The following is a 113,232-nucleotide window of genomic DNA, read 5'->3' on the forward strand; positions in this document are numbered from 1 at the left end:
ATTTCATCCCTAAACCTCGGTGATTCGCAGATCCTCTCATTGGAAATGACGACGCTCGGACAAATTCGAGCCGGCTAACCGCCGAAAATCGGCAAATAAATGCCTATTGCGGCATTGTCGTGCCTAAACCGGCATCTTGGTGCCCTGCCTATTGTGCGCCTCCCTGACCTTCCTGCAACTGGCGCCCAACGCGGTTTGGCAGGGCACCTCCGACAGCGAATTCAAAGTTTCCCGCCCTACCCGACCGCTTCACGCGAAATGCAGAGGATCGTAGCATGAGACAGCCGCTTTGTGGCTTGCTGCTCTGCGCCGTCGTCACTTGTGCGACAGCGCCCGCCGCAGCCGACACCGCCACCCCCACGCTACAGGCAGCGCGCGGCGCGCCCTGTGCGGTCGCTCACACCCCGCAGACCGTCCAGGACTCCAACTGCTGCAAAGTGCCGAGCTTCGCGCTCGCCGATGCCACCACCTCCCAATCGTCCCCGCCCGCCGGTGTGCCGGCGAAGCACGACGACATGGAAGGGGCGCGCAAATGAGCCCGCGCATCAAGCTCCTCGCGCTGCTCGGCAGCGTCGCCGCCACATTCTCGCTCGCCCCCGCCCTCGCGCAGAACGCGAAGGAGAATGACAAGGTGATCGCGGCAGCGGCTGCGGATGCCGAAGCGGAACTCCACCAGACGTTCACGAACCTGCAGTTCGATGAGTTCGGGCCGTCGCCGATCGTCGGTCCGATCTACCAGGCGGTCGCGGGCGGACGGATCATCTATTATGCCCCCAAGAGCGAGCATCTGCTGTTCGCCGCCGTCTATGACAAGAACGGCATCAACCTCACCGCGCTCGCCCAGGAGCAGGCCGCCCAGCGCAAGCTGAAGGTCGTCGATCCGGCCAAGGCGCTTGCGATCGGCCCGGCCGGCGCGCCGACGGTGATCGAGTTCACCGACCCGGACTGCCCCTATTGCCAGGCATTGGAGCGCTTTTGGGCGGCGAAGGCCGCGGAGGGCAAGCCGGTGCGGCGGCTCGTCTATTTCGTCAGCGGCATCCATCCGACCGCGGCGGCAAAGGCAGAGCATATCCTGTGCTCCCCCGACCGCGAGGCAGCTTTCAAGGCGACCTATGCGGGCCAGGTGCCGGCACGGCTGCGCGAATGTGCCGAAGGCCATGCCAAGGTCGAGGCTGACGCGACCCTGGTGTCCAAGGTCGGGATCACCGGCACGCCGACCCTCATCGTCGACGGCAAGCTGGTCTCCGGTTTCCAGCAGGCCGAGCTCGAGGCGTTCCTCGATCGGCAGGGCCAGCAAAAAGCGGCGACCAGTGCGCCGCGCTGACCACAATTCCCTTCTGGCGGGCGTCCGGGATGGAGCGGCTATCGCCGCTCCCCGGGCGGACCGGAATGCCGGCGGCGGCGGGCCTCAGGGGCCGTCCACCTTCGCCCCGGCCGACCTCGATCTCGATCGGTGCCGGCAGGCATTGTCCCGGACGGCTCCTGTTTCACGGAGCAGTACAATGATGCGGAAAATCGGAAGCAAGGCCCTCGCGTTTGCCAATGTCGGCCTCCCTTTTGGCGTTCTCGCCCTCATGAGCGGCACGGCGCACGCCTTCGCGCCGCCCGCGACGGGCGATCTCGGCTACGACATCTACGATATCGTGGTGAACAAGGGCGTGAAGGGCCCGCTGGGTTTCGTCGGTGGCGTCGCGGCGTTCCTGTTCGGCGTGTCGCGCCTCTTCAGCAACATCATGATCGGCATCCCGACCATCGTCGCGGCCGTCTGCCTGATCAAGGCAGACTCCATCCTGATGACGTTCGGGATGGTGATCTGAACGATCGGGATCGGCGGCGCCGGTGCTGACCGGCGTTCGCCGCGCCCGCCACGAGCTGGGGGCCGATGGTCGGCCTCTGGAACATGACGGCGCTTTTCAGGCGGTCATGAAGCAGGAGGAGAAGGGCGATGGACGAACGTCTGCCGCAATATCTGCACAGACCAGTTCAGATCCTGTGGTTCGGGTCTGATGAATTCATGCTGGCGACATCGACCGTCTTCGTGGCGGCGATCGTCGGCGGGATCATCGGCTGGGCACTGATCGTCGCCCTTCTCCTTTTCATTCCGTGGAAACGGACCAAGCCCCGCGGGTACCTCGCGCACATCGCGTGGCGCTGGGGCCTGGTCAGCTTCAACCACTATCCGGGTCCCACACAGACCCGGTTCTGCGAGTAGTCGCGATGGACATTTTCAGACGAAAGCCCGCATCGACCGATCCGTTGCTCGGCAAGCCGGCGAGTTTCGGGATCCACCGCTACCTGCAGGGGAGCAGCAATCTCTTCGAGGAAAACCGTCTCCTCAAGGCGGCGATCGCCGGCCTGTTTGGCGTGACCGCGGTGCTCGGCACGGTGATCTACACCACGAACCAGAATGCGCGCACGGTGATCGTGCCGTTCGGCGCCAGCGGCGATCTCTATGTGACCGGCAACAAGCCATCGGAAGCCTATCTGCGCACGATGACGCGCAATATCGTCGGGCTGGCCGGGACCTATTCGGCCTACTCGGCGGACCGCCAGTTCCAGGAGTTGCTGGGGCTCGTCCACCCGTCCGTCTACAATGCGATGCGGGATTCGCTAAACGAGATCCTCGACGATCTCTCGCAGAACCCGACGCTGTCCATCGCCACCTACATCCGCAACGACAAGCCCGTCACCTGGGACGGTCACGAGATCATCGTGCCCGTCGAGAAAGTCAGGGTGATCGGCGGCGTCATCCGCAAGTTTCGCGGCAACCTGCGCATTGGCTACGCGATCGAAAATGGTCGCTTCTGGCTGACGCGCCTCTCCGAGGAGCAGTTCGATGCCGAAACCCGCCAGTAGGGCGACGCTGGCGCTTGCGCTCGTGCTGGCCACCGCCAGTCCGGCCGCGGCGCAGTCGATCCGGGCATTGCCCGATCAAACGAGCCGCATCCGCGTCTCGAACCACGACATCAACCATTTCGTGTGCGAGGGCGGCGACATCGAGGATGTCAAATTCTCGGCCGAGAAGGGCATCACCGTCGAGAAGGGCGGTTCGGACGCCTGGGTGAAATTCCTCGTCAAGGAGTCCGACGACGCCGGCCAGGTGACGCGGACCTATGTGACGGCGCCGTCCGAGTTCTTCGTGAGCTGCAACGGCGCGAACTATCCGCTGTATGCCGAGCCCGCGGACGTGCCGGCGCAGACCGTGATCCTGGTCGCCGGGTCCGCGCAGCGGGCGCGGGCCAATACCGACCTGCTCGGACCGCTGGTTGAGGAAGAGCGCGCGGTTTCCATCACGCTCGCGATCCTGGACGATCGCGTGCCGGCATCCTTCGCGGAGGTCGCGCCCGCCGCCGGAACGATTCAGCTCGCTGCGCTGCCCGCCGCGACGCTGGTGGAACATCGCCGCCTGGACATCGAAGGCTCCGGCCTGACCGGATCGGAATATCTCGTCCGTGCAACCGCGGCCGTCACTTTGGATGAGCGGTCATTCCTCGATCCGGCGCTGGGCGCCGGGATTTTCGCGGTCACCTTCGATCGCGCCCAGCTCGCCGCCGGAGAGACGGCGCGCCTGGTCGTCGTTCGCCGGGGAGCGGTCCAATGAGCGATGACGATACGCAGAACGGCGCGACGCGCTATCAGGCCCATCTCTCCGAGGAGGCCGCGCAGGACCGCGATGAGCTCGGTATGGCCGGAGCAACGCCCGCGCTGCTCGACCTCAAATCGCAATGGGGCAAACTGTCGGCCAAACAGAAACTGCGAGCCAAGCAGGCGGGTGTTGCCGTTGCGGTCGGCGTGCTCGGTCTCGGGCTCTACAGCGCCACCGGCAACCACGAACTGCCTAAGCCTGCCACGGACACCGCCAGTCTCAACATGGGTGCGGGCCTGCGCGGTGACAGTCTCGAGGAAAAGGTCCGCGGCGACCTAAAAAAAGTCCTCGACGGCCAGCAACTGCTCGGTGACCGCGTCTCGGCGATCGAGGAAGGCAAGATCGTGCCCGGCAGCAAGACGGGGCCGGGCACCGGGACCGGCGCGGACGGCGAGCTGCCACCCGCCCTGCCCGGCGCGCCCCCGCATCTACCGACGCCGCCTGATACCGGCGACGTCGGCACCGACGCCGACAAGCTCCCTGCGCCACCCGCAGCACCGCCGGGACCCGCCGCTCCTCCCGCGCCACCCGTCGAGAAGAATGTCGGCTCTATCGGCACGGCGACCAGCCAGGTCGCGCCGCGCGATGCCGCAGCCGATGGGTCGGGGGCCTCGAAAAAAAAGAATCGGACGATCTATTTGCCGCCTGGTTTCATGAAGGCGCGCCTCCTGACGGGAGTCGACGCGCTGGCGAGCCGGGACGCCACGAGCAACCCGGAGCCGATCATCGCGCGGGTCCAGGCGCCCGCCGTTCTCCCCAATGAGGTGAAGGCGAACCTGGCCGGCTGCTTCGTGATCGGCAATGCCACCGGCAGCCTCGCCAAAGAGCGAGTGGAGGTCCAGCTCGTCACACTCTCCTGCGTGGATTTCGACGATCGCTCGGTGGTCGACCAGCCCGTGAAGGGCTTCTTCGTCGATACCGATGGCAAGAAAGGTCTCAGCGGCAAGGTTGTGACTCGCGCCGGAGCGACCCTGGCGCGCGCCTTCCTGGCCGGCACGATCAGCGGCATTTCGCGCTCGGTCGAGGACACGTTCGGCGAGACGTCAACCTCGGCGCTCGGGACGGTCCGCACGCTCGATGCTGGTGATGCGGCCAAGTCCGGCATCGCCAGCGGCCTTGGGCGGTCCTCGGACAAGCTGACCGACTTCTATCTCGACCTGGCGCGCCAGGCCGGCCCGATCGTCGAGGTCGGTGCGGCCAAGGATGTGGTCGTCGTCATTCAGGAGGGCGTGTCCCTTGAGATCAAGCCCAGCGCCGGGGCGAAATTCTGATGCCAGCGCTCAACGGAGATCGCCTCATGTCGAACATCGGTTCCACCGCGCGCGCATGGCGTGCGCCCACATCCTGCCTGTCGCTCCTGCTCCTGTCGGGATGCGCCACCCTCGGCTCCGCCTTGTCGCCCTACAGCGAGAAATTTTCGTGCAAGAATAGCGATCACGGGCAGTGCATCCATCCCGAACAGGCCTATGCCGACGCGGTCGCGGGACGGGTATCGAAATCAGACCCGGCGGTGACGAACGACAAGAAGCTGCTCGCCGCCCAGGATAAGGCCGCCCGCAAGGACAAGCGGGAGAAGGCCAAGCTCGCCGGTGCGAAAGGTCAACCGGCGCCGGCGCCGGTTCCCAATGCCTATGCAGGCGTCGCGGCCAGCGTGGCGGACGCCGGCACGCCGATGCTGCGGCCATCGCGCACGGTGCGAACCTTGATCCTGCCCTATGCGGATCGTCAGCGTCCGGACCGGCTTTACATGTCGCGCTTTGTCTATTCGATGCTCGGGCAGCCGGCATGGGTGGTCGGGAGCTATCTGGTCGAGCCGGCCGGCCGCGCGCCGAACCCGCCTGTGTTGCGCTCGGTACGCGATGCCGGCGCCGAGTCCGGCGAGAGCGCGGCGCCGATCGGCGCGGAGCCGCGGCCGTGAGCCCGCGAGGCGCCCGCGCCGGTCGCGGCCTCTCGCGCCGCCGCCTGCAGGCGGCGGTCGAGCGCAACGCCTATTCGGACTTCCTGCCGATGGTCGCCTGGGTCGAGGAGGAGGAAGCCTTTCTCTGTATCGACGATGGCTGGGGCTATGGCTGGGAGCTGGTGCCGGCCGCTTATATGTTCAGCCATGTCCAGCAGGCCTTGCTGGGACTGCTGAACATCCACTTCCCCGAAGGCACGACGGTCCAGTTGATCACCTTTGCGGATCCGCTGATTGATCCGGCGCTCGATGCCTATCTCGATCTGAAGTCCCGGCCCGATCCCCTGGTGCAGGCTTCCGCGCGGCGCACCGCCGACTATCTTCGCGCCGGCACGGAGGGCCTCGATGCGCTCCACGGCATTCCGATCCGCGACTTCCGCCTGTTCCTCGCCATCAAGACCCGTGTGCGCATCGGCGCCGATCTGCGGCGTCAGGTCGAAGAACAGCTTTCCAAGATGGGTATTCGGCGCTTGCCGCCCGAGGAGCTGGTCAGTTTCTATCGCCGCGTGTTCAACGGCGTCTTCGAGCCGGCGCCGGGTGTGTTCGCGCAGGCCGGCGACGAAGGCGCTCCCGCGCCGGCGATCCGCAAGCAGATCATCGACGCCGGGCCGGATCTCTTCTTCGACGGACCCGAGCTGTTTATCGGCAACGGCGTCGCCCGTTGCCTGACGCCCAAGGCGCCCGCGCGGCGGATCACCGCAGAGCGCACCAATCGCCTCTTGGGCGGGATGCGCGGCTCCGCCGAGGACAGCGACCAGATTGCGGGGCCGTTCCTATATTGCCTGACCGTGCTGTTCGACGTCTCGCAGTTCGAGGTTCACAAACGCGCGCAGATCCTCTCGGCCCAGAAGGCGGCCGGCAGCTTCGCGATCGAGGTCGGCAAGCAACTGGAGGAGATCGGCTGGATCCTCGACGAAGCCGCGAACAGCCGGTTCGTCTCGGTGATTCCGACCGTGTGGGTGTTTGGCCGGGACCGGGCCCAGGCGCGCGAGATGGCGGCACGCGCAAAGCGCCTGTGGGAGTCCGAGCCCCTGCCGTTCATGGTGCAGGAGGAGAGCTATCTCCTGCCCGTGTTGCTCGCGGCGAGCCTGCCGTTCGGACTGTATCCCGAAAAGCGGACCATGCGGCTGCTGGAGCGGGATTTCCGGATGCCCGCCAAGGCGGCTGCGCTACTTGCGCCGGTCCAGACGGATTTCCGCGGCGGCGGCCGGCCGGCGCTGCTCTATGTCGGGCGCAAGGGCCAGCTCATCACGCTCGACCTGTTCGACCCGCGCATCAACAACTATAATTTCGTCGTCTCGGCGGAATCCGGCGCGGGCAAGAGCTTCCTGCTCAATAATCTCTGCCAGCAATATTATGCGCAGGGTGCACTGATCCGCATCATCGACATCGGCGGCAGCTATCGCAAGCTCTGCACGCTCTGTTCGGGCCGCTATATGGACATTGGCGAGGAACGCCTCGTCATCAACCCGTTCGACATGGGCCTCGCCGTCGATGGCGAGGATCGCCAGTCCGCGATCGCGATGGCTGTGTCGATCGTCGCAGAGATGAGCAACGCTGCGACCCGCAAGGCGGTGACCACCAGCGAGTGGAACCTCCTCAAATCGGCGGCGCAGTGGACCGTCGACAGCGGCCGCGGCGAAGCGGGCATCGACGCGGTGCGGGATTGGCTGGGCCGTTATCCAGACAATGCCGGCAGCGAGCTCGACCGAGTGGACCATCTGATCCCGGTCGCACGCGAGCTTGCCTTCAACCTGCGCGATTTCGGGTCCGACGGCGCCTATGGCCATTTCTTCAACGGGCCTTCGACGTTCGACATCTCGCGCGACGAGTTCGTGGTGCTGGAGCTTGAGCGGCTGAAATCCATCCCCGACCTGTTCAACGTCATTACGATGGCCGTGGTCAATGCGGTCACCCAGGATCTGTACCTCTCCGCCCGCGACCGTCCGCGCTTCATCCTCAGCGACGAAACCGCGCAGTTCATGCCGACCAACAACGGCCAGATGGTCTCGCGCATCGCCGAGGCGCTGGAGCAAGGCTATCGCCGCGCCCGCAAGTATCGCGGCAGCTTCGGGATCGTGCTGCAGAGCATGAACGACCTGATGCTGTTCGGCGGCACCGGCCAGGTGATCCTGGAAAATGCTGCGACCCGCTTCCTCCTCCAAGGTTCGACCTACGACAAGGCGGTCGACAACAAGATCCTCGATTATAGCGGCTTCGTCCTGGAGCTGCTGAAGTCCGTCCGCAACGCCAAGCCGAACTATTCGGAGGTGTTCATCGACAGCCCGCTTGGTCTTGGCATCGCGCGGCTGGTCGTCGATCCCTTCTCTTACTGGATCAACACCTCGGCGCCGAACGAGGTGGCCGCCTTCGAGGCGAAGCTCCGCCTCGGCCGCTCGCCGCTGGTCGCCGTGTGCGAGCTGGCCGGCGTCGATCCTGCCGAGATTCTCGGGTCGGCCGTGCAGGGTCCGGCAGATGGAGGCCGGCCATGACCCGGCAGCATTTCCCTCATCCCGACCAGTTGATGCTCGACTGGGAGAATGACCCCGCCGTGCAGGCACGGATCGAGCAATTGGCCGCGGAGCGGGCGGAGCGGCAATCGTTTCAGTGGCGCCTCCGTCTGATGATGATCGAGTCCGTGATGATGGGCAGTCTCGTCATCGCCGCCGGCATGGCGCTTCGGCAACCCACGGCCATGGTCCTCCAGTCCGGCCTGTTCGTGGCGGCCGCCTGCCTCGCCAGCGGCATGATCCTCATCGGTCTCTCCGCGCTCTGCGCTGTCGGTCTCGCCAGGCTGCGCAAGCGGTGGGCGCGATGAACGGGATTTTCTCCGCGAGCCCGGGGACCGGGCCAATACGGCTGCTGGTCGGCACCCATGGGCTGATGATCTCGCAATCGATGCTGGCGCTGATGGCGCCGGATGTCGCCGTGAGCTTCCGCCTGATGGTCCTGCTCACCCTCGCGCTGGCGCTCGGCGGTCTCGGCGCCGCGATGATCGGCCTGCCGGCGGAGGATCACGAACCCTATTGGAGGCGCCGCCATGGCCGGTGATCGCATTTCCCGGCCTGATCGGCGAGGCGTGTTCCTCGCTGTCGGCATCGGCACGGCGCTTCTGGCCGTCGCGGCTAACGCTGCCACGACAACGATCGGGCGGACGTGGCCGATCGCCGAACCTGACGCACTGAGCGAGATCGAGGGCCGCGCCACGCGCGTACCGGACATGCGCCAGGCTTATGGGCCGCGATCGGGCTGGTCCGCGATGAAAGCGGCCGCACTCGGCGATGCGCGCGAGGACCGGCAGCGGACGGTCGTGCCGTTCTTCACGCTCGATCAGGAGATCAAGCTGCCCGACGGCAGGGTCGTCTATCCCAAGGGCTTCACCTTCAATCCGCTGGCGTTCGTGAAGTTGCCGCAGCGGCTCGTCGTCGCTCGCCCTGCAGACCTGCCCTGGGCGCTTCGGACGGCGCGCGCATCGGATTTCATCCTTATGGCCGCCGGCAAGCCGGGCGATGCCGATGCGATCACGTTGAGCGAGCGGCATGGCCGGTCGATCTTCATCCTCGAAGAGCGGGTCAAGCAGCGGCTCGGCCTCACGGTGGCGCCGGTCGTGGTGGTGCAGTCCGGGCAGAAGCTGGTGCTGACAGAAGTCGGTCCCACGAGCCGGCTGCCGGTCAAGGGAGCGGCGAAATGATCGGCCGTCGCGCGATATTCCTGATCGGTCTGCTGATCGGCTTCGCCGCCGTGACCTTCTGGCCGGCCCAGGCGCACGCCTCTTCGTGCGAGAGTTCGGTGTTCAACCCAATCACCAAAGTCCGGTGGAGTTGCATCTTCCCGATCACGATCGGCGGCGTCCGGGTCGGCCCGCATGATCCGCTCGGCAGCGCGCTCGATTCCCAGACCGCGTCCAAGCCGCTGTGTGCGTGCCGCAAGGGCGTCACCTTCTGGTTTGGCGTGAAGGTCTCCTTCTGGAGCCCGAACCGGATGGTGGATGTCGTGACCGAACCGGGGTGCATGATGGCGTTGGGCGCGGATATCCTCCCCACCCACGGCAAGCTGCAGGGCAGCCAATCAAGCATCTCGGACGGCACGAACACCCGCAAGATGTTCGCCCAGATGCACTATTATATCAGCCCGGTCTGGAAGATGCTCGACCTGTTCACGGATCTGCCGTGTCTCGAGGATGACGGATTCGATGTCGCGCTGATCACCGAGGTGTTGCCGACCTGGCAGTCCGCGACGCTCGGCGCGATCATCCAGCCCGAGGCGATCCTGTTCGGGAACCCTGCAGCGGGCCTCGCCTGCATGGGCGACAGCGCCGCGGCGGCGGCCGGCAAGGTGGTCGATCCGCTCTTCTGGTGCATGGGATCCTGGGGCGCGACCTATCCGATCGCCGGCGATATCCATTTCGACGACAGTGTCGAGGCCTGGGCCGGGCTTGCCGCGCGCGGCGTGTTCATGATGGGGCGCCTCGGCGCGCTGACGATCAGCTCCTCGGACGGCTGCTCGTTCATCCCGCAGCCGATCTGGACCAAGAGCCGCTACAAATTACAGATGATGGAGCCGGTCAAAGGCGGCCAGTGCGTCAATGTCGGCCGGCCGGGCGCCTTGTGGAGCAGCGCGAAACACGCGCCGGGCAAAGACAATGCGCAATTCATGCTTTTTGAAAAGACGATCTGCTGCGCCGGGGTCGCGGTGCCATGACCAGATCGTCCCCCAGATGCTCCGTCCCCGCATCCTTCACGGATCGATGGCCTGCCCGCCGGGTCACAGAACCGAAGGCTGCGCGCGGAGCAGGAGCGACGTCTCTTCCCCCCGGGGGCGTCGCTCCACCGGTCAGCGCGGCCGCCATAGCCCGTGTCGTGGCGCGGCAATGCCCCCCGCCGCCCACGATCGTGGCCGCGCTGACCGTTTTCGGAGGACAAGCCGTCTTTCGCGCCATCGTGCGCGGTACTCCCGATCGGGTGCTGCTGCTGCGCTTCCGGCGCGGCTCGCGCGCGATCCTTGCCCGACAGGTCTGCCCGTGAACCGCCTGCCGTTCCTCGCGCTCCTTGCGCTCACCCTCCCCGCGCCTGCGCTCGCACAGAGCGCAGAGGACAGGGCGCGTGCCGCTGCGTCGGCCTCCCGCTCCAAGACCTCAGACAGCGACACGCTGCTCCAGAATTATGTCACGCCGGGCCTCAGCGGGAAGCCGATCTCGACGGTCGATTCCAGCAAACAGTTCACGCCGAACCTGGCATGCCAGAAGACGGCGACCTTGCTCGAGGTGTTCGCACAGCCGGGTTCAACTGGCGATCTGGGTTCGGTCCGGATCAGCCGCGACACCGATCTCAACGGAACGTTCGACGCGTCGGCGACCCTGCCGTTCCAGGTTTCGGGGATTTGCGCCAATGGCGTCATCTCCTGCGACGCCGGCACCTGGAACAATTGCCACAGCTATCGCTGGGCGGTCGACCCGAACCAGGCGCCGCGGCTCGAGAACGTCGCGATGACCGAACTCGCCGGCTGCTACTGCATCAACAATAGTTGCGGCAGCAATCTCGCGATGGCGAACCTGCCGACCATTCTCAAGGATCTGGGCGGCGGCGTGGTCGGGGCGTTGACCAGCAGCGATCCGCGCTATGGCGTCGCCGAGGCGAAGGTCGACGGGCCGGTGATCTCCTATGTCGGCGCGCAGAGCACGGCCTGCACCGCCAACCCGACCATCGGACAGACCGCCTATCGCAGCTCGCCCACCGCCATGGTGGGCGATGCCACCGCCGCCTCGTCCACGAACTCAGTATTCCAGATGCTGGTTTCGTCGCCAGCCGGCACGGCGAAGGGCATCGAGAACCGAAGCTGCACGGTGGAGCGGAGGGTGACGGTGCTGTCCCCCACGGTCGACGACATTATCAGCCGTGTCTCAGGAGGTTATTCGACGATGCGTAACGGCGGATCGCTGGATTTTCTGCTGGGCTCGCCTGCCGACAACAATCTGAGCGGCGGGAGCTGTCGGCTCTTCGATTTCCGGATGACGCTCCATGTCGGGGATGCCGGCCGGATCATCAGCGCGAGCCTGCCGACTTATTTCGCGGACGACTGGGCACAGATCCGCATCGACGGCCAGCTCGTCTCGTCCGGCCCCTCATCCTGGACTTCGACCGGCTTTCCGCCGGGCAAGTGCGATCTGAAGAAGACCTCCTATATGTATCCCAATCTCGATCTGAAGCCCTTCCTGACGGAAGGCGACCATGAGATCTGGCTGCGTGTCGCCGTCGGCGACGGCGGCGAGGGCTATGCCCAGGTCCATGTCGAAGTGGACGATAGCTGCCACTCGGAAGAGCAGGTCATCGACCAGTGCGTGACGCTTGCCGGCGATCCCCAATGCAGGCTTCAGAACGAGACGGTCGATGGGGTGCAGACGGTCCTCAACGGCGTCCGGACGGGTCTGGCGCCGGTCGGCCAGACGCGCGTGGTCGGCAACGCGACCTGCCCGATCACGCTGACCCGCGACTTCTTCCTGAAACAGCGCAGCTATCGCTGCACGTTCGACAACGGCGCGATCGAGCCGGACACGAGCCGCGGCGCCTATATCATCGACCATTCCACCGAAACGCTGCTGGCCGACCGCGTGCGCAATACCGATGGCAGCTATTCGACCACGACGCGCAATTTCAACCTGCCCGATCGCGGCTCGGTCAATGCCTGCGAGATGGTGTGCAAAACGCGGCGCCCGCAAGTGAACACCGCCGCCGCGCTCGACGGCGTGACGGGCGCAAAGCAGAACGACCCGATCGGCTGGGACATGATCTACCATGCCTGCCAGGACAATAATGTCTGTCCGGCAGGGGACGGCGAGCAACTGGTCGAGGGCTGCGGCTGCATCGACGATTTCCAGGAAGCGGTCGTCATGATGCAGACTGTGCGGCTCGGCGGCACCGATCTCGTCTGCACGGGAACCGCCCGGTGAAGCGCGCGCGGCTCCTCCTCGCGACCACGGCGCTGCTTGCCGCCGGCATCGCGCTCGCCCCCGCGCCGGCTGCTGCCCAGCAACTCTGCGCGGTCGACCTGAATGGCAATGGCGACGCCGCCGACCCAGGTGAGACGGCGAGCTGCCACCTGACCGCTGTCGGGGGCTGGATGTGCCCGATCGGCGAGACGGCCTGCGTCGCCGGACCCACGGGGGCCATGCAATGTCCGCTGGGCGACCAATATGCCTGCGCGGTCCCGGCCGCCGGTGGCGCGCCGACCTGTTCGGCCAATAGCTGCATCGATACGAACGCCAATCCGATCGTCGAGGAGCCGCCGACCGACGATCCGGGCGCCTTGCCGGACGGCCCTGTGGATGCCGAGGGCAATTGCCTTGGCACGATCGAGATCTTCTCGGGACGCGCCGCGCGCTGCCGTCCGGCAGGGCTGCTCACGACCTTCTCGAATTGCTGCAAGGACAAGGGCAAGATTGTGAAGGACGGGATGGGCGGCTCGCTCACCTCGATCTCGACCAAGATCGCGGTTGCCCAGGGTGTCTTCAAAGGCATGTCGGCGGCGTTCACCGCCTTCCGGGCCGGTGCGTCCGCCGGCCAGGCTGCGAACGCTGGCCTGGGCGCGATCGTCGGCATCGACCCGACCTCGATCGCGATCAGCATCGCGATCAACTTCATGATCGAGGTGCTGCTGCAGGGCTGCGACCAGCAGGACATGGAAGTGGGCATGCTGAGCGGCTCGGGGATGTGCCACTTCGTCGGCAGCTATTGCACGACCAGCGTTCTCGGCATCTGCCTCCAGAAGGCACACGGCAATTGCTGCTTCAACACCAAGCTCGGCCGGATCATCCAGGAGCAGGGCCGGCCGCAGATCAAAAGCTTCGACGCGGTCGGCTGGGGCACGGCGAAGAAACCCTATTGCCGAGGCTTCACCAGCGAGGAGTTCCAGGCCCTCGATTTCAGCAAGATGGACCTGTCCGAATATTATGCGGACATCGAGGCCAAGGCCCAATCCCAAATCCAGGTCGACATGCAAGGAAAGATCGATGCGTATAAGCAGACGGTCAATCAATAGGCGCGCCCTCGTGGCTGTCGCGATCGTCGCCTTGCCCATGGCAGGGCTGGCGCAGGATCGGCCGGCGCCGGGGGCCAAGGCCAAGGTGCAGGCCGAAGGCGATGCCGCGATGGAGCGCATGAAGCGCGCCGTCAGCGCGGCGAAACAGGCGCCGGTCCCCGACCCGACCCTGCCGGCGCCGCCGGACGATGCCGCGAAGCGCCGCGCCTTTCAGGGGTTGCGTGGCCAGAAAGCGGACCCGGCGCTCGCCAAGCGCGCCGAGGCCGATGTGGCGAAGGCACGCGCGGCGATCGCGGCCGAGCGGGAGACGGCAAGCCGCCGGATCGCCCAGGCGCTCGGTCTCGATGCGCCGGATGCCCGCGCGCTCGCCGGCGCTGCACCGCCGCCTGCGCCGTCGAGCTGGGTGCCCGTGCTCATGGTCTCGTCCTCGATGCCGATCGCGGTGCTGCGCACGTATGCCGCGCAGCTCGAACTGGCGGGTGGCGTTCTGGCCTTCAGGGGTATGCCCGGCGGCCTGACGAAGGTCGGGCCGATGGCGAAGCTGGCCGCGCAGGTCTTGCGGATCGATCCAGGTTGCGATGGTCCGGCCTGCGCGATGCGTAACGTCCAGGTCATCGTCGACCCGATCCTGTTCCGCCAGCACGGCGTCGCCCGGGTGCCGGCGCTGGCGATGATCCCGGGCGATCCCACCCAACCCTATTGTGAGCGGGACGATGCCAGTCCGCATAGCACGCATGTCGTCTATGGCGATTCGGCGCTCTCCGGTCTGCTCGAGGAATATGCCCGTCTGGGCGGAACGAAGGAGGTGCGCGATGCTCAAGCTCGCCTGGCTCGCCGGTAGCCGCGTCTATCAGGCTTTTGGTGACATCACATTGCGCGCGGCCGTCGCGCTTGGCTCCAGCGGCCTCGGCCAGCCTGCGCGGCCGATGCAGCTTTTGAAGGCCTATGGGATCGTGCTGCCGATCGGGTTTTTCGCCTGGTGGGCCATGCCGCAGGTCAACCTCGTGATGACGCCGTCGATCGATGCCTGGGCCGTGCGCCGCGCGCCGGGGGTGATCCATCGCGGCGACCTCGTCTCGTTCACGCTGGTCCATCCGCTTGCGGGTCCCAAGCCGGTCAACGTCACCAAATACGCGCTGTGCCTGCCCGGCGACCGGATCGACATGATCGAGCAGCCATCGAAGTCCAAGGGCACGTTCGACGGCGTCTATTTCTGCAACGGGAAGCTGCTCGGCCAGAGCAAGCCCCGCGCGCGCAACGGCAAGCCGCTGACCCACTGGCAGCCAGGCACCGTGATCATGCCTGCCGACGCGATCTTCGTCGGGTCGGGTTACAAGGACGGTTTCGACAGCCGCTACTATGGGCCGGTCGAGATCGACCGCCTGACGCGCATGGAGAAGATCCTGTGAGCCGGCGTCTTATCGGGACGGCATTCGCTGCCGGCGCGCTCCTCGCGGCACTTCCGGCATTCGCGCAGGTGGGCCAGCCGGGCGAGACCCGAGGTTATTGGTGGTACGCGCCGGCGCCCAAGGCGCCCGCGCCGGATCAGCCCGCCGAGGAGGAAGTCCCCAAGCCAGTGATTCCAGCCATGGTCGAGCTGGTCAAATGGTCGCCGCCGCGCATCGCCAAGCTGATTGTCCAGCAGCGTGACTATGCCGCCACCGTTCTCACGGTCGATGCGGTCGCGGATTTCTGGCGGCTCGAAGACTTCGCGCGCCGCAAGGCCCGGGCATTCGCTGGCGTGACCCAGCTCGCGATGCTCGCGCATCCGGAATTGAACGCGAAGGCGGCGAACCCGATGATTGGCGAGGCGCGTGATGCCATGAGCGTCGAGAAGGACGGTGTGCGCCGGCAGTATCTGCGCGCGCACGCCTCCGAATTCGCGCTGGTGATGTTCGCGCGGACCTCGTGCGGCTATTGCCGTGTGCAGTGGCCGATCATCCAGCGTTTTCAGGATGAGATGGGCTGGCAGGTCACGATGATGGACCTCGATCGGCGGCCGGACCTCGGGCAGCGTTATGGGGTCGAGGTGACGCCGACCACGATGATCATCCGGCGCAACAGCGCCCAGCGCATGGTGATCGCGGCCGGGGTCGAGACCTATCCCAATATCGCGCAGATGGCCTATCAGGCGGTGAAGCTGCTCAGCGGCGACATCCGCCCCGAGCAATGGTTGACCGGCGCGGGCGAAGAGAACGGCTTCTTCGACGCGCTTGCCAATGGTCCGGTCTCACCGAGCGACCCGCGCGTGATCGGCGGCGACCTCGTCACGCCCACCGAGCCGAGGCAATGACCGACCGGGCGCCCTTGTCGCTGATCCGGCGTCTTGCCGGGGACCGAAAGAGCGGTGCGACCGTGGCGCTCAGCCTCGGCCTCGCGCTGGCCGCCGTAGCACTCCTCTGCACCGGGCAGCTTTCAGCGCAGACGGTGACGCGCGCCGCAGCCGCGCGCGCTGCGATCCACCCCGTCGCTTCGGGGGCAGATACGCGCGCATGGCTCGCTCGGGTGCCGGTGACGCATGATTTCCCTCCGGATTTCGACGAGACGTTGCGCGGTCAGGCCACGCTCTTTTCGCTGGAGATGAGCACCGAGCCTGGCTGCGCGCCCTGCGCGGATCTTTGGAACAAGCTGCTCGCGTTCCGCATGCGCTATGGCTGGCAGGTCCGCACAATCAGCGGCAATGACGCCATGATGCGCTCGGGCAGGCTCGGCCTGCCCTGGGTCGGCAACCCGGTGGTCTGGGTCCGCCCGAATGCGGATCCGAACCGCATGGTGCCCGTCGCGATCGGCACGGACCACACGGTCAACATCGCGCGCAATGCGTATCTCGCGGCAAAGATGCTGACCGGCGTCCGGGTCGCGGTGGCCGTTCGCGGCATGTCCAAATTTACCGGGATCATGGGCGCGGGGGCGCCCGGTCCCCAGGCAAACCGGAGGCGCTGAGCATGGCGGATCAGCGCCTTCCCCATCCCGCACGAGGAATCCCGCCATGGTCTCTGTTGCCCGTCGCCTGAGTGGCGCCGCGCTGTTCGCGCTCGCCGCCGCTTCCTTCTCCGCCCCCGCGCATGCGCAGTCGTGGGCAGAGAGCTGGTTCGACAATGTCACCTATACGAGCCCGGGCAGCTTCGAGGATCAGACCCGCGGCTATGTGACGGCTGGCGGCATGTCGGGCCGGGTCGACGTCCATGACGACTATCTGATGTCGTTGACGCTCCCGAAGGTGAAGGCCGGCTGTGGCGGCATTGATATGTTCCTCGGCGGCATGAGCTTTCTGGACCCGGACTATCTCGTTCAGAAGCTGGAGACGATCCTGCAGGCCGCGCCGGCAGTCGCGTTCCAATATCTGTTGGAAACGCTTGACGAAAAAATGGGCAACATCATCTCGAAGATGGAAGCGGCCACCAACTTTCTGAACTCGATCCAGGTCAATGACTGCCGGATGGCGAACCGTCTCGTCCAGATCGCCAAGGGCGACGACAATATGAGCGGGATCGTCGAGGAAATGACCGGCTACAAGTCGGTGCGGGAGGGCTTCGCCAAGAGCTGGCAGAACAGCCGCGAGAAGATCCAGGCGAACAAGGGCAACCCGACGGAAGATCTGAAGGACGCGCTGGTCAACTGCCCGGCGGAGGTGACGGACATCTTCAAGACCGGCTCGCTTCTGCAGCACGCGGCCCAGCGCGTGGGCGCCAGCGATTGGGCCGGCGTGATGCGCGCCCGGGTGGGCGACGTGTACATGCGCTGGGACGCCAACGACAAGGTACCGCTCTTCTCGGCGATTCCTGCCTGCCCGCATCAGGATACCGAGAGCGCGGACGATTTTCTGACCGGCCGGGTACCAACGCGCGAGCTCAACGTGCCACCGACGGCCGGCGATTGCACGGTCAACGGTGCCGGGCGCGGCGCGCTGGTGCTGGCGCGAGAGCGGATGGACTCGATCGCGACCAAGATCCGCACGCGCTCAGCGCTGACGGCCGACGAAAAGCAGTTCGTCGCCAATGTCCGGACCTTGCCGGTGTATCGGCTCCTCGAATGGGGCGTGCGTCAGGGTGTCACGGACAGCGTGATCGCCGATACGGACGAACTCGTCGCGCTCACCCTCGCCTATCAGATGCTGAACGACCTCACCCGGTCGATCGATTTCGCGCTCACCAATGCGGAGCGAGGCGCGACGACGGCGGGGGCGTCGAACGATCAGAACGAAAATGTCTGCCAGACACGCATCCTGTCAAAGGGGATCGAGCAACTCCGCGACCTGCGGGACGAGGTGCTGCGTCAGCGCGCGCAGATGCGCCAGTCCTACATGGCGGCGCTGAGCCAGGTGAACCTGTCCGCCACCTATGCCGGCGTCGTCCGCCAGCGTGACCGTGACGCCCGCGACACCGCCGGCGCCGACGCCAACCGTAACCGCTGAGGCTCCCATGCGCAGACTCCTCCGCCTCGCGCTCGCCGCGCTCACCCTGCTTGCCCCCACCCCCGCGCTTGCGGTCGACACCAGCTATTACACCTGGGGCGGCTTTTCCGAGACCGTGGACGCCTTCCGCCTCGTCGCGCTGATCTTCGGCGATCCGCGCTATGAATCGCTGGTGGTGATCATTGCGGTGGTCGGTATCGGCTTCGGCGCGATCCTTGCGAGCGTGCGAGGATCGGGCATTGGCCTCGTCGCCTTCGGGTTCCAGATGCTGGTGGGCATCGGTTTGTTCGCCGGCATGATCGCCACCACGGGCACGGTGAACATCTACGACCCGGTGAAGAACGGCTATCAGGCGGTGGGCGGCGTGCCGAACCTCATCGTCGTCGTATCCGGCGTCACCAACCTGATGGAGCGGTCGCTGGTCGAGACGATCGACGACAATACGACCGATCCCAATGCCAAAATGGCATTCGGTGCCGGCGGCCATGCGTTCGACCTGTTCCTCAATGCGGTGAGCCCGCGCAGCCCGATGGTCGACTCGTTCCTCGATGCGACCGTCAGGGACTATGTCCGCCAATGTTATCCGGTTGCGCGCGTGTCGCCGGCCTATGGGATCGACGACGACAAGCTGTTCCGCACGGCGACGGATCTACCCGAAGCGTTCTCCGCCATGGCCGGGCCGGCGACCTTCTCGACCGTCTATACCCAGACCGACAAGGCAGGGACCACGCAGAGCTGCGACGCGGCATGGGGCTATATCTCGGACCGTCTGAACGACCCGGCGGTGTTCGACGCCTATAGCGATCAGGTCTGCGCGCGGGCCGGGTTCGACGCGACCGATGCGCAGCAGCGCAACCAGTGCCGCCTGCAGATCGACAGCCTGGGCGGGATGATGGTCGGCCAGCCCATGAGCCGGCAGAAATTCCTGACCAATGTCTTCCTGGGAGACACGGTCGGCGACGTCTTGTTCGAGGATTCCCCTGCGGCGGCGGCCAGGGTCATGGCGAACCGGGCGGTCCTATCGAACGGTCTATCGACGCTTTCGACCGCCAATGAGTGGATGCCGACGATCCGGGCGGCCGTGTTCGCGATCATGCTGATGATGATGCCGATCGCGCTGCTATTCATCCTGACGCCGATCAATCTGCGGGTCGCGAGCTTTGCGCTCGGCCTGTTTGTGTTCGTGGCGCTGTGGGGCGTGATCGATGCCGGTATCTACCAACTTACGCTGGGCCGCGCGATGGGCGTGCTGGCCGAGCTGCGCGCGACCAATGCCGCGGCCAACACCTGGATTCTCGCGCCTTCGGCGGCGATGAAGGCGCTGGCGATCTTCGGCTCGTTCAGAACGGCCGCGGCCGGGCTCGCGGGCGCATTTGTGTTCACCGTCTTCCGGTTCAGCGGCAACGTCTTCTCCGCCATCACCGGAGAGTCCATGACCCTCACAAGCCAGGGTTCGGCCGCCAGCACGGGCACGCTCACCAGCGAGGGCTATGCCTCGGCGCTGGAGAGCCAGGCATCGGCTATGGGGACGATGGGCCGCCGCTCGGCCTCGGCCGGCTTCGGTGACTTCGGCGCGCGCAGCACGTTCGGCGTCGATCGCGCCTTCGGTGCTTCCGGCTCGATCACCGGCCAATATGGCGGCGGAGCTACCGGGACGGCAGCGTTCAGCCTCGGGCGAACCGACGCGGCGCGCGAGCTGGGCGGCCTCGCCCCCGCGCTGACCGGCCGCGACCTGAGCGACCCCGCCACGGCCAGCGCCGTGCGCGCCAATGCCGCGACCTCCGCGATCCATAATTTCGCGCAAGGGGATGCCCTGCGATCGCTGGGCACCACCTATTTCGGATCGGGGCAGGCCGGCGAGCGCGCGTTCGCGTCGTTCGCGCAGAACATGGTGCAGTGGAAGGCGTTCGGCGACCAGCGCGCCTATGACATGATGCGGACGGGCGCCGAGCGGCAATTCGAGCGCAATGGCTACAGTCCTAAGGACGCCGCGCTGAAGGCGTCGACGGTAATCGGCGAGGCCGCCTCCGATCCGCTGTTCGCGAAGCTCTCGGCCAACGCGTTCGATGAAGAGACGATGCTGCGCAACGATCTGACGGCAGCACAGGTCCAGGTCGGCGCCATGGAGGGACGCCGGGACTATGCCGGCGACGGTGTTGCGGCGAACGAGCGCGCCAACGTCTCGACGGAACAGGCGCACCGCACCGGCACGAACCACGGCCAGCGCGAGGCTGCCGCGATGCTTGGGCTTTCGGTCGATGAGGCAAGCCGGCGGATCGGGTTCATCAACACGCTGACGGGCGAGGAACGCTCGACGGCGATCTCGCGGCTCGCTCACTCGACGGGCCGGAACGAGGCGCAGGTCATGCGCGCGCTGGAGACCTATGGCGCTTCGGTGCAGCTCGGGACGGCCGATGGCGCGACCCGCGAGGCCGGGCGCGAGGGCACCAGCGTTTATGGCCGCACGGCCGAGACGGCAGGCTATGATTTTGCGGAGCGCGCCGGCAAGCTGGACGCACAAAAGGAGGTTGGCCGCGACGGCACGCGGAGTTCGGCGCGGGTCGGCGAAGAGCGGCGCCAGGCCGACAATGCTGGCTTTGCCGAGGGTGCGTCGGCGGCGGGGGTCTCGGTGCGCGAGGCGGCGCGGCTGGATGCGTTCATCAAGGCAGCGGCAGGAACTGCCGGCAATCAGGTCGATATGGCGGAAGGTGGCGCTGCGGGGATCATGGATCGCGCCAGGAACGAGCGGCTTGGCCGCGTCGTCGACAACGAACGGCTGACCCGCTTCCAGTCGCTGCTGCGCGCCCACGGCATCGATATGTCGAAGCGCCAGATCGCGATGGACGCAAACGGGGATTTCGGCATGAATCTGAGCCCTGACCTCGCCGCTGCAATGTGGCGTGGCGGGCTGATCAACGAAAGCCAGCTCGGTGCCATTGCTAACGGCGGCCATGCGCGGCTCAGCTTCGCGGACAACAATTTGCTGGTTTCGAGCAGCACCAACTTCAGCAAGGCGGCGCGCAACGACACCAGTACCCGCTTCGAGGCGGGCAAGCAGGCCGGGCCGGACACGATCGAGCATTTCATGGGCGGCGGCGCGGCCGGCCAGGCCGCAATGCAGAACTTCCTGCGCGGTGGATTTGAGATGGACCGCAAAGGCGAATGGCGCCTCAAGCCGCAAGTGGCCGACACTCTACAGCGTGACGTTCAGGCAGTTATGGCGCAAACCGGCTGGACTCGGTCACTGACGCGCGGAGCCGATCACGTTACGAGCATGGGGACATCGCTAAATGCCGGCCTCACCGCCTCGGCGTCCAGAGGCGGTGGCGGTCGGAGTGCTGGAGCCAGTGGCGGGACTGGGGGTGGAGCTTCGGCAGGAGCGTCGATCGACAGCAACGATAGAGGCCTGACGACGATTGGAGCAAGCGCCTCGATGGACATCATGAATTATGATGTCCGCGAAGCAATTGCAGCTTCGGAGCGAGCGGCCGCTCGTTCCCGAGACCCTGCAGCGACGTTCACCCAAGAGCTGAGCAAGCGAGTTCTTGGAAACGAGGGGCTTCGAAACCGCTATCTTGAGCAATCTAGCTCGGGCAGAGGCACGTTCGAAGTCACTGCCCCCCTGACGTCGATAGAGCAAAATTCAGTGCTTTCGCGGGGCCGACTGTCGCTCGACCTAGATAAAAGCAGCAACGACGGAGATCCGACTTACAAAGAGAGAAAAGACGAGTGATCTATCTGTTCGTTCTGCCGTGGTGCTGCCGATAGAGCGTTCCCGCGCTGGGATCGTAGGGGTCCGTGAAAGGATCAGCCAGTCCAGTTACAGAGCGCGAGCGCGGCGTCTGGTGTTCTTCGGCATCGATCAGCACCCATTCACCACTGGCGAACATCGAACGCGCATAGCCGACGCCCAGTAGCGCCGCAGCCGTGAACGGGTTTAGAATAACGACTACGAGACCGGCGCTGGACTGATAGAATTCCGCGAGGAACTTTACGTGTGGGACACCCGCCATCGCCCCCCAATAAAAGGCAATCGCGCTCCACCAAAGACGCGCATACCAGGGGCGCCAGAAATAATCACGCGCGCGCGGACGCACGCGCACCGGCTTGGCGGTGTCCTTCTCGTGATTGTTTGAGGCGAATTCCTGGTTCATTTCATCGGCCATCCGGAGCCAAGCCAAAATAGCGGAAATCATTGCCGGATGAAATCGTAAGTTCGGGCGAGCAGGGAATTTTTCGTGTCGCATGATGACCTCCCGCCACGCCCCTCCCCCTTCCCTCCGGTTGTCGCCGCCTGACTCTTTTCCTCGCAAATTTTAACGGCATATGCTACAGCATATGCCAAGGAGTCGAAATGAACATCGAACGTCACGTAAAGCTGTTCAAAAACGGCCGCAGCCAAGCGGTGCGCATCCCTCGCGAGTTCGAGCTTCCGGGCGAGGATGCCATCATGCGCAAAGAGGGCTCGCGCATCATCATAGAGCCTGCGCCTTTACCGTCGCTGCTGGCCCGGCTGAAGATGCTGCAGCCGATTGACGACGAATTCGGGGCGATCGACGATCTTCCCGCCGAACCCGTCGTTTTCTGATTCATGTTCCTCCTCGATACAAATATCCTGTCGGATCTCGTCCGGCACCCACAAGGCGTGATCGCAGCGCAGATCGCCCAGGTCGGTGAGAGCGAGATCGCGACCAGCATCATCGTTGCCGGTGAACTCCGCTACGGGGCCGAGAAGAGGGGATCATCCAGGCTGACCGCCCAGCTCGAGACTATATTGGGGCTCCTTCCCGTCCTTCCTCTGGATGGTGATGCCGACGTGCATTATGGGCGATTGCGGGCTGATCTCGAGCGACGGGGAACGCCAATCGGCGCCAATGACATGCTGATTGCGGCGCATGCACTGAGCCTTGGAGCGACGCTTGTGACTGACAATGTCGGAGAGTTCGAGCGCGTCGACGGCCTCGCCTTCACCAACTGGTTGCGGGACGGCTAGCCTGGCATGGTCCTGATCGAGATTGCCTGGCGGCAACCCCGGCTTAAAACAGTCCCTTACGCTTCAGATCCGTAGCGAAGGTCGAGAGCGACATAACGAGGGTGAGCGGCCTGTCCGCCAGTGGTTCAGCGCCGAAGCCCTTATACCACTCGGCCGCGCGATCGCCCTTGGCGTCGATGATAAGCAACATGCCTCCGGCCTCATTGGCAATACGAAGACACCGCAGCGCAGCGGCCGCGAGGAGTTGGCCGCCTAAGCCCCGACCGGCGACGCTGAGATCCGTAGCAAGGCGGGCCAGTTTGAAACCCGCGACCTCGTGTTGGGGAAGCCCCTTGGTCAATGTCGCAGGAGCATCCGCAAAGGCGACGGCGGAGGGCGTGACGGTGTAGAAACCTAAGATGCGATCGGTTGTAGCGTCATCGATCGCGCAAAAGGTCTTGGAAGCGTTTTGCTCATGGCTCTGACGCGCGAAGCGTCGAAGGAAATCGTTCATGGCCGAGTCGCCACAATCGAAGGATCGCCGGTCATGCGCTCTCGCGATCGGCTCCTCCCGCCATTTCGGGAACGTCACAGGCTATCCGGAAGAGCCGCTATCGCCCTTTGCAGGCGCGTATTTGCCCGTGGCGGATTCTCCAGCATCTGCATGATGAGCGCATGATCACGACGCGAAACCTCGACCACCTCTGACTCCTGGATGATCGCTTCGGCTTCGCGAACCGCAGTCTGCGTGACAAAGCTGGTCAGGTCGATGTTCTTGAGCGCCGCCGCACGCATCAGCTTAGCCTTCGCCTCCGGGGAGACGCGAAGGTTCATCCGTTTACTGTCATCAATCGCAGCGCGTGGCATCGTATGTTCCATCCGTGGATTGTACGCTTTCAATATGTACGTGACCGACGCGGCAAATTCAACCGCCTGGCGACTGCCCCATCGGAAAATTCGATTTGGTGAACTGATGATCATTCGGTCAGCCTTTAGCCGAGCGGGAGCGCGAGATTTTTTGTAGGGCGCGAAAGTCGCAAGCGCGGTTATCGGCCGAACCGAGACGGGGCACCTCGATCGGCCACTTCCAGGAAGCGTGGCATAGGGACGGCAACGGAAATTCAAACTGACCCACAAGCTCTCGATTGTCGCGCTTGCGCATCACCTCTCACATGCCCTACCGACGACGTGCTTGCCGAGAGGCAGGCGGAGGCGTGGAAACCTCCTGAGAACAAAGCCAGGCCGCAGCTTATGCAGCCGGGCAGCCGATGCGTATGTCCAGGGCTCCGGCCTAAAGGCACCGGCGCCTGATTGTTCTCAGGTTTCCAATGCCCGGCGCGGCGCCGGGGCAGCGCTTTTTAGCAGAAACGCGCCTACGCCGCACCCATTCTGTGGCACCGGCGACTGGAGGACTGAATGATCAATGACGATGATCGCGAGCCGACAGCCGAGGAACTGGTCGAGTTGCGCGATTCCGCAACGTTGATGTTGCAGGAATCGATGGTGCTGCTCGAGAGCATCGGCGAGGCCGAAGCCACTCCCCTCATGCGGCTTGCGTATGAGAAGCTCGGTGGGGACGCGGCGATCCTGGCCGGCACGCGGCGGCGCGCATTGCGGGGCCACCGCGACTATGACGGGTTCCCTGCTCACGCCTGAGCGGTGGGGGCGAAGCGAGCGCGTCCAGATCTCCGGCAAGCAGGCGGAGATCTGGACGCGCCGGCTGATCAATCGGTGGTGCGGACCCCGAGTTTCTTGCGACGGGGAGCCTTGCGAGCCTTGGTCCCCAGCCCAATCTTCTTGGCGAGTTCGCGACGCTGTTCGGCGTAATTCGGCGATACCATGGGGTAGTCGGGCGCCAGATTCCATTTCGCGCGATAGTCGTCGGGCGTCATCTGATAATGCGTCATCAGGTGACGCTTGAGCATCTTCAGTTTCTTCCCGTCTTCCAGGCAGACGATGTAATCGGGCTTCACCGATGCGCGCACCGATACCGCCGGCTCCTGCTTGACCGGTTCAGGCGCGACCGGTGATTGCACGCCCGACAAGGCGCCATAGATCGACTGGAGCATGTTCGGCAGGTCGCTGACAGCGACGCTGTTGTTCGACACATATGCGGCCGCGATGTCCGCGGTCAGCGTGACCAGGGTGTTCGTCACATCCTCATTCAAAGCCAGTCCCTTTCCATTCCTTCGGTTCAGTCCTCAGCGCCCGTCGCAAACCACATGCGACGCGCCACCTTTCCATCCAGTTGCCTGATCGGCAGGTCGAAACGGCCTCGCCTGAAGGTTCTCATTTGTTCTCATCGCACCGATGCAAGCCGACTCGATACTCCCTGACCACCTGTTCCTCCAGGCGATAGCGATCGCGATCGAGGAGGCTCCGGTGAAATATCGCGTGAACCTGTCGTCCTCGAACGATCGCCAGCGGATGCGGGCGGCCGATGCGTCGGCCGGATGGATCAGATCTCGGATACGCGCTGTCGCAACAAGCGATGCTCCTGGGAAGTAGGCGCCGCGCGACAGAAGAAATTACGAAGTTTTTCCTAACTCAATTCAGGTTTCGGCGAAACGCCGAGGTCATTCCCATCTCCAGCGGCCGACCCGTTTCCAGGAGCAGCGTGTCGACTGCAAATTGAAGTCGACATGCTGCCAGGCCGTCATGTCGGGTTCGGTCGAGCACTTCCAACGCCTCAACCATCAACGCCACCGCATGGTCAAGCGAACTACTGTTCTGATTTCGCAAATCTGCTTGCACCCGCACCTCCCATCAACAAGCCACATGGCTCAATCGGTTCATGGAGGCATGGAAATCTGCCCAGCGGGCCGCACGGTTTTGTTCACGCATGCACGCCCAAGAGCCCACCTATCATGCGCGGCGGTTTGTTCTGGGGAGGTTTCCACGCCTCCGTTCGCATGCCGCGAACCTTTGGAGCCTAGCAGGTAAGACTGGGATCGCAATTGAACCACGCGGCGATTTTTGCGCCAAATCCGCAGGCTTATTCGGATTCCCCCGGAACGGATAAAGCGAGCGCAATCGACATACTGACCTGACTGGGCCTCTGAAGGGCTAATTTCTCCTAGCCTGCACAAACACATCCGAACCGAAACGGCGCACGAGGTGGACTGCGACCGAGGCCGAATAGCGGCGCTGCCGCCAGGAGGTCGGACTGTGGTAGATGCCAACGGCCGCCCAATAGTCGCCGGTCGCCTCCAAAGCGGACAAGAAAATCCAGCGCGCCGCCTCGGCGCCGAAGCATGGATCATAGCGAAGCCAGTATCGGACGCTGCGCTCCGGCTGATCGATCAGCCCGGCGATGCGCGGCACCCACCAACTGTTGATTTGCAGCGGCCCGAGATCATGCGAGCCGTTGGTGTTCGGCACCTGGGCGCCGATCCAGCCCGCCTCCTGATCGCGTAGCCCCCATAGCGTCTTTTCGAGCCACGCTCGGCCGAGCGAGGCTTGCTTGATGCAACGCGCGATGGACTGTTCCTGCCCGGCGCGTTGCGGCGCCACCTTCGCAGAGGCCGATGCTGTCCAGATCGGCCCGATAAACGCGACCATGGCGAACGTGCCGCGTAAGAGGTGGATTGGCCATTTCATGCATTCGTCTCCTTTGATTGAGTGGGCGTGCGGTTGGCGATCTCGTCGCGATCGGCGCCCAGACACGCGACGGGATCGCCTCTCAGCAGGGCGATCAGTTCCGCACCCGAGACGATCGAGACCAGAGAGTCAGCGGCGACGTGCTGCCGACTTTGGGGGCCGGTACGCCCGGTATGAATGAAGAGGCCGCGGCAGTGTCGTGCGCGGCAGAGCGCGATGAAATCCACGACGTGTTCCGGGCGGATCGCCGCTGCGTATCGCTTCGCCTGGATGAGAACCGTTTTGCCGTCGATGACGACGCGGCCGTCGACGCCGCCATCGCCGGTATAGCGGCGGTTGCGGGTGATTCTAAGTCCACGCCGCTCGAAGCATTCGAGGAGCAGCTCTTCGAACGCGAGCGGATCCATGGCGCGCAAACGTGCATAGACGAGTTGGACGGGCTGTGCGCGATCCCGTCCCTGGAGCTGGGTTGCCATCGTGCGCGCCTGCCGGCGGCGCCAGCGATGGCGCGCAGGGGTTCTGATCGAGCGGGCGATCGCAGCCAGCGCTGCGAGCGCGAGAAAAATCAGCAACAGGATTGTCGGATGCAGGTTCATCGTTCGGGTCCTTGGGGTGCGCGGGACACGTGCTCGGGCGTGGGGGCCGCGCGGGATTGGCCGGGTTGCTGCTGGTCGCCATCACTGCGCGCCCGGTCGAGGATGCCCGAGAGGAAGCGGTCGAGGATTTCGGCAATGCTGCGCGCGTTCTCGGCAAGATGCTCGGCAGGACCGCGAGGCGCACGATCGCGCTCGCGTCGATCGAGTTGCCGGCCCAGCGCCTTGTCCCGGGCGGCCGTGCGTTCCCGCTCCTGCTCTTCGCGCAACTCGTCGAGCCGGTCGCCGGCGCGCGCGGCAAAACTGCTGACGCGGTCGGCGCCTATCCGACCAAGCCCTTCGAGCGAGGACGTCTTCTCGCCCGAGCGTTGCTCCAGCTTTTCGATCAGTCCGTTGCGGTCGTTGGTCCAGAGCCGCACCCCGAATTCGGCACGTGTGATCGTGGTGTAATAGTTCTGGCCGTTCACGAGGGGCGATTCGACCGGAGCAAGGGCGAAGACCATGGGATAGGTCTTGGACTGCGCGGAATAGACGGTCTCGGCATAGCCATGATCCCAGGTCTTGTGCTCGTCGAGATCGACCCTCTGGACACGACCGCCACGGTCCCAACGGACGGTTGCGATGCTGCCTTCCAGCTTTTCGACGGTACCGCGCTCGGCATTGCGCAGCTTCAGCGGTTCGTTGACTAATCGCCACTGGATGCGATCGCCCTCGGCCAGATCCCGCTCCTCTCGATTGAAGACGTTGATGTGGCGCGCGGCGGTGGTTCGCGGGTCCCAGCGGACGATGCGTCCATTCTCGTCCACGAGGCGGACCACCGGACGGCCACTCGTATCGCGGCCGAGCCCTTCGACGCGATATTCGTTGTCGCGCGCGATGCCGGCGCCGGCCACGTCCTGGGTGAAGCGGACGACTTGCCCCGCGGAATAGAACCGGGCCATGTGCCGTTCCTGTTCGGTGAAACCGGCCGGCGTGAGCACCTCGAGGCGAGCTTCCTCGGCTGCAAGCGCGCCTTCGGTTTTCATCACCTCGCGGATCTTGGAATTGACGATGAGACGCGTGGCATTATCGAGCACGAGAATGCTGGTTTCGGCGCGCGCATTGGAGCCGAGCTGGGTCCAGGCCTTGACCAGGCTCTCGGCTAGTTCCGGCCCATCCTTTCCGGTGGTGACGCTATTGAGGGCGGCGACCGATTTTCTGTAATTGCCTTCACGCGCGAAGGTCACCGCGGCCGTCATGAAGTCGTTCTGCTGACGAACGGTCTCAACCAGTTGCGCGGTCGGCATGCCGAGGCGCTGCATCAGCCAGAAGGGTTTTCCTTGTTCGATGGCCCCGGTCTGCTTTTCGTCGCCCAGCAAGAGCAGGCGGGCTCCAGTCTTCCGGCTGATTTCGAGAAGACGACGCGCCTGCCTGTTGCCGAGTTGTCCAGCCTCGTCGACGACGAGAACGTGCCGGTCGGTGATCCCAAACCCGCCCTTTGCCGTGAGCCGGGCGACGGTCATGGATTCTATGCCCGCCTTCTCGCCGAGACCGGCAGCCGCCGACGATGTAGGCGCCAGCGCGATCAACGTCGTCCCCGGCTCCGCTGCTGCGTTCAGGAATCTCACGAGGGTCGATTTTCCCGAACCGCCGACACCGTGGATACCGGTCACACGGTCGCGCGATGTGGCACTATCGACCAGGGCACGCTCCTGTTCGGATTTGAGGCCGGCTGTTTCGAGGACAGCGAGGAGGCGGTCGCTTGACGCGATCGGCCGTGCGTCGTTGATCGCGAGCGCCAGGTGTTGGGTGAACGATAGTTCGAGTCGGGCTGATTTCCTGGTGGTGCGACCGCGCGTGAAGGCCTGCTCGCCGGTTTCCTCGCGCGCGGTCAGGAGCTTCAGTCGTTCCTCGTGCTGCTCGATCCGGGGGCGGATATGGTCGAGACGGATCTCGCCGACATGGGCGGCGAGCCCTTCCCTGAAGATCTCGCCGCGATTGTTGACGGCCTCCGACGTTTCGGCCTGACGCAGTCCAAACAACGCCGCACGCGCCGCTTCCTGCGCGGTCGGTCCAGGCAAAGGCCCTTCCCGCTCCCGCGTTTCGCCAAGAAGACGGTCGAGCGGTTCGAGTTGAGCGCCAGCGCGCTCCCGCCATTGTGCAACAAGTTCGTCCCGGCCTGTCTTCACCTTCGGCGGACGGGTCGCATAGAAGGACGCGCGCTGCGCCTTTTGCCCGACCAGGCCGTTCTCGCGCGCATGCTGCTCGATCTCGCGGGCCCGCTGCGAGTAGATCTCGATGAGCGAGGGATGGACGCCCCGGATTTCGAACAGGCCGGTGCGGGGATTGACGTCGAGTTCGTGTCCGACCTCACGCAACTCGAACGCGAGCGCATTGCGATAGACCTGGCCCGCGACCCGTTGCTCCTCATACATCGCGCGAGATTCGAGGCTCGCCATCTGCTCGCCATCGGTCCGGTTCGTCATGTTGAGCACGACGACATGGGTGTGGAGATGGGGATCGAGTTCGCGAGAACCATGCTCGGTGAACCGCGCGACCAGGATGCGGCCGGTGGTCTCGTGGATGATCTCCTTCTCCTCGCGCCGGCGCAGGAGAGCGTGTTCCTCCAGATAGTCGATCGCCGCGCCGACAGCGCGTTCGTGGGCGGCAAGGACGCGCTCGTCGCCGGCGACCAACGCCATGATCGATACGGACTTTGGTGCGTTGACCGCGAAATCCCACCCTGGATGGTGCTGGATGGTGCCATCTCCGCGGTGCCGACCGAGCTGCTGTTCGCGCACCTGGCCGGCGAGCAGTTCCTGGAAAGTCTTGGGATCGACGGGTCCCTCAAGCCCAAGGTCGATGGCGAGCTTGCCGCCCCATTCGGACGGCTCGTCCTGGCCTTTGCTATAATAGTCGCCCACCGTGTAGTAGCGCGCGATATTGCCGGGTGTGCCGCTCAGACGTTTCGGTTGGATCATGCCGGTCTGGCCTGCTCACGCGGCCCGTCGGCACGGCCATGCTGCACGAGATCGGAGCGGATCTCGCCTTGCCGGACCGCCAGCAGCGCCCATGCCGCACGCGGCGGCACGGGCAGATCGGCTGCATCATCATCGAGAAGGATGGCCTCGATCTCTTCCGTGGCGACGATCCCGGTCGGGGTGGCGAAGAGATCGGGCTGACGCGGCGGCGCAGTTGCATCGCTCACGGACGGCTCGGGCGCGGGGGCCGACCCGCTGGCGCCAACACCGGCTTGCGTACCCTCCTTTTCTATCGCCTCCCGGACCCGAGACTCCGCCCGTGCAATGCGGATCAGCTTGGCCGCTTTTTGGAGGCGGATCGGCGGGTCGGTGCGCTCAACAAAGGCCGCTGCGACATTCGGCATGTCGTTGTACCGGCTATTGAAGCGGACGACCGGGAGATTACGGCCGAAGCGAAGGAAGCCGGAGAGGTTCGGCAGATTGGTGACCTCGGTATGCATGACCAGCGGGCGTGTCACTTGCATGCGCGACAAGTTCACACCGTCGCGCATGTCGTTCACACCATAGGACATGCCCTCATTGGCCTCGACCTGCTCCACTTGGCCGAGATTTTCGGAGACATGCTTCGCGGTCGCGGTGTCGTTCGCCCGCAGCGCCACCCAGGTCGAGCAATAGCCGGTGATCGCGGCAGCATCTTGAATGCCGTAAGTGGCTTCGAGCTGGGGGTAGGACTGAAAACCAAGAATCCCGCAGCCGCCATATTTGCGGGCGCGTGCGAGAAAGTCCGAGAGCGACGGCAGCTTCTGCAGGGTCGGCAACTCGTCGATCACGCAATAGAGGCGGCGATCGCGATCGGGCGGCAGGCTCATGATCGCGCTGATGGCGATGTCCAGCCAGACGGTGATCAGGGGCCGCAATGACGGCAACTGGTCGGCCTTCACCGTGATGAAAAGCCAGCCATCGTCCTCGCCATGCTCGACCCATTCCCGGATCGAGAACCCGTCCTCGGTGTCGTCGAGATACGCGAAGCTGCGCATCACTGACGCGAGTTCGGCCTGGATACCGGCGCTGGTCCGCTCGCCCTCGGTGGAGATGAACGCTGCGGCGTCCGTGCCGGCGGCGAAGGCGGCGAGATCCTTCAATTTCGAGCGGAGCAGCCGGTCGAGCAGCACCGATACATAGGTATGCTGCATCTTCGCCAGCTTTCGCATCACGGCGACCAGGGTGCCGCGTGCCGCTTTCGCCCAAAATGGATCGCCGTGCTTATCGGGGATCGTCGATTCCGCGATCTGGTCGTATTGATATTCTCGGGGGACATCGACCCAGGGCGACCAGGTGCTGGTGCGCGCATCGAGAGGGTTGAGCAGTTGGTCGGTGCCGGGCCGAAAGAATTTTTCGACGAACGTCCCGGCTGTATCATAAACGATGGCACGCCTGCCCAGCTTCCGGATGCCGGCCAGCATGCCGATGATTTCATTGGTCTTGCCCGTGCCCGGCGCGCCGCAGATCAGGATGTGCTCGGGTTCGAAAGCCTCGGGGACTGGCACGGCGCCGATTGAAAGTGGGCCCTTGCGCTGACGCCACAGCGCCCGCCGCACCTGCCGGAGCGTGCCAAAGCGTGCGCCGCGTAGATATTCGTTCGACCCGAGGCCTTTTCCTGTGCGGGCGAAATAGAACCAGGCCCAGGCGAGCGCGCCGAACGTGAAGAGGCCGGAGATGAGCGCGCCGTGGAGGAGATAGATTTCGAACGAGTGGATCGTGTGCTTGGCGAGCGAGGATGCGACCAGCCAGTCGGCCGAGGTCCAATATTGCCTGCCGTCCGGTGCCCGGAACAGGACCGGATCGTTCGTGCCGCCCGCCGCATCGACCTTGATCATGGCCTCGGCGAGCTTGACCATGACGAAGCGCTCATAGGCGCTCGACTTTTCCAGCGCGTACCAGACGATGCCGGTGATCCAGATGACGAGGCCCGCCAGCATCGTCTGGTAGAAGACCTGGGTGGTCATGCGGACGTTGTGGACGATCGCCTGGCCACCGCGGGTCCAGGACCCGAGCATGTCGTTGCGGAAGATGCTCACCGAGCATCCTCCCCTTGCCCGAGCAACCCGCGCTCGGCGAGAATCGCCCGCGCCTCGGTCATTCCCTGCTCCAGCGCCTTGGGCGATTGCTGGCCAACGGATGTCGCGACGATCGACAGAATCTGGATCGCGGTCGCGAGAATTTCGTCTTGCGAGGAAAAGACGTATCGCTGCCGCTCGTCGACGGTCTGCTCTAGGGTGCGTCGGATATAAGCGGAAAGGGAAAGATTCGCGCCGAGCGCCCGGCGATGCAGACGCGCGTGCAGCGCCGCGTCGAGCCGGAAATTGATCTTGACCATAAGAGCGGCTCCGGTGCGAAGCGCTCTCAGGTGTCATGAAGCGGTTCGTTTTTACCGCGAGAGCGATTTCGCATCAAGAGGATCGTGCAGAGCGCCCATCGATGCCTTGAAATCAGGCGAGCCCACCACCCATTCCGATTCACTTACTCGACACGCACGCCCGGTAGCGGTACCCTATCGCGGAGTAAAGAAGAGTTCAGACATGTTGATCGCGCAAATATCTGATTTTCACGTCGTTACGGCTGGAAAGCTTGCTTATAACCGGATCGATACCGGCAATATGCTTCGCCATGCCGTGAACATGATCAACAGGCTGCGACCCAGGCCGGCCCTGGTAATCGGAAGCGGCGACCTCGTACAATCTGGCACAACCGCCGAATATGGCGAGCTTCTGAGCATTCTCGCGGACCTTCGGGCTCCGTTTGCGCCGGTTATGGGGAACCACGACAATCGCGAGAACTTCATGATGGCCTTCGGGTCCGCGCTGCAGTTCGGCTCAGGCCCGTTCGTCCAATATGTCCGCATGGTCGGCCAGGAGCAGGTTGTCATACTCGACTCGGTCACGGAAGGCTCGGGTGAGCCGTCCTTCTGTGCTGAGCGCGTCCGCTGGCTCGATCGCATTCTCTCGGCCTCGACCCGGCGGTCGATCCTGGTCACGCATCATCCAGTTTTCCCTACGGGAATCAGTTGGATGGAGCCGAGTGATCCGAACTGGAGTCAACTTCTCGGCAGTGTCATTGCGGATCATCGCCCGCAGATCATTCACCTACTGAGCGGGCACATTCATCGCGCGATCCACAGCCGCGCTTTCGACCTGCCGGCATCGAGCTGCCCTTCCACTGCGCATCAGGTCGCGCTCGATTTCGAGTCGGAGGACGCGCTCTTTTCCCGCGAGGCACCGGGCTTCCAGTTGCACCGGGTGGAAGACGGCATGGTGACGACCTACACGGCCAGTCTCGACCGGGTTCTTGACAGCTTCGATCCTCGCGAGGGTTGACCATAGTCGTCACACGCCTTTCGGCGAGAGGCGTGCGGGATTGTCACCGATGTCAAATTCCGATTTACTTACCCAAGTCACAACGGTACACACGCTCAATTCGTGCCTGGAGAGGACAAGGTAAACGTGCAGGCGTTATTCGTGCGCGCGAGTGAATCGCACGCCTTGTAAAGTCCTTTACCTTCATTCCCGGCAATGCTTCTCATCGGAGTAGTATCCGTGCTCAGTCCTGAAGAAGCCGCAGGCTTTATCGTCACTGCCAAGGCAGTATTGTTCGATTGGGACGGCTGCCTCGCCGCTGGTGGCAGCCTGCTTGTTGGCGCAGGGGATATCCTGCGTGCGCTTGGCAGCAAGTCCTACATCCTTTCGAACAACTCGACCGATCAGCCGCGCGATCTCACGCGTCTGTTGAAACAGTTCGACGTCATGTTTCCTCTCGATAATGTCCTGCTGGCCGGCCACCAGACATTGGCGTGCGAAGCCGCGCGCTCGAACGGGCGGCCGATCTGCCTCGTCGCCGCACCGCAGATGGTTGCACACGCCATGAACCTAGGCCTCAATCTGGTGATGGGGAACGAGGAAATCGACGAAGCCGTCGAAACCGTGATCATCATGCGTGACACGAGCTTCAATTTCCGCACGCTGACGACGGTGGTCAATTCGGTTCGCGACTGCAAACGCATCGTGGTGTCCAATCCCGACATGACGCATCCCGGTCTTGGCGGCACCGTGCAGCCGGAGACTGGTGCACTGTTCGAGGCCATTCGGGCATGTCTGGGCGACCGGACGCCAGTGATCGAGATCATCGGCAAGCCCAGCCAGGCGATGTTCGTCGCGGCCCTGGATCGCGCCGGCGTTCGCCCGGCCCAGGCGGTGATGGTTGGCGACAATCCGGCCACCGATGGCGCCGGCGCCGAGGCAAGCGGGATTCCTTTCGTCCAGGTCCATCCCGAAGGGCCGCTCACCATGGCGCTGCTGGCTCAGGCCGTGTGCGAGCGCCTTGCATCCGAAACTCCACGGAGCATCAACCAATGACGACTGGCTTGTCTGGCCTCGAAGACACGATCAACAAGGCATTGGGGCCGGCCGCCGATCTGGCGAACGCCTATGTCTTCCTCCCCGTGTCCATTGGGCCGGGCCAGCTCCCGGTGCTGGTGATCTGGCTGGTCGCAGTCTCGCTGGCGATGACCATCGGGTTCCGCTTCATCAATCTTCGGGGGCTTTGGCAGGCCGTGCGGATCGCAAGGGGCGACTATACCGATCCGGCGAGCCACGGCGAGGTCAGCCAGTTTGGGGCACTCAGCGCGGCGCTCGCCGGGACACTCGGCCTTGGAAGCGTGGCGGGTGTGGCCGTCGCGATCAGCATCGGGGGTGCCGGCGCCATGGTCTGGATGACCATCACCGGCTTTCTCGGGATGACCGTCAAACTCGCCGAATGCACTCTGGCGGTGAAGTACCGCACGATCGGCAGCGATGGCATCGTGAACGGCGGTCCGATGCATTATATCCCGGTCGCCTTCGGCAGATTGCACCTTCGCCCCGTCGGGATGGCGCTCGCCATCTTTTTCTGCATCGCCACCGTGTTGGCCTCGACATCCGTGTTTCAGGTCAATCAAGCCTTCGTGCAGGTCAAAGCGGTCACCGGGCTGCAGAGTCCCTTGCTGTTCGGCATCATATTCGCCCTGGTGGTCGGACTCGTAATCGTCGGCGGCATGCGCAGCATCGCGCGGGTCTGCACGCGGCTCGTTCCGTTTCTCGTGCTCGCCTATTTCGTCGCCGTCATGGTCATCCTCGTGGCCAATGCTTCCGCGATCCCGGGCCTGATCGCGCGGGCATTTGTCGATGCATTCGATTTCCGTGCGGTCCTCGGCGGTGGCTTCGGCGCCCTCGTCGTCGGCGTGCAGCGGGCTGCCTATGCGGGAGAGTCGGGCCTTGGCTCGGCGCCGATCGCCCATGCCGCCGCCAAGACCGATGAACCGGTGTCCGAGGGGTTGGTCTCCCTGCTGGAACCGTTCGTGACGGTCGTCATCGTCTGCAATCTGACGGCGCTCGCCATCCTCGCGCCCGGGATCGACATGCCCAAGGGGATTGCGGGCATCGAGATCGCGTCGGCCGCCTTCTCCACCGTCTCGCCCTGGTTCGCACCGGTTCTTGCCGTCCTTGTCGCCCTGCTTGCCTACAAGACAGTCATCGGCTGGGCCTATTATGGCGAACGAACCTTCTGCTGGCTCGTCGGCGAAGGCGAGAAGCGCCGCATCATCTTTCGCATTGCCTATCTGGCAGCGCTCGCCGTGGCGCCGACCCTCACGGTCGGTGAAGCAATTCGCTTTCTAGATGCCATGATGTTCGCCATGTCCGTACCGAACACCATTGCAGTTCTACTCCTGGCGCCTGAGCTACATCGCGACGTTCGAAGCTATTATAGTCGGATTGTCAGGCGGCCGCCCCCGACGAATGGCAGATCCGAGGGCGAGTTGATCGCCCCTGCTCCGACCTGAACGAATTTTCCAAATTGGGACAGAGAATCCAGCGCCAAGATAGAAATGTCTCTGGCGCTATTTTTGTTGTCTTTTATAACTACCGTATACGCAGATACGATGGTTTATAGACCAATAAGCGCTGCGCTGCACAATATCACCAAAATTGACGGTATTTCTTAGAATATATTCCATAATATATTCTAAAATATATCCTGTAATATATACTTGCAGTCATATCAATTTGAGTATTTCATGGTCACTCAGGACCGACATCGTCGGTCATTCATTCGACGGTGGTCGTTGAAATGGAACAGGACGGGGTTTCTGGTGACTTAGACGCATGCACCGCGAGGGGCTGCATCTATTGGGTTACCGGACTCTCCGGGTCCGGCAAAACGACACTCGCTCAGGCTCTTGTCGAACGGCTCGGGGCGCTCGGCCGCTCAGTCGTCCAGATCGACGGCGATCGGATGCGCGCCATCCTCGGCGGACGCTTCGGCTACACCCATGGCGACCGGCATCTGCTCGCGCAGACCTACGGACGTCTCTGCAAGGAACTCGGCGACCAGGGCCACGATGTGGTGTGCGCCACCGTTTCCATGTTCCATGACGTGCGGGCCTGGAACCGCGACAATATCGGTCATTATGTCGAGATTTATCTGCGGATGCCGATCGACCAGCTCGTCGAACGCCATCCGCGGGGTCTCTACGCCCGCGGGCTGACCGGACACATCCGGCATGTTCCAGGCATCGACATTGCGCTCGAGGAGCCGGAGGCGCCCGACGTGATCCTTGATGCGGCCCTGCCGCCCGCGGCGGTCGTCGCCAATCTCTTCCGCTATCTCGACACGATCAAGAAGGCCGCATGATGATCCAGGGCGACTTTACCCATTTAGCCGAAGCCTATGCCAATCGTCCGGCCTATGCGGAGCCGGTCATCGACCAGCTCGCCGCCGCGATACGGGCACATGCATCATCGCCGACCGCTGCCGATGTCGGTGCCGGCACGGGCAAGCTTACCCAGATGCTCCAGGCGCGTGGGCTTGAAGGGTTCGCGATCGAGCCGAACGAGGCGATGCGGCGCGAGGGCGAGAAGCTGGGCCTGCCGAGCTTCACCTGGCGAACTGGATCGGCCGAGGAAACCGGCCTCGAAGACGGCGGCGTGGATCTCGTGACCATGGCATCCGCTTTCCACTGGACCGACGCCGGCCGGGCGCTCGCGGAGTTCTACCGGATCCTGCGCCCTGGCGGCGTGCTGGCGCTGCTCTGGAACCCGCGCGATCTGGCGCGCGACCGGCTGCAGGCCGACATCGAGGGCGATATCGCGATGATTGCGCCCGATATCCGGCGGCGATCGTCCGGCGGTGCTGCCTATACCGACGGGCTGGAAGACAAGCTCCTCGGCGATGGGCTCTTCCGCGATGTCGTCTTCCTCGAAGCGCCGCACATCGAGGAGATGTCGGCCGAACGTCATCTCGGCGCCTGGCGCTCCGTCAACGATATCCGCGCCCAGGCCGGCGAGGAGAAATTCGGCGAGATCATTGCCGCCATCGAGCGGCGCCTTGAAGGATGCGACCAGGTGGCCGTTCGCTATCGCACTCGCGCCTGGTTCGTGCGGAGGGCGTGAGATTCCGATGGGTCAGGCGCTATTCGAGGACAAGGCCGCCACGCTGGCGAGCCTCGAGGGCCAGTTGGTCAACGGACGCGTGTTGCCCCAGGCGACGATCGACCATGCCGGTTGGAAATCTGCGCGCGCACGGGTCTTGAAGCGGCTGCTGGCGGCGCCATGGGCACAGGAGTCGACCGGTCATCTTCCCGCGCTGATCGTCCGCTCGAGCGCGAGTGGGGAGGATGGCGCCGGCCAATCGTTGGCCGGGCACTTTCTGTCGGTCCAGAACGTACGCGGTGAAGGCGCGCTCGCCGAGGCCATCGACCAGGTCTTCGCGTCCTATGCGCCGCAACTGACCGATGATCAAAAGGTGCTGGTGCAGCCGATGCTTGCAAAGGTTGTGGCGAGCGGCGTCGCGACCAGCCGGGAGGTCGGATCCGGGCGGCCCTATATCGTCGTCAACACCAGCATCGGCGCCGACACCACCGAAGTGACGGCCGGCCGCACGAACGAGACGCAGGTCTGCTATCATTTCCGGGGGTCGCTGATGCCGCCCGAGGGCCGGTGCGGCGCGGTGGTGCGGCTCATCAGAGAGGTCGAGCAACTATCGGGCGTCGACCGGCTCGATATAGAGTTCGCATTTGTCGAGGGCGAGCATTCGCCGGTGCTGCTCCAGGCGCGGCCGCTGGTGAACGCGCCGACCGTGCCCCTCCCCCGCGACCGCCACTGCCGCGCGCTCGCCCAGGCGGAACGCAAGATCGCGTCGACCTTGGGCGCCCACCCACTGGCGCGCGGCCGGCGGTCCGCCCTTGGCGTGATGCCTGACTGGAATCCGGCCGAGATCATTGGTGTGCGCCCACGACCGCTGGCACTTTCACTCTATCGCGGCCTGGTGACTGACGATGTCTGGGCGCGACAGCGCACATCCTATGGCTATCGGGATCTGCTGGGTGTGCCGCTGCTGATCGACATTCTCGGCCTGCCCTATATCGACGTCAGAACCAGCTTCGACAGCTTCGTGCCGGCGGAGTTGAGCGACGCCGCCGCCGATCACGTCGTGGATCACTATATGGATCGGCTGCTGGCCGCGCCGGCACTGCACGACAAGATCGAGTTCGAGATCGTACTGTCCTGCTATGCGTTCGATATCGACCGGAGGCTCGCCGCGCTGGCCGATGTCGGCTTCAACCTTGCGGAGCTCCGCGATCTGCGCGGTGCGCTTCATACGCTGACGCAGCGCATCGTCGATCCGATCGACAGCCCGCGCCTCGCTGATCGCGCCGGCCTCGACAAGCTGCAGACGCGGCGGGCACAAATCCTGGCGTCGGACACGCCACCGCTCGCGCAGGCCTATTTCCTGCTGGAGGATTGCAAGCGCTTCGGCACGCGGCCGTTCGCCGGGCTGGCGCGTGTAGGCTTCATCGCCATCCAGATGCTCAATTCGATGGTCGCGGTCGGCGCGATCGATGAAGATGATCGCCAGGCGTTTCTCATGAGCGTCTCCACCGTGGCCAGCGAGATGCAGCGCGATCTCGCCCAACTCAGCAAGGAGGCGTTTCTCGCAAGCTACGGGCATCTCCGACCAGGCGCCTATGACATTCTTTCCCCCCGCTATGATGAGGCGCCCGAGCTGTATTTCAACGGCTTCTGGTCCGCCGACCATTTGTTGAAGCTGCCGGCCGGCGCAGAGCCGTTCGCGCTTGACCGGGCGTCGACCGGGGACGGGGCGACGCAGCGCCGCGCTCTCTGGTCGCGCCTGGAAACCGCGGCCGCGCCGCTGCTTGCCCGGCATGAAATCGACGTTACGCCGGCTGCTTTCGTCGAGTTCCTCGCCGAGGGCATCCGGGAGCGCGAGCAAGCGAAATTCCTGTTCACGCGCAGCCTCTCCGATGCGCTGGCGCTCATCAAGCGCTGGGGCAATTCGGTGGGCCTGAGCCCGGACGATCTTTCCTATGCCGATGTCCGGGCCCTGCGCGAGGCCTATGCGACGGCCCGCGAGCCGCTGGAATTGTTCGCCGACACGATCCGCCAGGGGCGTGACAGCTTCGCGGTCACCTCGGCGACCTGCCTCCCGCCGCTCATTACCGGCGCGGGCGATGTCTGGGGCTTCGATCTGCCGATCGCGACGCCGAACTTCATCACGAGCCGGGCCGCGCGCGGCCGGGTGGTCCGGGAGATCGAGGGCGCGGACCTCGATGGCGCGATCGTGATGATCCCCAACGCCGATCCCGGGTTCGACTGGATCTTCAGCCGCCCGATCGCGGGATTGATCACTGCCTATGGGGGCGCGAACTCGCACATGGCGATCCGATCGGCGGAGCTTGGCCTGCCGGCGGTGATCGGCGCCGGCGAGCACCTCTTCCGGGAATGGGCGCAGGCCGGCGCGCTGCAGATCGATTGCGCGAACCGGCGCGTCGACATCATGCCGGTGGGACGCGCATGACGCTGCCGCTCGTCGCCGTCACCCAGCGCGTGGAGCTGGCGCCTCGGGACACCGGCGGCCCCGAGCGGCGGGACGCGCTCGACCAAGCCTGGTCGCGTTTCCTTGCCGCCGCCGGCTTCCGCGCCCTGCCGATCCCCAATCACGTCGCGACCGCGCTCGCGCTGTTCACTGGCCTGCCGGTGCGTGGGCTGCTGCTGACCGGCGGCAACAACCTGATGGCCTATGACGGCGACGCGCCCGAGCGAGACGCGACGGAATCGGCGCTGCTGGGCGCCGCGCGCGTGCGCCGGCTGCCGGTGATCGGTGTCTGCCGCGGCATGCACGTTCTGCAGCACACCTGCGGCGTCAGGCTGGTGCCGGTTGAGGGGCATATTTCGGCAGCACAGAGCGTTCGATCGATCTTCGGCGAGCGCGTCGTGAACAGCTATCATCGCTTCGGCGCCCGGGAGAGCGCGCCCGAGCTGGTTGCCTGGGCGACGGCCGAGGACGGCGTGGTCAAGGCGGTCCGCCATGCGACCGAGCCTCTGGTCGGCATCATGTGGCACCCCGAGCGGCTGACGCCGTTCGCCGAAGAAGATCTCGGTCTGTTCCGCAGCACCTTCGCGACCCGCGCGGAGCTGGCGGCATGAACGCCCCCTTTGCCTCCGCCCGCCCCGACGCCCCGCAATCCTCCGCGCCGATGTTGCCGCCGCTCGCCGAGCGGCGCGAGGTGCGCAAGGCCGTGATCCTCGCTGCGGGTCGCGGCCGGCGGATGGGCAAGCTCACCGCCGATCGGCCGAAGGGCGCGCTCGAGGTGGGTGGGCATGCGCTTATCGACTGGCAGATCGAGGCACTGCGCGCGGCCGGCGTCAAGGAGATCGCGGTGGTGACGGGCCATGCGTCCGAGGCGCTCGCTGGCCGCGACGTCACCTACATCCACAATCCGGATTGGGCGAAGGGCACCCAGGTCGAGACGCTTCTGAAGGCGAGCGACTGGATCGGCGATGAGCCGGCGATCGTCAGCTATAGCGACATCATCTATCATCCTTGCGCGGCGCTCGCGCTGCGGGAACGGCCGGGCGACATTGTCGTCGCCTACGACGCCGATCATCGCTGGCTTTGGAAGCGGCGGTTCGGGAATTGGCTGAAGGACAGCGAGACATTCCGACTTGGCCCCGGCCAGGTATTGACCGAGATTGGCGGGAAGCCGACAGACGTCGAAGAGCTTGATGGTCAGTTCATGGGCCTGATGCTGCTCACGCCGGCCGGACTCGATTTGCTCGGTCAGTGTTCTCGCGATGTATCTCACGCGACCCCGGCCAAGTTCGATTTCACGGCATTGCTGGCAGCGTTGCTCAGTGCCGGCGCTAGGATCGACACGGCGGCAAATGCCCTCCCCTGGATGGAAGTCGACAGCGCGAAGGATCTCCGGATCGCCGAGGCGATGACCGTTAGGGATGAGATCAAGGGAACGGGTCCGCATCTGATTTTCCCCGCGGACCTTCCGACCGACTTTGTCATGGATTCGTCTGACGATCCGGCCGCGCTGGCGGAGGCGGCCGGCGACATCGATGGTGCGCCGGTGGCACCGGATAATGGGCCATGGAGCGAGGAACGCCTGCGGCCGTTTCTCGCCATTCGCGACTATGCGGTCGAGAATGCCTTTGCGGTCCAAAACTGGGGCCGCTCCGGCTCGACCTTCGTGCAAAGCCTGTTCGATGGTCATCCGCAGGTGCTCTCGACCCCAAATTTCTATTCGCGTCACTATTTCGCGGCATGGGCTGCCACAATCGGGCGGCAACCAGACACTCATAAAATCGACGCATTTCTGAAGGCTTTCAGACAGTGGTGGGACTCTGGAGTTGTCGACGCGACTGCCGGCCTCCACCGCCTCGGACCTCAGAGCCTGATCCGAAACTAAGTTGAGTGGTATCAGCGGGTTAGCTTGACGCCAGCCCAAGTCGTTGATTCAGGTGGTTTTGCGAAGACTACCGGAGATCAACGATGTGGACCGACACCACTCGGGCGCAGTATGCCCGCGCGGACTTGGCTTTGCCAAGTGATTTGACCGACGCCGAATGGGCGCTGCTTGAGCCGTTTTTTCCGCCGCCGTCGCATGTGGGCCGTCCGCGCAAGTGGCCGCTCAGGCGGATTGTCGAGGCGATCCTGTATCTGTTGCGCGGCGGTCTGCCGTGGCGGATGCTGCCACCGTGCTTTCCGCCGGTCTCGACAGTGCGGCGCTGGTTCTACCTGTGGCGGGACAACCGGCTCTGGTTATCGCTCAATCATGCCCTATTGCTGATCGGGCGCGAGGCGACCGGGCGCGATGCCTCGCCCAGTGCCGGGGTCATCGACAGCCAGAGCGTCAAGACCACCGAATCCGGCGGTCCTCGCGGCTATGATGCGGGCAAAAAGATCAAGGGTCGCAAGCGCCACATTTTGACTGACACCGAGGGCAATCTGGTCCACGCCGTGATCCACACCGCTGACATCCAGGACCGAGACGGTGCACCGCTGGTGCTGGCCGAGATCATCAAGCGCTTCCCGTGGCTGCGCTATGTGTTTGCCGATGGCGGCTATGCTGGCGACAAACTCCGACAGGCGCTGCGCCGGATCGGCAAATGGACCCTCGAGATCGTCAAACGGTCCGATACCGCCAAGGGTTTCGTGGTCCTTCCACGCCGTTGGGTCGTAGAGCGGACGCTGGCATGGCTGAATCGAAACCGCCGACTGGCCAAGGACTTCGAGCAAACCATCGCGTCAGCAACCGCATGGCTGTTCATCGCCTCGATCCAGCTCTTTGCCCGCCGCATCGCAAGGCTATGAATTCGCAAAGGATAATTTTGAATCAGACTCTCAGAGGAACGAGATTGCCGGCGTCGACTATTATCGACTTGAAGGATTTCTCCGGGCAGCGTTGCCAGAGGGGTTATCCATTACACGTCGGAAACTCTTTGAGGCTGGTCATCTTGCTTATGCGCTGGCGAGCGGTCAGCGGCTTTTAGCCTCAAGCATCCAAGCCATGTTCCCAGTGCATGGTGAACCTCGCGCCGTTGCGGCGGAGCTTCTAGAGGATTTTCCAGAGACGCGCTTCATTTTGACCGTTCGCGAACCGACAACAAATTTTGCTTCGACGCTCCAGCATCTTCGGTCCAACGGGTTAGATCTGCAGGTCGATGCGCTTGAGTCAGTAATCACAACTTTCTTTGCCCGGAAAGGAAATCGTGGAGGTCTCGATTTCACTCTTTACGGCGATCGTCCATATTTTGCTTGGCTCGTCGGATTAGATCGTCTGCGTGTATTGAAGCTCGAAAGCTTACACCAATCTGGCCGAGAACTGATGCGATCGATCGCGGGTTGGATGTCGATACGGTATCAAGATTGCCTCACCGAAAGCACCTGGCAGGGCAAAAGATGGTGGAACAGGCCAGAAAGCGGAAGTGATAGTCGACTGGGTGATTTCGATCCGGATCGATACATTTCCACGAATCTCAGCACCGATGACTGCAAGAAAGTCAAATTGCTTGCCGCCAGATCCATCATTCTCTCAAACTCCTATGAAAATATCGCAACCTATCCCAGCCCTTTAGACAATATGATTTCGCTTTGCGGCCTCCTGTGGCCGTGGAAATCTGAACGGATAGAGCGAACTTCAAACCTTCGCTGCCTTCTCGGAGTTCACTCCATCGGGGCCGTGCTTCCCGACCGGCTAATCAGGAGAATTCGTTTCCAGATACGCCGAGAAAGGTATCGCTCCAAGTTACTTGGACTCAATAAAGGAAGCGCCACTATTCGCGCCAAGCTACCAGATGAGGCAAAGAGTGCGACAGTCGTAGCGACCTTAATATTGTCGCCGCAAGGAGATGATTGGCGCACACGAGCACTTACTTCTATAAATCGAACCCACATCAACGGCGCGGACAGGATATCTGCATTTTTCCTTGACGAGACACTTAGAGCACCGAATCTGAACGATCTGTGGTTCTGGACTTTCGTGCTGACGGTGGGACGTTGCCTAGAGCCTGATCCGAAACTAAGTTGAGTGGTATCAGCGGGTTAGCTTGACGCCAGCCCAAGTCGTTGATTCAGGTGGTTTTGCGAAGACTACCGGAGATCAACGATGTGGACCGACACCACTCGGGCGCAGTATGCCCGCGCGGACTTGGCTTTGCCAAGTGATTTGACCGACGCCGAATGGGCGCTGCTTGAGCCGTTTTTTCCGCCGCCGTCGCATGTGGGCCGTCCGCGCAAGTGGCCGCTCAGGCGGATTGTCGAGGCGATCCTGTATCTGTTGCGCGGCGGTCTGCCGTGGCGGATGCTGCCACCGTGCTTTCCGCCGGTCTCGACAGTGCGGCGCTGGTTCTACCTGTGGCGGGACAACCGGCTCTGGTTATCGCTCAATCATGCCCTATTGCTGATCGGGCGCGAGGCGACCGGGCGCGATGCCTCGCCCAGTGCCGGGGTCATCGACAGCCAGAGCGTCAAGACCACCGAATCCGGCGGTCCTCGCGGCTATGATGCGGGCAAAAAGATCAAGGGTCGCAAGCGCCACATTTTGACTGACACCGAGGGCAATCTGGTCCACGCCGTGATCCACACCGCTGACATCCAGGACCGAGACGGTGCACCGCTGGTGCTGGCCGAGATCATCAAGCGCTTCCCGTGGCTGCGCTATGTGTTTGCCGATGGCGGCTATGCTGGCGACAAACTCCGACAGGCGCTGCGCCGGATCGGCAAATGGACCCTCGAGATCGTCAAACGGTCCGATACCGCCAAGGGTTTCGTGGTCCTTCCACGCCGTTGGGTCGTAGAGCGGACGCTGGCATGGCTGAATCGAAACCGCCGACTGGCCAAGGACTTCGAGCAAACCATCGCGTCAGCAACCGCATGGCTGTTCATCGCCTCGATCCAGCTCTTTGCCCGCCGCATCGCAAGGCTATGAATTCGCAAAGGATAATTTTGAATCAGACTCTAGATCGGCTGAGAACCACTCTGCATATCAGGGCGGCAATCTTTGCGGCAGCACGGCGTGGTGCGGCGGCAGCAGCTTCGAAAGACTATCTTTCCAAGATAATCGTTATGGAGGCTACGAAACCGCAGTAGCCGCATCTTACATCTTCTTTACTATTATGCGTATATTTACGCATAAGACTACTATTGCCCTGCGTTGTTTAGAATATATTTCACAATATAATTTGCATTTCTTAAAATTACTTATATCTTCTTCTTCACCGCATTCGTGCGATTCCGAAACAAACTTGGAGACATCCAATGGACAAAGCAAATGTGGTGGTCGAGGAACTCGACGACGCCGAACTGATCGATCTGGGCACGGCTTCCGAGCTCACCCAGGGCGAGCCCTTCGGTCACGCCGAGTCGCAGAACGCGAGCCAGGCGTGAAACGGTGGCGGCACGGCCAATAGGTTGTGCCGCCGCTTCACGAAGCACGTAACGCGCGCGAACCATAGGCGGCTGATATGAAAAGCTCGATACCAATGACTCTTAGCGGAGTCGATGAAGCTGACATGGGCAGGACGATCGAGAGCCATGCGCTTCTGACCGTCGGAAATGCATTGGAGCTTACTTTCGGCATAGGTGGGCCGCATGCTGAGATGACGACCGGCATGCCGGCAATTTGTTTCTCGGCCAGACCGATGCGCATTTCTTTATGGGGCAAGCCCTTATGCAGCTCTCGGCCGAAGCGTATCTTGCGATCGTAGGCGACTGCTCAGTCCTACTCGATCTCCGCGAAGATAAGTATCGTCTACTAGGCGCTCGCCTGACACAGGTTGTCATTGATGCTCTTGGTGGAAGCCCTGATGAACATCATGGAGTTTCAGTTCGGTCCGAGTTGGTTGCCCGAGGAGTTATCCCGGAGGCCTACCAGCCGACTGCGACAGATCAGGCTCGGGTCAAATTTGAAAGCACCGCGGAAGCCACCTTATGGCCAACCAGGCGTTACGGCCTCGGGCTCGGTTCGGCACCGCGCCTCTCGCTGTCCGCGCTGAGGGCCCTATTGGAAACGCGAAGCCTATTGCGGAAGAGGTCGTTTCTGGAGACCGTAGAGCATCTCCGGCGAAAGCGCGGAGGCTTGCGAGAGCGAGAGAAGCCGATTGAGAGGCAAGATCTGCTGGATAGCTTCTTCGCGGCACGCCCTTGGTTTCCTACCGAACCGATCTGCCGTTTGGATGCACCAGCCATGTGCCTGCATTTCTGGCGGCACGGAATCGATGCTCGTCTCGTCTTCGGAGTGAGGGTTCGCCCGTTTGGGGCCCATTGTTGGGCTCAACTGGGAACCCTTGCACTCAGCGAACCGCATCGAAAGCTACAGCAATATACCCCCATTTTGGTCGTCTAGGAGGCGCGGGCCATGATGCACCGATTTCTCGCGGCCGTTCTCTGTTCAGAGCCGAATGAGGGGCAGGCCATCCTCCTCGACCAGTTACGGCAAATAGCGCGGTCATGGACTCAGATCTTGGATACACCGATCGCACAAGCATGGGTGATACAAGAATGTCCGAGCGCTCTTGGCTTCGAAGTCGCGCGGGCGGAGCCAATATCCAATTGTACAATCGGATGGCGAATTTCTTCGCATCTCGACGCTCGAGGGCTGGGCGCCGCCCCCTTAGAGGAAAACTGGGGCGCTTATGTTTCGATTGAGGTCGATGCGCCCAAGAAAGGCGTGACTGTATATCGAGACCCTACGGGCCGGGTAGAATGCTGGTATATCGAAATCGCTGGCGTCTCAGTTCTATTCTCTCATCTAGCCGATGTCCTTCCCCTTCTGCGGCGTAAATTGTCGTTGAACTGGGATTATCTTGAATTCCATCTTTTCAATCGCTGGTTGCACAACGAGGCAACCGGATACAACGAGATTACGGAGCTTCTTCCTGGTCAGTTAATGCACATTGCTAGCGCATCGATCACGAGGAGGATGAAGTGGCGGGCGGCCCAGTATATAGATAACCCGTTTGAATCGAGCGAACTTGCTGGAATTGCAATTCGCGCTGCAGCTCAACGATCAATATCAGAGTGGGCTTCCAGATACGGGTCGATCGCTCTTGACCTTTCGGGCGGGCTAGATTCTGCCATTGTTCTCGGTCTGTTGAGGGATACCTCGCAAACAAATCGCGTAATTGGCGTAAATTATTTCATCCCGCATATCGAAGGTGATGAACGTGACTACGCACACGATGCGGCATCGCTGCATAAAATTGACCTATTCGAGCGAAGCCCGCTAAGTGCAACTGACTACTCACTTTCAGAAGCCGGAAGCCGGATTCTTCGCCCAAGCATCAGAACAATGCCCCTCGGCTATGACCAGATTTGCTCAAAGTTCCAGTCTGATATGGGTGTAGATGCGTTTTTCACGGGAACAGGGGGTGATCACTTGTTTTATGATTTCCTGCGACCCGACGCGATAATAGATTATTATAACCTGAACGGACTTCGGGGAATAATTACTGGTGCGCATCAACTCGCACAAGTGACGCATTCGACATTCTGGTCTGTTATTTCGTCATTGGTGCGAGACGAATTATCAAGAAGTGAAACAGCTTTGGATTCCCTGCGTAGGAAGTGCTCAATTTATTTACAACCCAATCCATATGCGAACATTTGCATTCACAACAAACTCGATATTGAGAAATCACTTCATCCTGAAGTTTTAGAGATCGCTTCTACAACGACGCCTGCAAAACTGACACAAGTTATACACATCATTGAGCTGCAAAAGCACTATTGGCGTTACGGGAGAGCTGACACCGCCGAAGAGGTTCATCCTCTTTTCTCACAACCACTGATCGAGGCAAGTTTACGCACCCATAGCCATTGGTTCTGCCAGGACGGGTTTCAGCGTGGACTAGCGAGATCGATCTTCCGCGATCTCCTACCAGACAGTATCGCGAATCGCCGCTTTAAGGGAAGCAACACAAGTCATTGGCTCCAAATGCTTTCGCGCCAACTCGACGGGTTCCGCTCGATGCTGCTAGACGGAGAGTTAGCTGGCCGAGGCGTATTGGATGAAAAAGAGACACTTGGCGTGGCCAACCCACTAGGATTGATCCAAAGTGCGAACTTTGGGGCATTCATAAACACGCTTTCGGTCGAGCAATGGATCCAACAAGCTGCGTGAGAAACTGATGCATGCTGCCTCTCCATGCAGACCGTCTAATGCTGTTATCTAAGCGGATCATTTTCGATCCAGGCGTGCGCGCATCTCTCGCCATCTCTGATACTGTTCGGAGAATTCCGGCGCCGGATCTTCCTTATTCATCAGCCAGAACTGTAGCCATTGGAGGTTATTTTCATAGACACCAAGTATCGCCCGAGGGTGATATTTTAGGTGCTGTTCGCCGGGGAAAATTCTTACCTCTAGTGGTCCGCCGATCGTCTTTATTGCCGAAATACCTTCAAAGCCGATCAGAGCTTCGTACTCTCCGACGTTGATCAATAGCGGGGTAACGAGCTTCTCGGGTTTGTTTGACCATGCGAGGTCGTAAATCTTGCTACCAGGTTGTGGGATCACCGTTGGAGAGTTGAAAGTCTTCATGAGGCGTTCGCGGTCGCCGTCCTCCGACGCGAGCGCAAAGAAAGTGAGGTCAGCCGCTGCGGAGCTGGCAATCGCTGCGGCAAATCGGTCGTCCCGCTGAAGAACGAAGTGAACATTTTCCGCCCCGCCACTGAGACCAGTCAATGCCATCTTCGCCGGATCCACCAGTCCGGCAGCGATCAGTTCGTCGATGCCCCTCCGAATTCCGCTCCAAACCAGTTCTCGCCCCTTCTGCGCAAACATCGCATTCCACTCGGCCGGTGTATGGGACTGTTCAAAGTTCGTGAATCGTGTCCAGTCGATCGACAAGACAACGAAACCGGCTGCGGCAAGCGGATACATCGGATATTCGTTGCCTACCTGGCCACGAAGGAAGCCGCGTGATGCGTATTGCGTAACCACGAGCGGATAATGCGCGGCGACATTTGTGATGGCCGGTTCAGCGACAACTAAGATGGCCGGTAAGATCGGTTGTCTGGCCTGATCGCAGGGAGGGGCGGAGCCCCGACCGGAGAGCAGGCCAGACAACCGATGGCGATCTTTTCTCCCCTGGGCGGGAGTGCGGATCGGGCTGCGGCGAGCGGTGGTATCGGAACACTCATCGAACATTGAAGCGATGGGTTGCGATGCCGGGCCACCACCTTTCCGATCAGCAGGTATTTCTTTTCATGGTTGAACGTCGCCATCACACCCAGTCCGTTGCGGCCGCCAAGGCCGGTATCAGCGAGCGCAGCGCACGCCGGATCGAGAACGATCCGCGCTTGCCCTCCCAGAAGAAGCAGGGGCGTCATTGGCGCACCCGCGCCGATCCTCTTGAGCCTTTTTGGCCGCGGATCGAGGAGTTGCTCAAGATCGACGGCATTCTCGCCGTCACCATCTTCGAGACGCTACAGGACGAGTTTGGCGAGGAGGCTGTTCCCGACAAGATCAGGCGCACGCTCGAGCGTCGGGTTGCCCGCTGGCGGGCGCTGCATGGCGAGGAGAAGGAGATATTCTTCCCGCAGCGCCACGAGATCGGGCGGCAGGGCCTGTCGGATTTCACGGTCTGCGACGACCTGAAGGTCACCATCGCCGGCGAGCCTTTCGCCCACCGGCTCTATCATTTCCGCCTGGCCTGCAGTGGCTGGGAGCATGCCGCTGTCGTCCTGGGGGGCGAGAGCTTCGCTGCCCTGTCCGAGCATCTGCAGGATGCGCTGTGGAAGCTGGGCGGCGTCCCGGCCGAGCACCGCAGCGATTCCCTATCAGCTGCCTACAAGAACCTCGATGCCGATGCGCAGCAGGATTTCACCCGCAGCTACAACGACCTGTGCCGGCATTACGGCATGATCGCGACCCGCAACAACCGCGGCGAGGCCCACGAGAACGGCTCGATCGAAGGCCCTCATGGCCATCTCAAGCGACGCCTCGACCAAGCCCTGCGCCGCCGCGGCAGCCGGGACTTCGACAGCCTCGGTGCCTGGCGCGGCTTTGTAGAAGCCGAAGTCGCCAAGCAGAACCGCCGCAAGGCCAGGCTCGTCGACGAGGAACGCCGCCTGCTGGCGCGCCTGCCATCACACCGCACCACAGACTTTGCCATGATCGCGGTGGATGTCAGCCGTAACGGTACCGTTCCTATCGAGAGGGTCATCTATTCGGTCCCCTCCCGCCTGGTCGGTCGTCGGCTGCACGCCCATCTCTTCGATGACCGCATCGATCTATTCCTCGGCCCCGACAAGGTGATGACCACACCACGGGTCCGTATCCCGCATCCCCAAAGAGGCCACCACATCGATTTTCGCCACATGATCGCCAACCTGCGGCGCAAGCCCGGGGCATTGCGCAACCTGGTATACCGCGACGCCCTGTTCCCCGCCCATGCCTACAGGCGGGCATGGCAAGCCTTCGACGATCAGCTCGATGCCCGCCAAGCCTGCCGCGACACTGTCGCCCTGCTCGATATCGCGGCAAGAGGAGATTGTGTCGATGCGCTGGCTCTGCGCATCGATGCGGCACTCGATGCTGGTCGACTCCCCGATGTCGCCGCGCTCAGGCAGGAGTTTCTTCCGACCGTCCGAGCCAGGCACGAGGTGACGATCCCGCCACCGGATCCGCGCGGATACAACAGCTTGCTTACCAGCATGGAGGTGCGCTGATGACCCGGACCAAGGATCAAGCCGCAGCCGTGCTGCCCACCATGCTCAAGGCCCTGCGCTTGCCCAGCATCAATCGCAACTGGAAGCGACTTACCGATACCGCCGATCATGATGGTTGGCCCGCCGTTCATCTGCTGGCCTCGCTTCTCGAGATCGAGATGGCCGAACGCACTACGCGGCGTATCCAGCGACATCGTGACCAGTCCGGCCTGCCAGCAGGCAAGACCTTCGCCACCTTCGATTTCGACGCTGCACCTGGGGTGCGCAAACCCCATCTGCTCTCGCTCGCAACCGGCGATAGCTGGATCGAAAGTGGCGGCAATCTGCTGTTCTTCGGACAGTCGGGCACCGGCAAGACGCACGCCATCTCGGCGATCAGCCATGCGCTTATCGATACCGGGCGCCGGGTCTTGTTCTGCTCCACCACCGATATGGTCCAGAAGCTTCAGGCCGCGCGCCGCGATCTCAGTCTGCCATCCATGCTCGACAAACTCGACAAATATGATCTCATTGTGCTCGACGATCTGTCCTATGTCCGCAAGGACCAGGTCGAGACCAGCGCCCTGTTCGAGCTCATCGCCCATCGCTACGAGCGCCACTCCATCGCGATAACCGCCAACCAGCCATTTTCCGCTTGGGACAACGTTTTTCCAGATCCCGCCATGACTGTCGCGGCCATCGACCGCCTCGTTCACCACTCGACCATCATCGAGATGAACGGCGAGAGCTACCGAAAACGCTCGGCCGTCAGCCGCATAGAGCCAGCCAATAATCACCCTCCCGTGCCAGTACCGGACCGGCCATCGTAATTGTCGCTGACCTCGCATCCGGGATGCATCTCCAATGAGGCAACCCGCGATCAGGTAATTGTCGCCACCGTCAATTACTCCCGCACCGCCACAGCGGGCTTTACCACCGGCGCCAGCGACAATTATCCAACATCCCTAATTGCCCAAGGCCCGTTGCCACTGCGGAGCTTGCGTGATACCCAAATCCTACCACTCGGTGCGGCCGCTTACCGGCCATCATAATTGACGCCGACCGGCCTCCGTAAATGTCGCCCTACAGGATAACGTTTCCCGGATATATAATCATTCGGATATATAACTTGGGCAAACCCGATGTTACCTTCATCATCCTTGAGCACAATCTCACGGACGCGCGGGTATTTTTTTGTCGCAAAGGCGGGATTTGGATCCGCAAGAACGTGAGTTTTTCCGCTTTTGAGGTTGATCGAAATAACACGGCGCGGTGTTTTCGCCGCCTCTTCGATGCAGATAGCCGCTTCGCCGTGGACGTGGCAGTCGTCGAGGACGCCGGGCTGACGAAAGATCGTCCTGACCTTTCCGGTGCTAACATTCCACACATAGAACCCGGACATATCTCTGGGCGCGCCGTCGGCACGCTCTAGGCTACTCTCTAACTTATAGAACCAAATGGACTTCTCATCCGGTAGCCAGCCATAGTCGTGAATGTACATGCCGATACATCGCGGATCACCACACTCCTTTTTCGTTGGCGCTTCGATGCGCATCTGGCGCATCGGCATATCTTTATCCTCCATCCGTGGATCGATCGCCGCCGCTCGCACCGTAGTGCCGGTCGCGTTGGCGCGACGCTGCGCCGTAGCGGTTGAATCGAGGAGGTGCGAATATTGGGCGTCCTCGCGCTCACTTGCAGCGCGCACTTGTCCTCCCACATCGTATGCGCGCGTCTGGCTTTCGCAACCCGGCGCCTCCGGCTGGCGATCGCAATTCGGTGGTGTAGGCTTCACGCGCGAGGCGTAGAGTTGCACTCTGCGATCAAGCAACCAACCATGATCCGCTTCGTTCGCCACCGAGGCCTCGAACTTTGCCACATTGAGTCCTGTGTGAAACAGCAACGTGCTATTTGTAGCCCAGGCGAACGATGTAACCTGCGCAGGCCCGGTTGGAACCTGCGCTACTCGGCCGGAGTCCAGTTCCACTAGCCATAGCTCTATGCGACCTTCTGCAAGGCGCCTAATCGCGATTCTCTTCCCGTCAGGGGACCAGCGAGCATAGGCTGGGAAGACATAGGAATACGGCAATCCATGGATGTCCGTCGAAATCGGCTGTCCACCATCTAACGCGATGGCCTCCGGCGGAGCCGATCCGTCGGTTCGAACTACAAACCATTTTTGGACATAGTTATTTGTCTCCGGGATTGCTTGGTAAACTGGAAACGCGATCTTTAGTCCATCTGGCGACAAACTAATGCCGCCGAGATCTCGCAGTCGCACGAGGTCATTGATGGAGATCGCGCCGCCAAGCGCCGGACCTTGGATTGCCGCTCCGAAGGTGTTTCCGGCCCAATCCGCCGTCAGACCTTGGGCAGAGGCGGATTGGGGTATTGTCGCTGCGAGGATGAATGACAGTGGAAGTAGTCGCGTGATCACCATTTCTTGACGAACTCGATGCTTAGGAATCGGCCAACAATTGATGCGTTCGTCGGATCCCAGTTTGCGGGGACCAATGAACTGGTCGCCGCGATGAATGGCGGCCGGGCATTGAAAACGTTGGTTGCGACCAAATTCAATCGCGTGTCGCGCTCGCGATTGTTACCGAGATGAATTGTAACTCCGAGATCGACCGTATTCCATGAATCGACTGGGATGTTCGCTGTTGGAGATCGATTGTCTTCATACGAACCGACGTAGTTCCAGGCGATTTGTGTGGAAAAACGAGATATCTCCCAGTTCGCCAAGGTTCGTGCCCGCCAGTGTGGCGGCGAGAATGTCGTTCCCACCCGCGAGGTCGGACTGGCGCCGGCTGTGACATAGTCTACGAATTTATCGATGTAGTTGATGTTACTCGAGAAAGAGATTGCTGAAGCGCCGATGTTGGCCGCGTAGGCTACCCTTCCCTCAAGGCCGGAAATCTCCGTCTTCGATAGGTTCACCAAGCGACTATCGACTATCGCGGTGACGCCGGCTGGGTTGCCGCCGCCGAAGAAGCTGGCACCTTGTATCAATGCCTGGACCTGCGCCGCGCTCGGAGTCCGGTCAATCATGATCGGCAGCGTGTTGCGGATGTCGTCGAACGAGATGGTATTCGGATCGGGGTCGGCAATGCGATTTTTGTAAACAAATCGGTAGTAACCGACGGATAAATCCAATCCCTTGATCTGGCTCGGGTGGTATCTGAGCTGAAAATTCATGTTGTCGGATTTTTCGGGATGAAGATTTCTGCCCGAACCCTGAACCCATAGAATGCGCGTGGTTCCGCCCGAATTATCGGCAATTGCGTCCGTCAGGTACGCAACATAGTTCGAGCTCAGCTCGTTCAAGTTCGGCGCCCGATAGGAACGAGAATAGGATCCCCGCAGTTCGATCGAGTCGCTCACCTCCCACGCCCCGGCGAACTTCGGAACGAAGGCGGAACCGATGCCGCCGCCGTAGCGATCCCAGTGGCCCGATGTTGTAAGGGAGAGCCGATGAACGAATGGTACCGATTGCTCCGGCGATACCAAGGGGATTGCCAGCTCACCGAATACAGACACCACGTCGCGATGCGCGGAAGCTTCCGGGTCGAACGTCGATCGGGTGCTTTCATAGCGATAGGAACCGCCGATCGAAGCCTTCACGGCGCCGGCCGGGAGGCTGAACAGTTCGCCGTCAGCCAGCGCCTGCACTGACTTGAGCATCGAAATTCGATCCCAGCTCGAGGAAAATCTCCGTCCGCTGCTGGTGAGGACGCCCGAGGACACCTGCTCAGGATTGTTCCGGCTCAGCGTGCCGGTCAAGGTCGCGTGCCATGAGTTCCCGATCTTCGCAGAGAGGCCGGCGTCCGCCAGAAACTGATCGGTCTTGTTCACGCCGTGGGCAGCATAAATCGAATTCGATAGATCAGAGTCCAGTTGGGCGTGCGTGTAGAAGCCATCGGCGAACAGTTGGACGTTGGACGTGACGTCGAAGGTGCCGGCCGCCATGAATGACGCACGCTTCTGAAGGGGGATGAGAGTGTAAGGCATGACGATGTTCTTCGCCTGTGCCCGATCGTCAGCGGAGAGGCTGCCCTGTCGCAAATATTCAGCGCTGACGACACCGCTAAAGCGCCCTGCGCTCCCGCCGGCCAAAATGCTGCCATTATAAGTCGCCATTCCACCCTGCGCGCCCCCATATAATGCACGCGTTTCAACGCCATCGTAGGAGCGCTTCGTGATAATGTTGACCACTCCAGCAACCGCGTCCGCGCCATACGTGGACGAGGCGCCGTCAGCGAGCACCTCGATGCGGTCGATTGCCGCAGTAGGAATGAGCGACATGTCCACCGACAAGCCAGAGCCCGCTGATGTCAGGCGTCCTCCATTGAGGAGAGTGAGGGTCGCGCCGGAACCGAGGGCCCGAAGATTGGGGCTGGAGGCGATCGCCTGATTGAGGTTGGCCTGATCCTCGGCCACGCCGACCGAGTAGTTTTCGACGTTGTAGCCTCCGCTAAAATTCTGAGGAATACTCCTCACCGCCTGGCCCGCGTCGAGAAATCCACTTCGTTCGAAATCACCGCGCGATATGATCGACAGCGACGTGGAAGTGTTCGTGTTGCCACGGATGTTTGACCCAGTGACAAGAATATCGGAGTCCGAAGAAGGCCCTTCCTTGCTGCTCTCGCTCGTCGGGTCGGCGGATGTCTGCTTGTTCGCGTTTGCGAGATCTCGACTATCTTGCGCCATCGCCTGGCCAGCCCAGAGCAAGGCGCTCATAGCGACTGAGCCCATCACAGTGGACCGAGATTTCCACCAAACCAAACGACTATGCATTCAATTCCCCCTTGAGCGGACCCGGAATCGCCACCCGATTCCGATTTGCTTACCGCCTCTATGGGGGAAATATGACAATTTTGCACCATTTTGGGCGTATTATGCGCAAATTTTGGTAAGTTTCCCGGAACGCCCCTTTCCGGATACGTCAGCAAAGACCCCGAAAAACAGCCATTTTTTTGCGCGTTATCGAGGAATCACAGGCATTTGTGCGCCGCAGCGTGCGCGCCTTCGCAGGCACATACAATTCCGATTCACTTACTAGACCCGCCTCAAGGAGAGCGCCTCGAACGTGGTATTCAGGGTCGCGAGGGACGAATCATAGTGCCTTAAAGCGAGCGCGGCGATCAAAGCATCAACGATTGCGAGCTGGGCGATTCGGCTGGTCATCGCCTCCGTGCGGAACTTCGTCTCCCGCGCCCTGGTTTGAAGCACGACGTCGGCGTGCTGCTGGATCGGCGATTGCTTATAGCCGGTGATCACCACGACCTTCGCGCCGGCCTTCTTGGCGAGCTTGGTGGCATCGAGGGTCTCGAGCGTGCTTCCGGAGTGGCTTATCGTCAGGACGGCCGTCTTCTTGTTGGCGATCGACGCCGTCGTCACCTGGAGGTGACTGTCGGTCGAGATCCGCGCGTCCAGCCCGATCCGGATCAGTCGGTAATAGGCATCCTCCGCGATTGGTGCAGCCGACCCGATGCCGTAGATGTCGATCTTTTCTGCCTTGCTGAGGATCTCGACGGCCTGCCCAAGCAATTCCGGTTTCAGGGTTAGTTCGGTGTCGAGCAGCGCCTGGACATTGGCGCCGAAGGTCTTTCTGATGATGGTGCCGTAGTCGTCGCCGCGGCTGAGATCCTCGTGAATGGCGTTGGTCGGCGAGCCCAGGCTGTGGGCCAGCGCTATCTTAAGCGACTGGAAGCCAGTCAGGTTCACACGCTTGAGCACCTTGATGACCATGCTGTCACTGACGGAAGCCGCCTCGGCCATCTCGATCAGCGTCATCCCGAGCACGTCCAGCGGACGGTTCAGGATCATGTCGATGATGCGCACTGTGCCTTCGCCGGCGCCCTCGCGGATACCGCGCAGCGCATCGCGAATATCGTCGGTCGGGGGCAATGTCCCCTCGGTCGCGAGCGCTCCGGAGCCCTGTGTTTCGCCGTCCATTCCGATTTCCTTACCACACTGGCTATTCCGATTTGCTTACTCCACGCAGAAACGTTTCCAAAGTGAGAACTTTGTGATTTGAAGCACCGCTCACAATCGAAGATAAGATTCAAATGCGCGCAATCACATGCGGTTGCCGCCAATGGGGGCTCGGTTCGCGATCCCAAGATGATGTTCAAGCATCTCCATCGGCCCAATAAGGGCGCAGTCAAAGAAATTCGGGCGCCGCTGCGTTTCGTTTTCAAGAAGATTGTGGCTGTCTCTGACCGGGCCGTCATGCTCTGGATTGTGCTGACCGTCGTTCTTGTCGTTGCGGGCGGACTTGTCGCGAGCCTGGCGCCTCTTGCCCTGAAGGGGTTGATCGACCGCCTTTCAGTGCCCGCGATTGTGCCGGCATCGGCCCTTACCATCGTCATGCCGGTGGCCCTGTATGTGGGAGCCCTCGCCCTGCAGCGCCTCTTCGAGCAGGCGCAGACCTATCTCTATGCGCGCGCGGAGCAGCGGATGGTCCGGACGTTCTCGGCCGACGCCTATGCACACATTCTGGCCCTCCCCTTGTCGGTGCATCTCGAACGGCGCTCGGGGGCTTTCGCCCAGGCATTGTCGCAGGGAGTGCTCGGCCTCCGCCTGGTTGCCATGCACTTCGTGCTGACGATCGCGCCGGTGATCGTTCAACTGGTTGTGGCCGGCGTGGTTCTCGCGACCGTCCTCGACGGCACCCTGGGCATGCTGCTGTTCGGCGGCCTGGTTACCTATTGCGTGGTGTTCGCGATCGGCGTGGCCCGGTTGACCGCGCCTATCGACCGCGTCTCGTCCGCACAGGTCGATGCGGGCGGCCTCGTTTCGGACGGCCTGATGAACGTCGAGGCCATCAAGGCCTATACCGCCGAGCGGCGGTTCGCGAGCCGCTATGATGCGATGCTCGGCGCAACCGAGCAGGGATGGAGCCAATTCGCGTGGCGGCGCCTCGAGAACGGCATCGCCGTCGCGATCGTCTTCGGCATCTCGTTCGGCGCGATTCTGTGGTTCGCGGGCAGCGACATGGCATCGGGGCGTATGACCATCGGGGCCTTCGTCCTGATCAACGCCTATGTGCTGCAACTGGTGCGCCCCGTCGAGATGCTCGGCTTCGCGATCCGCGACATCGGCCAGGGCCTTTCATACCTCAAGGAGATCGCATCCATTCTGGCGGCGGCGCCCGAGCAGAGCCCAAGCGCCGGCAGCGATACGTCGCCAGAACGTCGCCCGGCCGAGCTGCGATTTGAGGATGTCGCCTTCGGGTATGGCGACCGAAAGACGATCGATGGCGTCACGTTCACTGCTACGCCCGGCGCCACGATCGGGATCGTCGGCCCCTCGGGTGCGGGCAAATCCTCGCTCATGCGACTGGCGCTGCGCTTCTATGATCCCTGGTCGGGCACGATCCTGCTCAATGGTGTGCCGCTCGGCTCGATTCCGCTCGAGACCTTGCGGCAACAGATCGCTCTGGTGAGCCAGGACACGATCCTCTTTCATGACACGATCGCGGCGAACATCCGCTTCGCTGTCGACCAGGCGGAGGATGAAGAGGTCGCCGCCGCCGCGGGCCGCGCGCACCTGTCGGCGCTGCTTGCCGACCTGCCGGAGGGTCTCGACACGCTGGTCGGCGAACGCGGCCTCAAATTGTCCGGCGGCGAGAAGCAGAGGGTTTCGATCGCGCGCGCGGTGCTAAAGCAAGCACAGTTCGTTATCCTGGACGAAGCAACGGCCGCGCTGGACCCAGCGACCGAGCGGGCGGTCTGGACGGCGATGCGGGGCCTGTCGCAGGGTACGACGACGCTGGTGGTGACGCACCGGCTGAGCGCCGTCGTTGGTGCCGACCAGATCCTCGTGCTCGATCGCGGCAGGATCGTCGAGCGCGGAACGCATCGCGAGCTGCTCGACCTCGGTGGTCTCTACGCCAAGCTCTGGCGATCGCAGGCGACGGACGAAGATCTCAACGGAGCATGATGAGCCGCGGCGTCGGTGCAGAAGCCGGCCGTGCTTCCCACGTCAGGGAAAGCTCGCATCGGAGGCGAGGAAGTTCGCCTCCTTCACCAGCAATGGCAAGCGATCGATCCGGCGACCGAGGATCGCCTTGACCGAAGCGACCGCCTGCTCGACCTCACGGGCCGCCATCGCGACACCGAATTCGCGAAGGTCGTCGATCGTGTGTCTGCCGGACTCGCCTATCTGAAGGTCGAGCATCCGCACCATGTGGCTTCGATCGACCATGACGCGGCATTGATCGCGCAGCACGTCGTTCCCGGCGGCGCGAGCGATCTCCAGATACATGTCCCGGATTCGGCCGGCGAGCTGCGCGGCCTCCTCTATGGTAGCCGCCGGGGCGTTCTCAAGTTCGGCGAGGTCGGTCAGTAACTGCCCCGACACGCGATCGCCAGCATTGAGAACCGCATGGGTGAGCATCAGGTCGCACAATTCCAGGATCTGTCGCTGCTCATCGACCCGGAACTCCTTGGTCGAGAAGCCGGAGCTGTTGTCGCGCGCAAGCAGGCCTTCGGTCGCCAGGCGCAGCATTGCATCGCGCAACGGAGTCTCGCCGATCTTGAGATGCTCGGCCAAGTCATACAGAACGAGATGCCTGCCGGGCCGAATACGCCCGTTGAGCACGAGCCCCTTCAGCGTCTCGTAAGCCGCGTCACTTTTCCGGGTAGGTACATCCTCACGGGGTGCCGTTGTCACGTCGCCCACCTATTGTTCGTCGCCAAGCTATTGTAGGCGCTCGCATTTCAGAATTAGGCAGACATACCAACCCAGCGCCGTCTGCGAATAGACAATCGTTTCCATTTTGAGAAGCTGACCCCTATCAGCTTGAAATTGTTATGGCACCGTAACTGCCAATTTATAGTGTCCGGTTTGTTTCGTTTGCCGGAACTCCCGAACTAACCCGGCCCGTTTGCCTCGACTCGCGCGCGGCGCGGCCGGACTGGCATCACGCCACGGCCATCAGGCGCAGCAGACATTCGAATTCCTCACTGCGCCGGCACGCTGGTCAGCGTGCGACTTTATGTTGTCAAAGCGCGCTCCAGGTCCGCGATCAGATCCGTCGGCTCCTCAAGCCCGACATTGAGCCGGACGAGGCGGCCACTATAATCCGCATCGGACCGTTTGAACTCTGGATAGACCATCGCCAGCGCGGTGGTTCCGCCCCAGCTCCACCCCTTCTGAAAAAGCCTGAGCGCATCGACGAACGAGGTGACCTGCTCCGTCGGTATGTCGTCCGAAAAGAGGATGGAGAAGACGCTTGCCGAGCCGGTGAAGTCGCGTTTCCACAATTCGTGCCCCGGGCAGCTTGGAAGCGCGGGGTGGAATACCGCGGCGATCTCCGGCCGGGTTGATAGCCAGGTCGCGATCTCCAGCGTCGAACGCTCAAGCCGTTCGAGCCGCATCCCCAGCGTTTGCAACCCCCGCAGGGCAAGGCTGGCCTCATCGGGGGAAACGCTCAGCCCCAGTTGCGACCGGACGGTGCCGATGCGCTCGTAGAGCGCGCTGTTCGCCACGGAGATCGACCCAAGCAGGAGATCGCTATGACCGCCGACATATTTGGTGAGCGCCTGAATGCTGATGTCGACACCGTGCGCGAAGGCGTCGAACAGCACGCCGGCCGCGTAGGTATTGTCGAGCGCCATCAGCACGTCGCGGGCTTTCGCCGCCGCGACGATCGCGGGAATGTCCTGCACCTCCATCGTCGCCGACCCCGGACTCTCGGTCCAGATAAGCCGGGTGTTCGGTCGGATCAGGTTGGCGATCCCGGCCCCTATGCCCGGATCGTAGAGATCGACCTCGACGCCGAAACCCTTGAGAAGGTCCGCGGCCAATGCGCGATTGGGACCATAGGCGCTGATCGGCACCAACCCATGATCACCCGCCTTGCACAGGGCAAGATAGACAAGCGAGATCGCGGCCTGGCCGGAGGGAACGATGAAGCTGTGATAGGCCCCTTCCATCTCGGCAATGCGCGCACCCAGCTCGAGCACGGTCGGGCTGCCATACAGGCCATAGCTATAGGCGCCGTCCTTCTGCCGCCAATCATCGGCGATGTCGGCGACTCGCTCGAACGCCACGGTGGAACCGCGATAGACCGGTGTAGCCAGCGCATGAAAGTCGTTCGACTGCGCGGCTTGCGCGTGAAGAATCCTGGTCCGCCAGTGCAAGATCGCATCTCCTGAGAGGGGCCATGCCGACCGCGATCGGGGACGCGGGGCGTGGCGAGGCTTGGTGTCGGCGGGACTTTGATCCGGTGAGCGCCGAAGAATCAAGAGCCATGCGAAGTGCTTCGATCAATTGCCGATGGCGCCGATATTGACCGTTCTCGACTTTGTCCCGCTCGATTTCGCCGTTGGAATCATCTATCATGCTGCTGCTCATCTTCGGTGAGCGCGGGGGATTTCAGAACGATGACCTTTGCCGTTCGCCGCTCGAACCATGCCGACGCGCGCGCTGAGCGTCGGCCGCTCCGCACCCTCACAGGTGGCGCCTTGTCGGTGTGCCTGCTGGTGCTCACATCGCCCGCGCCGGCACAGCAGCAGCCCGATGCCGAGATCTCCAAACTGCGGACCCAGTTGGTCGGCAGCCGGCCGAGAACCTGGATCAAGGAGCGGGTCGTCCTGTCGATGGGGAGCAAGAGCGACTGCACGGCCGGCGAGACCTACCGCTTCCAGGCCGACAGCAATGTCCAGATCACGCAGTGCATCGACCACATGCTCAGAACCGGCAAGTTCTCCTGGACGCTCAAGCGCACCAGCCCGCTCGATGTCGAGATCATCTTCGGCGACGGCGCATATCTGTTGACCTTCAGCGGAACGGAACGCGCGCCGCAGATGCGCTGGCAGCTATTGGGACCATCCAAAGGCGTTCCGACCAAAGACATCATCCTTGGCCTGTCCAAGGATTGAGCGATGGATGAGGACAACAAGCGCAGATGGGACGTCCGCCTCGGCGTGATCGCGCCGGTCCTGACGATCCTGGGCATCCTCGTGGGCGTCTGGGAGTTCAATCATGGCGAGAATAGCCGGCGCGTTGAAACCGAGAATGCGGAGAAGCTGCGCGACTCGATCGCGTTCCGCCGGACGCTTTGGCAGCAGAAGCTCACCACCTATCAGAATGTGACGGAACTCGCCGGCCGGCTCGCAGCGACCAAGGGCGAGGAGCGCGCCAAGGCCTATGTCGAATTCCGAACCGCCTATTGGGGTGCGATGGTCCTGGTGGAAGATCCCGAGGTCGAGAAGGCGATGATCGCGTTCGATCGGGAGTATCGCGACCAGGCGAGTGGCTGGTCGAAAGACGACACCCGCCTGATGCAGCGGGCCGACATACTGGCCAAGGCCTGCCGCACATCGCTCGCCACCGGCAAGCTCGAGGGTGTCGTCGTGCCGACCGGGTCGTGATCCGGCGAATACCCCTCCCCGCTCTCGTGCTGTTGGCGCTGCTCCTGTTCGGCTGCGCTCGGCCCGCTGCCGCCCAGCCCGCGTCGCCGGTCTATTTTTTGTCGGTCGGTTCGTCCCGTTTCCTGCAGCCGGCCGATCCCGCCGATCATGGGTTTCCCGAACTGCTTGGAGCCCGCAATGGCGCGAACAGCCTTGCCGATCTGCTTGCCCAGGGCGGCGCGAAATTCGGGATCACGCTAACCTCGCCGGAGGGGAGCATCGTCGGCAAGAAGGACATCGACGCCGCGGTCGAAGCGATCCTCGCGCGGATCGCAAAGGATCGGCGCGCCGGCGAGACCCCGCTGCTTATCGTCTATATCGCCGCGCACGGCATATCGGACGGGTTCTCGTGGAACCAGTTTTCGGTGCCGGGAGACCTGACTTATCGCGGCGAGCCGGAGAAGCTCTCCCCGGTCGAACTGGCCGAACAGGCGATCCACGCCGCCACGCTGGTCGATCGCCTCAACAAGGCGAAGCTGCATTATCTGCTGGTGGTCGATACCTGTTATGAGGGGACGCCATCGCGTTTGGACAGTCCGGTGCTGACCCCGATGGCACAGCAGAATATCGGCGATATCGCCACGGCGCTGCGGTTCCTGAACGAGTTCCACCAGAACGATCCGGTGCTGTTCTCGATCGAACCGGGCAAGACGGTGAAGGTTGCGCCAGACCCCGCCGATCCGACACACAATTCCATGGGGCCGCTCGCGCGGCGTCTTGTGCTCCTCATCAATAGCGCGAAGGCAAATGGTCGCGGCGTCACCCTGGCGTCGATGGTCGCGGCGCTGACCGACCCGCATGGCGATCCGCTGACGACGCCGTCGATCACGCATGCGCAGCGCGCGGCGTGGTGGGACATGCCGGTCATTCGGGCCGGCGCCCAACCCGGCGAGATCGAGGATCGCGAAGGCACGGCGACGGTGCCGCAGCTATGTTGCCTGGCCAAGTCGGCGCGCGCAGCCGCGGCGCCCAAGCCCCTACCCGCGCGCGGCTCGGTGATCCTGCGCAGCGCGGCCGGAGAGAGCATCCTGGGAGGCCAACCGCTGACCCTGACGAAGGATTTTGCGGTCACTTTCTCCGACCCACAGACGCTCGACATCGCCGTCGCCGATCCTGACGGCGATTGGTCATTCGAATTCGCCGCGCCGATACCGCTCGCGATCGGGCGCTATGCGGGCGCGACCCGCTCTCCCTTTCAGCAGGATGGCCGCAACGGCATGTCCGCTTCTGGGCACAGTTCGGGGTGTAACGAGCTGCACGGAGAGTTCGAGATCACCGCGCTTCCGGGCGCGGGTGGCGGGCGCCTTGCCCTGCGGTTCACGCAATATTGCGACGACGACAAGGCGCCGCTCACGGGAACGATCGATCTCGCGTTCGGCAATTAGCGTTGCCAGATGTGCGCCGGCAGGCAATGGCAAAGTCCCCGATCGCCGGACGCTTTACGCCTGCTTCGGGGCCTCGGCGTCGGCCGCATCGAGCTTCGCGGTCAGCTCGGCTTCCAGCACTTGCAGCAAGTGAACGACCTGATCGAAATCGCCCGGGAGGGCGAACTGGTCGGGCCGCTGGTATCGGAACCAGTGCTTGAAGTAGGGTTTTTGCAGAACCTCAACGATCTCGCGCAGATGGGGTGACTGCGAGGCGAACCCTCGTTTTTCCGCCTCGTTGAGCGCCTTCACAAGGTCGTGCCGTATCTGGTCCTGGAGATATTTAGCGTCCGCGCTTCCATCCCAGGCGACGATCGCCGACTTCAACATGAGCTCGAGACCGAGGCCGAGCAGATACTGAATGGACAGGGAATTCGGTCCGTTGAACGCCTGCGATACGGGATCGTCGATCCCTTCGTCCGCCGCATACTCGACCGCGGCGCGGTACAGGAGGCAGGCCGCGCCGGCATGCGATCTGCCGGTATGATATAGCAATCTGGCGAGTTCGGCGCTCATGGTCAGGTCAGCCTATCAGAAAGATCGCTCCCGGAAAGCCGCGCCATCAAATGGAGGCGGGCTTGGTTTTTTAGTGAATCCAATCGAGATCGCCTCTCCGCCCGCCGGCCCGCAACGGCTCGGAAAGGTCTGTGCTTCATATCGCTCGCCAGCCATGCGGGCCAGCAACGATCCTTGTTGTGGCGGCCGTCCACGAAGGGAAGCTCGAAGACTATGCGCGCCGCTGAAATCATCGGAAAAACATATCAGGTCGTCTATCGCATCGCCGACCAGGACACCACGAGTGGTACACCCGAAGAGCGCTATAACGATATCACAGGGCGCCTGAAGAAGATGGAGGCCGCGACGCGGGAAGATGAATTTGAGGACGCTGGCCATGTCGCGACATCGACCTGGCTCGTGAAGAGCAACAAGGCGCGCGCTGCCGATCTCCTGGCCGAACTCAGGGGCCGATTGACCGCAAACAAAGACTTGTTGCTGGTAGCCGAAGTGGTCAAGGGCAACCGCGCGCAGATCTAGGCTGCGGGATCGCGCGCGGCCCGCGAGGCCCTCGCGCGCCGCGATCAATTCTCTTCGGCGGCCGCCGCCGCGGCACCCTTGGTGTCGGCGTTGAGCAGGACGGCGTTGAAAACCACGCCGGTCTTTTCCGTGATCGTCGCGAGCGGCACCTGATAGCGGGCATATTCGCCGGGTGCGAACTCGACCCCGAAGCGGGCGATGACGTCCTTCTGGGAGAGCAGGAAGCCATAGGTGCGCAGAGAGCGCGCACCGCCCGCATCCTGCGATGCGACGGCCACGACCTTCCAGAAGGTCTCGGGATATTGGATGGGGCCTGTGCCGAAATCTTCCTTCGTATCATCCGCAGCCAGCACCGGCCCGGCGAGAATGCAGGCGCGCGTGTCGCCCGTCTGCAGATCCTTCTGGATATGGCTTTCGAAGCCACCCCAGATGCCGAGGACGCCCTTGTAGATACCGCCGGCATTCTCGCGATTGAACGCTGCGTGCTGCGGCGTGCAGTTGGTCCAGTGGAAGGTGTCGGAGTTGGCGAACTCGACCTCGTTGGGCGTCGCCCCCCAGGCATTGTCCTCGCGGCGCACGATATGGCCGCGATCGAACTGTCCCGCGGGACCATAGACGTCGGCATCGGCGAGCTGGAACTTCGCCGGGATGCGGGGATCTCCGATCCAGCGATCTCTCCCGAAGAAGTCCCGCCCGCTCACCATCCGCTTGGCCGGATCATAGTCGACATTGACGGCCGACCACATCTGGATGCGCCGGTCGGCGTTCGTCGCCAGGCTGTAGTGATGATATTTGAGGACGAGAATTTCCCCGTTCTCCTTGTACATCTCGCCGTCGCGCGCGGCGCTCACCGAGGGCAGCGGAACCAGGATGCCATTCCCCAGGAACCCCGGATCATAACCCTCGCGATCGTCGTAATTGGGATCGAACCGGAGCGCCTTTTCTTCGGCGACGGGGGGGGTCGGCGCGGCGGTAGTGGGTGCGTTCGGGATAGGCTGCCCGCCCCCGACATAGATCGTCACGGGGCCGGTGAAATTCATGGTCACGCTCATATCTCCCCCATTGAGAAGCTGCGGTTCCGGAGGCGTGATCGTCGGGTCGACCTTGGGCGCCGCCTCCATGGCGCCCGTGGTCGTGAGATTGGCGACGTCGTCGGCCGGATCGATGGTGCCGGCGAGCAGCTCGTCAAGCAGGCGGCGGCCGGTGGGATTGGCCGGGGTGATTGCGCTCAGCGCCTTCACCAGAAAGCTGATCCGGATGCCCTCGTTGGCGATCCAGTCGATGTCTTCGTCCGGATCGCCGGGAGACCAGACCGAGCCATTCTTCTTCAGGATATCGTTGCCGTTGATGCGAGGGATCGAGGCGTGATGGAGCGCGCAGACCTCCCAGGCGTCGCTGAAACAGGGCGAGCCGGACGACCCTTCGGCCGTGTCGGTCGTGTAGCGCAAGAAGCCGTCGTCGCGCAGCTCGAGCAGCTTGTTGTTGGTGGTGGCGTAGCGCTTCGCGTCGCCGTCGGGATATTCGATGATCATGATCGGCATGCCGGGCAGGATCTTCGAGGAGGATCCGTTGATGGCAAGGAAGTTCAGGGACGAGAGCAACTCGCCCGTGGGCGCCGTCGGCTTGACCGCGATGACGGCGAAATCGAGTCCCTCGTCGGAATGAAACAGCGCATCGGGATCGACCTCGAAGGTGATTCCGCGCGCCACGCCGGCATCGCCAGCCTCATGCAGGAAGTTCGCGCCGGCACCCCGCGCGGAGGCGATATCGGGGAAGACGTGCCAGTTGGTCAGTAGCACGGAGGGCGAAATCATGAAGCCGGTCGCGAAGCCCTGCGGCTCGACTTTGGGATCGGCGGACACGAGGATCCGCGCGACAGGGCGACCTGCGGCGCGCGCCGCTTCCGTTGGCGGGGCGGCGATCCAGTCGAGCGTTGGCCCGATCTTGCGCTCGATGAAGACGGGCAAGCGCCCCTGGACCTGGAGTTCTCCGGCACGGATCAGGCTGGCGCGACGGGCGTCGTAGCGCGCTTGCTGGGAGGGCGATACCGCCGTGGTCGCGGTGGTCGGTGGTTGCTTTTTCCAGCGCTTGGCGGCGGTGAGCATCACCGCGTGGCGGCGTTGATCGAACAGGTTGGTGTTCGCCATGGCACTCCCCCCTCCAAGGTGGTTCGATAGTAATCCCGAATTGTGACCGGTGATGGACTCGGCCGTTTATTGACGACGCCGGGACGTAAAATTGCATCCATCCTGGCGGATACGAATGTCTGAACTGACCTGTTGCGCCCGCAACTGCGCGGGCTGCCAGCCACTATTCGAAACCGCCTGGCGAAGCCCCGGCGCCGGACTTGGGGCGGCGCAATGATGCGCGCGGCGCGAAGGGGCCGATCGGAGGCGAACTGGGCGTGTCTGACGTGGCCCACAAAATAAAGGGCGAGATATTATAGTGTTAGCGCCGGGATGCGCGCTCCGGTGGGCCGTGTACGACAGGGTACGCGACACCGCGGCACACACCGCCCACAGTCATATCTTATTGATTATCCACGCGGATTCATCCGCAGCACCCGTGCGTAGGGTCCATTACAAACGGCTGGGGCCGTGAGTCACCCTGCTTGCAGCGCCTTGGCGCTGCGCAGCCCGTGCCCGGAGGCGCGGGCGCATCCACGGCGTGGGGGTGGCGTCCTGCTGGTGGCGATGGCCGCGCGCGCCGGGTGGAGGATTGGCAGTCCGATGCGGTGCGGAACTGACGCTTGTGGTCGGCGCGAAAAGGAGGGAAAGTTGGACTCGGCGGGCAGGCCATCGGGGAAGGACGATGGACATGCCGAAGATTTCGGATCGGGATAAGCTCGCCGAGTTGGTCGAGCGTCAGAGGAAGGTTGCCGCAGAGGTGGAGGAAACCCGGAAACGGGTGCGCGGGCGGTATGCGCAGCTCGTCCCGGAGCTGCCGGTCGAGCAGTTGGCCGAGCGCGATTTCCGGGAAGTGTTGGTGCAGGCGCTGCGGGTCGGCGGTGAGGCTGCGCTGGCGGCATTAAAGGCGCTGCCCGCCCCGCGATGATGTGCCGGAGCAACCTCGCCCCGCGCCAGGCGCTCGCCGTTGCTCCCCATATCAGCGCCAGCCACAGCGGAAAGGGGAGCGACGTTGGCGGGCCGCAGGCCCGGCATAAGGAGCGACGTGGGGGAAACCGTTCGGGTTTCCCCCACCCATGCGCAAAGCGCATGGCTTCGGGCCGGTCGCGGGGATGCCGCGCCGGTCCTGCTGGGCTGGTCGGGTCTGCTGCGGTTACGGCATCAGGAAGTCATACCCGCTTTCGTGTCCGCAATGGTCGCAGTCGATAGTGTGGTATCGGTTCAGCGAGCCTTCGGCCCGCTCGAAATGATGATGCCGCGCGGGCTTCCCGCAATCGGGACATGGGGCCGTGACGCGCTCGTTCTCAAGCTCATAGCCGCCCGGTTCGATGCAACCGCCATAGACGCGCATGGTTGGTCCTTTCGACGTGAGAAAGGCCCGCCCCCGAAAGGGCGGGCTGTGCTGTCAGCGGCTCGATGACCGGCCAAACCGGCGCGGGCGTTCGATCGGCGGCATGACCTTCTGCTGATCGCGCCAGAAACAATGGGTCGGCACCTGTCGCCCCGTCTCGGGGTTGAACAGGTCGTACAAGTCGCCCTGAATGCCGGAGCCTTGGCAAAGGATCGCCTCAACGATGGTCAATTCGTTGATTTGCTCATTGCGCCGAAACGCCTTGTCATTGCCTTTGCCGCTGGTCGAGAAGTCGTAGCCGATGCAGTCCCTCCCCTTGGCGAAGGCCCATGACGCGGCGGCGGCATCGACTCCCTTCTTCTGTCCGGTGGTGAGAAGGACCATGTTGGGAATGCGCTGGAGAATGAGGTCCAGCCGGTTCCAGATGAGTTCGTAATCGTGCCAGTCGGTCGGGCCGGAGACCACGACGATGGGGCCTTTCGGGTTGTGCCGGTCGCGGCGGTTTTCCGCGCGCGCCCGCACGAAGTCCCGCGCGGAGATATAGCTTGCGGTGGCGTAGGACGCGCGCGAGCCTCGCGAGGGTGTCCAGACATGCCCCGAACAAGCGCGATACATGGCGGCGGCATAGTCGCGCATCGCTTCCATGCACGCCCGGCGTTCGGCCAGCGACTGGCATTGTAGCTGCAAGTCCTCAAGCTCCTTGTTGAAGATTTCGCTCGGCTCCATGCGCCGTGTCATGTCGAGGAGTTCGGCGGCGAGCCGGTCCTCTTCGCGCTTGATCTTGTCCTTGACGAAATGGAAGCTGTTGACGAAGCCCCATGCGACCTCGGCGGCGTGGTTCTCCATGCGCGTATCGCCGAACAGGTCGAACAGGGTTGAGACGATGGCGCCGCATTCGGCCTGCGCCGCGAACGGGTCGGGCATGTCATGTTCGCCCGGTTCCTCGCCGAAAGCCATGACGGTGAGGGGGAGCGGATCGCCGAAAGACGCGGCGAACGGCTCTGTCAGTTCCAACCGCTGTTGAAGCTGGGCAAGGTCGCCGCGCGTGATGAGGGAGCCTTCGCGTTCCTCCATATGCTCGACTTCCGCGCCGATGCTGTATTGCTCGCCCGGCTGGTCCTCGGCGTCCGCGTCCTGCTCGTCCATTTCGGCGACGATGCGCGGATCATACACCATCGGTTCGGCGGCGGGATAGGAAGCGAAGAGTTCCGGCAGGTCGGAAAAGTTGCTAACGGTCTTGTAGGCTGGTTTCGTGCTCATGGGTGCTACTCCGTGACGGGGATCGGTTCAGGGTCCGGGGAAGCGTTCCCGCGCTCCCCCGGCCCCGCCTTGCTGATCGGATCAGAAAGGCACCTCGTCATCGAACGGGGCACCCGCGTTGCCGCCGACATATTCCCCGTTCGGGCCTGCCGTGCTGCCGCCGGAGAAACCGCCGAACCCGCCGCCGCGCTGTCCGCTGCCCTGTCGCTGTCCGCCGCGCTGACCGCCACCGAACGACTGCGGACGACCGGAGCCGCCGAAATCGTCCTGACGCCACACCATGTCCGCGCCGGTGTTGAGGTCGCCGAACACGGCCACCTGCATTTCGCCCTGCGCGCCCCGGTCATCCACGAAACCGCCGTGGAACGGGGTCTTGTCCTTCTGGGTCTTGCGCGGCCAGAGGGTGCCCAGATGGGCAAGATGGCCCGCCGCGTTCTGGCCCCACACCTCGAAAGAGGGGCTGTTCTCGCTGCGCTGCTCGGCGGGGACCAGTTGCACGTAATCGACGTTCAAGTGAAAAGTCCTGATCCATCCCTGAATGATGTCTCCGACCTTACGGAAAGAACCGACCTTCACCGAATTGGGCTGACGCATCATGTTCATCTCAACTACTCCTTATCAGTGCTTCAAAGGACTATTCCTCATCCGCACCTCTTCTTTACCCACTCCCCTTCAAGCGATCTATTGCATTGATTACTTGACAGATTTTCATCGTGCCTGGTGAACCTGAGCCGTCAAAATTGACCGCGATAGCGGTCCCTCGAAAAACGCATTGCCGAAGGCAATTCTGACCTGATCGCCCGAAGAGAGGGGGTCGGCCTGTCGATCATCGCACCCGGAGCCACCCTCGCCGTGGCTCAAGCGCCGGAGGCGGGTCGGGGGGGCAAGGGACGTCGCGCTGCGCCCTAGTGGAGGTTGAAGAAAATGGGCCTGACGACACCTTTGGATCAGGCAATCCCGTCGTCAGGCCCATTTTCTTCTACCGGAACTTGGGCGGAGGCAGCCCTTGCCCCCCCGACCCGCCTCCGGCACGCCGAGACACTGCGAGGTGGCGCAGGGTGCGATGATCGACTTGCTCTGAGGGTGATGCCGGGTGCGGCGCCCTCGCCGCGCCCGGCCTCGACAAGGGACGCGCGATCCGAAAAGGATCGCTGCCGCGACTGCGAAAGGGATCGTTACCCCGTCAGGGGCCAAGACCCGCAGGGGCTTGGTCGGAGCGAAGCGGAGATAGAGCCCGGTGCCCGCCTCGGCGGGCATTCGCCCTGCCCTTACTCCCGCGCCCTCCCCGGTCGCCCTCCTGTCCCGACGACGCGTCATCCCACGACCGCCGCCGCCGACTGCTCAACCTCCCGCGAACCGGTGCCCTGCTAGGCAAACCCCGGTTGCATATGGGAGGGACGGACGATCGCGATGCTGGCGTCCCCATTCGGGCCGGCCGTATCCATGAGGCGGTTCATTGCGCGGGAAAGACCAGCCTCGGTCTCGAACATCTCGATAGAATAGGCCTGCCGCGCGAACACCATCGGCTCCCTGACGCGGGCGACTTCCTCGGCGGGGAAATGGCACAGCAGCACATGAGGCCATCCCGCTTCGGGGGGAGGATAGACGGCGATGGTGATGCTGGCGGCAACCAGACGCGACGGTCGAAGATCGAACAGGTTGGGGGCGATCAGCGCAGTCCGCTCGGCGGCAAGGAAGGTCTCGAACTCGGCGGCCTCTTCCTGCGTTTCGAGGATCGCGGGATAATAGCGTCCCAGCGGAAGGTCCCGCCGGGCGTAATGCGGCGGAATATCGATGACGCTGATCGCCGGCAATGTCGGCAACGGCGGGGGATAAAGCAGCCGGGTGCGGGCCATGTCCTCGATCAGGCGAACCATGGAGCGATATTCGTGAAGTCGAGGGGGAACGCCAGTGGCTGGGGACGAGAGAAGTTCTCATTTTGGCAGGAAGTGTCCTTGCCGGGCGGAGGTTTGAGTGGGCCGACGGTTGGCACAAAAAAAGGAATGGCGGCCCAGGGGCGCGCCATTCCGTAGGAGTGCCCATAGCGGGCGACGATGATCGTGGAGGCGGCTGACGATCGTCAGCGGGGATCGCGGGCGCGCAGCCGGATGAAGCGTGTGAGCGCATCGGACGGCCGCCCGCCGACTGCTCCGGGGCCGCCAGGCGCGACCAGGTGGCAGGGCTGTAATAATGTCCGGGAACCGCGTGGAAGGTGGTTTCGTCATCGCCAAGCGGCGGTCGCGGGCAGAAAGACACGGTGGCCTCGGGGTCGAATTCGAGGATCGTGGCGTTGGCGATCTCGTCCTCGCTCAGCGCGATCTCCAGTGTTTCGAGAGTGTCGTGAGCGGGCGCGTGAAGGGACCGGGCGACGTCCCCGGTGGTGGTCGTGATGGGCATGAGTATCTCCGATTTCGGGGGGATCAGGCAGTCGGGGCGTCGGCCAGCGCCAGCGACACGGTGCGCTCGGCAATGGTGGCGGTTAGGACCTTGCCCTGGGGCACGAGCCAGGCGACCTTGTCGCAAAGCTGTTCGCGCAATGCTTCGACGGTGGCCTCGTCTTCGCCGAGCAGGAGCCTGTTGGCACGCTCGCGTGCTGCGCGGCCGAAATCGTCGCGCTGGGTCTCCCAGCTATCGCAGTCGACGTCGTCGTCCGGCGAGAAGAGGCTTTCTTCGAGGAGGTGGGCGAGGTGGCGGGGTGTGACGTCGGCACCGTCGGCAACGAAGATCAGTGCCTCTTCGACCCAGTAGGTGTCGTTGTTGCAGACCAGGACGTTAAGCGGGAATGTCCGCTCCTCGATGGTCGCCGCGCCTGTTCCGGTGGTGGCGATTTCGAGATTCAGTCTGATTGCCGGGACGCGGCCCGATGGCAGCTCGGGTGGCAACGGATCGGGACGATATTCGTGGGTCGCGCCGTCGATCTCGACTTCGAAATTGAGGTAGAGGACGCGTGGCAGCCGGTCATACCAGCTATAGCCGATGAACCTGTCCTCGTCGCGGACGGGGGTTGCGCCGAGCAGGTCGATGTCGGTGAGGACGAGTGCAGCGCATTGCTCGGCATCGGCGTCCTCGAAGGGGACGATGATCATGGGCTCTGCGCTCACTGGCTTGCCCAGCTCGCGGCCCGACGGCATCGCCGTTGAAGGTTTCCAACGATGCAGCCAGCAGGCGGCCTCGGGCATATCGATGCCGAGCGTGCGGGCCTCGCGCCAATTTTCGTAGGGCAGCCGGTGCTCGGGCTGGTCCGCGATGCAGCGATAGATGGCGATGAGGCAAGCGGTGCGCAGCGCTTCGAGCGCATCATTGGTGACCATTTCCTTGCGGGCCGGCAGCACGAGCTGGAGATCCGGTGCGTTCACGATATCGACCTTGGCGCTCCATCCGGGGCCATGGGCCTCACTGACCTCGGCGAGCGCGACGGGGAGCGTCACCCCGTGGAAATTGATGCGGCGTTCCGTCGAAGCCGGCGTTGCGCGACACCGGTAGACAGCGATCCGACAGCCGCCCCAGAATTCGACGTAGGCAGCGCCGGTCAGGAAATCCTCCCGGGGGAGGATTTTCCCGTTGAGGCTGACGGGGAGCGGATAGAAGCGCGCGGCGGCTGCGGCGGCGCCATCCAGCGCAGTGGTCCAGGCCTCGGGCAGATCGATCATGATCTCGGTCCCCACCGTGATCGGGAAGGGCTCGACCCGGATTTCAGCGCTGGCTTCCCATGCGTCGGATGGAATAGCGATGCGCCAGCCGGTGGCGGCCCCGGACGGGCAGGACCGAATTTCCACATGACGGCCGGCAAGGCTGAACACGCCCATACCCGCCGGATCCTCGCGGTGCCGGGTGGTTTCGTCCCAGCCGGAGCGGCCAAGCGATACGAGGACGGCGGGATCGGCGATGCCGTGTCCGTCGTCGCGGACGCAGAGTGTGGGGCGGCCGTCCAGATCGAGGGTTTCGATCTCGATGTTGTTGGCACCCGCGCGGCGGGCGTTCTGGAGCAGCTCGTGCAGCACGTCGGCGACGGTGCCGTTGAACAGGCGGGTAACTTTGGTTATCGCCTCCGGGGCGATGCTCGTGCGGATTGTGGCTGGAAGGCCCATAGGGATGCTCCGATTGCGGGCGGCACCATCACCGCCCACAACCGCCCCTCATCCTCCCCTCCCGCTGTCGGACCGGGAGGCCGACCGCATCGCGCGGAACTGGCGCAGATAGTCGGCTTGCTCGGGATAGCGGACTTCCCATTCGGCGCGCGGGATCAGGAAGCCTATATCGATCAATCGCGTGCGCAGGGCTTCCGTCGCGATGGCTTTCACGGAATCCGGGATGTCGAGGGGGAAGCCCTGGAATTGGCAGAGCCATGACTGGTCGTGCGGTTCCTGGTGCTCCCTGAAATGATCGGCGTCGAAGAACAGGTCGGATCGGACCGACGAGCCATTCCTGATTTCGACCACGAACTGCCCGCCCGGGGGCGTCTCGCTGTGGATGCGGTGGTCGCTGACCATGCGCTCGTGCCAGTGTTTCGCTGATGCGAGCGCGATGCCGTAGCCCGCTCCATAGACTGCGTGGAGTATCCAGCTAACCGGGTGCCCGGCTGCTCCGAAGTGAAAGATGATGTTGCGCATGGGGAGTCCGATCGTGTTTGCGCGCGCTTCCTGCGGCGTGTGGGGTGGGTCGTCCTGGTGCCGGCCGGGACTAGGAAGCCCGGCGCATTTTCTCGTCAGGGGATTCGATGAAGACGCGGCGCATCCCGTTGCGCCGGCGTTTGCGGATGCGGCCGTCGACGAAAGCGGTGGCCCAAAGCTGGGCTTCGTCGGCACGGGCGCCGGCAGCGCATTCGTCTGCCTGTTTGAACATCGCGTAGGCGAGCGCATATTGCTCGCGTTCCGGCAGCGTCAGAAGCGCGGCGCCGATCGGCAAGGCGCTTTCGTAGAATTCGAGGATATAGCGGCCGCCGCCATGGTGCATGAGGATCGCCAGGCGTCCCCCGGACCCGATGGCGGTGGGCCGTGCGATCCTTATCTCGTGCGAGGCATAGGTGACGGATACGCGGTAGGCATCAGTTTCGTCGCGATGGAACACGCGATCGTCGCGGTCGGGCAGTGGATGAGCAAGGACGTCATAGCCCTCGAAGCTCTCGACCTTGCGGATCATATTGTGCCCGATAACGGTCATGGCGGTCGTTCTCCTGCTGGCCGCGCCGCGGCGTGTGCGGGCGGCTGGTTGGGTGTCGGCGGCAACGGCGTCGGGCGTTGCGCCGACAGGGACGGCATCAGCGCCGCCCACGATACGACCACTCCCTTCCCTCCCCGCGGCGGTGGATGCGCCCGGCGCGCGCGGGGGCGCGGCGCCTGCTTGGGATTGCTCCGGACCTATTCGGTGTCGGCTTTCGGCCAGGGATCTTCCCCATCGGCGACGTCGATCTCGAAGGGGCCGGACCAGTCTCTGATCCAAGTCGGGGAAGCCCCCTCGTAGCGCATCTGATCACGATCCTCATCGTGATCCCGCCAGTCCTGCTCGGTCGGGAAGCGTTCGAGCAGCAGCGAAAGCGGGATCGTCCAGCGATTGGGATGATCGATATCGAGTGCGACCGCATAATCGTTGACCCATGACTGAGGCAGGAATTCGAGAGTCACGGTTCGCGCCGGAGAGGTCATGCGCGCGTCCGCCTCGCCGATGGTTGCGATATCAGCGTGCCGCACGGCCTCGATCACCTGTTCGATATCGGCGACGGCGGCCTCCAGTCTGCGGATGGCCTCGTCGCGGCTGTTGCAGTCTTCCGATGTGGACAGCTCGATCATGAGGAACGTGAACAGCGTATCGTGCATGTCGCGCGCCTGCTGGATAGTTTCGACATGCGAGAAATCGCCGCCCGAAAAGACGGCTGCGCATGCACGCTGGAACGGGTTCAGCATGATATATTCCTTGTCGATGAAGTGGGCGGCCCAAGCCGCTCGGGCGGGGCCGATGTGGGTCGTGCTATGCTTGCCGCTCAAACGGCTGTCGCATCCGCTCGACCGTCATTGAAGCCGGGCCGATAATCGGAGAATGCGCCGATCGAGCCGTCATCGCCCGCCCCGAAGGGTGCGCCGTGGAAGCCGTCGCTATAGCCGGCGAAATAGGCTTTGCGGCCGGTGGCCGACAAGTCGGGGTGGGGGCGAGGATTCCAGCGGCTGGCGCGCTGGCGCGCGTCGCATTTTTCGCAGAGATCCTCTTCGTCGGACAGACGCTCGCCCCAGACGGTTGCGCCGCAGCGCTTGCATGAGCGGGATTCCATGATGTTGGCTCCTGATGGTCGGAAGCTGGCTGCCGATCGGGCATTGCTGCCGGTGATAGGATTTCGTGCGGGCGCTCAGAGGAGCGCCATGACGATGGCACCGTCGCTGGGTGGCCTGTCGACCACGCGGACCGGCTGGAGGGGATTGCCGGTGCGGACGATGAACTGGTTCCGGCCGGTGGACCGGCGGAGCTGCCAGGCGAGCGCATAGGCATGCTCGAAGGACGCGAGGCGCGCCCGCAGCGGGGAGAGCTTATGCATGATGGATATCCTGAAGGACGCCGACGGCGCGGAGGGGCGGCCGGCCGAAGCCGCTGGAGTCGCCGCCCATGCGCGGTGTGCGCTTTGGTCGATGGTTTCTGAACGACCGGCAGATCAGTTCGGCATCAGCCAATCGCGTGCCGGTCGCCACGCGAGGATATCGCTGCCGCTGTCCGAAACCGCGTCGCCCGAAATGTCGCGCCACGGCGAGCGCGGCCGATAGTCGGGCATGTAGCGCGCGGTGAGCAGCTCGAAGGTCGCGCAAACATAGCCGCTGGAGCGGATGGCAAGCACCGGTTCGTCGTTCTCGGGAAGCGCGCTGAGGACGGACGTGAAGCCGGCAGGGAGATCGTTGACCGAGCCGTCGATCAGGGTGCGCGCGAGGCGGGTTTCGAGTTCGCCGGCGTCGCTGCCCCAAGGATGGGCGTCGATATCGAAGGCATTGGGGTCTTCGCTCGATGGTAAGCGGGAAAATTCGCCGGACCAGCATTTGGTGTCGGGACGCAGCCCGGAGATGTTCGCGGAAAGGCGCGGATCGCCGGTTTCGCGCCGCAGCCAATCGGTCATGGCGGGGGTCATGCTCCCGGTGAGCCGATGCGCGGCGATCGGTGTCTGGTCGAGTTCGGCGAATTCGACAAGCCACCACTGGCGGCGATGGTGAAGAACGATGCCATAGCAATGCCTGAGCGCGCCGGGATTGATTGCCTCAGCGGCGCGAAGAGCGTCGAAATATCGCCTCGCATGATTGGGAACCGTCATGGCTTGATCCTCCGAATGGGTTTCGACGGGTCGAACGGCTGCCGCGCAGCGCCCGCCGACTCCGCCCCACCACCTCCCCTTCCCGTGGCTGTCAGGAGAATTTCGGTTGGTCGTTCGAGGCGGAGACTGGTCGACCGAGGACGTCGAGCACGGCCCGGGCCGAACGCTCCCATCCGGCATCGTCCAGAATGTCAGCGGCCTCCATGCGCGCGGCATCGAGTTCGTCTTGCGTGGCTGCCCGGGCAAGGCGGCGCAGGCTGAGGAGCGCGGTCACGATGTCGGTCATCTGTGGGTATCCTGGATTTGGGTGGGGAAGACGCGCCGGCGGTGCAGGCCGCTCATGCGTGGAAACGGCGGCTCTTTGGGGCTCAGCCGAAGCGGCGTCCGCGTTCCGTGAAGGTGAAATCGTTGGCGCGGATCGCCTCGTCCACCTGATGGCCGGCCATCAGAAAATCAAATTCCGTTTCGAGTGTGCGGTAGATCCAGCGTGCGAGGTCGCGCAGCGCGTCGATGACCAACTCTTCGTCCGCAAGGCTCAGGTCCTGGCCGGTCTGGCTGTCACGGCGCACGTCGATCCGCATGCTATATTCATGGTAGTAGCAACCGGCATGCTCGATCGATGCGCCGAGCTGGTAGAAGTTGCGGCGCTGGGCATCCTGAAGGCGATCGGCGATGGCATGAAGCTCGGACGTGTTCGGCGCGTGGGCGCGGATTGTCTGGGCGGCCCCGCGGGCATAGCGATATTGGCCCACGAAGGAGGCGCCATCGCCTTGGCTGCAGAAGCCGGAGAAGTAGATCTTCGACTGTTCGCGGGATCCGCCGCCCATGAGTCGGACGGACTGCGTGGCGAGCGATACGCCGAGGATGTTGCAGATATCTTCAAAGTGCTCGAACAGGGATTCATACCAGTCACTGTCGAGCGGCATCGTGCGATACCAGTCACGGGCATGTTCGCGGGCGGATTCGTCGAGTTCGTCGAGACGATAGACAAGGGTTTCGATCACCTGTGGCATGGTGGTCTCCAGTCCGGTTGGTGGAACGGACGCGCGGCGGCGCGCCCCTTGCAATCGCCACCCCCTCCTCTCCGGCGTGGCGGCGACGTTGCGGGCCGCGGTCGGGCTGGCTGCTAGAAGCGGAGGCCGGCGGCGAAGCTGCGCAATTGGGCGGTCATGCACGCGCGAAGATGGGCACGATTGGTGATGACGATCTCGGGCTCGAGGGGATCGCCACCAGCCGATCGATAGCCCTGTGCGGGTGCGCCGCTCGCGTCCTCGATCACGATCCGGTGGCCGCTCGGCTGGGCGGGGCCGGCATAACGGGCAGTGAAACCGCCAAGGCGTCCGGACAGGCCGGCAGCCATTTTTCCCCAGCGGATATGACCGGCCGCGAACTGATCGCCCGGCGCGCGGCCACGGGCGAGCCAGATGCGGAACTGGGCGCGTTGCTGCAGGGCGGAATTGCGCGTGCGTTCCATATTGCGGACGATCGGCAAGCGATGCGCAGCGGCGTCGATGGTGGCGAGATCGGGTCCATCGGCCGCGATCAATATGTCATCGAGGGCGGCCTGCTGCAGAATCAGGCCGACATCGAGGTGATCGGCGTAGCCGGTCAGGAGGTCATAGAAGCGCAGGCTGGCGTCAGGCGCCGCAATCAGCACCATTGCGCCGTCGTGGCCGGGTATGGCGCGAAGAAGGTCGAGAAGACCAATGGCGCCTGTGTCCAGCTCGGCCCTGCCGAGAACGAGAAGGCGTCGACGCCATGATGTCGGGGCCGGCTGGTCGGACGGGTTCGGCCACTGGCTCGGGCGCGGGCAAGATGCGTCCGGCACGCTGATCTTCGCGGACGGGAGCGTCGCGGACGGCACAGCGGCGAACGCGCGGCGCGCGGTGTCGAAAATGTCTTCCGGTTGGCCACCGCCATCGCGAAATCCGTGACGATAGGCGTTTCGGCAATGTTCGAAGTCCTTTGAACGCTCATTGCCGATAAACCGGAAATCCCAGCCCGCCCGCGCGGCGTGATGGCCATCGCCATAGGCTACGGCGGGGTTCCATTCATAGCCATGGGTGTCACGGGCGTGCAGGATGACGGTATAGCGGCCATCGTCTTTGCCATCGGCGACCTGATGCTGGGCGAAGGCAAAATTCTTGCGCTGGCGTTCCGCTTCGGTTTCGCGGGTGATTTCGTCATGGAGGGGGCGCAGCATTTGGATGCGCTGCCGGGTGCGGGCAATCCGCGCATCCAAAGGTGCGTCGTTTGGCAGGTCGGGAAAGCATTGCCAGGCGTGGGCCAGCGCCTCGGCATGATGTGCCTTGCGGCCACGCGCGATCCAGGTTCCCGCGTCGGCGGGGTCGAAGGCATCGGACATATCGGGGTTCCATCATGGGAAGGCTGGAAGCGGGATGCCGGTTGGGCGTGCGTCGTGCTCGTGGGCGCTATCGCTGTTCGCGGCGTGGCAGCCGGGCCGCGATCTCCTCGTCTGTCAGGCTGTCGAGAAACGTGACGACGGTGCCGACGCCGGGCTGGTAACAGAGGATCGTTCGGTCGCTGCGGTGCTGCTGCGGCCAGCTCTTGGTGACGATGCCGGCCACACCGCGATAGTCGGGATGGGTGACCGACCAGATGGCGTCGAGCTTCTGTTCCCGGCAGAGACCGGTGGCGTCACCGGTTTCCCAAAAATTGATCGCGGCTCGCATCGCGTCGGGCGCGGCACGGTCGCTCAGATCGCAATAGCCGTGGAACCAGCGCCTTCGGGCGTGGATGGTAATTTCAAAGAAAACCGAGCCGACATTCCCGGCTTTCAGTTCGCTCAGCGCGAAGATGTCGGGGCGGGCGAGTAGCGGCGGCAGGACGTCGAACATCGTGGAATAGGAATGCTGTAGAATCTCGAACCAGCGCCCGGCATAAGCGGCGCCGGAAGCGAGATCCTGGGGCGCTCCGTCGACGCGCAGGTTCAGCAGTTCATACATGAACGAATGCGAGGCCACGCCCGCGAAGATCTTGAGGTAGGTCGGATCGATGCGCATGATGGATCTCCATCGAGGACGCGCACCGGGCAAGCCGGTGCCGCGGGGTTGTTGGATTGAGGGTCCGCCAGCGAGCGCGAGGGTCGGCGCTCCGGTGATGGCGCAAGCGGGACGGCACGGGCCGGTCCTCGCGTGGAGATGACGGTGCGAACGCCTTGGCGGGCCGAGATCAGGAAGGGGTTTCCGGAAGCTGGACCCACTCGGGCTGATCGTCGGCGATCGGAAGGGCGTAAGACAGGGCGTCCTCTTCGGTGAACACCGTTGCTGCGGCCAGCGAGCCAAATCCGTCGTGGCTATTCCAGAACAGAAGCGGCTCATGACCGGTTTCGTCTTCGTCGGAACCAACACGGGCAGCGATGACATATTTCGGATTGGTCATGTTCGTCCTCCAGAGCGTTGATTTCAGATGGGCCGGGGCGCTGTGCCGACGATCTTCGGTGATGCGGGAGATCAAGCTGCCAGGCTGAAGAGCGGAAGTGCGGTGACGTCGCCCTGCAAAGCAGCGCGGTCGAGAAGGGGATAGGGCAGGCTCGGCACCTTGCGGCAGGCGAGCTTGGCCGCTTTCACCAGCGGAAAAACGTAGGTATGGTTGCCGGGATGGCGGCGGCGGCGCAGGAAGCCATCGCGGACCAGGCCCTGGAGCCAGTCAGCGCGGTCTTCGCCGAACGCCGGGGGTGCCGCGCCGGCCTGCACGATCTGATCGATCGCATAACGCTCACCGGTCTCGCCATTGCGGATTTTCGAGATCGCGCGCGACGAAACCGGCCGGCCGCTGGGCAGGAGCAGGTCGGTTCGCGGAGAAGAACGGCCGACATAGCGGCTGCCCATGGTCGCATAGAGCTGCCCGACATGGCCGGGAAGAAAGACCTGGCCGTCCGCATCGATGCGCCGGACAGGATCGGCATAGGAGATGACGGCGAGAATTCCCGGACGCTCGCGCCGCAGGAGACGGAAGGCCCGCGACACGAGAAAGCTCTCGCCATTGCCGCCGACGTCGTCGAGCAGCACCAGTCGGCCGAGATCGCAGGCGGACAAAGGATCGGCGAGGCCGGCATTTTTCGGCACCGATGCGTTGTTGATGGGGACCGAGAAAGCGCAGACGCCGGCAAGCTCCGACCTGCCGCCCGGGCCGTTGCGGAAGAGTCCGATGGCAAGGCGGCAGACTGGCATCGATGCGGCATAATGGTGCGCTTCGACGAAAGGTGTCGCCTGACGCCGCGTGTCGATCACGTCGACGGACAAGCGGTTGGGATCGATCTCGCTGGCGGCGGGCACGAACGAGGCGCGCCGGTCGCGCCAGCGCTGGGAGCGGGTTGTGAGCATGACGAACTCCAATGGTCCGTGGCCACCCTCCCCCTTCCCTCCCCGCATTTTGAGGGAGTCGAGCCCGCCACCGCGAAGTGGATGATCCAAGGTGGTCGGACGCGCTCGGACGCTGGGGCGTCGCCCGGAATGTGGCGGGGCGGCTACCCCGATGTGTTCGGCACCGGCGGTCAGTTGCCCCGCCCCTTCAGCAGCGCATGGATCAAGCGCTCTTCCTTCATGCCGATCCGGTGGCGCCGGCGGTCGCGTTCGATCTGCTGCTGCACGGCCTCGGCATTATACCGGGTGGTCCGTGTCTCTTGGGACGGCGGAAGCTCCGCCCATCCACCGGCGGCGCTGATCCAGACGGTGCCTATCGCGGCAGGACGCACCTCGAAGCTGTCCGTGCTATCGGTGGCAGGATTGCGCACGGTGACGCCGCCGCAATCTCCTTTCCGTTTCGGCGCGCGCCCGCCGACCACGATCAGATCGCCGCATCCGCCGGGCATATGGATAGTGTCGCCGGACTTGACCTTGGCGACGACGATGGAACCGATGGTGTAATGGAGGGTCCAGCAATTGTCGGTAATGGAGGTCATGGGGTCGGTCCTTTCTGGAATTTCTTTGGATGCACGCGCGTTTTCGCGGCGCGGAGACGGTCAGGGCTGCGCGGCCGGGTATCCGGGTTCGGCATTCGCGCAGCCCCGGGGGGTCAGGCGGCTTGCGAGAGGAGAGAACCGTCGGGTTCGGGCGCGGACACGAGCGCTTCGTCATCGTTTCCGGGTTCGAACTCGCCCTTGGTGGTGGCGAGATCTGCTTCCAGTTGCGTCAGTTCCTGGAGTTTCTCTTCGAGCAACGCTTCGTCTGTGAAGTCCTGACCGAGGCGCGCCTCGAAGGCAGGGAGTCGCCGCTCGTCGGCTTCGAGACTGGCCCGCGCGTTGGCGAGATCGTTGTCGAGATTGCGGATGGAGGAGTCGATCCGCCCGATCAGGGTGCCCCACCGCGTCCGGTCGCTGATTTCGAAGGCACAGCGTTCGCCGCGGTGGCGGGCGGAGATGATGGTGGTCAGTGCGCATGCTCTCTCCGGCCCGTCGAGATGGCCGGCGAGTTCGATGTCGATGCCGTTCAAGGTGCCGAGTTTCCAGCGGGCGGGCGTTCCGGCGTGGCGCATCTGGGTTGCCTGAGCGAGCATGCGCTCGCCCGCAGCCCGGCGATCGGTGATGATCGTGTTCTCATCGGGGGCGAGGATGATCCCGTCGCCGTCCGGGAGGGTGCGACGGCCGACATCGGCTTCGAGGTGTGCGATATGCTGATGTGTTTCCTTGATCGCGTCCTTCGTTCGCGCGATGGTCCGCCGGACGTTGAACTGGTCGTCGACATGGGCATCGCGCAGGCGGAGCAGGCGCGCGATCTCGGCATCGAGGCCGGCTTTCCGCATCAGCCGGTCGTCACCGGACGCGAGGGCTTTTGCGAGCGCGAACTGATTGACGTTGGAGCTGACGTCCTCGATGCGGCGGATGGAACGGTCGCCTGACATCGCCATGTTGATGAAGCGTGCCTTGCGTTCGAGCATTTGCCAGTTGGTCGCATCCATCGAGCCGCTGGTGGCGTAGCCGTAGAGCTCGATCTCGTCGTTCTGGTTGCCCTGGCGCTCGATCCTGCCTTCGCGCTGCTCGATGTCGGAGGGCAGCCAGGGAACATCGAGATGGTGCATGGCGACCAGGCGCTGTTGCGCGTTGGCGCCGGTGCCCATCATGGCGGTCGAGCCAAAGGTGATGGGCTTGCGCCCATGGTTTATGTCGTTGAAAAGGCGCTGCTTGGCGCTGTGCTTCTTATAGTGCTGGACGAACGCAATCTGGTCGGCGGGAACGCCCATTTCGACCAGCCGGTCGCGAGCCCAGACATAGGCGGAAAAGCCCCTGGTCTCGAGCGCGGCTTCGGTGCCGAGATCGGAGAAGATCATCTGCGCACCGCCGGGCAGCGGATAGGGCTGACCGGTTTCCGGGTTCGTATAGCGATTGTCGCGGGTTTCGGCCCAGATGCGATAGACGTTCTCGATGAGGAGATTGAGCTTGTTCCCCTCCTCGTTGCCGACCTGTGCGTTGACGAAGCGCAGATCGATCGCGGCGTGCCGGCCGTCGGTGATCACCGACAGCAGGATGTCGTCGCCCTTTTGCGGGCGTCCGCCGCGCGTCTCGATGGCCTTGATGCGGCGGGCCAGCACCTTCTGATAGGCCTTGAAGGGGGCGCCCGACTTTGCGACGATGATCTGCCGCTTGCCGCCGCGGACGGTGGGCAGGCGGACATATTGGCGTAAATCATCCTTCAGCACCACGTCCGCGAAGCTGCGATACATCGCCATCAAGTCGGCGACATTGACGAACTCGGAGAAGCGGGTGACGGGCTTGTAGTTGCCGCTTGGCTGCAACTCCAGCTCGGTGCGGGTGTCGCCGAAGGTCGCGGCCCAGGCATCGAACTCGTGCAGGCCCTTGGCGGTCAGCTCGTCCGGCTGCATGAAGCGCTGCACGGTATACATTTCGCCGAGCGTGTTGGTGATGGGCGTGCCCGAGGACAGGACCAGCTCGCGGCCGGGATTGATGTCGGCGAGATATCGGACCTTCACATAGAGGTCCCAGGCGCGCTGCGAGCCCTCCGGATCGACGCCCTTGAGATCGCTCAGGTTGGTCGCGAAGGTCAGCTTGCGGAATTGCTGCGCCTCGTCGACGAGGATCTGGTCGATGCCGATCTCGCCGATATGCACAAGGTCGTCCTTGCGGGCGGCCAGGTTTTCGAGTTTTTGCTTGAGGCCTTCCTTGAGCCGTTCGACCCGCTTGCGCGAGACCCGGTCTTGCTGGTCGATGCTTGTCAGCAGCCCCTCGTAGCTGTCGAGCTGATCTTCGATGATCGCTTTTTCGAACGATGCCGGTGTCGGCACGAACTTGAACGCGTCATGGGTGATGATGATCGCATCCCAATTGCCGGTGGTTGCGCGCGCGAGGAAGCGTCGGCGCTTTTCCTTCGCGAAATTGGTGTCGTCGGCGACGAGGATGCGCGCTGTTGGATAGAGCATCAGGAACTCGCGCGCGATCTGTGCCAGGCAGTGGTTGGGCACGACGATCATCGGCTTGTTCACAAGGCCGAGGCGGCGCTGCTCCATGACGGCCGCGCACAGGCTGAAGGTCTTGCCCGCGCCGACCGAGTGCGCGACATAGGTCGAGCCGGCGGCGACGATGCGCCAGATCACGCGCTTCTGGTGATCGCGCATCTTGATGGTTGTCGATGCGCCTGGCAGCGTCAGGTGCTGGCCATTGAAGGCGCGGGGCACCAGGTTGTTGAAGGCGTCGTTGTAGATGCGGACCAGCCGGTCGGCGCGATCGCTTTCCTGCCAGACCCATTTCTCGAAGGTCGACTTGATGGCGGCGAGCTTCTCCTTGGCCGCTTCGGTGTCTGTGGTGTTGAGTTCGCGCCGCTCGAATCCGCCGGGCTCCCGGATGACATCGTAGATCTTGGGGATGCTTGAATTAAGCGCATCTTCGAGCAGGTCGGCGGCGCTGCGCCGCGCCGTGCCCCAGGTCGAGGTGGAGCTGACGTGCCCCTGGAATGGCGTCTTGTCGACGGTCCAGCTCGCCAGCGTTACATTGTGGTAGATGCGGGTCTGGACCTCCATCGTCTGGGCGATGAAAGCTTCGATGATGTCCGTCGGAACCCACGGTGCCCCGAGCCGCGCGGTGATCTCGCTTGGTTTCAGATCGACCGGCTGGACAGCCTCAAGCGCGGTGGCGGTCGCCCCGAAGCGCGGATCGGCCTGCATTTTCTCGCGCGCGAGGGCAAGCTTGGTCCGCACAGGCCCCGAAAGCGCTTCGTCGGCGGGCACCCAATGGTCGAAATGGGGCGTGGTGCGGATGGGGTCGAGATAGATGTCGGCCGACAGATCGGCGAGCGCCTGTGCCTCGGTGATGCCGAGCAGGCCGGCGATCAGGGACAGGTCGACACGGCCGCGGTCGTGGAGCGAGAGCGCCAGCGCATCCTGGGCCGAGTGGATCTCGTGTTTGACGGGCGGCTTGACGACGCGTTCCGTGAAGATCGGCCCGGGCGTGCCGATGTCGTTCTTCTCATCGTAATGCTCGATGGAGGCCACCAGCCAGACGTCGGGATCGTCGAGAAACGGCTGGATGTTGGGGCGGCGCTGATATTCCTTCTCGGCACCGGATTCGGGATCGGTGCGGACCGTCGTGATGGTCCGGTTGATGGGGCCGTGCTTCTTGACGAACTGCCGGTAGCGGCTGAGCAGCTTCTCCTGGGCGTCGGCATAGGGCCGATCATTGAGCTGGGCGCGCAGGATGGTGCGGATCGTATCCCGGATCGGGATCAGGCTCTTGATGATTTCGGCATGCTTGGGGAACAGGCCGATGCCGCCTCGCCCGGACTTCACGCCGACGACGGAAGGCACGCCATCGACGATCTGATGGAGCACGCCACCCGAAACGAGGTAGCTTCCCTCCTTGAACGCGGCTTCGTCGGCGGCCGTGCCTATGTCGAGGTCGAGGGCGACGTCGAACTGATCGCGGAGCGTGGTTGTGCGTTCGATGGGATGGAAGACGCCTTCATGCTGCAACGCGATGCTGCGCAGCATGGCTGGGAGCGCGGTCGCGAGATCGACGCCGGGTGCCGGGGCGCAGCCATATTCCATGCCGAACTGGCCGCTGCGCCATTCATGGGCGCCGAGGACGTGGTCGGGGTGATCGAGGAAATAGCGGTTGATCCGCAGCGGCCCGGATCCTTCATCGCTGTCGGGGACGTCGGCAAGATCGATCCAGTCCGGCGGGGGAGAGCACAGGGCGTGGTCGTGCTTCTGGAAGAGCAGGATGTCGACGACGACGTCGGTGCCGGCCTCCTCCTTCATCGCCTTGCTCGGCAAGCGAACGGCGCCGAGGAAATTTGCGATGCCGTTGATATGGCGACGGGCTTTGGGGTCGCTCTTGTCGAGCGAGTATCGCGACGTCACGAACATGGCGATGCCGCCGGGCCGGAGATGCTCGAGCGATTTCGCGATGAAGAAGTCGTGGAGGGAAAGCCCCAGGCGGCCGAGCGGCGTCCGGTTGTGGATCGAGAGGTTCGAGAATGGCGGATTGCCGATCGCGAGATCGAAATCGCGCGGCAGCGAGACCTGATCGAAATCGGCGCAGCGAATGACCTGATCGGGATAGAGAGCGCGGGCGACCCGGGCGGTCACGGGGTCGTTCTCGATGCCGACGAACACCGTGTCATCGGTCAGATCGTCCGGGCACAGGCCCATGAAGAGGCCGCTACCGCAACCGGGCTCCAGGATCTGGCCGCCGCTGAAACCGAGGGTGCGGGCGGCTTCCCACATGGCGCGGATGATATATTCGGGCGTGTAGTGGGCATATTGGGTTGCCCGCTTGAGCGACTGGAGTTCGGCATCGGTCGTTTCGGCGACCAGGCTCTCGCCCAGCTCCTGCCAGCCCGGCCGGTAGCCATCGGCGCCGTGGGCGAAGATGTTGTTGGCAAGCTCGGAAGCGCCGAAGCCGATGAATCTGGCGATGCGCTCCTGCTCGGCGAGCGACGGCCGCCGGTGCTCCCGGTCGAGGAGATTGAGCAGCCTGATGGCCTCGATATTGTCGGCGGCTCGGCCTTTCCACGAACGCTCAAGAGTGCGTCCGGCGGCGAAGCGGAAGTCGATTGGCCGGACGGGCGGCGGGGCGGCAGCACTGGTGGCCATGGTCGACGCGAGGCGCGTTACGTCCCTGGGCTCGTGGGCGGCACCGTTGATGGCGAGCGCGACGATATGGTCGAAGTCGAGGGACAACTGGAGAGCCAGCGCGGAGGCACTGTTTCGCATGGGATGCTTCCTTTTTCGATGGGATACGCAGGCGGCGCGTGGCCCCGCGAGCGTGCGGGAGCCCGATGCGCTATCGGCGCGTCAGATGGGTTGGTGGTGGGTGCGAGCGCGAGGCTGGGATCGGTTTGCCCCGGAACGCCGGCGGCGAAACGCCAGCGTTTCATCGGGCAACGACCCGGTCATACCCCGCGCGACAACAGACCCTCCCCCTTCCCTCCGGTCAGATCTTCACCGATCGAAAGGGCGGCCCGCCGATGGCCGGGCTTCTGTGGGGCGCAAATTGTCGGGCCGGCGGTGTCAGTTGGCTCGGGGCAAGGGGATCGGGACGGCCTGGCCGGTGGCGAGGTTGAGGAAGGCGCCCGCGTGGCCGATCGAACCGCGCCCGAACAGGTCGAACAGAAGAGCCAGTGCGTGGCTCGCGACGACGCGGTTGACGAACAGGGATTGGCGTGCGAGCGCCTCGGCGACCGAGCAGGACGGGGCATCGTCGTCGGGCACGCTGTCGTCGGCAAGCTCGGGGAAATATTCGAGCACCGTTGGAAGGCGCCGCCGGTTCGCGCCGGATGGACGGCTCGGGGAACCAATCAGATATTGCCCGTCGCTCGCCCGATTGCCGAGATCCATCCAATAGACCGGTTTGGACCGGGCAGTTGCGATTGAGCCACCAAGCGCGCGCCGGGCGGAGGCCGTGTCGACGCACGAAATGAGCATATCAGCGCCGCTGACGCCGATCGCATCCGGCGCGCGGCCATGAACCGCATGCCAGTCGAGGCCATGGGCCAGGTTGATCCGCTCGGTGAGCGTGATCGCCTTGGAATTGCCGATATCGCACCGATAGAAGGGTTGCCGACCGAGATTGGCCTCGGTGACGATATCGTCGTCGGCCACGGTGACATGGAGCGACCTGGATGAGATCGCGCGTAGTGCCGTGTCGAGCGATGCGAGCCCCATCAGCATCTGCGCGCCGTTGCCGCCACAGCCGACCAGCAGGATCTTGGCGGTGCGATTGTTGAAGGCGGCGGGAAGGAAATGGCGATCCGGAACATCAGGCTTCATGGCGCTCTCCTGAAAATGGGCTGCGCGGCAGGGGCAGGAACATGCCGGCGGCACAGAGGCGCGACGCCGTGCTCGGTCCGAGGGGTCGGCCGAGGCTCCCGATGACCAGCGCGATCTTGGTCGCGTGAAGGTCGTCTTCATCGTCGGTCGCGCTGAAATAGGCCGGGCCATGCCCGTGGCTGTGGATGTCGCAGACGACGTGCCAGCCGGCGGAGAGGATCGGGGGACGATAGACCAGTCGCGACGGCGTGGCCTCGTCGATTGCCGGGAAGTCCACCGCAAACGTCCCTGTTGCTTCGTTCCACAGAATGAATGCGGCATGTTCGTTGGGCAAGGCCGCGTGGAAGCAATCGACGATCCGGTCGAGATGTTCGCGCGGGATCAGCCCGCACCGCAGCTCCGCCTTGGGCGTGCCGGCGGCGCCATAGGGAAGATAGGAGGCAATGGCTGGCGTCACGGGAATATCGAGCGCGAGCCAAGGCCTGCGCAAGATCAGCATGACGCCGTCCGCCCCGACGGCGAGACCTCGCCCGGCACGGGAGGCGCGCAGCGCGTCGAGAGCGGGCGATCGTCCATATGGCGGGACCGGGTAACAGGGCACGTCGTCGAGAAGCGCGGCGGCCGTCGGATCTTCTGCGAGCATGGTCATGGCTGGGTGCTTTCGGCGATGATCTGGGCGACGGTCTTCGACGCCGGGGCGCCGCGCTTCGCGCCGCGGAAGGGTTGGTGCTGAAGTTCGTCAGCGAACGGCCTGAGCCGTTGGACCGGAAAGTCGGTTGCCCGGCGCGCGGCCAGATCGTCCCAGAGCCTGACAAGGCTTCCCTTGCCGGTGAGCGTCCGTTCCTGGCCGGGATTGAGGTGTGTCGACCAGGAATCGAACACCGCCTGTTCGTAGTCCGGGATCGACGCGACGATCAGCGCCGTCGGCTGTGGGATATTGCCCCAGCACAGATGTCCGTTCGAGAAGACATTGAGGATCGGCGAGCGCAATACCGGCGTGTCGGCGGTCGGGCGCTCGCTCGCCGGGAGGGCATAGACGCCGAGATTGGTTCGGGTGGCAACGAAGAGATGCGGCGGATAGGGAACCGGCGCGACCGCCCGGCCGGAGAGCGCCCGGAGGTTCGCCGGCGGGTTCGACAGCGCGAAAAAGGCGGGCCTGACCTGAGCGGGAGTCCACCAGGCGAGCATGTCCCGATGGGCAACCAGCACGTTCGCCGGCAATATCTCGGGTTGGACGGACCGCTCCAGCGCCTCGGTCCAATCACGAAGGCGCGCGCGGGAAAGTGGCGTGCCGGCGCCGATCGTCGGCTGACCTGCATCATCGAGTTCGACGGGGTGGATGCTGGCGAACGCGCCGGACTTCGGTCGCGATGTGCCAAATGAGTTGGATCCGCACGGTGTCTGCGTGCGATAGAGCAGGATCGCGTCGGACAGCACCAGCGCGCCGGCGGTGCCTTCGAAATGGGTCAAATGTTCGGGCATTGGTGCCTCACAAAATGCTTGGGTCGAGGTTGATGAGGTCTTGCGCGGAGATCAGGAATTGCACGCCGAGCTTCAGGGACGTGAACCAGTCGTCGATGCAGTCTGCGTCGGACAGCGCATAAAGGCCTGCCGCGTCCGTGAAGCCCATTTCCATGCCGTGACGGCCGACGTCGTCGAGTTCGCGAGCGAAGTGCTCGGCCGGTACGAGCGTTAGCGGCGGGAGGTGCGCGCATTCGTCCAGGCCCTCCACATAGTCCGAGAGCGTCTCCGACTCGAACTGCCAGGCGTCATGCTCCGGGTCGACGGCGTTGACGGCGCTGTGTCCGCTGCGGAGCCTTTCGATCCTGGTGCGCAGGCCATCCGGCAGGTCGCAGAGCGGCGCTGCGTTTTCGCAGAGCATCCAATCGGGACGGCGCGCGTTCATCTCGCACGGAAGGGACATCTCGTCGAGATCGTCGGGATCGGCGCCGTGATAGTTGATCAGGCACTGCCGGGCGGCTTCGTCGTCGGTTTCGCCCTCCCAATAATACATGGCGATCTCCTCGAATAGGTCGTCGTAGCCAAAGACCGGGAGAACGCGGCCGAGGGTCTCCTCGAGCGCCTGATAGGCGGCGGCGCGCCAGGGAATGGGAGCATCGCTATCCTCGATCCAGCCGAGGTCGAGTTGTCCGGCGCTGGAGCAGAACACGCCGATGGCCGGTGGATTGGCCCCCTCGCCATGAAGGACGCTGACCCTCAGCTCGGCAAGGTCGATCGGGTCGAGGATTTCGCGGACCGCACCGATGAAGACCTGCTCGATCTGCCGGCGCGCGCCGACCCGGGTGAACGCGCCCGTGGGGCCGCCACGTGAAAGAACCCAGCGGCCGACCAGCCGGTGATGCGGGGCGAGCGGTTCGTCGAAAATCGCCGGAACGGCCGGCGACAACTTGACCGATCGCCCCGCCAGGTCAGCCGAGCGGAGGGAGGCGCAGGCCGGGTGGCGGACGGAGGGGTTCGGCCTCCTGCCCCGTCCGGTCGCCCGGCTCTGTGGCGAACCGCAAGTGGAAGGCCTGGACCCGGATGTCGCAGGTCGGTCGCGTGATATCGGTCGCGTCGCCATCATGCTCGATCCATTCGATGAGGGTTTTGCGGGGGGCGGCGGGAATGGCGTCTGGGGCGGCTGCCATCATCTGCCCTTGGTGCCGACCGCGCGCCGATATTCGGTGACGTGCGCGGTGCCCTGAAGCCCGGCATCCACCATCTCGGCATTGAGGATCTGCGGATAGAGGGTTGTGTGGTAGGCGCGCAGGCCTTGCGGATCGTCGGCAAGGTGCGACGGCACCGGAAGGTCGATGCCGTCGTAGCGATAGGCGCGAGTGAGAACTTCAATCTGCATGGTGAGCCTCCCGGCTGGTGATCGTGGACGTGTCGGCCTGCGTCGTCAGAAGAGGGTGGCGGGCTCGCCGGGTTTGGCGTCGGTCGGCAGGCTCGGGAGCGCCGGGGCCTTGACGGCGACCGAGGGCGCAGGGACCTTGGGTTTGACGGCTGCGGCCTTTGCCTTCGCCGCTTCGGACGCGGCGGTGCGCGCTGCCTCAGTCGCCTGGTGCTGATCGGCGAGCTGGTCGGCGAGGGCCTTGCGGGAGGCGACAAGCTGCCCGAGCGCACCGTCGGCCCCGCGCCCGAGTTCCGCGTCGATCTCCGCGGCGCTTGCGGTGATCGAAATCGGACGGCTTTCGCTCTTGTCGAGGCTGCGGGCCGCGCCCTCGGCCTTGCGCGGAATGATCGTCAGCGTGACGGTGCCGTCAGGCGCGGCGATGAGGTCGAAGCTGAGCGAATAGCGCGTCAGCAAGGGAAGCAGAGTAGCGATCAGCATGGCATTCGGTCCTTTGTGGGATTGAGGAAAATCGTCAGGCGGCGATGGCGGTGGCCGGCGCATCCGCATCCGGCAGGGTGCGTGCCGGCGGCGGGCCGTAATTGCCGTCCAGGGTCATGCAGCTCGGCAGTCGCCCGGCCCAGACGAAGCCGGTCGCGTTGAGCATGCCGAGGATGAGGTCGGTCTTCTTGGCGGCGAGAAGCCGGGCGAATGCTTTCTCGCCCATGTGCACGATCAAGCCGCATTCCATGGCGATGAACTTCAGTTCCTCCTTGGTGTAACGGTCGAGGAACGGCTGATCGACGTGCCATATATCGCGCAGGTCGACATCGAAGGTGCGGGCAAGGTCGGCGACATGCTCGAAGGCGGCAACATCCTTGGCGTAGGCGGCGCCGATGACCGAGAGGATGATTTCCGCCTGGCGAGGCGCAAGGGCGCGGATTTCCGCGATCTGGGAGCTATAGTTCATGTCCGGGAACGAGGCGCCGACCAGCAAGCTGGAGCGCGAGGTAAGCGTGTCGGCCTTGATCTGCGACAGGGTCCCGGACATCGCCGCGACAAGGATCGTCGTGTGGGCGCGCTCGGCATTGCCGGCCAGAGCCCGCGCGAGTGCCGTGCGCCACATCGCTTCACGAAGCTCGGCGGTGCGGCGGGCGAGCGATCTGGCGGAGACCGTCGATTTCTGCGCGCCGGTATCGCTGCTCGCCACAGTGGCCGGCTTCGACGTTGCGACGCCCGTGGTGGTCTGAGCCGGGACCGAGGCGGGATCGCCAGGCTGTTCTGCGGATTCGGCCGAGACGATCACGCCGACGACATCATCCACGTCGAGATCGTCATCCTCGTCGCCATCGTCCATGTCGTCGGATGCTGCGGCGATGTCGACCTGGGCGGCATCGGCAGCCCGCTGCAATTCCTCGCGGCGGGCCTGCTCGACCGCTTCGGTCTTGAGCTGGAAGCACGTGGGGTTGGTGCAGTTGCCATCATCGACATGGGTCTCGAAGAGGACGCGCTGCGTGCTCGAGTTGAACGGGCACGCGAGGCATTCGGCCTTGTCGAAACAGGCGCTGGCGAGGCTCTGCGTGACGCGGGCGAGAAGCTCGCGTGTCTTGTTCACGTCGAGGTTCGCCGTCAGGATCGTATCGAGTGCCTTTTCCTGCTTGTCGGCCGGAATGGCGGCGAGCAGCTCGGCGTGCCCCACCTTGATCCGGCGTTCGTCGAGTGCGAGCTTCACCGGGTCCGAAAGTTCCGCGAGCGCCATGCGGCGATCGAATTTTGCCCGGGACCATCCCAGCCGCCGGGCGGCTTCGGCACGGTCGCCCTGGCACGCGGCGAGGTAGCGGACGGCGGCGTCGGCTTGCTCCGTTTCGGAAGGGTCGTCCCGGTCTTCGTTCTCGGCGATCGCGGCGTCGAGCGCTTCCTGATCGGTCATCTCGCGGATGAGCACCGGGATCTCGCCGTCGCGGCCGAACGCTTCCAGCGCGGCCCGCCAGCGCCGTTCGCCGACGACGATGGAATAGCTGTCAATGAGGTCGCCCGCCGGTCGAAGCAGGATCGGCTGGATCAGGCCGCGAAGTTGCAACGAGACGACCAGCTCGGCATGTTTCTGCTTGTCGAAATAGCGGCGGGGATTGTCTCCCTTGACGATCTTGGAGAGGGGGAGGATTGTCGGAAACTCATTTTGCTGCGTGTCCACGGTAGGTCTCCTTGTGGGCTGTGGCCGGCGGTCAGGAAGCGGAGGCGGCGGGCGCGCCGGCATGGGGCTGGTTCGGGCGCGCTGCGATCGCGTCGCGATCACCTGCGCCCCTCCCGCCCCACTCCCTCCCCTTCCCCGTGGGCGGGCGTCACCAATCGAAGGTTGCGAGTGTGTCGACGGCTGGCGCGTCGCGGTCGAAGAGGAGGCCCTGGCATCCCCGGACCGACGCGAACGTGAGGGCGGATCGCAGGTCCGCAGGGATGTCGATCTGTGCCAGTCGGTCGGTGGGCGGCGTTATCGCGAGGAAACCCCAGCCGGTGTCGCCGATCGTCAGCAGGCGCGCCTCGGGCGGCAGCTTGGCCGCGATCTCGAGCGCGGCGGCCGTCGTCTGCCGCAAGTGGAAGGTAGAGAGGACAAGAAGGCGGCTGGTCTCGATCACCGGTTCGTCGGACATTTCGTGACCATCGATGGAGATGCACTCCGTCGCGAAATATTCCTCGGGATGGTGATTGAAGTAAGTCAGGACCGTGGCTTCGTCGGACAATGTCCGCGGATCGGTCTCGACGTTGATGGCCTGCCACCACTCGCGGCAATGAACGGCCATCTGTGCCATGAGCGCGGCGCGGGAGAGGCCCGCGTAGAAATTGAAGCCCGCCTGGTGGTCGATATGGCCCACATGGATATCGAGGGACCAGGGCACCTCCTGGGTCTCGAGGTGCTCCTGGACGGAAGCGAGGTCGGCCTGAACCTCGGCGATAAGCGCCGCGCTGAAATTTGCGGGCGATTGAATGACGTCGTGCGCCCGTGCGAGGAGCTGCACGAGATCATGCTTGGTGAAACTGCGCATGGGAAATGGCTTTCGGAAATAGGCTGCCGGATCGGCAGTCGCCGGTGAAGGGAACGATGGGAGAGATGCGGCGCGTCGGCGGCCGCGTTCGCTCAGGCTCTGGCACCTTGCGAAAGACGCCACTCCGCCGCGGCTTGCTCGACCGTCAAACGGTTGAACAGCGGGGAGCAGAGGAGCCTGAACGTGAGGTCCTGCGGAAGGCTGTCCTCGCCCAGGATTTGCGCGACCAGGCGCAGGAATTGGTCATGGCCGGTCTCGTCGATCGAGACCCATTGGGCGAGGCCTTTGTCTTCGGCGCCGCAATTCTCGCAAAGTTCAATCTCGGCGATGGCGGCCAGATACCAGTTCTGGTTGACGGCATCCCAGCGGACCGTGCCTTCGCGCGTGATGTCATGATGGCCGCAGACGGGGCATTTGGGCATGAGGGCGGACCCGGGCGGCGGCGTGTCCGGGTCGTCGGGGTCGACCGGATCGATGGTGATCGACCAGTTCAAGTCGGGAATGCGATCGTTCGCGTAGGTGCTCTCGGCCGCGAGCCCGCTGGCCATGGCGCGGATATCGTCGCGATCGGTGATGGCGAGGATGTGGGTCTCGACGGCGAATATTTCGGTGCCGCTCAGATATTCGATGCGCACCGCATAGTTGCGCGCGCCCGGAACGAGATTGGTCGACATGACAGATGCTCCTGGCAATTGGGCGCGCCGGCGCGATAGGGCCGGCGCGGCAGGTTGTCGGATGGTGGCTGTCGGCGGGTGACGTCCGCCATCCGCCGCGCCACACCCCCACTCCCTCCCCTTCGGTGCGGGCGCGCCGGGAGGGCCGCCCGGGTGGATACCGGTTGTCGGCTCAATCCATGGGCGGACGGTTGTCGTAGATGGGCGTCATATCCGGGACCCAGGTGGCCTTGGGCCAGATGCGGCCGTTGTAGCTGACGCGGCCGATGGGAATATCGGCCAGCAGGATCGCGCCGTCGGGGAAGCCGTTCGCGCCGAGACCGGATCGATCGCGTCGCCGGCAATAGCGACGGGAGGCGTCGGCCCAGTCCACGGCGACTTCGTCGGCAAATCCGGGCTGGCGCAGCACCATGCGAAGGCGCGTGGCGCGTCGACTGGAGCGCGGGCGAAGCACCCTTGCAAGATGGCCAGCGATAACGCCGGCGGCTGCCCAATAGGCGGCCATGGGCGGCTTGTGCTTGTCCCAACATTGTTTCGCGCGGGCGCGTGCGTCGCGCTGCAGGTCAAGGAGAAGCGCGGCGAGCAGCGCGCGCACATCGGGATCAAGGGTCTGGAGTGCTTTGAAGGCTGGGAGTGCCAGGATCGGATTGCGTACTTCCACGCGGTCCGAGCGAGAGCGAACGGGAGCAACGGTATCGCGCATGGGCGCGCTCCTTCTGTTCCAAGGGTGATGGGAACGGGCAGCGTGGCCGCGTCCTGTGCGCCACACGCCCACCGCCTGCCGCCCCCCTCCCCCTGCCAATCCGGTTCAGCGGGGGCCGGTCGATTTGGTGGCGGGCGCAGCCATCGGTCGAGGCGTGTTCGTCACGCGGGGCGCTTGCGCGCGCGTGGCGCCCGGCGTAGATTGGGTGCGCAGAATTGGCGAAATCGCGCGCCGGTTTTCGCCATCCTCAAGGAAGAGATGGCCCCCTCGGGATGAATCTGCCTGTTCTGTATCAACCGATCGGCGTCGCCGACGATGACAGCACTAGGCGCTTTCTGCTGCAGGCGATCGAGGTGTGGAGCAAGTCGAGGAAGCCCGGTCTCACCAATATCGACGAATTTTGGAACATCTGCCAAGCGGACGGCGCGCCATCATCGCGATCATCGTTGACCTGATGCATCGCCTGCTCTGCTGGTGCGGGCACAGATTTTCGACCGGGACTGCTACCTCGGCGGTATGCGTCACTAGGCGGCGTGATAGATGTCCGCCGCCCATTGCTCGATCCAACCGTTCGTCATCTCGTCATGGTCGAGATTGCCGCTTTCGATGAGGGCACGGATTTCTTCGCGGGCTGTAGCGACGGCGGTTTCCCATGGATCCAGGATCGGTGGAGCCTCGATCGGTTGGATGATGCGGGGGATGCGTCGGGCGGGCTCGTCAAGGCGCTCGAATTGACGTTCGCACCAGCGCTGAAGGTGGTCGGCGACCAGCTTGTCTGACTTCGAGATGCGTCTGCGATAGGCGTCGCGCCGAGCGGCCACGCCATATGCCTGGGAATCGATGGAGGCCACGCGATCGCCGAACGCCTTCAGCCATGGCAATGCGGCACCCTTGGCGCCGAAGATATGAAGGCGGACACCGCGCGGGAGGATGCTATCGAGATGGTCGACCACAGCGACCAGACCGTTGGGTCCGCCGACCTCGCGCCGGCACATGCTGCCGACGCCGACGACGGCGCCTGGCCGCATCGACCACCAGAGACCATCGGCGCAGCGCTCATAGTCAGCGGGCGTGCGTCCCTGCAGGACCGGCATGAAGCGGTCCTGGAGACCGAGATCGGCGGCGCGGTCACGGCAGTCGCGGTTGGCGCGTATCGTGCGGGAGATGCGGTCGAGCACTTCCTCACGGTCCTCGGCGATTTCATGTTCGGTGCAATAATCCAGGCTCGCAATGCGCCGGAACGGGAATGCAGATGCGAGCTGGAAATATTGGTCGATGCTCCAGGCGAAGCCACCATAGCGTTTCATGGCGACGAACCCGGCGCTGTCGAGATCGAGGGAGGCCAGGCCATTGGCGTGGGCGAGCTTGGCGATGCGCCAGCCGAGCCATTCGGGCCAACCCCTGACCGTCGACCACCATGAAAGTGCGTTTGCGGAAACGAGCGCGGGTTGCCCGAGATCCCGCACACGTTCGAGGATCGGACCCTCATTGAGGTGAGGCAGTCCGACGATGATTTCGATTGCCATGGGAGATCTCTCCGCGGACCGGCGCGATGCCTCAGCCCCGAGCAACCACCGCCCCCCTCCCCTCCCAAAGGTCAGGCCTGTGCAGGACGTTGTTCCAGTCGTTCAGGCAGCCCCAGGGCCATTCGAGACCAAGATCGAAGGTGCTGTCGGCATAGGCAGCCCGGGAACGCGGCACGGCGATCCGCCCCGCGCGATCATTGTCGGGCAGGAGGATCAGGTGCCGAACCACGGACGGGATGATGATCTGGTGCAGCCGTTCGCTTCCAAGTGCGGCCCAGACCGGAATGCCGAGCAGGAAGGTGGCCGACATCGCGGTTTCGACGCCCTCGGCGAGGCCGAGCACCGGGCCGGCGGGCGCGAGCTGCACGGCGCCGCCGAGCGGGCGGGCGAGCCCCCATTTGGACTTTTCGAGGTCCATCGCCAGGCTCGCTCCATCGGGTTCGATGAACAGCCGCTGGATGCCGGTGAACCGGCGAGGCTCGGCGACGGCCGCGACGATCGCAGGGCGATAGCGCGCGGAACGGCCTCGCCCGAACGGGGTGCGGGGATGGTAGCGCAGGGCCGCGGGTAGCGCTGTCAGTCCGCGGCTGAGCAGATAGCGCGCGGCGGGTCCGCCCGTAATCGGCTGGGCCTGATCCCAGATTTCGCGGGCCCGTTCGCGCATCCGGTCAGAGTCAGGCCGCGGATTGGAGGAGACCGAGGCAGTCGGATCGGTCGGCACTGCGAGACGCATGTTCCGCAACTGGCGCAGGACGTCGGCCGTGTCGCAGCCACCGAAGCATTTGAAGAGGAGGCTACGGTCGCCGACGCGAACCGAGAGGCTGGGCGTCCTGTCGGCGTGGGCGGGGCAGCAACACATGCCGTGGTCGTCGTTCCAATGGCCGCCGAGTCTATGGACCAGGTCTTTGCCGGCGGATTCGAGCAAGAGGTTGCGCTGTCCGGTGGACATGGGGGAACTCCAGTGATGTGTGATGGGCGCGCCGCTAAACGGCGCCACCCACCGCCCCCTTCCCTCCCGTCGCATGCGATGCGCTCGTCGGTGCTTGAACGGTCGGAGCGTCGTGGTTTCCGATCAGGGGTATCGCGCCACTCCCGCCTGCCCCGGCGCCACCACGCCCCGGCAGCAGATCGTCACCCGCGAGGGCCAAGATCCGGCGCAGCCGGAGCTTGGTCGCTGCGCAGCAGCGATAGAGCCGTGGTGCCCGCGCCAGCGGGCAGCCGTCAACCTCTCAATCGGATAGGCGATGAGCGCGGACCATCTGCCGGCGGATTAGGACCGCCACTGGGCGCCCAGCGCCTGTCCCATCTCCAGCAGCATCATGCGCTGGTTGACGGTTTCTTCCACAGCCGGGCGGACGTGGTCAAGCATGGCATCGGGCCTGATCCTCGGGACCCGGGTTCGCGGTCGCTTGCCCTCCGCCCGCGCGATCTGTTCGACCCTGACCTCAAGCTGGGACCGGGCATCGTTCCAGGTCGGCCGGTCGAGGGAATCAAGGTCAAGACCCGCGATATCCGTTAATTTGCTCCCCACCGTGAGACAGCCAACGCGCGCGTAGACTTGAGGATCATCGCTCAGTCGGACCCGACCCTGGCCTCTCAGAAGAAGGCGCGCAAATCGCGAGTCCGAGTCGCGCTTGGGTGGACCAAAAGCAAGCGCGGAGAGACCTCTGAAGGGGCAGGTAAATGCCGAAATCGGTAACTCAGTGCCTCTTTCGGCATCTCAGTGCCCTACCCCTTGAACGGTCGACAGAACCTGCGCATCACATCCACAGATCGGAGCAAGTCGCGGATGTGCCACAGGGCCTTTTAGGCGCTGAACTGCCGCAAACGGCTTCGATCGAACTTGCAGCATATTTTACTGAAGATCGCTCTTTGACAATGTGAAACGAAATATCGGAGTGTGCGAAGCGCTCGCAAGGGCGCTGCATTGCTGAACATCAACCCAACTGAAGCGCCGAACGATTCTCTCTGGCTCGGCAACCGCTCGGATGTGCCACACGCTCGAAAGAGTGCTGAACTGCCGAACGCCCTGCCCAACCGGATGTGCCATCGAACGACGCGGGCCGCGCACCGTGAAATGACGCGTTAAGCTCAGGCTGCATCTTGGATCGCGGCCCGATAGCGGTCGACCAATTTTCGAGATTCAACGGACGGGACCAAGAAAAAGTTCGATAATTGACCAATCTGGGTCACCACCTTCCTCTCCCGGGACGTGCCATTATGTCTCGTAAATGGCTGTTTTCTGCGGGTTTTCTGTGGTATGCTCGTCTCAGACGGAGCAGACAGATACCACCGCATACCAACAATCCGATGGTAGATATGATGGTAGGACCTCGCTCCCCTGACGGGAGATACCATCATGGGTCTGACTGCTGTTGCCATCAAGGCGGCCAAGGGCCGCGACAAGCCCTACAAGCTCACCGATGGCGACGGATTGTTCCTTTATGTGACCCCCAAGGGCGGGCGCTACTGGCGGATGAACTATCGCCATCTCGGGAAGCAGAAGACCCTGGCCTTCGGCGTCTATCCTGACACAGGCCTCGCCGATGCGCGCGAGCAACGCGATGCCGCCCGCAAGCTGCTGGCGCGGGGCGAAGACCCAGCCGAGCGAATCAAGCTGGACCGGATCGCCGCGACGGTGGCGGCATCCAACAGCTTCAAGGCGGTGGCCGATGAATGGCTGGTCAAGGTCGAACGCGAGGATCGTTCCGCCGCCACCATGAAGAAGCTGCGCTGGTTGCTGGATTTCATCAATGCATCGGTCGGCAAGCGCCCCATTGCCTCGATTTCCGCGCAGGAACTGCTGGTGATGCTCCGCAAGATGGAGGGCAAGGGCAAATATGAGACGGCCAAGCGCCTGCGCAGCACCTGTTCACAGATATTCCGCTACGCCATCGCCACGGCCCGCGCCGAACGCGACGTCGCGGCCGACCTGCGCGGCGCGCTGATCGCACCCAAGCCTGTCCATCGCGCCGCCATCACCAGCGCCAGTGAAGCTGGCGGACTGCTGCGCGCTCTGGATGCGTTCGAAGGCCATCCCAACACCAAGGTGGCCCTGCGCTTGCTCCCGCATGTGTTCGTCCGCCCCGGCGAGTTGCGTCACGCCGAATGGGCTGACTTCGATTTCGACAAGGCGCTGTGGACCATTCCGCTGCACAAGACCAAGATGCGCAGGGCACATACGATCCCCCTTTCTCGTCAGGCGCTCGCGATTCTCGCAACCATCGAGCATGACGCGGACTATAGCAGCTTCCTCTTCCCATCCCTACGGTCGGTGGACCGCCCCATGTCGGAGAATACGATCAATGCCGCCTTGCGGCGTATGGGCTTCGCGCAGAACGAGATGACCGGCCACGGCTTCCGGGCGATGGCCGCCACGCTGCTCAACGAGATGGGCCTGTGGCACCCCGATGCGATCGAGCGTCAGCTTGCCCATTGCGACAACAACGCTGTGCGCCGCGCTTATACGCGCGGGGAATATTGGGATGAGCGGGTCCGCATGATGCAGCATTGGTCCGATCACATCGACTTCCTGCGCGACGGCGCGAAGGTTCTCAAGGGTCCGTTCAAAAAAGCAGAATAAGCGGCATGTTTCGCCGCCATAGCTGTCGTTCAGCGCCTAAGATTGACCTGCTGAAAGCTGCCGCTGGTTCAGGCCACGGGGAAGACAGGACGTTGGATCGTTTCAGGACCGTCGGCTTTTAGGGTCGAAATTCAGCCGCTCGGCTATCGACCCGATTGGGGCAATTTGTGATACGAAGATGCCACTCTAGGAGCGGACAAATATTCGCAAAAGCAACGGGTTTGCACGCATGGCACAGAATATCTACGATCATCCCGAATTCTTCGCGGGCTACAGCCAGTTGCCCCGGCAAACCATCGGATTGGACGGAGCTCCCGAGTGGTCAGCGGTAGAGGCCATGTTGCCCGATCTGAACGGCAAGCATATCGCTGACCTTGGATGCGGCTTCGGTTGGGCCTCACGCTGGATGCGGGAACACAGTGCTGCCTCGGTACTCGGCTTCGATCTGTCGCAGAACATGATCGCCCGGGCGAAACGCGATACGGCAGATCAAGCCATTGAATACCACATTGCGGACATCGAGACGCTGGACTTGCCCCAGTCGGCGTTCGAACTGGTCTACAGCGCTCTGACATTTCACTACATCGCAGATTTTGGACGCTTGGTCCGTATGATCTCCAAAGCTCTGACCGCCGCCGGAGACTTGGTTTTCACGATAGAGCATCCGATCTTCATGGCAGCCGCGCACCCGCATTGGATTATCGACGAGGACGGTCGCAAGACCTGGCCCGTCAACGGCTACTCGGTCGAAGGCGAACGGCGCACCGATTGGTTTGCGAAGAATGTCGTGAAGTACCATCGCACATTCGCTACGACAATAAACACACTGATCGGCGCAGGATTTGAATTGCAACGGGTCGAAGAATTCGCGCCGATGCCGGCGCAGATCGTACGGATACCCGAACTGAGGGAAGAGCTTGAGCGCCCGATGATGATGCTGGTCTCGGCGCGCAAGGCCAAGCCGCCAGAATGAACGCCGACTTTTCGGACATTCACCGACCCCGATTTGCTCCCTGAACCCGCCTTTCATTCATCGATAAACGTGTCGAGATTGGTGGCCGGGTGTGGGACTTTCCTGCCATTCAACAGTACAACCGTGAACGACGGGTTTCGGGTGTGTCGGCCGTTCGCGGGGCGAGGCGCGGCAAATGGCCGGCATCAGCGATGGCGTGCTACGGCTTTCGATTGGGCTTGGGCATTTGGACGATCTGATTGCTGGTCTGGAGAAGGGGTTTGGTGCATGAGCGAGACCCCGGATTCGATCCCGCTCTGCCGCTTTGAGGAGTTGGTTCGCCGAGAAAACTGGCAAAGGGCGGCACGCGCCTCAGGTTCGGTCGCATCGCCGAAGAAGCTCTCCGCTGCCGATGACCTCAAATGTGGTGGGGTCGATATACCGGACAGGCTCTCCGGTAGGTAAGCGGGGTCTGACGCTTTCAATTACCCACAAGTGGTCGCGAACGTGATTCCGTTGGCCGCATGAGCATTGCTCGCCTGGAATCAGGCATGATTCATTCCCTGGCACCTAAAGCGGTTGGCGGGGTGCAACGTGGAGACGTCCGTTTTCGATGCGGCAGGATGGGCTGACGGGGAAGTCGATCCCGCCGCCTTTCGTGATAAGCGACTGGCCGAACGGCTTCGAACGATGCTTAAGCAGATGGCAGGAGCGATTGGCGCACCGATACCGATGGCGTGCCAGGACTGGGCCAATACCAAGGCGGCCTACCGTTTTTTGTCTAATGGCTCGGTGAACGAGGGAGACATACTTGCCGGGCATTTCCAGGCGACACGGGCACGCGCGGCGGCGCTTGAGGGGTTCATCCTGGTTTTACAGGACACCACCGAATTCTCCTATCAAAGGCGCAATCCTGAAACGATTGGCGCCATCGGTCTTGCGCCGAGCCGGCGTGATGAGAATGGTCGGCTTCGGCTTCATACGGTCTGCGGCCTGCTCATGCACTCCAGCCTTGCGATCACAACCGAGGGATTGCCACTGGGTCTGACAGCGGCGAAATTCTGGACCCGTACCAGGTTCAAGGGCGCCAACGCGTTGAAGCGGCGGATCAATCCCACGCGCGTGCCGATCGAGGAGAAGGAGAGCTACCGCTGGCTCGAGAATATGCGCCAATCGACCACCCTGCTGGGCGATCCGGAGCGACTGGTTCACATTGGCGATCGGGAAAACGACATTTACGAGTTCTTCTGCGAAACACAGGCGCTCGGCACGCATTTCCTGGTCCGCACCTGTGTCGATCGTCTGGCTGGCGACGGTGGCCATACGATCGCCGACGAAATGAGCGAAACCACCGTGCAAGGCATGCATCGGATCACCATTGGCAAAGACGATCATGCCGACATCGAACTACGCTATAGGCGAATCCAAGTTTTGCCGCCGATCGGAAAGCAAAAGCGCTATCCTTCCCTCAGCCTGACCATCTTGCATGCCCGTGAATGTGGAACGCCTGAAGGGCGCCCCCCAATCGACTGGCGGCTCATCACCGATCTGCCGGTAACAACGCCTGACGAAGCCATCGAAAAGCTTGACTGGTATGCCCAGCGTTGGAAGATCGAACTCTTCCACAAGATACTCAAATCTGGCTGCCGAGCCGAAGATGCACGGCTGCGGACCGCCGAACGCCTCGCCAATCTGATCGCCATATTCTGCATTCTGTCATGGCGCCTGTTTTGGATGACCATGATCAATCGCGCCGCTCCTGACGCCTCGCCTCGGCTGGTCCTGACCGATGTCGAAATTACCCTGATCGACCGCCTCGCAGCTTCCCGAAAGAATGAACCGCCAGGCAGAACCCTTTCCGACTATCTAACCCAAATCGCCCGGCTCGGAGGCTATCTTGCGCGAGCCCATGACCCGCCGCCTGGCAACATCGTCATCTGGAGAGGATGGTCTCGCCTGATGGACATCAAAATCGGTGCCAACGTCAGCCGCAACACTTGTGGGTAATTGAAAGGGTCTGACGGCCGCCTTGCGCGGCGCCCAATCGCCGGGATGATTGCCGCTCTTTGAGGGGAGTGGCGGGTGTCGGACGAGATCGAGGTTTCAGCTAGCGGTGCAGCGACTACTCATACGAGCGGTCGTATGAGTAGTCGGATAGAGATCGTTAGCCGGGTGTCGGGCCGGCGACGGTGGACGGTGGAGCAGAAGCTGGCCGTCCTGCGCGATGCATTCGGCCCGGAGGGCTCCGTGCGTGCGGCCTGTGAACGCCATGACGTCGGCAGCGGCTCGATCTACACCTGGCGGCGCCAGGCGATGTCCGGTGAGCTTGCCGGAGTTCGCAAGCTGGCGGAGCCGGCATTTGCAGAGGTGCAGATCAGCGAGCAGCCAGCCTTGCCCGCGCCGACGGTCGCGGCACGCAGCGACGGAGTGATCGGCATCGAGCTGCCGTCGGGCATCAGGGTGAACGTGGACGCCACGGTCGATGCCGATGCCCTGTCGCGGGTGATCGGTATCCTGACGCGATGATCCCGCTGCCGCCCTCAACGCGGATATTCCTCGCCTGCGGCGCGACAGACATGCGCAAGGGTTTTGACGGCCTTGCTGTGATGACGCAGCAGATTCTGGAGCAAAGCCCGCATTCCGGCGCGTTGTTCGCCTTTCGCGGCAAGCGCGGCGATCTGGTTAAGCTGCTTTGGTATGACGGCCAGGGCATGTGCCTGTTTTCCAAACGGATGGACCGGGGCCGGTTCGTGTGGCCATCGACCAAGACCGGGTCGGTGGTGATGACGGCGGCCCAGCTTTCCATGCTATTGGAAGGCATTGACTGGCGGCGGCCGGAACGCACTTTTACCCCGTCACTCGCGGGCTAGAACGCCCATTTTCCGGCACTTTTTCTGGCATCCCGGCGGCTGTTCCGCTATAGGATCGCGGTGTTGGACGCAGGCCTTTCCACCGCTGACAAAGACGCTCGGATCGCCGAGCTCGAAGCTGCTTTGGCGGCCGCCCACGCCGATATTTCTGCCCGCGACATCCTGATCGACACACTGCGCGTGCAGATCGCGCGCCTCAAGCGGATGCAGTTCGGCAAGTCGTCCGAGAAGCTCGATACCCAGATCGCACAGCTTGAACTGGCGCTCGAGGAACTGGAAGGCGAGGCCATTGTCGCCGCCGCGCGTCGAGGCGGTCCAGTAGCCATCGATCGGCCATCGCCTGTTCGGGCGCTGCCCGCCCATTTGCCACGCGAAGATCGGCGGATCGAACCTGAGAAGGGCAACTGCGCCTGTCCCGACTGCGGCGGCGCGTTGCGGCCTCTGGGGCAGGATAGCGACGAGATGCTTGATGCGGTGCCGGTACAGTGGCGCGTGGTTCGGACCATCCGGCCCAAGTATAGCTGCCGGTCCTGCGAGAAGATCGTGCAGGCGCCCGCGCCGGTAAAAGCCATTGCCCGGGGCAAGGCGACCTTCGGCACGCTGGCCCACGTCGTCGTCTCCAAGTTCGATCATCATCTGCCGCTTTACCGCCAGGCCGAGATCATGGCGGCGCAGGGCATCGAGATCGACCGCTCGACGCTGGCGGGCTGGGTTGGACAAGCATCCGTGCTGCTCGACCCGATCGTCAGTCGCATCCGCGAGGTCGGCCTGACCGCTTCGAAGATCCATACTGACGATACGCCGGTTCCCATGCTTGATCCGGGCCGCGGCAAGACGGCAACCGGCAGGCTCTGGACTTACGCCGTCGACGATCGCGGCTCCGGCGCCACCAACCCCTCGCTCGTCTGGTATGAGTTCACCACCGATCGCACCGGCGCGCATCCCCAGCGGCAGCTGGCCAACTTCACCGGCTATCTTCAGGCCGACGGCTATGCCGGTTATGACAAGCTCTACGACACGAACCGCGTCACCGAGGTTGCTTGCTGGGCGCATTTCCGGCGGAAGATATTCGACATCCACGCCACCAAGCCGACGTCGCTTACCGCTGATCTGCTGGAACGCATTGGCCAGCTCTATGAGATCGAGGCAGAGGTTCGAGGCCAGCAACCCGATATCCGACGACGAAGCCGGCAGGACCGCACCCGACCATTGATCGACGAGCTGCGGCAGGCACTCGACGATGCCCTGCGCCGTCTCTCGCCCAAGTCCGAGATGGCCAAGGCGATCGCCTATGGCCGCAAGCGCTGGGTCGCGCTGACGCGCTTCCTTGACGATGGCCGTCTGGAGATCGACAACAACATTGCGGAGCGCGCCATGCGCTGCGTGGCCCTGGGCCGTAAAAACTGGCTGTTCGCCGGATCAAAGGCGGGCGGCGACCGCGCGGCGGCCGTCTATTCCGTCATCGAGAGCGCCAAACTCAATGGCCTCGAACCGCAGGCCTATATCGCCGACGTCATCGCCAAGATCGCTGGCAATTGGCCTGCTGCCCGCTGGGATGAACTCATGCCGTGGAACTGGCGTCCAGATCAGCAACCGATCACCGAAGCCGCTTGAACCGCGGTCCTCAGGCCACGCTTACTCCGGTAGAGAGAGCTAGGCACTGTGCACCTGGGTAACGGCGTCGGCCGGGTTTCGTTTCAGCTTGACCGAAGTATTGAAACTCCAAAACGGTGATCGGCGAGCCATCTTCTCCCTCACAACGATAGCGCGCGCATTCCTCCTCCATCGGCAGAGCCTCTATACCGCTTCGGGTGCAAAGAGACTGAGCATATCGACCCGCCTCGCCAACAGGTCGTCGAGCGTGTAGCTGTCGAGCACGGCCATGAATGCGGCAAGCGCCTCGCGAAGAACGCCCGTCGCTCCGCACGCCGGCGCGATGATGCAGCTTCCGCAATCGACCAGATCGAACCCATCCTCCGTGTGCCGCACGACCGATCCGATGATAATCTCACCCGGCGGTCGCGCGAGCCGAATTCCGCCAAGACGTCCCCGAGCGCTCGCTACAAAGCCTGCTTTTCCGAGGTCGTGAACCACCTTCATCAAATGGTTTTGCGAGATCGCATAGGCACCCGCCATCTCGGAAATCGAGCATAGCCGATCAGGCCGCGCTCCAAGGTAAAGCAGCACCCTAAGGGCATAGTCGGTGTAGCGCGTCAGCTTCATGTCGCTTCCCGGTCACAGCGCCCAATCGACGCTGCACTAATATATATGCATTCTTGTTGCATGTTTCCAACCCGGTGATACATGTAGCATAGATACATGATTTCGGAGTCGGTCAATGGATGACGATAGGCAGGTTGACGAAGAAGGGCTGAGCCGTCTCGTGACGCTGTTCTATGCGCGGGTACGAGAGGATGCCGAGCTGGGGCCGATCTTCAACGACGCGATCAGCGATTGGCCGGAACATCTCGAAAAGCTGGCGGCATTCTGGTCATCGGTAATGCTCACCAGTGGTCGATACAAGGGTCAACCGGTGCCGGCTCATTTAAAGCACAAATCGCGTATTACGCCGGCGCTCTTCGACCGATGGCTAACGCTTTGGGCTGAAACGACCAACGAAATGATGTCGCCCGAAGCCGCCGCCGCTTTGCAAGCGAAAGCGAAGCGGATCGCCGAAAGCCTGCAGCTCGCCGTGTTTTTTCGGCTCGATCGGCAACGCGCGGAAGGCTCGGCAATCAATTCCGATACGCTGGATTGCCCAAGGCGGAGAGTGCAAAGCCATGCCTGACATCCTTCCCTATCGTTCCACACCGGTGTTTGATCAGGATACGCTACCGGCTGCCTTGCGGGCGCGACACGATACCAAGGCCGGTGTCTGGGGCCTGATCCGCGTTTTGGAAGGCGAGCTTAAGCTCACCTATCTCGATCCGCCTTCGGAGATCGTGCTGACACCGAACCAGCCAGGATTGGTTCTGCCGCAGCAGCCGCATTTCGTGACGCCGATGGGGTCAATGAAGATGCAGGTCGATTTCTACGATCAGCCGCCCGCGCGCTGACATTGCCGGAAATTTCGACGCATTTCAGAAGGAGAAGTTCATGTCGCAACCTCTTAGCGATCAGACGATCGCGCTCGTCAAGGCGACCGTTCCCGCGCTGGAAGCGCATGGTCTGGACATCGTACACGAAATGTATTCCCGGATGTTCCAGAACCCGGAAATCCGCGACCTTTTCAATCAGTCGCATCATGGCGACTCCGGATCGCAGCCGCGTGCGCTCACGGGCGCCATTCTCGCCTATGCCAGCAATATTGAAAATCTCGGTGCGCTTGCGCCTGCTGTTGAGCGGATCGCGCAAAAGCATGTGGGCCTTCAGATTTTGCCCGAGCACTATCCGCACGTTGCCGAGGCGCTCCTTGGCGCGATCAAGGCGGTGCTGGGAGATGCAGCAACGGAGGAAATCCTTGCGGCATGGGGCGAGGCCTACTGGTTCCTCGCCAATATCCTGATCGCACGCGAGCAGCGGGTCTACACAGAGCAGAAGGACGCGGCGGGCGGATGGAATGGCTGGCGTGACTTCCGCGTCGAAGACGTCTTGCGCGAGAGCAGCGTCATCAATTCCTACATTCTCCGCCCGGTCGATGGCGGACCCGTCATGCAGCACAAGCCGGGGCAGTATCTGACTTTCTGGCTGGAGATTCCCGGTCATCCGCCGGTCAAGCGCAACTATTCGATTTCGGCCGCCCCCAATGGGGAAACGTACCGCATTTCGGTCAAGCGTGAACCACATGGCCTGGCCTCAGGATGGTTCCATGACGAGGCTAGGCCCGGAACGGTGCTAAAGGTGGCCGCGCCAGCGGGGGAGTTTTTCCTTGCCGATCATGTCGAACGTCCGGTCATCCTCCTGTCCGGTGGGGTAGGTCTGACCCCGATGGTGGCGATGCTCGAAGCGCTCGCGCAGAGCGGCGCCGAAGTACCCGTTCATTATATTCACGGGACCCATGATCGCGACACGCATGCGATGCGCAACCATGTTCGCGCTGTCGCCGGCCAGGGCAAGGCGGTGTCGGTTACTGATTTCCATCAAACTCCGCTTGAAGGCGAAGCGCAGGGCCAGGACTATGATGTCGCCGGCATCATCACCGATGAGTGGCTCGTCGCCAACACGCCGGTCGGTGAAGCCGACTACTACATTTGCGGACCGCGCCCGTTCCTGCGTCACGCGGTTTCGACCTTGTCGCTCGCCGGCGTGCCGTCCGACCGAATTCACTACGAATTTTTCGGCCCGGCGGACGAACTGCTGGCAGCCTGATGGAGTAGGGGATGGGCGATATCACCATAGCCCGGGCAATTCATGTCCTGGCGGTTATGTTCTGGATCGGAGGCGTTGCCTTTGTCACGCTCGTGGTGATGCCGTTCATTCGCCGTGCGCATCCGCCAGCTGATAGGCTGGCGGCCTTCCACAAGCTCGAAGGCAGTTTCGCGGCGCAAGCGCGTGTGTGGGTGCTGCTTGCCGGCGTCAGCGGCTTCTGGATGGTGGAGCGCGGGCAGATGTGGGATCGGTTCGCCGATCTGCGTTTCTGGTGGATGCACGCGATGGTTGGCCTCTGGGCGATTTTCGCGGCGATGCTGTTCGTGATCGAGCCGCTGTTTCTTCATCGGCGCATGGAGGAGTCGTTGAAGCCTGCCGCAGACTTCGATCGCATGGAGGTCGTTCATCGCGGGCTTCTGGGTCTTGCAGTGGTCACGCTTCTCGGCGCCGTGGCAGGCAGTCATGGATTGCTGTGAAGGAATTGACTGGTGACCGGCATCGTGCCGATTGGCTGCTCGGAGCAGCCGTGGCGGGAACCCGGAGCGGACTAGCGCGCGATGTCGAGATACATTCCGATGGTGGCGGTAAGGTGATTGCCTTCCGCAATGTGGTGCGCGGCATCGAGCGAGCGCTTCGTTTGTTCGCCGGGCTGCGTCGGAAGTACACGTCAGCACCGACGCTACTGCGCACCGCAACGATCAACGGTCTGCCCGGCTATATCAGTATCGATCGTGGCGACGTGCTCCAGACCACCGCGCTCGAGGTGCGCGATGGGCGCATCGCGGCGATCTATATAGTTCGTAATCCCGACAAGCTCCGTCATCTGGTGGCAGCTTTCGGCACAGACGGTCATCCACAACACGGCCGCTGAAGGTCGTGAATTAGTCGGAAGCAGCGGCAGTTCGGTAGCTCGGCACTGTGGCCAGAGCCGCCGACAAAGTGGACGTTGAGCAGACGATCGTGGTTTCCTGAAGGCGGACGTTTGTTCAGACGTCCAGGAAGGACAGTGATCGAGTTCGGCGACGACGATGAGGCGCATGGATTTGTGTCCTGTTGCATGAGGCCGCAACCAGCACGGCCTCATGCCCCCCGATCACGCCAGCAGGATGGCGGGGCGCATTCGGCCCGCGTTTTGCCGCTGTCAGAGCTTGGGCGTGACGCCTTGCCCTTGGCGCTTGCGCACCGCTTCTGTCCGCAGTTGCTCAACCCATCGCGCGGACTGGCGATCTTTGGCGATCATGCCGCCTTGATCGACCAGCCAGACATAGAACTCTGGGATTGGAAACGCGGGATCGTTCGCAGGCCCGCCCCAAGTATAGCGGAGCACCGTGCCGCATCGCGCCACATCGACGGACGTTCCCATTGTGCGGCGCAGGTTGGGATGCTGGCTCCGTCCCATGCCTTCAAGCACCTCGACGGCACGGGGGGGCAGCAGCGTTTCGTTGCCGCCGTCCACGGCAATTCTGGCATTGGTGCTGACCGCGCACACAGGCTTGCCCTGTTCACTCCACTGTACGACGGTGGTTCCCGTGTTCGGCAGGTAATGGGTTTGGGCGGGACCATATTTTGTGGTCAGGGCAGTGACGAACTGCTGTCGCGTCGGCGGCGTCTTATTTCCCCGCGAATAGCGGTGAATGGCATAGACCCGCGGCTCCGCTGGCGGGCTGGCGAACCAAATCCTGAGCCGTGAATCGCCCGCGCGAAATTCCAGTTCATCGAGGAAGGCAGGCGTTTGAAACCCCGTGACGCCATCCGAGTAAGGATAATGCGCCATGCGCTTGTTCACGAGTTGCGCGTTCGGGTCGAACGCCTTGATGGCCCGCGTGACCTCGGCCTCGGTCATGCCGAGCCTGATGCCCGTGATATCCAGCTTGTCGGCCGAAACCCCTTGCGTCTGCGCCGATGCCGCCATGCCGGATACCGCGCCCCAAACCAACGCACCGCCCAGCAAAATACTTCGCATTCTTCTCATGTGATTGCCTGTCTTTTTCGTGGATGGAGGGGATTCACGCGCCTTGCAGCAGCTTCGCCGCCTGCGCGTAGTTGTGCGCCTGCCAGAGCGTGAAGCCGCCGAAGCCGATGAAAAAGACGCCCACGAGGATGAACAGCAGCGGGAAGCCTACCGCCGTCATAAGGCCGCCCATGATGTAGCCCGGCATGGCAGGCGTGGCGTAGATGGCGCGGGTGCGGTCATTCCGTAGCGCCAGTGCCTGAAACGTGCCGTTCTTCACACGTCCGGCCAGCGTGACCGTCTCGCCATCCTGCACGTCCGGCATATTGGGAAGCTTGATCTGCACTGAGCGGTCATCGACGCGGAAGGCCAGCGCATGGCCTGTGCGGACAGACCCGCCACTCTTGCCGATAACCCCCTCGGTCACGGGGGCATGGCGAATGCCGGAGACAACTCCTGTCATCGTGGTGAGAGACATGCGTTTACTTTCGTTGGGAAGAAGCGGGACAGGCGGCAAATGACGGCGCGAGGCGCTATCCCGTCACATCGCTGATATCGTTGCCGCGCCAGTCGGGCGGCATGCTCGATTGGGCGCAGTAGCGGGCGCTACGTTCCCAGCCGTATTCACTCTTGGCGGTGAAGGCCGTATCCCCCGTGAGAGAATAGACGGAAGTGCTGGTTTCCGGCGGCGCGTTGTCCTGCAAATCCCCGCAGGCTTCCGTCACGCGGTAGGTATTCGGCCCCGTTTGCTCGATTTTCTTGAACTCGCAGAAATCCCGTGCACCGCCGATGCCGTTCCGGCGCAGCAGCGTCGTGGTGGCGTTCGAGGCTTGGCCGCACGGCGTATCGCTCTCGACGTAATAGCCGCGCTTGAGCGGCAAGGCCGCGATGGTGGCCGCTTGCGTCTTGACCGGAACGGCTTCCGTTGCAGCGGGCGCGGCGGCTTGGTTTGCGGCGGCGATATCAGCTTCGGCGGTGGCCATCCCAGCCGTGTTGCCGGACTCCGTTGCCTCGGCCCCGTCTGTGGCGGCGGCATTCTCTGCCGTCGCAGCGTTCTGGTCGCAGGCGGCAAGCCCCGCCGCGAGCAGCAGGGGTACGATAAGGTGACGGGCTTTGCTCATGACATCTCCGCGTGAAAATCCTTCCCTCTATGGTTAAGGTGGCGCGGGCGGGCATTCGTCCCCTAAACAGGGGAGAAAACAGGCACGGCAGGACGGCAGAGCGCCATCCCGCCGTATTGTTCATGCGAGATTGTTGGTGCGGAGATAAAGTTAATCCGCACTGCCAGATGAATGAGGGGGGGGTAACACGGCCATGCCGTCGCAAGAACTCTATGAATCGTCCCGCGTCTCGGGACTGATTGCGCATCTTTACGATGCAGCCATAGACGACGCCTTGTGGTCAGGCACTGCGAAACGCATCGCGGAAGCGCTCGGCTCCACCAGCACCGTTCTTAAATTGCACGGCGACAATGCCCGCGTGAACCTTCTCGAATGCACGGACAACCTGATGGTGTCCGCACGCGAACAGGCATGGGCGGACGACTGGCACCGCAAGGATTTATGGGTGGACCGCAGCGTCGCCTACGGCATGTCACGCATTATCACCGACGAGGATTTGGTGACGCGCGAGGAGCAAGCGCGGAGCGGCTTTTATCAGGAATGGCTACGTCACCTTGACATCCATCACATGATTGGCGCGGTGTTCCCCGCAGCCGACGGGGCTATCGGAGTGCTCGGCATCCACAGGCCGCAAGGTGCCGGAGGCTATACCGGCCACGAGCGGCGGCAGGCGACGCTGGTACTGCCGCATTTGCAGCGGGCGCTGCGTCTCGGGCAACAGTTCGCGGCGGTATCCCAGGCCCATGCGGCCAGTTTACAGGCGCTCGACCGTCTGGATACGGGCGTGCTGATGGTGGACGGCGCAGGCCGCGTCATCCACGCAAGCGACATGGCGGAGCGGCTGCTGCGCGAGAACGCGGAACTGGCGGTTATTCGCGGGCGTCTGTCTCCCTATCCGCCAGCCCTTCACGACAAGCTGCTGGCGCTGATGCGCGATGCGATGGACACGGCGCGTGGCAAGATTACCAAACCCGGCGCGGCGCTCGCCATTCCACGTCAGGATCGCATGCCGCTGACGCTTGAAGTCGCACCCCTGCGCCCCTCAGCTTCCGCCTTTGGTGAACAGCGGACTTGCGTGCTGGTGTTCATCCGCGACCCCGAAGCGCTTATCGCAGTGGCGCGGTTGCGTGAGCTATTTGGCTTCACGCGGACAGAGGGAGTCGTTGCTGCCGCCCTCGGACGGGGAGCCTCGCTGGAAGATATCGCGGCAGGCATGGGGATCGGGCTTGCGACCGTGCGGAGCCACCTCAAGCGCATTCTCGCCAAGACGGGAACGCATAGGCAGGCGGAAGCGGCGGCGTTGTTGGCGCGTAGCGTTTCGACCGTTTCCAGTCACTGACAATATGGGTGCGTCCGGCATTCCGGGTTGGGTGCCCGGTCACTGCAGTGGCCTAAAGGATGTTTGACCCTCACGGCTGACGGCTGCTTGGAGCACACTGCCTTCGCTCTGCGCGATGACGTGCGAATGGCGAGGGTCGTGAATAGCTGCCACTATCGTGCAACTGCTAGCCTTGTAAATCATTGAGGCCTTGGTCCTGCGCATCGAGTGCGTTCCGTATTCGGCGCCGATTTTTTCAAGGAGGATTTGGGCTTCATCTTCGTTCCTTCGTCACTACGACGAAGCCCAAATCCTCCTTAAATCACAACCTCAATCTGTGCCATTGGCGCTGACGGCGGACAGGACGGGCAGTACGCCGCGCGATGCGGTGGCACCATCTTCTGCGCGGCGGCCGCAATGATCTGCTCAGTATCGAGGAACAGCGCGGCCTCTTGGGAGAACTGCAGTTCCTGCGACGTCTGGCAGA

Annotated in this window: 113 protein-coding genes and 1 pseudogene (1 of these 114 only partly in view); 61 read left to right on the top strand and 53 right to left on the bottom strand. The window is 63.3% G+C overall.

Annotated elements, in window-relative coordinates:
• Window positions 1-275 precede the first annotated feature (275 nt).
• The 22 genes from CAF53_RS02135 (at window position 276) to CAF53_RS02235 (ending at window position 21,784) form a co-directional block, all read left to right on the top strand.
• The gene (locus CAF53_RS02135; RefSeq protein ID WP_100237162.1) at window positions 276-536 is read left to right on the top strand and encodes a hypothetical protein; all 261 of its coding nucleotides are present in this window, start codon (window positions 276-278) and stop codon (window positions 534-536) included.
• Window positions 533-1,324 (top strand): DsbC family protein, encoded by a 792-nt coding sequence (locus CAF53_RS02140; RefSeq protein WP_100237163.1) that lies wholly within the window; start codon window positions 533-535, stop codon window positions 1,322-1,324. Before CAF53_RS02135 ends, CAF53_RS02140 begins: the two co-directional genes overlap by 4 nt.
• A gap of 178 nt (window positions 1,325-1,502) precedes the next feature.
• Window positions 1,503-1,817, top strand: a complete 315-nt coding sequence (locus CAF53_RS02145) for a hypothetical protein (RefSeq protein WP_100237164.1) — start codon at window positions 1,503-1,505, stop codon at window positions 1,815-1,817.
• Between the two features lie 128 nt (window positions 1,818-1,945).
• On the top strand, window positions 1,946-2,212 hold the full coding sequence (traL, locus tag CAF53_RS02150; protein WP_100237165.1) for a type IV conjugative transfer system protein TraL: 267 nt from the start codon (window positions 1,946-1,948) through the stop codon (window positions 2,210-2,212).
• A gap of 5 nt (window positions 2,213-2,217) precedes the next feature.
• A complete protein-coding gene (locus CAF53_RS02155) occupies window positions 2,218-2,856 on the top strand; it encodes a TraE/TraK family type IV conjugative transfer system protein (protein WP_100237166.1) in 639 nt (212 codons plus the stop codon).
• Complete coding sequence (locus tag CAF53_RS02160) at window positions 2,837-3,601, top strand: type-F conjugative transfer system secretin TraK (protein ID WP_100237167.1); 765 nt, start codon at window positions 2,837-2,839, stop codon at window positions 3,599-3,601. The genes CAF53_RS02155 and CAF53_RS02160 overlap by 20 nt, the downstream gene beginning before the upstream one ends.
• Complete coding sequence (locus CAF53_RS02165; protein WP_100237168.1) at window positions 3,598-4,917, top strand: TraB/VirB10 family protein; 1,320 nt, start codon at window positions 3,598-3,600, stop codon at window positions 4,915-4,917. The genes CAF53_RS02160 and CAF53_RS02165 overlap by 4 nt, the downstream gene beginning before the upstream one ends.
• Before the next feature lie 26 nt (window positions 4,918-4,943).
• Window positions 4,944-5,564, top strand: coding sequence for a TraV family lipoprotein (locus CAF53_RS02170; RefSeq protein ID WP_197707339.1), 621 nt, complete (start codon window positions 4,944-4,946; stop codon window positions 5,562-5,564).
• On the top strand, window positions 5,561-8,095 hold the full coding sequence (locus CAF53_RS02175; RefSeq protein ID WP_197707340.1) for a TraC family protein: 2,535 nt from the start codon (window positions 5,561-5,563) through the stop codon (window positions 8,093-8,095). The genes CAF53_RS02170 and CAF53_RS02175 overlap by 4 nt, the downstream gene beginning before the upstream one ends.
• Complete coding sequence (locus tag CAF53_RS02180) at window positions 8,092-8,421, top strand: hypothetical protein (protein ID WP_100237170.1); 330 nt, start codon at window positions 8,092-8,094, stop codon at window positions 8,419-8,421. The genes CAF53_RS02175 and CAF53_RS02180 overlap by 4 nt, the downstream gene beginning before the upstream one ends.
• Complete coding sequence (locus tag CAF53_RS02185; RefSeq protein ID WP_100237171.1) at window positions 8,418-8,654, top strand: hypothetical protein; 237 nt, start codon at window positions 8,418-8,420, stop codon at window positions 8,652-8,654. The genes CAF53_RS02180 and CAF53_RS02185 overlap by 4 nt, the downstream gene beginning before the upstream one ends.
• The gene (locus tag CAF53_RS02190; protein ID WP_242443363.1) at window positions 8,644-9,294 is read left to right on the top strand and encodes a conjugal transfer protein TraW; all 651 of its coding nucleotides are present in this window, start codon (window positions 8,644-8,646) and stop codon (window positions 9,292-9,294) included. The genes CAF53_RS02185 and CAF53_RS02190 overlap by 11 nt, the downstream gene beginning before the upstream one ends.
• The gene (locus tag CAF53_RS02195; protein ID WP_100237172.1) at window positions 9,291-10,304 is read left to right on the top strand and encodes a TraU family protein; all 1,014 of its coding nucleotides are present in this window, start codon (window positions 9,291-9,293) and stop codon (window positions 10,302-10,304) included. Before CAF53_RS02190 ends, CAF53_RS02195 begins: the two co-directional genes overlap by 4 nt.
• Window positions 10,305-10,462: 158 nt before the next feature.
• Complete coding sequence (locus CAF53_RS26960) at window positions 10,463-10,627, top strand: hypothetical protein (protein WP_157801180.1); 165 nt, start codon at window positions 10,463-10,465, stop codon at window positions 10,625-10,627.
• Between the two features lie 5 nt (window positions 10,628-10,632).
• Entirely contained in the window at window positions 10,633-12,549 is a 1,917-nt protein-coding gene (locus CAF53_RS02200; RefSeq protein ID WP_100238654.1) for a hypothetical protein, read from the top strand.
• Between the two features lie 32 nt (window positions 12,550-12,581).
• Entirely contained in the window at window positions 12,582-13,637 is a 1,056-nt protein-coding gene (gene traN, locus CAF53_RS02205) for a conjugal transfer protein TraN (protein ID WP_242443467.1), read from the top strand.
• Between the two features lie 37 nt (window positions 13,638-13,674).
• Window positions 13,675-14,478: a type-F conjugative transfer system pilin assembly protein TrbC gene (locus tag CAF53_RS02210; RefSeq protein WP_277949206.1), complete on the top strand. Its 804-nt coding sequence runs from the start codon at window positions 13,675-13,677 to the stop codon at window positions 14,476-14,478.
• Complete coding sequence (locus tag CAF53_RS02215) at window positions 14,450-15,046, top strand: S26 family signal peptidase (RefSeq protein ID WP_100237174.1); 597 nt, start codon at window positions 14,450-14,452, stop codon at window positions 15,044-15,046. Before CAF53_RS02210 ends, CAF53_RS02215 begins: the two co-directional genes overlap by 29 nt.
• A 68-nt stretch (window positions 15,047-15,114) precedes the next feature.
• Window positions 15,115-15,930, top strand: a complete 816-nt coding sequence (locus CAF53_RS02220) for a conjugal transfer protein TraF (RefSeq protein WP_242443468.1) — start codon at window positions 15,115-15,117, stop codon at window positions 15,928-15,930.
• On the top strand, window positions 15,927-16,580 hold the full coding sequence (locus tag CAF53_RS02225) for a hypothetical protein (protein ID WP_347337856.1): 654 nt from the start codon (window positions 15,927-15,929) through the stop codon (window positions 16,578-16,580). The genes CAF53_RS02220 and CAF53_RS02225 overlap by 4 nt, the downstream gene beginning before the upstream one ends.
• Window positions 16,581-16,626: 46 nt before the next feature.
• Window positions 16,627-18,051, top strand: a complete 1,425-nt coding sequence (locus tag CAF53_RS02230; RefSeq protein ID WP_100237176.1) for a conjugal transfer protein TraH — start codon at window positions 16,627-16,629, stop codon at window positions 18,049-18,051.
• 7 nt (window positions 18,052-18,058) lie between these two features.
• The gene (locus tag CAF53_RS02235; RefSeq protein ID WP_100237177.1) at window positions 18,059-21,784 is read left to right on the top strand and encodes a conjugal transfer protein TraG N-terminal domain-containing protein; all 3,726 of its coding nucleotides are present in this window, start codon (window positions 18,059-18,061) and stop codon (window positions 21,782-21,784) included.
• A gap of 1 nt (window position 21,785) precedes the next feature.
• Here CAF53_RS02235 and CAF53_RS02240 read toward each other — a convergent pair whose 3' ends face one another.
• Entirely contained in the window at window positions 21,786-22,298 is a 513-nt protein-coding gene (locus tag CAF53_RS02240) for a hypothetical protein (RefSeq protein WP_157801181.1), read from the bottom strand.
• Between the two features lie 107 nt (window positions 22,299-22,405).
• Between CAF53_RS02240 and CAF53_RS02245 the strand changes: the two genes are divergently transcribed.
• Both CAF53_RS02245 and CAF53_RS02250 read left to right on the top strand, forming a co-directional pair.
• A complete protein-coding gene (locus CAF53_RS02245; RefSeq protein WP_100237179.1) occupies window positions 22,406-22,639 on the top strand; it encodes an AbrB/MazE/SpoVT family DNA-binding domain-containing protein in 234 nt (77 codons plus the stop codon).
• Window positions 22,640-22,642: 3 nt separating this feature from the next.
• Entirely contained in the window at window positions 22,643-23,044 is a 402-nt protein-coding gene (locus tag CAF53_RS02250) for a type II toxin-antitoxin system VapC family toxin (RefSeq protein ID WP_100237180.1), read from the top strand.
• Window positions 23,045-23,087: 43 nt separating this feature from the next.
• On the opposite strand, the gene CAF53_RS02255 is transcribed toward CAF53_RS02250, so the two are convergent.
• Both CAF53_RS02255 and CAF53_RS02260 read right to left on the bottom strand, forming a co-directional pair.
• Window positions 23,088-23,537, bottom strand: a complete 450-nt coding sequence (locus tag CAF53_RS02255; protein WP_242443364.1) for a GNAT family N-acetyltransferase — start codon at window positions 23,535-23,537, stop codon at window positions 23,088-23,090.
• Between the two features lie 74 nt (window positions 23,538-23,611).
• Complete coding sequence (locus tag CAF53_RS02260; RefSeq protein WP_242443365.1) at window positions 23,612-24,004, bottom strand: DUF1778 domain-containing protein; 393 nt, start codon at window positions 24,002-24,004, stop codon at window positions 23,612-23,614.
• 435 nt (window positions 24,005-24,439) lie between these two features.
• Between CAF53_RS02260 and CAF53_RS02265 the strand changes: the two genes are divergently transcribed.
• Window positions 24,440-24,679 (top strand): hypothetical protein, encoded by a 240-nt coding sequence (locus CAF53_RS02265; protein WP_100237182.1) that lies wholly within the window; start codon window positions 24,440-24,442, stop codon window positions 24,677-24,679.
• Between the two features lie 68 nt (window positions 24,680-24,747).
• Here the strand turns inward: CAF53_RS02265 and CAF53_RS02270 are convergent, their stop codons facing one another.
• The 6 genes from CAF53_RS02270 to CAF53_RS02300 form a co-directional block, all read right to left on the bottom strand.
• The gene (locus CAF53_RS02270) at window positions 24,748-25,197 is read right to left on the bottom strand and encodes a MucR family transcriptional regulator (RefSeq protein ID WP_100237183.1); all 450 of its coding nucleotides are present in this window, start codon (window positions 25,195-25,197) and stop codon (window positions 24,748-24,750) included.
• Between the two features lie 892 nt (window positions 25,198-26,089).
• The gene (locus CAF53_RS02280; protein WP_242443366.1) at window positions 26,090-26,623 is read right to left on the bottom strand and encodes a lytic transglycosylase domain-containing protein; all 534 of its coding nucleotides are present in this window, start codon (window positions 26,621-26,623) and stop codon (window positions 26,090-26,092) included.
• Window positions 26,620-27,219, bottom strand: a complete 600-nt coding sequence (locus CAF53_RS02285) for a restriction endonuclease (protein ID WP_100237185.1) — start codon at window positions 27,217-27,219, stop codon at window positions 26,620-26,622. Before CAF53_RS02285 ends, CAF53_RS02280 begins: the two co-directional genes overlap by 4 nt.
• Window positions 27,216-30,176, bottom strand: a complete 2,961-nt coding sequence (gene mobF / locus CAF53_RS02290) for a MobF family relaxase (RefSeq protein ID WP_100237186.1) — start codon at window positions 30,174-30,176, stop codon at window positions 27,216-27,218. The genes CAF53_RS02285 and mobF overlap by 4 nt, the downstream gene beginning before the upstream one ends.
• Window positions 30,173-32,254 (bottom strand): type IV secretion system DNA-binding domain-containing protein, encoded by a 2,082-nt coding sequence (locus CAF53_RS02295; RefSeq protein WP_100237187.1) that lies wholly within the window; start codon window positions 32,252-32,254, stop codon window positions 30,173-30,175. The genes mobF and CAF53_RS02295 overlap by 4 nt, the downstream gene beginning before the upstream one ends.
• Window positions 32,251-32,553, bottom strand: coding sequence for a toxin-antitoxin system HicB family antitoxin (locus CAF53_RS02300; RefSeq protein WP_100237188.1), 303 nt, complete (start codon window positions 32,551-32,553; stop codon window positions 32,251-32,253). The genes CAF53_RS02295 and CAF53_RS02300 overlap by 4 nt, the downstream gene beginning before the upstream one ends.
• 202 nt (window positions 32,554-32,755) lie before the next feature.
• Between CAF53_RS02300 and CAF53_RS02305 the strand changes: the two genes are divergently transcribed.
• The 13 genes from CAF53_RS02305 (at window position 32,756) to CAF53_RS02360 (ending at window position 48,195) form a co-directional block, all read left to right on the top strand.
• Window positions 32,756-33,550, top strand: a complete 795-nt coding sequence (locus CAF53_RS02305) for a metallophosphoesterase (protein WP_100237189.1) — start codon at window positions 32,756-32,758, stop codon at window positions 33,548-33,550.
• Between the two features lie 195 nt (window positions 33,551-33,745).
• Complete coding sequence (locus tag CAF53_RS02310; protein ID WP_100237190.1) at window positions 33,746-34,585, top strand: HAD family hydrolase; 840 nt, start codon at window positions 33,746-33,748, stop codon at window positions 34,583-34,585.
• The gene (locus CAF53_RS02315; RefSeq protein WP_100237191.1) at window positions 34,582-36,048 is read left to right on the top strand and encodes an amino acid carrier protein; all 1,467 of its coding nucleotides are present in this window, start codon (window positions 34,582-34,584) and stop codon (window positions 36,046-36,048) included. Before CAF53_RS02310 ends, CAF53_RS02315 begins: the two co-directional genes overlap by 4 nt.
• Window positions 36,049-36,335: 287 nt before the next feature.
• The gene (locus CAF53_RS02320) at window positions 36,336-36,899 is read left to right on the top strand and encodes an adenylyl-sulfate kinase (protein WP_100237192.1); all 564 of its coding nucleotides are present in this window, start codon (window positions 36,336-36,338) and stop codon (window positions 36,897-36,899) included.
• A complete protein-coding gene (locus CAF53_RS02325) occupies window positions 36,896-37,657 on the top strand; it encodes a class I SAM-dependent methyltransferase (RefSeq protein ID WP_100237193.1) in 762 nt (253 codons plus the stop codon). The genes CAF53_RS02320 and CAF53_RS02325 overlap by 4 nt, the downstream gene beginning before the upstream one ends.
• A gap of 7 nt (window positions 37,658-37,664) precedes the next feature.
• Entirely contained in the window at window positions 37,665-40,082 is a 2,418-nt protein-coding gene (locus tag CAF53_RS02330) for a PEP/pyruvate-binding domain-containing protein (protein ID WP_100237194.1), read from the top strand.
• Entirely contained in the window at window positions 40,079-40,711 is a 633-nt protein-coding gene (locus tag CAF53_RS02335; RefSeq protein WP_157801183.1) for a gamma-glutamyl-gamma-aminobutyrate hydrolase family protein, read from the top strand. The genes CAF53_RS02330 and CAF53_RS02335 overlap by 4 nt, the downstream gene beginning before the upstream one ends.
• Window positions 40,708-41,982 carry a phosphocholine cytidylyltransferase family protein gene (locus tag CAF53_RS02340; RefSeq protein ID WP_100237196.1) on the top strand — a complete coding sequence of 425 codons (1,275 nt, stop codon included), beginning with the start codon at window positions 40,708-40,710 and terminating at the stop codon, window positions 41,980-41,982. Before CAF53_RS02335 ends, CAF53_RS02340 begins: the two co-directional genes overlap by 4 nt.
• 83 nt (window positions 41,983-42,065) lie before the next feature.
• On the top strand, window positions 42,066-42,887 hold the full coding sequence (locus CAF53_RS02345; RefSeq protein WP_100237067.1) for an IS5 family transposase: 822 nt from the start codon (window positions 42,066-42,068) through the stop codon (window positions 42,885-42,887).
• Entirely contained in the window at window positions 42,862-44,103 is a 1,242-nt protein-coding gene (locus CAF53_RS26965; RefSeq protein ID WP_157801184.1) for a hypothetical protein, read from the top strand. Before CAF53_RS02345 ends, CAF53_RS26965 begins: the two co-directional genes overlap by 26 nt.
• 78 nt (window positions 44,104-44,181) lie before the next feature.
• A complete protein-coding gene (locus CAF53_RS02350; protein ID WP_100237067.1) occupies window positions 44,182-45,003 on the top strand; it encodes an IS5 family transposase in 822 nt (273 codons plus the stop codon).
• 329 nt (window positions 45,004-45,332) lie between these two features.
• A complete protein-coding gene (locus tag CAF53_RS26970) occupies window positions 45,333-45,461 on the top strand; it encodes a benenodin family lasso peptide (protein WP_157801185.1) in 129 nt (42 codons plus the stop codon).
• Window positions 45,462-46,431: 970 nt separating this feature from the next.
• Window positions 46,432-48,195 carry an asparagine synthase-related protein gene (locus CAF53_RS02360; protein ID WP_100237198.1) on the top strand — a complete coding sequence of 588 codons (1,764 nt, stop codon included), beginning with the start codon at window positions 46,432-46,434 and terminating at the stop codon, window positions 48,193-48,195.
• 57 nt (window positions 48,196-48,252) lie between these two features.
• Here the strand turns inward: CAF53_RS02360 and CAF53_RS02365 are convergent, their stop codons facing one another.
• A complete protein-coding gene (locus tag CAF53_RS02365) occupies window positions 48,253-49,221 on the bottom strand; it encodes a prolyl oligopeptidase family serine peptidase (RefSeq protein ID WP_100237199.1) in 969 nt (322 codons plus the stop codon).
• A 59-nt stretch (window positions 49,222-49,280) separates the two neighbouring features.
• On the opposite strand from CAF53_RS02365, the gene istA reads away from it, so the two are divergent.
• Both istA and istB read left to right on the top strand, forming a co-directional pair.
• Window positions 49,281-50,744: an IS21 family transposase gene (istA, locus tag CAF53_RS02370; RefSeq protein ID WP_197707341.1), complete on the top strand. Its 1,464-nt coding sequence runs from the start codon at window positions 49,281-49,283 to the stop codon at window positions 50,742-50,744.
• Window positions 50,744-51,553, top strand: a complete 810-nt coding sequence (gene istB, locus CAF53_RS02375; protein ID WP_100237201.1) for an IS21-like element helper ATPase IstB — start codon at window positions 50,744-50,746, stop codon at window positions 51,551-51,553. Before istA ends, istB begins: the two co-directional genes overlap by 1 nt.
• A gap of 206 nt (window positions 51,554-51,759) precedes the next feature.
• Here the strand turns inward: istB and CAF53_RS26975 are convergent, their stop codons facing one another.
• The 3 genes from CAF53_RS26975 to CAF53_RS02390 all read right to left on the bottom strand — a co-directional run bounded on the left by CAF53_RS26975 (window position 51,760) and on the right by CAF53_RS02390 (window position 56,681).
• Window positions 51,760-53,163, bottom strand: coding sequence for a PD40 domain-containing protein (locus CAF53_RS26975; RefSeq protein WP_157801187.1), 1,404 nt, complete (start codon window positions 53,161-53,163; stop codon window positions 51,760-51,762).
• Entirely contained in the window at window positions 53,157-55,463 is a 2,307-nt protein-coding gene (locus CAF53_RS02385; RefSeq protein ID WP_197707342.1) for a TonB-dependent receptor, read from the bottom strand. Before CAF53_RS02385 ends, CAF53_RS26975 begins: the two co-directional genes overlap by 7 nt.
• Window positions 55,464-55,781: 318 nt before the next feature.
• The gene (locus CAF53_RS02390) at window positions 55,782-56,681 is read right to left on the bottom strand and encodes a MurR/RpiR family transcriptional regulator (RefSeq protein WP_100237204.1); all 900 of its coding nucleotides are present in this window, start codon (window positions 56,679-56,681) and stop codon (window positions 55,782-55,784) included.
• A gap of 168 nt (window positions 56,682-56,849) precedes the next feature.
• Here CAF53_RS02390 and CAF53_RS02395 point away from each other — a divergent pair, with 168 nt between their 5' ends.
• A complete protein-coding gene (locus tag CAF53_RS02395; protein WP_157801188.1) occupies window positions 56,850-58,670 on the top strand; it encodes an ABC transporter ATP-binding protein in 1,821 nt (606 codons plus the stop codon).
• Between the two features lie 42 nt (window positions 58,671-58,712).
• Here CAF53_RS02395 and CAF53_RS02400 read toward each other — a convergent pair whose 3' ends face one another.
• Window positions 58,713-59,402: a GntR family transcriptional regulator gene (locus CAF53_RS02400; protein ID WP_197707343.1), complete on the bottom strand. Its 690-nt coding sequence runs from the start codon at window positions 59,400-59,402 to the stop codon at window positions 58,713-58,715.
• A 323-nt stretch (window positions 59,403-59,725) separates the two neighbouring features.
• Window positions 59,726-60,874, bottom strand: a complete 1,149-nt coding sequence (locus tag CAF53_RS02405; protein ID WP_100237207.1) for a cystathionine beta-lyase — start codon at window positions 60,872-60,874, stop codon at window positions 59,726-59,728.
• Window positions 60,875-61,117: 243 nt separating this feature from the next.
• On the opposite strand from CAF53_RS02405, the gene CAF53_RS02410 reads away from it, so the two are divergent.
• Genes CAF53_RS02410 through CAF53_RS02420 form a run of 3 tightly spaced genes read left to right on the top strand, consistent with a single transcriptional unit; the run spans window position 61,118 to window position 63,531 of the window.
• Window positions 61,118-61,615, top strand: coding sequence for a hypothetical protein (locus CAF53_RS02410; protein WP_100237208.1), 498 nt, complete (start codon window positions 61,118-61,120; stop codon window positions 61,613-61,615).
• A 3-nt stretch (window positions 61,616-61,618) separates the two neighbouring features.
• Complete coding sequence (locus CAF53_RS02415) at window positions 61,619-62,107, top strand: hypothetical protein (RefSeq protein ID WP_100237209.1); 489 nt, start codon at window positions 61,619-61,621, stop codon at window positions 62,105-62,107.
• A complete protein-coding gene (locus CAF53_RS02420; protein WP_157801189.1) occupies window positions 62,104-63,531 on the top strand; it encodes a hypothetical protein in 1,428 nt (475 codons plus the stop codon). Before CAF53_RS02415 ends, CAF53_RS02420 begins: the two co-directional genes overlap by 4 nt.
• 54 nt (window positions 63,532-63,585) lie before the next feature.
• On the opposite strand, the gene CAF53_RS02425 is transcribed toward CAF53_RS02420, so the two are convergent.
• The gene (locus tag CAF53_RS02425) at window positions 63,586-64,086 is read right to left on the bottom strand and encodes a hypothetical protein (protein WP_100237211.1); all 501 of its coding nucleotides are present in this window, start codon (window positions 64,084-64,086) and stop codon (window positions 63,586-63,588) included.
• 213 nt (window positions 64,087-64,299) lie between these two features.
• Between CAF53_RS02425 and CAF53_RS02430 the strand changes: the two genes are divergently transcribed.
• Window positions 64,300-64,605 (top strand): hypothetical protein, encoded by a 306-nt coding sequence (locus CAF53_RS02430; RefSeq protein ID WP_100237212.1) that lies wholly within the window; start codon window positions 64,300-64,302, stop codon window positions 64,603-64,605.
• A 44-nt stretch (window positions 64,606-64,649) separates the two neighbouring features.
• Here the strand turns inward: CAF53_RS02430 and CAF53_RS02435 are convergent, their stop codons facing one another.
• Complete coding sequence (locus tag CAF53_RS02435) at window positions 64,650-66,752, bottom strand: DNA/RNA non-specific endonuclease (protein WP_100237213.1); 2,103 nt, start codon at window positions 66,750-66,752, stop codon at window positions 64,650-64,652.
• A gap of 670 nt (window positions 66,753-67,422) precedes the next feature.
• On the opposite strand from CAF53_RS02435, the gene CAF53_RS02440 reads away from it, so the two are divergent.
• Window positions 67,423-67,659: a hypothetical protein gene (locus CAF53_RS02440; protein ID WP_100238659.1), complete on the top strand. Its 237-nt coding sequence runs from the start codon at window positions 67,423-67,425 to the stop codon at window positions 67,657-67,659.
• A gap of 225 nt (window positions 67,660-67,884) precedes the next feature.
• On the opposite strand, the gene CAF53_RS02445 is transcribed toward CAF53_RS02440, so the two are convergent.
• The 30 genes from CAF53_RS02445 to CAF53_RS02590 all read right to left on the bottom strand — a co-directional run bounded on the left by CAF53_RS02445 (window position 67,885) and on the right by CAF53_RS02590 (window position 95,116).
• The gene (locus CAF53_RS02445) at window positions 67,885-68,082 is read right to left on the bottom strand and encodes a hypothetical protein (protein ID WP_100237214.1); all 198 of its coding nucleotides are present in this window, start codon (window positions 68,080-68,082) and stop codon (window positions 67,885-67,887) included.
• Between the two features lie 54 nt (window positions 68,083-68,136).
• Complete coding sequence (locus tag CAF53_RS02450) at window positions 68,137-69,342, bottom strand: DUF2493 domain-containing protein (protein ID WP_242443367.1); 1,206 nt, start codon at window positions 69,340-69,342, stop codon at window positions 68,137-68,139.
• Between the two features lie 81 nt (window positions 69,343-69,423).
• Entirely contained in the window at window positions 69,424-69,945 is a 522-nt protein-coding gene (locus tag CAF53_RS02455; RefSeq protein ID WP_100237215.1) for a DUF736 family protein, read from the bottom strand.
• A gap of 764 nt (window positions 69,946-70,709) precedes the next feature.
• Window positions 70,710-71,219, bottom strand: a complete 510-nt coding sequence (locus CAF53_RS02460; protein ID WP_100237216.1) for a hypothetical protein — start codon at window positions 71,217-71,219, stop codon at window positions 70,710-70,712.
• A 543-nt stretch (window positions 71,220-71,762) separates the two neighbouring features.
• Window positions 71,763-73,430 carry an ATP-binding protein gene (locus CAF53_RS02465; protein WP_100237217.1) on the bottom strand — a complete coding sequence of 556 codons (1,668 nt, stop codon included), beginning with the start codon at window positions 73,428-73,430 and terminating at the stop codon, window positions 71,763-71,765.
• Between the two features lie 48 nt (window positions 73,431-73,478).
• Window positions 73,479-73,952 carry a hypothetical protein gene (locus tag CAF53_RS02470; RefSeq protein WP_100237218.1) on the bottom strand — a complete coding sequence of 158 codons (474 nt, stop codon included), beginning with the start codon at window positions 73,950-73,952 and terminating at the stop codon, window positions 73,479-73,481.
• A 70-nt stretch (window positions 73,953-74,022) separates the two neighbouring features.
• Complete coding sequence (locus tag CAF53_RS02475) at window positions 74,023-74,502, bottom strand: hypothetical protein (protein ID WP_100237219.1); 480 nt, start codon at window positions 74,500-74,502, stop codon at window positions 74,023-74,025.
• Between the two features lie 197 nt (window positions 74,503-74,699).
• Window positions 74,700-75,323, bottom strand: coding sequence for a hypothetical protein (locus tag CAF53_RS02480; protein WP_100237220.1), 624 nt, complete (start codon window positions 75,321-75,323; stop codon window positions 74,700-74,702).
• Complete coding sequence (locus CAF53_RS02485; RefSeq protein WP_100237221.1) at window positions 75,320-75,604, bottom strand: hypothetical protein; 285 nt, start codon at window positions 75,602-75,604, stop codon at window positions 75,320-75,322. The genes CAF53_RS02480 and CAF53_RS02485 overlap by 4 nt, the downstream gene beginning before the upstream one ends.
• 75 nt (window positions 75,605-75,679) lie before the next feature.
• On the bottom strand, window positions 75,680-75,865 hold the full coding sequence (locus CAF53_RS02490) for a hypothetical protein (RefSeq protein WP_100237222.1): 186 nt from the start codon (window positions 75,863-75,865) through the stop codon (window positions 75,680-75,682).
• A 114-nt stretch (window positions 75,866-75,979) separates the two neighbouring features.
• Window positions 75,980-76,624, bottom strand: a complete 645-nt coding sequence (locus tag CAF53_RS02495; protein WP_242443368.1) for a hypothetical protein — start codon at window positions 76,622-76,624, stop codon at window positions 75,980-75,982.
• Window positions 76,625-76,715: 91 nt separating this feature from the next.
• Window positions 76,716-76,910 carry a hypothetical protein gene (locus CAF53_RS02500; RefSeq protein WP_100237223.1) on the bottom strand — a complete coding sequence of 65 codons (195 nt, stop codon included), beginning with the start codon at window positions 76,908-76,910 and terminating at the stop codon, window positions 76,716-76,718.
• Between the two features lie 82 nt (window positions 76,911-76,992).
• On the bottom strand, window positions 76,993-77,637 hold the full coding sequence (locus tag CAF53_RS02505; protein WP_100237224.1) for an antitoxin of toxin-antitoxin stability system: 645 nt from the start codon (window positions 77,635-77,637) through the stop codon (window positions 76,993-76,995).
• Window positions 77,638-77,750: 113 nt separating this feature from the next.
• Window positions 77,751-78,989 carry a hypothetical protein gene (locus CAF53_RS02510; protein WP_100237225.1) on the bottom strand — a complete coding sequence of 413 codons (1,239 nt, stop codon included), beginning with the start codon at window positions 78,987-78,989 and terminating at the stop codon, window positions 77,751-77,753.
• A gap of 67 nt (window positions 78,990-79,056) precedes the next feature.
• Complete coding sequence (locus tag CAF53_RS02515) at window positions 79,057-79,647, bottom strand: DUF1419 domain-containing protein (RefSeq protein ID WP_100237226.1); 591 nt, start codon at window positions 79,645-79,647, stop codon at window positions 79,057-79,059.
• A 169-nt stretch (window positions 79,648-79,816) separates the two neighbouring features.
• On the bottom strand, window positions 79,817-80,026 hold the full coding sequence (locus tag CAF53_RS02520) for a hypothetical protein (protein WP_100237227.1): 210 nt from the start codon (window positions 80,024-80,026) through the stop codon (window positions 79,817-79,819).
• 71 nt (window positions 80,027-80,097) lie between these two features.
• Window positions 80,098-80,970: a hypothetical protein gene (locus CAF53_RS02525; RefSeq protein ID WP_100238662.1), complete on the bottom strand. Its 873-nt coding sequence runs from the start codon at window positions 80,968-80,970 to the stop codon at window positions 80,098-80,100.
• A 170-nt stretch (window positions 80,971-81,140) separates the two neighbouring features.
• Window positions 81,141-81,548, bottom strand: a complete 408-nt coding sequence (locus tag CAF53_RS02530; RefSeq protein WP_100237228.1) for a hypothetical protein — start codon at window positions 81,546-81,548, stop codon at window positions 81,141-81,143.
• A gap of 113 nt (window positions 81,549-81,661) precedes the next feature.
• A complete protein-coding gene (locus CAF53_RS02535; protein WP_100237229.1) occupies window positions 81,662-86,809 on the bottom strand; it encodes a lactate dehydrogenase in 5,148 nt (1,715 codons plus the stop codon).
• A 297-nt stretch (window positions 86,810-87,106) separates the two neighbouring features.
• Window positions 87,107-87,865 carry a PRTRC system ThiF family protein gene (locus CAF53_RS02540; RefSeq protein WP_100237230.1) on the bottom strand — a complete coding sequence of 253 codons (759 nt, stop codon included), beginning with the start codon at window positions 87,863-87,865 and terminating at the stop codon, window positions 87,107-87,109.
• Entirely contained in the window at window positions 87,855-88,514 is a 660-nt protein-coding gene (locus tag CAF53_RS02545) for a PRTRC system protein A (RefSeq protein WP_242443369.1), read from the bottom strand. The genes CAF53_RS02540 and CAF53_RS02545 overlap by 11 nt, the downstream gene beginning before the upstream one ends.
• Window positions 88,511-89,347, bottom strand: a complete 837-nt coding sequence (locus CAF53_RS02550; protein ID WP_100237231.1) for a PRTRC system protein B — start codon at window positions 89,345-89,347, stop codon at window positions 88,511-88,513. Before CAF53_RS02550 ends, CAF53_RS02545 begins: the two co-directional genes overlap by 4 nt.
• Window positions 89,348-89,354: 7 nt before the next feature.
• Window positions 89,355-90,272 (bottom strand): hypothetical protein, encoded by a 918-nt coding sequence (locus CAF53_RS02555; RefSeq protein WP_242443370.1) that lies wholly within the window; start codon window positions 90,270-90,272, stop codon window positions 89,355-89,357.
• A gap of 22 nt (window positions 90,273-90,294) precedes the next feature.
• Window positions 90,295-90,513 carry a hypothetical protein gene (locus tag CAF53_RS02560; RefSeq protein ID WP_242443371.1) on the bottom strand — a complete coding sequence of 73 codons (219 nt, stop codon included), beginning with the start codon at window positions 90,511-90,513 and terminating at the stop codon, window positions 90,295-90,297.
• On the bottom strand, window positions 90,513-90,722 hold the full coding sequence (locus CAF53_RS02565; protein WP_100237233.1) for a PRTRC system protein C: 210 nt from the start codon (window positions 90,720-90,722) through the stop codon (window positions 90,513-90,515). The genes CAF53_RS02560 and CAF53_RS02565 overlap by 1 nt, the downstream gene beginning before the upstream one ends.
• Window positions 90,723-90,767: 45 nt before the next feature.
• On the bottom strand, window positions 90,768-91,199 hold the full coding sequence (locus CAF53_RS02570; RefSeq protein ID WP_100237234.1) for a PRTRC system protein E: 432 nt from the start codon (window positions 91,197-91,199) through the stop codon (window positions 90,768-90,770).
• A gap of 34 nt (window positions 91,200-91,233) precedes the next feature.
• Window positions 91,234-92,892 carry a PRTRC system ParB family protein gene (locus CAF53_RS02575; RefSeq protein WP_242443372.1) on the bottom strand — a complete coding sequence of 553 codons (1,659 nt, stop codon included), beginning with the start codon at window positions 92,890-92,892 and terminating at the stop codon, window positions 91,234-91,236.
• A 148-nt stretch (window positions 92,893-93,040) separates the two neighbouring features.
• Window positions 93,041-93,739, bottom strand: coding sequence for a hypothetical protein (locus CAF53_RS02580; RefSeq protein WP_100237235.1), 699 nt, complete (start codon window positions 93,737-93,739; stop codon window positions 93,041-93,043).
• Between the two features lie 92 nt (window positions 93,740-93,831).
• Window positions 93,832-94,413, bottom strand: a complete 582-nt coding sequence (locus tag CAF53_RS02585) for a hypothetical protein (protein ID WP_100237236.1) — start codon at window positions 94,411-94,413, stop codon at window positions 93,832-93,834.
• Window positions 94,414-94,585: 172 nt separating this feature from the next.
• Window positions 94,586-95,116, bottom strand: a complete 531-nt coding sequence (locus tag CAF53_RS02590; protein ID WP_197707344.1) for a hypothetical protein — start codon at window positions 95,114-95,116, stop codon at window positions 94,586-94,588.
• 272 nt (window positions 95,117-95,388) lie between these two features.
• On the opposite strand from CAF53_RS02590, the gene CAF53_RS02595 reads away from it, so the two are divergent.
• Entirely contained in the window at window positions 95,389-95,571 is a 183-nt protein-coding gene (locus tag CAF53_RS02595) for a hypothetical protein (RefSeq protein ID WP_100237237.1), read from the top strand.
• A gap of 69 nt (window positions 95,572-95,640) precedes the next feature.
• On the opposite strand, the gene CAF53_RS02600 is transcribed toward CAF53_RS02595, so the two are convergent.
• Window positions 95,641-96,642, bottom strand: a complete 1,002-nt coding sequence (locus CAF53_RS02600) for a hypothetical protein (protein ID WP_100237238.1) — start codon at window positions 96,640-96,642, stop codon at window positions 95,641-95,643.
• 31 nt (window positions 96,643-96,673) lie between these two features.
• Window positions 96,674-97,591 carry a toprim domain-containing protein gene (locus CAF53_RS02605; RefSeq protein WP_100237239.1) on the bottom strand — a complete coding sequence of 306 codons (918 nt, stop codon included), beginning with the start codon at window positions 97,589-97,591 and terminating at the stop codon, window positions 96,674-96,676.
• Window positions 97,592-99,001: 1,410 nt separating this feature from the next.
• On the opposite strand from CAF53_RS02605, the gene CAF53_RS02615 reads away from it, so the two are divergent.
• From CAF53_RS02615 to CAF53_RS02640, 7 genes are all read left to right on the top strand, one after another.
• On the top strand, window positions 99,002-100,225 hold the full coding sequence (locus CAF53_RS02615; protein WP_100237241.1) for an integrase arm-type DNA-binding domain-containing protein: 1,224 nt from the start codon (window positions 99,002-99,004) through the stop codon (window positions 100,223-100,225).
• Between the two features lie 229 nt (window positions 100,226-100,454).
• On the top strand, window positions 100,455-101,198 hold the full coding sequence (locus CAF53_RS02620; RefSeq protein ID WP_100237242.1) for a class I SAM-dependent methyltransferase: 744 nt from the start codon (window positions 100,455-100,457) through the stop codon (window positions 101,196-101,198).
• A 175-nt stretch (window positions 101,199-101,373) separates the two neighbouring features.
• Window positions 101,374-101,469, top strand: a complete 96-nt coding sequence (locus CAF53_RS26980; protein WP_157801191.1) for a PLP-dependent transferase — start codon at window positions 101,374-101,376, stop codon at window positions 101,467-101,469.
• A gap of 302 nt (window positions 101,470-101,771) precedes the next feature.
• Window positions 101,772-103,184, top strand: a complete 1,413-nt coding sequence (locus CAF53_RS02625; protein WP_100238666.1) for an IS4 family transposase — start codon at window positions 101,772-101,774, stop codon at window positions 103,182-103,184.
• 135 nt (window positions 103,185-103,319) lie between these two features.
• Entirely contained in the window at window positions 103,320-103,703 is a 384-nt protein-coding gene (locus tag CAF53_RS02630; RefSeq protein ID WP_100237243.1) for a transposase, read from the top strand.
• A complete protein-coding gene (tnpB, locus tag CAF53_RS02635) occupies window positions 103,700-104,047 on the top strand; it encodes an IS66 family insertion sequence element accessory protein TnpB (RefSeq protein WP_100237244.1) in 348 nt (115 codons plus the stop codon). The genes CAF53_RS02630 and tnpB overlap by 4 nt, the downstream gene beginning before the upstream one ends.
• Window positions 104,048-104,149: 102 nt before the next feature.
• Complete coding sequence (locus CAF53_RS02640; RefSeq protein ID WP_100238667.1) at window positions 104,150-105,661, top strand: IS66 family transposase; 1,512 nt, start codon at window positions 104,150-104,152, stop codon at window positions 105,659-105,661.
• 183 nt (window positions 105,662-105,844) lie between these two features.
• Here CAF53_RS02640 and CAF53_RS02645 read toward each other — a convergent pair whose 3' ends face one another.
• Window positions 105,845-106,270 carry an Rrf2 family transcriptional regulator gene (locus CAF53_RS02645; RefSeq protein WP_100237245.1) on the bottom strand — a complete coding sequence of 142 codons (426 nt, stop codon included), beginning with the start codon at window positions 106,268-106,270 and terminating at the stop codon, window positions 105,845-105,847.
• Window positions 106,271-106,385: 115 nt separating this feature from the next.
• Between CAF53_RS02645 and CAF53_RS02650 the strand changes: the two genes are divergently transcribed.
• The 5 genes from CAF53_RS02650 to CAF53_RS02670 are packed head-to-tail and all read left to right on the top strand — an operon-like array spanning window position 106,386 to window position 109,226.
• Complete coding sequence (locus CAF53_RS02650; protein WP_100237246.1) at window positions 106,386-106,835, top strand: group III truncated hemoglobin; 450 nt, start codon at window positions 106,386-106,388, stop codon at window positions 106,833-106,835.
• Window positions 106,828-107,103 (top strand): DUF1971 domain-containing protein, encoded by a 276-nt coding sequence (locus tag CAF53_RS02655; protein WP_031308569.1) that lies wholly within the window; start codon window positions 106,828-106,830, stop codon window positions 107,101-107,103. Before CAF53_RS02650 ends, CAF53_RS02655 begins: the two co-directional genes overlap by 8 nt.
• A gap of 40 nt (window positions 107,104-107,143) precedes the next feature.
• Window positions 107,144-108,355: an NO-inducible flavohemoprotein gene (gene hmpA / locus CAF53_RS02660; RefSeq protein WP_100237247.1), complete on the top strand. Its 1,212-nt coding sequence runs from the start codon at window positions 107,144-107,146 to the stop codon at window positions 108,353-108,355.
• An 11-nt stretch (window positions 108,356-108,366) separates the two neighbouring features.
• The gene (locus CAF53_RS02665) at window positions 108,367-108,831 is read left to right on the top strand and encodes a hypothetical protein (protein WP_100237248.1); all 465 of its coding nucleotides are present in this window, start codon (window positions 108,367-108,369) and stop codon (window positions 108,829-108,831) included.
• Entirely contained in the window at window positions 108,828-109,226 is a 399-nt protein-coding gene (locus tag CAF53_RS02670) for a hypothetical protein (protein ID WP_197707346.1), read from the top strand. Before CAF53_RS02665 ends, CAF53_RS02670 begins: the two co-directional genes overlap by 4 nt.
• A gap of 270 nt (window positions 109,227-109,496) precedes the next feature.
• Here the strand turns inward: CAF53_RS02670 and CAF53_RS02675 are convergent, their stop codons facing one another.
• Genes CAF53_RS02675 through CAF53_RS02685 form a run of 3 tightly spaced genes read right to left on the bottom strand, consistent with a single transcriptional unit; the run spans window position 109,497 to window position 111,427 of the window.
• Window positions 109,497-110,306 carry a hypothetical protein gene (locus tag CAF53_RS02675; RefSeq protein WP_157801192.1) on the bottom strand — a complete coding sequence of 270 codons (810 nt, stop codon included), beginning with the start codon at window positions 110,304-110,306 and terminating at the stop codon, window positions 109,497-109,499.
• A gap of 55 nt (window positions 110,307-110,361) precedes the next feature.
• Complete coding sequence (locus tag CAF53_RS02680) at window positions 110,362-110,784, bottom strand: hypothetical protein (RefSeq protein WP_100237250.1); 423 nt, start codon at window positions 110,782-110,784, stop codon at window positions 110,362-110,364.
• A gap of 55 nt (window positions 110,785-110,839) precedes the next feature.
• The gene (locus CAF53_RS02685) at window positions 110,840-111,427 is read right to left on the bottom strand and encodes a hypothetical protein (RefSeq protein ID WP_100237251.1); all 588 of its coding nucleotides are present in this window, start codon (window positions 111,425-111,427) and stop codon (window positions 110,840-110,842) included.
• 193 nt (window positions 111,428-111,620) lie between these two features.
• Between CAF53_RS02685 and CAF53_RS02690 the strand changes: the two genes are divergently transcribed.
• Window positions 111,621-112,766, top strand: coding sequence for a helix-turn-helix transcriptional regulator (locus CAF53_RS02690; protein ID WP_100237252.1), 1,146 nt, complete (start codon window positions 111,621-111,623; stop codon window positions 112,764-112,766).
• Between the two features lie 359 nt (window positions 112,767-113,125).
• A pseudogene (locus CAF53_RS02695) lies at window positions 113,126-113,232 on the top strand (PD-(D/E)XK motif protein); its annotated part runs 535 nt beyond the window's last position; the annotation flags it as partial.

The organism is Sphingobium sp. LB126 (assembly GCF_002795205.1).
GTDB classification, from domain to species: domain Bacteria; phylum Pseudomonadota; class Alphaproteobacteria; order Sphingomonadales; family Sphingomonadaceae; genus Sphingobium; species Sphingobium chungbukense.

Excerpts from the sequence above, each read along its gene's own strand:
- CAF53_RS02135 (WP_100237162.1), top strand. The coding sequence starts at position 276 with ATGAGACAGCCGCTTTGTGGCTTGCTGCTCTGCGCCGTCGTCACTTGT.
- CAF53_RS02140 (WP_100237163.1), top strand. The coding sequence starts at position 533 with ATGAGCCCGCGCATCAAGCTCCTCGCGCTGCTCGGCAGCGTCGCCGCC.
- CAF53_RS02145 (WP_100237164.1), top strand. The coding sequence starts at position 1,503 with ATGATGCGGAAAATCGGAAGCAAGGCCCTCGCGTTTGCCAATGTCGGC.
- traL (WP_100237165.1), top strand. The coding sequence starts at position 1,946 with ATGGACGAACGTCTGCCGCAATATCTGCACAGACCAGTTCAGATCCTG.
- CAF53_RS02155 (WP_100237166.1), top strand. The coding sequence starts at position 2,218 with ATGGACATTTTCAGACGAAAGCCCGCATCGACCGATCCGTTGCTCGGC.
- CAF53_RS02160 (WP_100237167.1), top strand. The coding sequence starts at position 2,837 with ATGCCGAAACCCGCCAGTAGGGCGACGCTGGCGCTTGCGCTCGTGCTG.
- CAF53_RS02165 (WP_100237168.1), top strand. The coding sequence starts at position 3,598 with ATGAGCGATGACGATACGCAGAACGGCGCGACGCGCTATCAGGCCCAT.
- CAF53_RS02170 (WP_197707339.1), top strand. The coding sequence starts at position 4,944 with ATGTCGAACATCGGTTCCACCGCGCGCGCATGGCGTGCGCCCACATCC.
- CAF53_RS02180 (WP_100237170.1), top strand. The coding sequence starts at position 8,092 with ATGACCCGGCAGCATTTCCCTCATCCCGACCAGTTGATGCTCGACTGG.
- CAF53_RS02185 (WP_100237171.1), top strand. The coding sequence starts at position 8,418 with ATGAACGGGATTTTCTCCGCGAGCCCGGGGACCGGGCCAATACGGCTG.
- CAF53_RS02190 (WP_242443363.1), top strand. The coding sequence starts at position 8,644 with ATGGCCGGTGATCGCATTTCCCGGCCTGATCGGCGAGGCGTGTTCCTC.
- CAF53_RS02195 (WP_100237172.1), top strand. The coding sequence starts at position 9,291 with ATGATCGGCCGTCGCGCGATATTCCTGATCGGTCTGCTGATCGGCTTC.
- CAF53_RS02210 (WP_277949206.1), top strand. The coding sequence starts at position 13,675 with ATGGCAGGGCTGGCGCAGGATCGGCCGGCGCCGGGGGCCAAGGCCAAG.
- CAF53_RS02215 (WP_100237174.1), top strand. The coding sequence starts at position 14,450 with ATGCTCAAGCTCGCCTGGCTCGCCGGTAGCCGCGTCTATCAGGCTTTT.
- CAF53_RS02225 (WP_347337856.1), top strand. The coding sequence starts at position 15,927 with ATGACCGACCGGGCGCCCTTGTCGCTGATCCGGCGTCTTGCCGGGGAC.
- CAF53_RS02230 (WP_100237176.1), top strand. The coding sequence starts at position 16,627 with ATGGTCTCTGTTGCCCGTCGCCTGAGTGGCGCCGCGCTGTTCGCGCTC.
- CAF53_RS02235 (WP_100237177.1), top strand. The coding sequence starts at position 18,059 with ATGCGCAGACTCCTCCGCCTCGCGCTCGCCGCGCTCACCCTGCTTGCC.
- CAF53_RS02240 (WP_157801181.1), bottom strand. The coding sequence starts at position 22,298 with ATGCGACACGAAAAATTCCCTGCTCGCCCGAACTTACGATTTCATCCG.
- CAF53_RS02245 (WP_100237179.1), top strand. The coding sequence starts at position 22,406 with ATGAACATCGAACGTCACGTAAAGCTGTTCAAAAACGGCCGCAGCCAA.
- CAF53_RS02250 (WP_100237180.1), top strand. The coding sequence starts at position 22,643 with ATGTTCCTCCTCGATACAAATATCCTGTCGGATCTCGTCCGGCACCCA.
- CAF53_RS02255 (WP_242443364.1), bottom strand. The coding sequence starts at position 23,537 with ATGAACGATTTCCTTCGACGCTTCGCGCGTCAGAGCCATGAGCAAAAC.
- CAF53_RS02260 (WP_242443365.1), bottom strand. The coding sequence starts at position 24,004 with ATGATCATCAGTTCACCAAATCGAATTTTCCGATGGGGCAGTCGCCAG.
- CAF53_RS02265 (WP_100237182.1), top strand. The coding sequence starts at position 24,440 with ATGATCAATGACGATGATCGCGAGCCGACAGCCGAGGAACTGGTCGAG.
- CAF53_RS02280 (WP_242443366.1), bottom strand. The coding sequence starts at position 26,623 with ATGAAATGGCCAATCCACCTCTTACGCGGCACGTTCGCCATGGTCGCG.
- CAF53_RS02285 (WP_100237185.1), bottom strand. The coding sequence starts at position 27,219 with ATGAACCTGCATCCGACAATCCTGTTGCTGATTTTTCTCGCGCTCGCA.
- mobF (WP_100237186.1), bottom strand. The coding sequence starts at position 30,176 with ATGATCCAACCGAAACGTCTGAGCGGCACACCCGGCAATATCGCGCGC.
- CAF53_RS02300 (WP_100237188.1), bottom strand. The coding sequence starts at position 32,553 with ATGGTCAAGATCAATTTCCGGCTCGACGCGGCGCTGCACGCGCGTCTG.
- CAF53_RS02305 (WP_100237189.1), top strand. The coding sequence starts at position 32,756 with ATGTTGATCGCGCAAATATCTGATTTTCACGTCGTTACGGCTGGAAAG.
- CAF53_RS02310 (WP_100237190.1), top strand. The coding sequence starts at position 33,746 with ATGCTTCTCATCGGAGTAGTATCCGTGCTCAGTCCTGAAGAAGCCGCA.
- CAF53_RS02315 (WP_100237191.1), top strand. The coding sequence starts at position 34,582 with ATGACGACTGGCTTGTCTGGCCTCGAAGACACGATCAACAAGGCATTG.
- CAF53_RS02320 (WP_100237192.1), top strand. The coding sequence starts at position 36,336 with ATGGAACAGGACGGGGTTTCTGGTGACTTAGACGCATGCACCGCGAGG.
- CAF53_RS02325 (WP_100237193.1), top strand. The coding sequence starts at position 36,896 with ATGATGATCCAGGGCGACTTTACCCATTTAGCCGAAGCCTATGCCAAT.
- CAF53_RS02330 (WP_100237194.1), top strand. The coding sequence starts at position 37,665 with ATGGGTCAGGCGCTATTCGAGGACAAGGCCGCCACGCTGGCGAGCCTC.
- CAF53_RS02335 (WP_157801183.1), top strand. The coding sequence starts at position 40,079 with ATGACGCTGCCGCTCGTCGCCGTCACCCAGCGCGTGGAGCTGGCGCCT.
- CAF53_RS02340 (WP_100237196.1), top strand. The coding sequence starts at position 40,708 with ATGAACGCCCCCTTTGCCTCCGCCCGCCCCGACGCCCCGCAATCCTCC.
- CAF53_RS02345 (WP_100237067.1), top strand. The coding sequence starts at position 42,066 with ATGTGGACCGACACCACTCGGGCGCAGTATGCCCGCGCGGACTTGGCT.
- CAF53_RS02350 (WP_100237067.1), top strand. The coding sequence starts at position 44,182 with ATGTGGACCGACACCACTCGGGCGCAGTATGCCCGCGCGGACTTGGCT.
- CAF53_RS26970 (WP_157801185.1), top strand. The coding sequence starts at position 45,333 with ATGGACAAAGCAAATGTGGTGGTCGAGGAACTCGACGACGCCGAACTG.
- CAF53_RS02360 (WP_100237198.1), top strand. The coding sequence starts at position 46,432 with ATGATGCACCGATTTCTCGCGGCCGTTCTCTGTTCAGAGCCGAATGAG.
- CAF53_RS02365 (WP_100237199.1), bottom strand. The coding sequence starts at position 49,221 with ATGTTCGATGAGTGTTCCGATACCACCGCTCGCCGCAGCCCGATCCGC.
- istA (WP_197707341.1), top strand. The coding sequence starts at position 49,281 with ATGGTTGAACGTCGCCATCACACCCAGTCCGTTGCGGCCGCCAAGGCC.
- istB (WP_100237201.1), top strand. The coding sequence starts at position 50,744 with ATGACCCGGACCAAGGATCAAGCCGCAGCCGTGCTGCCCACCATGCTC.
- CAF53_RS26975 (WP_157801187.1), bottom strand. The coding sequence starts at position 53,163 with ATGGTGATCACGCGACTACTTCCACTGTCATTCATCCTCGCAGCGACA.
- CAF53_RS02385 (WP_197707342.1), bottom strand. The coding sequence starts at position 55,463 with ATGAGCGCCTTGCTCTGGGCTGGCCAGGCGATGGCGCAAGATAGTCGA.
- CAF53_RS02390 (WP_100237204.1), bottom strand. The coding sequence starts at position 56,681 with ATGGACGGCGAAACACAGGGCTCCGGAGCGCTCGCGACCGAGGGGACA.
- CAF53_RS02395 (WP_157801188.1), top strand. The coding sequence starts at position 56,850 with ATGATGTTCAAGCATCTCCATCGGCCCAATAAGGGCGCAGTCAAAGAA.
- CAF53_RS02410 (WP_100237208.1), top strand. The coding sequence starts at position 61,118 with ATGACCTTTGCCGTTCGCCGCTCGAACCATGCCGACGCGCGCGCTGAG.
- CAF53_RS02415 (WP_100237209.1), top strand. The coding sequence starts at position 61,619 with ATGGATGAGGACAACAAGCGCAGATGGGACGTCCGCCTCGGCGTGATC.
- CAF53_RS02425 (WP_100237211.1), bottom strand. The coding sequence starts at position 64,086 with ATGAGCGCCGAACTCGCCAGATTGCTATATCATACCGGCAGATCGCAT.
- CAF53_RS02430 (WP_100237212.1), top strand. The coding sequence starts at position 64,300 with ATGCGCGCCGCTGAAATCATCGGAAAAACATATCAGGTCGTCTATCGC.
- CAF53_RS02435 (WP_100237213.1), bottom strand. The coding sequence starts at position 66,752 with ATGGCGAACACCAACCTGTTCGATCAACGCCGCCACGCGGTGATGCTC.
- CAF53_RS02440 (WP_100238659.1), top strand. The coding sequence starts at position 67,423 with ATGCCGAAGATTTCGGATCGGGATAAGCTCGCCGAGTTGGTCGAGCGT.
- CAF53_RS02445 (WP_100237214.1), bottom strand. The coding sequence starts at position 68,082 with ATGCGCGTCTATGGCGGTTGCATCGAACCGGGCGGCTATGAGCTTGAG.
- CAF53_RS02450 (WP_242443367.1), bottom strand. The coding sequence starts at position 69,342 with ATGAGCACGAAACCAGCCTACAAGACCGTTAGCAACTTTTCCGACCTG.
- CAF53_RS02455 (WP_100237215.1), bottom strand. The coding sequence starts at position 69,945 with ATGAACATGATGCGTCAGCCCAATTCGGTGAAGGTCGGTTCTTTCCGT.
- CAF53_RS02460 (WP_100237216.1), bottom strand. The coding sequence starts at position 71,219 with ATGGTTCGCCTGATCGAGGACATGGCCCGCACCCGGCTGCTTTATCCC.
- CAF53_RS02465 (WP_100237217.1), bottom strand. The coding sequence starts at position 73,430 with ATGGGCCTTCCAGCCACAATCCGCACGAGCATCGCCCCGGAGGCGATA.
- CAF53_RS02470 (WP_100237218.1), bottom strand. The coding sequence starts at position 73,952 with ATGCGCAACATCATCTTTCACTTCGGAGCAGCCGGGCACCCGGTTAGC.
- CAF53_RS02475 (WP_100237219.1), bottom strand. The coding sequence starts at position 74,502 with ATGACCGTTATCGGGCACAATATGATCCGCAAGGTCGAGAGCTTCGAG.
- CAF53_RS02485 (WP_100237221.1), bottom strand. The coding sequence starts at position 75,604 with ATGGAATCCCGCTCATGCAAGCGCTGCGGCGCAACCGTCTGGGGCGAG.
- CAF53_RS02490 (WP_100237222.1), bottom strand. The coding sequence starts at position 75,865 with ATGCATAAGCTCTCCCCGCTGCGGGCGCGCCTCGCGTCCTTCGAGCAT.
- CAF53_RS02495 (WP_242443368.1), bottom strand. The coding sequence starts at position 76,624 with ATGACGGTTCCCAATCATGCGAGGCGATATTTCGACGCTCTTCGCGCC.
- CAF53_RS02500 (WP_100237223.1), bottom strand. The coding sequence starts at position 76,910 with ATGACCGACATCGTGACCGCGCTCCTCAGCCTGCGCCGCCTTGCCCGG.
- CAF53_RS02505 (WP_100237224.1), bottom strand. The coding sequence starts at position 77,637 with ATGCCACAGGTGATCGAAACCCTTGTCTATCGTCTCGACGAACTCGAC.
- CAF53_RS02510 (WP_100237225.1), bottom strand. The coding sequence starts at position 78,989 with ATGTCCGATGCCTTCGACCCCGCCGACGCGGGAACCTGGATCGCGCGT.
- CAF53_RS02515 (WP_100237226.1), bottom strand. The coding sequence starts at position 79,647 with ATGCGCATCGATCCGACCTACCTCAAGATCTTCGCGGGCGTGGCCTCG.
- CAF53_RS02520 (WP_100237227.1), bottom strand. The coding sequence starts at position 80,026 with ATGACCAATCCGAAATATGTCATCGCTGCCCGTGTTGGTTCCGACGAA.
- CAF53_RS02525 (WP_100238662.1), bottom strand. The coding sequence starts at position 80,970 with ATGCTCACAACCCGCTCCCAGCGCTGGCGCGACCGGCGCGCCTCGTTC.
- CAF53_RS02530 (WP_100237228.1), bottom strand. The coding sequence starts at position 81,548 with ATGACCTCCATTACCGACAATTGCTGGACCCTCCATTACACCATCGGT.
- CAF53_RS02535 (WP_100237229.1), bottom strand. The coding sequence starts at position 86,809 with ATGCGAAACAGTGCCTCCGCGCTGGCTCTCCAGTTGTCCCTCGACTTC.
- CAF53_RS02540 (WP_100237230.1), bottom strand. The coding sequence starts at position 87,865 with ATGAAGCCTGATGTTCCGGATCGCCATTTCCTTCCCGCCGCCTTCAAC.
- CAF53_RS02545 (WP_242443369.1), bottom strand. The coding sequence starts at position 88,514 with ATGACCATGCTCGCAGAAGATCCGACGGCCGCCGCGCTTCTCGACGAC.
- CAF53_RS02550 (WP_100237231.1), bottom strand. The coding sequence starts at position 89,347 with ATGCCCGAACATTTGACCCATTTCGAAGGCACCGCCGGCGCGCTGGTG.
- CAF53_RS02560 (WP_242443371.1), bottom strand. The coding sequence starts at position 90,513 with ATGGCAGCCGCCCCAGACGCCATTCCCGCCGCCCCCCGCAAAACCCTC.
- CAF53_RS02565 (WP_100237233.1), bottom strand. The coding sequence starts at position 90,722 with ATGCAGATTGAAGTTCTCACTCGCGCCTATCGCTACGACGGCATCGAC.
- CAF53_RS02570 (WP_100237234.1), bottom strand. The coding sequence starts at position 91,199 with ATGCTGATCGCTACTCTGCTTCCCTTGCTGACGCGCTATTCGCTCAGC.
- CAF53_RS02580 (WP_100237235.1), bottom strand. The coding sequence starts at position 93,739 with ATGCGCAGTTTCACCAAGCATGATCTCGTGCAGCTCCTCGCACGGGCG.
- CAF53_RS02585 (WP_100237236.1), bottom strand. The coding sequence starts at position 94,413 with ATGTCGACCAATCTCGTTCCGGGCGCGCGCAACTATGCGGTGCGCATC.
- CAF53_RS02590 (WP_197707344.1), bottom strand. The coding sequence starts at position 95,116 with ATGCGCGATACCGTTGCTCCCGTTCGCTCTCGCTCGGACCGCGTGGAA.
- CAF53_RS02595 (WP_100237237.1), top strand. The coding sequence starts at position 95,389 with ATGAATCTGCCTGTTCTGTATCAACCGATCGGCGTCGCCGACGATGAC.
- CAF53_RS02600 (WP_100237238.1), bottom strand. The coding sequence starts at position 96,642 with ATGGCAATCGAAATCATCGTCGGACTGCCTCACCTCAATGAGGGTCCG.
- CAF53_RS02605 (WP_100237239.1), bottom strand. The coding sequence starts at position 97,591 with ATGTCCACCGGACAGCGCAACCTCTTGCTCGAATCCGCCGGCAAAGAC.
- CAF53_RS02615 (WP_100237241.1), top strand. The coding sequence starts at position 99,002 with ATGGGTCTGACTGCTGTTGCCATCAAGGCGGCCAAGGGCCGCGACAAG.
- CAF53_RS02620 (WP_100237242.1), top strand. The coding sequence starts at position 100,455 with ATGGCACAGAATATCTACGATCATCCCGAATTCTTCGCGGGCTACAGC.
- CAF53_RS26980 (WP_157801191.1), top strand. The coding sequence starts at position 101,374 with ATGGCCGGCATCAGCGATGGCGTGCTACGGCTTTCGATTGGGCTTGGG.
- CAF53_RS02630 (WP_100237243.1), top strand. The coding sequence starts at position 103,320 with ATGAGTAGTCGGATAGAGATCGTTAGCCGGGTGTCGGGCCGGCGACGG.
- tnpB (WP_100237244.1), top strand. The coding sequence starts at position 103,700 with ATGATCCCGCTGCCGCCCTCAACGCGGATATTCCTCGCCTGCGGCGCG.
- CAF53_RS02645 (WP_100237245.1), bottom strand. The coding sequence starts at position 106,270 with ATGAAGCTGACGCGCTACACCGACTATGCCCTTAGGGTGCTGCTTTAC.
- CAF53_RS02650 (WP_100237246.1), top strand. The coding sequence starts at position 106,386 with ATGGATGACGATAGGCAGGTTGACGAAGAAGGGCTGAGCCGTCTCGTG.
- CAF53_RS02655 (WP_031308569.1), top strand. The coding sequence starts at position 106,828 with ATGCCTGACATCCTTCCCTATCGTTCCACACCGGTGTTTGATCAGGAT.
- hmpA (WP_100237247.1), top strand. The coding sequence starts at position 107,144 with ATGTCGCAACCTCTTAGCGATCAGACGATCGCGCTCGTCAAGGCGACC.
- CAF53_RS02665 (WP_100237248.1), top strand. The coding sequence starts at position 108,367 with ATGGGCGATATCACCATAGCCCGGGCAATTCATGTCCTGGCGGTTATG.
- CAF53_RS02680 (WP_100237250.1), bottom strand. The coding sequence starts at position 110,784 with ATGTCTCTCACCACGATGACAGGAGTTGTCTCCGGCATTCGCCATGCC.
- CAF53_RS02685 (WP_100237251.1), bottom strand. The coding sequence starts at position 111,427 with ATGAGCAAAGCCCGTCACCTTATCGTACCCCTGCTGCTCGCGGCGGGG.
- CAF53_RS02690 (WP_100237252.1), top strand. The coding sequence starts at position 111,621 with ATGCCGTCGCAAGAACTCTATGAATCGTCCCGCGTCTCGGGACTGATT.